Below are 115343 nucleotides of genomic sequence, written 5' to 3'. Positions count from 1 at the left end.
ATTGAAACTGTATAAGTAATAGTACGGATATTGGGATCAATGTCGCGCCCCGCACGGGGCGCGTGGATTGAAACATGTTCTTTTTCCTGCTGCCGTTTCCCTATATAGTCGCGCCCCGCACGGGGCGCGTGGATTGAAACAAGTATTCCTTCTACACTTTCTGCCGCCATTTTTGTCGCGCCCCGCACGGGGCGCGTGGATTGAAACTGGCTTGCACGGCTAGGATCGGGCGTAGCCGAATGTCGCGCCCCGCACGGGGCGCGTGGATTGAAACCGGTGTGTTGCCCAAAATGCTATCGCCGAGGGACGTCGCGCCCCGCACGGGGCGCGTGGATTGAAACAACTAAAACACAACTCGAATTATTTCAGTACCTCGTCGCGCCCCGCACGGGGCGCGTGGATTGAAACACCATCAAAGAGACGGCGATTCATCATGCGGACGGTCGCGCCCCGCACGGGGCGCGTGGATTGAAACGGCTGCAGGAGATAACGCCCCTGCAGATCCTTGGTCGCGCCCCGCACGGGGCGCGTGGATTGAAACCGTAATAATCTATACTTAGCATTTCGGTTTCTCGGTCGCGCCCCGCACGGGGCGCGTGGATTGAAACCCTATAGACGCCTACGTTTGTATATGTTATCCTGGTCGCGCCCCGCACGGGGCGCGTGGATTGAAACTACCTGAAACGTTTTGTAATGAAGCTATACTACTGTCGCGCCCCGCACGGGGCGCGTGGATTGAAACTCCATCGGACATATCTCCCTGCGGAGTGGCTGCGGTCGCGCCCCGCACGGGGCGCGTGGATTGAAACTCTCCCGGCGCTGCATAATTCCCGCGCCCAGGAGCGTCGCGCCCCGCACGGGGCGCGTGGATTGAAACCCCTATAACATCCCCTAAAGATTCACCCGAGCCTGTCGCGCCCCGCACGGGGCGCGTGGATTGAAACTTATATCTCCCCGCGCCGAGATACAAAGATCCGCGTCGCGCCCCGCACGGGGCGCGTGGATTGAAACTCTCCCGGCGCTGCATAATTCCCGCGCCCAGGAGGTCGCGCCCCGCACGGGGCGCGTGGATTGAAACGTATTTTGGGATGCAAAGAAGCAGAACAAGCGCGTCGCGCCCCGCACGGGGCGCGTGGATTGAAACCGACACAATGTAGTAATTGCACGGCTTGACGGGATGTCGCGCCCCGCACGGGGCGCGTGGATTGAAACCCGCTCGAGCGCCAATATCCATGTGCGTCGATCGTCGCGCCCCGCACGGGGCGCGTGGATTGAAACGACGTGACGATGGTCGGCAAATCCTCGTTGTAGGTCGCGCCCCGCACGGGGCGCGTGGATTGAAACATCCACCCGTACAGGCTCTAAGATGTACCGCCGCAGTCGCGCCCCGCACGGGGCGCGTGGATTGAAACGTGTATGCGTAGAGCTTCGCCTCGCCGTCGTCGAGTCGCGCCCCGCACGGGGCGCGTGGATTGAAACGTATACCCCCACTTGGTAGTCCTTGTTGTCGGGCGTCGCGCCCCGCACGGGGCGCGTGGATTGAAACAAATCCGTGAAATGGTCGCCCCACTTCTTTGGCAGTCGCGCCCCGCACGGGGCGCGTGGATTGAAACAGGAGGTGGAGCGCAACGGAAAAATTTACCGTACGTCGCGCCCCGCACGGGGCGCGTGGATTGAAACCTGCAGCTGCGCAAGGCTGCTGTTTTGGGCGACGGTCGCGCCCCGCACGGGGCGCGTGGATTGAAACATCGCTGATGACCGCCGTCACGTTCTTTGCACCTGTCGCGCCCCGCACGGGGCGCGTGGATTGAAACGTTTTGAAGGAGCGTCCGCACGCAGAGAAGATGGTCGCGCCCCGCACGGGGCGCGTGGATTGAAACTCGACCGATTCGATCAGCACGTCATTCAGGCGAGTCGCGCCCCGCACGGGGCGCGTGGATTGAAACCTGCAAAATGATTGACCGCCGCAACGACCGCGTAGTCGCGCCCCGCACGGGGCGCGTGGATTGAAACTTTGGATGCGAAGGCGTCCGTCAACACTGCACGAGTCGCGCCCCGCACGGGGCGCGTGGATTGAAACAAGTAATATGCAATAGCACATGATTTTTAAGGTGTCGCGCCCCGCACGGGGCGCGTGGATTGAAACTCTTTCGTCGCGATTGGATTGAGAAAAGAGATATGTCGCGCCCCGCACGGGGCGCGTGGATTGAAACGACGGCGGTGCAGTCCTCGGACGTTGGCTCGAGGTCGCGCCCCGCACGGGGCGCGTGGATTGAAACTTGCGATGTCCATAATGTCGGCAAGGCTATAAAAGTCGCGCCCCGCACGGGGCGCGTGGATTGAAACTCCACCGCTTGCGTAGATGCTCTTGAGCACGTCCGTCGCGCCCCGCACGGGGCGCGTGGATTGAAACGCTCTTGCCGCCGCCTGTCAAATGGGGCTGATCGTCGCGCCCCGCACGGGGCGCGTGGATTGAAACAGCGGATGTGAATACCTGGATTCCGTCCGCAGCAAGTCGCGCCCCGCACGGGGCGCGTGGATTGAAACATCAGATCCTCGAGTGTGAACTCCTGCGGCGGCGGTCGCGCCCCGCACGGGGCGCGTGGATTGAAACAAGCTTACGGTAGAACGTAGAACGGCTAACAGCAAGTCGCGCCCCGCACGGGGCGCGTGGATTGAAACGTTTCGGGCAAGCCTACCAGCTCGTCTATGAGGAGTCGCGCCCCGCACGGGGCGCGTGGATTGAAACTATCGCCCGTATGAAAGAGAATGCAAAGGCATTGTCGCGCCCCGCACGGGGCGCGTGGATTGAAACAACATATACACTGCAAGAAGTAGATGAGGACATGGTCGCGCCCCGCACGGGGCGCGTGGATTGAAACCCCGAATGAGCCGATGTTTGAAATGATATAGACAGTCGCGCCCCGCACGGGGCGCGTGGATTGAAACCAGTTCCGCCTGCGCGGGCGTTTTCTCCTTGAGGGTCGCGCCCCGCACGGGGCGCGTGGATTGAAACTAGGGTGTCTTCTAGTATCTGCTCTCGATAGCCTCGTCGCGCCCCGCACGGGGCGCGTGGATTGAAACAACGCGGCTGCCGAGCTCCGCGGCGACAGTGCGAGTCGCGCCCCGCACGGGGCGCGTGGATTGAAACTCGGAAAAAGACTGGGAAGATGACGAAATCCCCGGTCGCGCCCCGCACGGGGCGCGTGGATTGAAACCATCCGTCAACTAACATGTCGCTAGGACGGATTGTCGCGCCCCGCACGGGGCGCGTGGATTGAAACGCAAAAAGGTATTGACGCGAAAATTGCTGTGTGGTCGCGCCCCGCACGGGGCGCGTGGATTGAAACCTACGGCGGGGTCGTCTTCTCCCGTCAAGCGGGGTCGCGCCCCGCACGGGGCGCGTGGATTGAAACACCGATGCGGATGTGACCGAGCAAAACGAGGAGCGTCGCGCCCCGCACGGGGCGCGTGGATTGAAACTTCTCTTGAGAGAATCCAGTAAGACCGACGCCAAGTCGCGCCCCGCACGGGGCGCGCGCATCAAAACAGCTCACAGTGTGTATGGAGACCCTTGCTGAGCCACAAGATGGAGCCGTTTTCTTCGATGTGGGGCGCTCCTGCATTTTTGAGAGGATGGCTCAGATGACATAAAAGGGCTTGTTGCACGAATACGTTTTTAGCATAGGTGCAGCAAGCCCTTTTCGTATAAAAATCAGCCTCTCATTAGTTCAGCTTTGAGCTTACGATAGGTGCGTGTCTCGTATGCGCCGATTTGGGACTCGGGGTGATCCGAGCCGTAGGCGTGACCGCTGACGGAGAGGATGGGCGGGGACTGGATACGCTTGGCGACTGCCATGCCGGTATAGAGCCCCCACCAATGTTCGAGGTCGGCGATGAAATCCGTTGCCGTCGGGAAATATGCGGCGACAAGTCCCGCAGCGCAGCCGATATATTCTTCGAGCGTGTTTTTCGCATATGCCCGCAGGATGTCCTCGGGGAGACGGTTCTCCTCGGCAAAGGCGCGGAAGAGGTAGTCGTGGTACGGGTAGCGGATGGGGTCGCCCTTTCCCTCGTCGACATTCTGCGCGTCGGACAGCTCCGCGCTCGGCACGATGTCGATGATGCCCTGCGGGATCGCTTCGCGTCCGTAAACCTCGGCGTTCAGATGGCGGGCGAGATCGTAGACCTGATATTTCCAAAGATCGGCGAGCGCGGCGAGAAAACCTGCCAAATCGCCGTAGAGGGTGGCATAGCCGACCGTGCATTCCGCCTTGTTCCCGTTGCAGGTAAAGCCCGCGCCCCACGCAGCCGCAATGCTGCTCAGCACGCGTCCGCTGCGGTTGCGCGCCTGCATATTCTCGCGGACAAAGGAGGAGATCGTTAGATGCTCGCCGGGCGCCGCCGCCGCGCCCTCGACGGGAATCTTCGAGAGCTGCGCGGCGGTGTAGGAGACGCTTTCTTCGATCGGGACAATCATGGAGCGGCAGCCGAGATTTTCCGCCAGCCGGGCGGCAAGTCCCTTCGTCGTCTCCGAGTTGAACCGGCTCGGCATGTTGACGAGGAGCACGCGATCCGCGCCGATGGCGTCGACATAGAGCGCGGCGGAGACGGCGGAGTCGATGCCGCCGGAGATGCCGACGACGACGCGCTCCATATGAATGCGCTCCAAAAATTTTCGCACGGCATAGCGGAGCGTGCGGTAGATCGGTGCGACGGGCGGCTCTTTCACGGCGGGCTCAAGCGAGGTAAGCTGCGTCGTATCGACGACGGTCAGCCCCTCCTCATAGGGCGCGGAGGTCAGCACCGGCGCGCCGTCCGCACGATAGACGCGGCACACGCCGTCAAAGGCATAGACGGTTTTTCCCGTATCCTGCACGCCCAGTGCGTTGACATAGACGACGGCTTTCCTGTGTTTGCGTGCGAGCGCCGCGAGTCCCGCACCGTGTACGGGCGTGGGGAATGGCGCGGCATCGACGGCAATGAGGACATTTTCATCCGGGAGGGCATAGGTGAGCGGGGAGAAGGGGCTGCTCGTATGGAGCGGGCGGCGCGCAATCTCCGTGAGTACGCCGTCGCGTGCGCGGAGGAGCGTGCGGCCGTCCGATACGGGACGTTCCGCCTCGTCCGCGATGCTGCCAAAGAGGACGGTGACGCCCTCCGCCGCGTGTGCAATTTCCTGTGCATAGTCCATGCAGTCGCGCAGGAATGCGGGCTGCGAGAACGCGCTTCCGAGGAATTTCCCCGAGAGTACAAAGGCGGGGAATACCGCCGTCTCCGCGCCCGCGGCTTTGGCTTCCTCTATTTTCTTTCGGATATGCTCCATGTTGAGATCGGGACGACCGGGGATAATCTCCATGGATATGAGTGCAATTTTCATTGACGGAGCTCCTTTCCAAAACGGCGCGTGCTGTGCTATAATAAGTACTATAATTGATATAAGTATTGAAAAACAATAGGTTTTTCAAATACTACAACCGTTGTGACCCTGATTTGACCCCCGAATAATTTGGGGGTCATTTTCTATTGCCTCTAAGACGACATCATGCTCTTTGGGGTATAGATGGGCATAGGTTCTTAATGTCGTTTCGATTTTATCATGTCCCAGACGTTTTGAAACCTCCATAATGGGGACACCGATATGTATGAGATATGAGGCGTGAGAGTGTCTTAAATCATGAATACGGATAAGTTTGACTCCTGCCTTTTTAGCGCCGGTGTGAAGTCTGCGTATAGATGCTCTAGTCACTATAAAAAGACGCGCATTTGGATCAAGAGGTTTGAGTGATTCGAAAAAGCTCATTAGGTTATCAACCAAAAAAGAAGGAAGGGAAACGACACGGTTACTCCCCGGAGTTTTTGGAGGACCGATTAAGTCCTTTCCCTTTAGCCTTATGTAAGATTTTTGAACGCGAACAATTTTCTTTTCGAGATCGAAATCGGCATATGTCAAAGCCAGTAATTCCCCGACCCTCATGCCGGTCCAAAATAGAAGCATAAATATCGTTTTATGCAAAGGGGAGGATTGCGTTAAGATGAATCTATTAAATTCATCTACTGTCCAAAACTGCATAGCCTCAGCGCTGCTTTTTCCAATGGTGTCTACACTTTTCATAGGATTTACGTAGAGACCATAATATTTAACGGCAAAATTAAATAGCGATACGAGTTGTCCGTTGATCATCTTTAGATACGTTGGGCTGTATTCGTCGGCAACCAACAAGTTCTGCCATTGACGTATGATTTTGGGAGTAATCTTATCACAGGGATATTGTCCTAGATGGGGAAGGATTCTATTCGAGAATATACTTTCTTTTGTGCTATAGGTCGTTGGTCGGATTCTATGCCTTAGATCCTCCATGTACAGATGATATAGAGATTCTAAGGTCATAGAAGGTGATTCGGTTTTTTGGCGTAAAAATTCTTGCTCGAAGAGCTGAGCGTCCTTCTTTTTTGCAAAGCCGCGCTTCGTTGTCTCTTTTTTATTCCCTGCCCAGTCTGTGTATTTGATCTTTGCAAACCAAGTACCGCGTTTTAAGTCTTTGTGGACAGACATAATGACTCCTTTCAGAATGGGGGTGCAGGGGGCAACGCCCCATGAGGTGGAGGGTGGGGAGGCGGTAGCAGAAAGCATGAGTGCAACTGATGCTTTCTGCGGAGCAACGATTCATTCAGAGGAACAGGTTTTATGCGGCAATGTGACGGTTGAGACCGCCACGATATTACGGCGTCGCGGATAGTAATGCCAAGGCATTTCTATCCCGGGAGTCGTAATAAAGTGCGGAGGAAACGGTCACATAGCGAAAATCCTGTTCCTATCCTTTTCAAAATACAGTATACTGATTATTGCCACAGCCCCGAGAGCTTAAATAGGCAGGAGGGGAGGTGTTTCCATGATTTTCGTATTTCGTGTGCTTGTTGAGCTGCTAATTAGTGTCCTCTGTGACCTGATAGAGCGGTGGCTAGGATGGTAGCGCACACGCCGTCATTGTGGCACTAGCCGTTAATCTCTGCTGTATGGCTTTTTGACCATACAAAAAGCCCTGCAATTCGCACTTGCAGGGCTTTTCTGGTGTTTCAATGCTTTTCGTTTTCGTGTTTTTATATTATAGCATCTAAACACAATGGTTTCAAGCCCCGCAATGAGCGCCTATTTTTTATGCAGTTTGATCCAGCGTCGCAGGCGTGGTGAGAGGAAAAATGACTAGTTTTTTCCCCCGGCAGCAGCGGCAAGATTGTTTTTATGCTTTAGATAATTGATAAACTCGCGTACTTCAAGCTCCATATCCGGAGATAAGTCCTCGAGATCCTGTAATACTCCTTCATGACGTGAAGGAGCTTTTTCTTTTTGTGGTGGGGTAGGATCGTCTGTGCGCCCGAGGAGGTAGTCTGTTGTGACCCCGAAATACTCAGATATTTTCAGCAACGTTGATGAGTCTATGTCGCGTTGTTCTGTTTCCCATTGCGATATTGTATTTTGAGCAACGTTTAGTAAACGACTAAATTGTTTTTGACTCATATTTTGAGCCTTACGTAATTCTGCTATTCGATTCATACCAACCTCCATGGTATCTATATTATCTCAAATAGCGATTTTACTTTGAATACTGTATCTCAAAATGAGTTGACTTTTTTTGATAAACACAATATAATCTCATTATGAGATATAAGGAGGGGTGATATGAAATTATTAAAGAAGCTACGAATGAATGCATCGTATTCTCAAAAGTCATTTGCGAAAATTGTAGGGATTTCTCAAAATCACTATTCCAACATCGAAAATGGAATACGGAGACCGTCTCCAGCAGTAGCAAAAAAATAGCCACTGTCCTAGACTTTCCAGAGCAGTGGTACAAATTGTTGGAGGATTAAAGGAGGTATTACGATGCCAACAGGCTATAAGACGGCAAAGAGTAACTTCATCACTGCACCGGAGATTGCCGATGTGTGCGCGATCTCAGTCTCCAAGGCGTACAAAATTCTTGCAGAACTCAATGCCGACCTGCAAAAGATGGGCAAGTGTACGCTGCGCGGCAAGACGAATCGGCGGTACTTCGAGATGAGGTATCTCGATGTATGAGCAAAAAAGGAAGGATAACAGTGACACTATCAGAAGTAAAAGCGCAGCTGATAACCGAGTGTGCGAAGTCAGGTGCAAAGGCTTGTGTTATCGCGACAACGGATGGAAAAACAGCGCGAATCAGTTTAAGGGGCAACGAGGATGAAGTTTTACAGCTAATTACGAATTGCTTTGATGTTGTTAAAAGGGGGCAAAAAAATGCCACCGATAAAATATCGGCAGCATTTTCGTCTGCACTAAACAGACTGAACCTTTGTTTAGTATAGCAGACTTTCGCGGAAGAAACAATAGGCGAAAGGACTGATTTTCATGAAAACAATATCACTCATTAACAAAAAGGGCGGCGTAGGAAAGACGACGATCACGGTCAATCTTGCCTATGCGCTCGCCGAGAGCTGCGATTTGCGTGTTTTGGTCGTCGATAACGACGATCAAGGCAACGCTACGCAGTTTTTTGATGTTACGCCGGACTTTACGCTTGCAGATGTTTTGACGGGGATGGATATTCGCTCCTGCATCTCCCGGACACGCTATCCCTTGATTCATCTCCTGCCGAGTGACGAGCGGCTGTTGGACGCAAATGTTGCCGTTATCAAGGACGAGACAATCGTGCAACAGTCGATACTCAAAGACGCCCTCGCATCCGTGCAAGATCTCTATGATGTATGCCTCATCGATAATCCGCCGACGATCAACGCATCGGTGATCAACGCACTCACGGCAAGTGATGAGGTTATTATCGTTACGACGCCGGATCTCTATGGCATCCGTGGCGTAGAGCAGATGATTTCCTATATCGAATCCATACAGGCAGATTACAATCCGCATCTTCGTTTTCGCGGATGCTTGCTGAATAAGTTTTCCGCGACGCCACACGGATTCCGGACGATTGCCAAAATGCGGAAAGATATTCCTCTCTTTACGGCACGCATTCGTTACACCAAGGACAAACCGGAAGCGGCAGCGGGAGAACACTGCAGCATCTTCGAGTATTCGCCGAACTGTGGATTTTCGTGCGATCTCGTGAAATTCCTGCGCGAACTAATGGAGGGTATGTGAGATGAAAAAGCAGTCGTCAGCGCTGATCGCAAAGCTGCTGAACAAAAACTCGCAGCCGCAGTCGCAAGGTATCCATAATGAACACCTTGCGGAGCAAATTGTAATGCGCTCTGTCCATGACCTTGTGCCGAATCCAAAAAACACGGCATATCGGACGGATAATATTGACGAACTGGCGGCGATGATTGAACTCACACATCGGATTGAGCCGCTGATCGTGAAGCAGCTCCCCGATGAAGAGGGGAAATACATGATTCTGAGCGGACATCGCCGGCGTCTCGCACAGCTCTATCGTCTCGAAAGCGGCATGACCGACGATCCGTGCGTACCGACAATTACACGGGAGGTCATAAATCCGCTGGAGGAAGTCATCACAGGCGATGAGATGGAAACGCTGAACATCGTGTTTCCGAATAAGGGATCTCGCCGAAATCTTTCACCCGTGGAAGAAGCGGCGGAGATCGCTCTTATTAAGCCGATCATCCGGAAGATCTATGAATATCAGAAAGAACGCGGAGAGATCGCCGGGAAGTTCAGAGCGTTTTTTGCAAGCCTTCTTGATATATCCGAAACGACCCTCGCCCGCAAGGAGGCGATAGGGAAACTATCGGATGCGGCAAAAGAAGCCGTTGAGGAGGGACGTATGACTGCGACGGCAGCCGCCGAACTTTCGGCACTGCCGGAAGAAGAGCAGGATGAGATGCTAGAGATCATCGAGGCGCAAGGAGAACGCCCGACGGTTGAGACCGTGCAGCGCGTCAAAGAAAAGCGTCAGCCGGAATCTGTGGAGAATAAGATGTCCCCTGTGCCGCTATCGATGGAGGAAGCGCTTGAAGCAGAGGGGCAGGAACGGCTTTCCTTTGCCATAGATGAGGTCTTTGACGCTACCGATAATGATACGGTCGATTCGTTGGGGCTTGATGATACAGATGTAAATCAGTGGGTTACAGCCGCACTGATACATATTTGTAACACGATAGATCGTAATCTTGAGAAATGCAGAGTACTGGGACGACCGGACTGTGCAAAATGGGAAGCTCGCAGCAATATTCTGTTGGATGTCCTCAGAAAAGCTCTAAATGAGCATCTTGAAAAGGCGACAGAGCTACAGATGAAGCACTTGAGCGAGGGAGAAATATGACCGGGACAAGCTGCCTTACTTACGATTCACCACTTACTTTTTCGCCGCTCCTAGCTGCAAAAATTGGCATGAATGAAGCCGTTTTTTTACAGCAGCTTCAATATTGGATCAGCCAAAAGATGGGAAAACAAGATGAGTATGGGCGCCGCTGGATCTATAACACGGTCAAACAGTGGAACAAACAGTTCCCGTTTTGGTCGGAGCGCACAATCAAGCGGATTATAACAAACCTTGAATCCGAGAAATTGTTGCTATCTGTCAGGATCGGAGATGGATTCGATAAGAAAAAGGCGTATACGATCAATTATGACCGTATGGCAGTCATAAATCAAGAAATTGTCCATGCACAGGCAGAAGAGAGTATGAGCCGAGCAGATGAGAAGATCTATATCCCTGCCGGGATTGTTCCTGTGCCCTCGAATAGGCTTTCACCGTCAGAGACTCTATCGCCGCAGGACGAAGACGATGAAGAGCGCGTATATGATCTTTCCGGGGAATATTCGTCGGTTGAAAACGTCCGGGATGAGGAGTGTCAAAATGACACTCAGGAAGAAAGTCAAAAAGTTGAAGTTAGTGGCACTATCGAGAGTGCCAATTTGACCCGACGGGAGTGCCAAAATGACCCGACGGGGAGTGCCAATTTGACCCGACGGAACACCTCGCCGGAACTGCCGAAAAATCCAGTATCGGCGCGGGATTACACCCCCTCTCCCTCGCGCACGCGCGCAAAGACTACAACAGAGAATACACAAAGAATAACAACAACACCATGTATAGAAAGATCAAAAAGTCAAGAAATAGAGCCTGTTGTTGCCGATGATTTGATTTCTGCTTGTGCGGAGCTGAACATCCCGGAGCACGTGACGGTGAATTGCATCCGCCGGTATGGGGAGAGTGCCGTACGGGAAAAGGCAAAGATGCTGCGCTATGCCCATCAGCGCAATCGAATCGAAAATGCGGCAGGCTGGCTGATCGCCGCATTGAAAGACTCGTATGTCTATACTCCGTCAAGGGATCCGACGAAGGAGCGTGAAAAATTCCGACGGACACAGCAAGAGCAAACAGAGGCGCAGCAGCACCGTCAAGAAGAGCTGCGCGCAAAAGAGCACGCTCGTCTTGCAGCGATGGAGGAGCATCGGGCAAAGGCTACTCCACCGGAGCGTGTATCCGCGCTCTTGCGCGACTGGCACGCACGACACGGACGAGCAAGCCCTTGACCGTAAAGGTGTCCATAATGGACACACTAGCCGAATGCCGAAGGAGGGAGTATATGCAGATTGAATTGACAGTCAACGGAACGAGTGTATTTCGAGCGGAAAAAAGTGCAATGCATGAGAATGGCCGTGTGTGGTATAACCGCGACGCCGTGCTTTCTATCCGTGCCGATCATGAGATGCTGCACGCGGAGCTAACAGGAGGTGTTGAAATGCCCAAAGACATGGAACAGTTAGAGCGTGAACGACTTGCGTTCGAGGAGAAATACGGCGTCATGCGTGAACCGGGGCAATTATTGCCGGAGGAGGAGCGTGTGCTGTGCACGCCGGAGGAGGAACTGGACGATGAGGATAGGGAGATCCTGCGTATGCTGCAAACAGAGATCCCAAATCCGATAGAGGAGGCGAATGACCATGAGTGATGTGAGTGAAGCACGCAAAGCGCTTGTTGAGCAGGTCGCCGCAGATATTGCTGCCGGAAAGCCGTTTTTTTGGGAGTCCGGTATCATCAACGGTGGTCGCCCCAAAAATCTCACGCGAGAAGGGGAGAGTGCAAACTACCACGGCGGAAACAGAATGCGGTTGGCGTATCAAGCCATGCGTATGGGTTATAAGGATAACCGATGGGCAACATACAAACAAGCGCAGTCAATCGGCGCGCAGGTCAAGAAAGGCGAAAAAGCAACCGTTGTTGAGTATTACCAATTTGAGCGGGAGATCTGGAAGAAAAACGAAAAGACGGGGAAAAAGGAACCTGTCTATGAAACAGATCCTGAGACAGGGGAGAAAAAAATCAAAAAAGTGCGGCTCGACCCGCCGCTGGTGAAGAGATCCCTTGTATTTAACGCTGAACAAATGGAAAATGTGCCGCCACTGCCTGAGTTTGAACGTCCGGTTGAGCCTCTGAACGAGAAGATGGAGAGAATGATCGCCAATAGCGAAGCATCGATTCATCACGATCAGCATCATCAAAATTTCTATACGGTGTCAACGGACGAAATCCATCTTGTTTCTCGCGAGGAGTTTAAGACGGATGCTTACTACTATGCGACAGCTGCACATGAGATCGCACATAGTACAGGTCATGAGTCACGCCTTAATCGGGAATTTGGAGGGCAAGCAACGGATACCTATGCGCGGGAAGAGCTGCGTGCAGAGCTGACCTCAATGTTCCTGCATCAGGAATACGGTATCTCGTTTGATAAGCAACATTATGATAACCATGCCGCATATCTCAAGTCGTGGGCAAATGCACTCAGGAAGAATCCTGATGAACTGTTTCGTGCTGCGCACGATGCGGAAAAGGCTGCCGATTACATCAAGACAAATATGATCGAAAAGACAATGGATAAGGAGAAGGTACAGACACAGGCTGTGCAGACGGAACGCTTGGCGGTGGTCACAGAGGAGCGCCCGGCAGAAGAGAAAGGCGTATCCCCCGTGCTTGCCGCGCGCATTAGCAAGATCCGAGCGGCAAAAAAAGCGCAGCAACAGGAAGCATCTGCAAAGCAGAAGCCCGTCGCACGGAAAAGAACGGTGAAAATGGCGCCGAAGAAAGAGGCGGGGAAAAGCCGGAGTCTGAGCCGATAGACGAAGAGGAATAAAAACAAGGTGTCCATTATGGACACCTTGAAACACCTTGCAAGCAATGCAAACGATTGGTATAATCGCTTTTGAGGTGCTACCACAGCGGTAGGCGGTCAATCTTGCCGGGAGTGTATAATAAACTGTGTAAGTAGGAAGACAGCTTAGGAACACTCCCGGTGAGGGGAAGTCAAAAACTAAGGAGGAACCCTTATGTCAAAGAGGCTCCCACGGCGCGGTGCAACGCTCGCTAAGGCAATTATCGAAGAGTATCAGCCCAAGAGTGTAGAAGACATGCAAAACGCCCTCAAAGAAATCTTCGGTCCCATGTTTGAAGCCATGCTCAACGGCGAGATGGAAAACCATCTCGGTTACATGAGCAACGAGCGCAGCGAAAAGGATACAGCAAATCGCCGCAACGGATATACCCCCAAAGTCCTCAAAACCTCGGCAGGCGAGGTTCCCATCAGCGTCCCAAGAGACCGTGACGGCTCTTTTACACCGCAAATCGTTCCCAAAAGACAGACGGACGTTTCGTCCATTGAAGGAAAAGTCCTCGCGATGTATGCCAGAGGAATGAGTCAGCGAGACATCTCCTCCACCATCGATGACATCTATGGCTTTATGCTCAGTGCTGAGCAAATCTCGCATATTACAGACAGTGTGCTTGACGAGCTGCATGAATGGCAAAATCGACCGCTCAAGGCATTTTATCCGTTTGTCTTCGTTGACTGTATCTATGTTTCAATGCGCGGTGACAAAGGCGTATCTGATCAAGCGGTATATGTGATCCTCGGATATGACCTAAAAGGCAAGAAAGACGTTCTAGGGCTATGGATGGGAGATACGGAAAGCAAACATCACTGGATGCAGGTATTTGACGAGATCAAAGCACGCGGCGTACAGGACATCGGCTTCATATCAATGGACGGAGTGAGCGGCCTGGAAGACGGCGCAAAGTCGATCTTTAAGAACGTGGTGGTACAGCGGTGCATTGTTCACCTGATACGCAATTCTCTTAAATACGTTCCGAGCAAGGATTACAAGGCATTTACGGCACAACTTAAAAAGATCTATGGGGCAGTTAGCCTTCGGGCTGCACAGAGCGAATTTGAGAAATTCTGTGAGACTTGGAGCAAGTATCCGGGCGCAATTCGCGTATGGAAGGACAACTTCCGGCATGTTGAACAACTTTACCAATATGGCAGTGATGTCCGTCGTGTCATGTACACAACAAATGCGATAGAGAGTGTCAATGCAAGTTTTCGCAAAGTAACGAAGCAGGGGGCATTTCAAAGCGAGACGGCTGTGTTCAAGGTGCTTTACTTACGGATCAAGGAGCTGTACAAGAAATGGAAGGGACACTCCATTCAGAACTGGGCGATTGTGATGAATCAACTCTGTATTGATGAGCGGGTCGGACAGATGATCCGAAAATATTCCGCTCTATAAGAAACTTACACACTTTACTTGACAAACCCATCTTGCCCCTAGAAAGGGGCAGTCTTTATGGAGCTATACGATTTTTTGTCGTTGGTTTTCCTTGTTACAATCTCGATTGTGGCGATAAAGAAATAAGAAGCCCCGCCTCCAGCTTCCGACGCTAGGCGGGGTTCTACTCTAACGGTGATCGGGGCTGACCGTCTGCCGGTAGTGCCTCTTTCTATGAACATTATACGACATTCACGAAAACCTGTCAAACGAAGGTGTCCATTATGGGCACCTTGTTTAACGGCTATTCCCTCGATCCTCTCGAGTGGAGTTCTTTTGCATTGTGATTTTTCTTTTATGTGGGATCGTCGGAGTGTTTTCTTTGCACTGTGATTGGTAAAAGCGGCTTACGGTTTGGGAAACGGCATTCCAGTCACGTTCGCTTAGCACACCGATCTTTTTAAGGCAATTATGTGCCGATAGATCAGTGAGTTTTGAAACACGAGCGACTGATGGACGTTGCAGATTTGCAGCTTTCCAGTCAAGTAGATCAATATCAAAGCTATCCGATAACCGGCATGCGTGGGAAGTCACTTTAATTCCTACGACAATGAAATTTGTGTTGTCGACTGCATAGATAATTATGGGACGATTTTTTGATTGCGCCGGATCGTCATCGAATGGAAACTTTGCGATCCACACTTCGCGTGGCAATGGCATCTTTCTTTTCTAGCTCCTCATATAATTTATCCCAGCAATCTTCCTCCGGATTACACCACTCATCGTCTCGAGAAATGACGGCATCTCCATTTTTGTTGTGTTTTGTGTTTCTTTTGGCCAACTCAAAGAGACTGGCACCGTGTTCTTTCATAAAGTTTTCGTACACCGCATCTTGCATGATGTTCTCCTCCTTGCTCTGATTCACTCAAGAATAGTATAGCGGAGCGCAATTAAAAAATCAACATTAGCGTCCCCAGTCTTGATACATTCTCTCCTCCGCACGGATCGCTTTATCCTTTAGTTCCTCCTCATTCCAACGCAGGACAATCTTGCCGTTCTTTTCGCGTTCATGGAGCATTTTCTTTGCAAGTGCAGATACTTTTTCATTGATATTTTTTGCCCGCTGTTTATGCGCGTCGTTTGTCTGCTTTGAACTCCCCGTGTTACGTCTGTTTTTTGTGCGATAGAGACGTACGCGTTCCGGTTTTCCGGCGGTGTCATATGCCGGTGTTGATGAAATAATGCGCTTTTTGTCTCTGTCATACATGACAAGATGTTTCTGCACGCTACCGCGCCGGATGTCATCGCCTATTTTGACTGCTTCCAGCGTCACAATGCGCCCCTCTTTCGGCATCCGGGAGAGGATCGCATAGGTGTCACCGTCAAATGCTTTCATCGGCAGTTTTCCGACCGGTGTTTCTCCATCAATACGAGAATGTCTTGTCAGGGCTTTTGGCAGCTTGTCTGCAAAGAGAACCCTGTCGCGTTCGATTGGGGCAAGCGCTTCTCGCATCGCGGCATAGCGTTCCGCTTCTTTGTGTGCGGCAGTATGTTTCCTGTGTAGCTGTGCAATGACGTTCTCAGGCGGCAGTGTGTCTTTGATTTTTTGGATATGTGCCTCCAGCTTTTGAGCAAATTCCGGTGTCTGCATCTCCTTCTTAAATGCCGCGATCTGCTTGCCAAGCACACCGCGCTGCATATTTAATTGATTGACATCACGCATCGTAGCAAGAGCCGCCGCATGATCCTTTCTTTCCTGTGCGGCACGTACCTTTTTATTGGCGGTCTCAAGCGCTTTTGTCGCAGCGGCATAATCACGCATGGCTTTCCGATAAGTGCCGTTAAATATTCGGTCAATCGCAGCGGCACGTATCTGCCCTTCATCCGCTGCTTTCCTGAGGCGGTTATACCGTGCAAGCTCCCGATCCGCGAGCTTCCGGTATACCGCTTCTTTTTTTGCACAGTAATTGGCAATATCCTCAACCGTGACCGCGTACGGTTCATCGAGGATATTTGCCGCTTCCTGTGCATCGCGTTCTTCCTTGTATTCGTTTTGGAGACGTGCGCGTTCGCTTTGTATCTCGCGCGCGATTTTACGCAGCATAACATCGTTGGCAAAAATCGCTATTTTTAACTCTTCTTCGGTCTCTTTGCTTCGATCCGAAACATCCCCCGAATCATCCGCGTTTGGAGCATCCGATATGCGATCCTCTTTCTCAATCGCCATCATAATCTTTTCCATCGTTTTTGGATTCTTGTACGCCTTGCCGAGATGCGGTGCGGGCGTGCGGTCGAGGAGTTGTGCTTCCTCTAGCTTTCCTTGTGCGATGAGATCTTCGCGCTGGACGTCAAGCGTGCGGTGGTCGATACGGCAATCAAGCCCTTTTTCCGCAAACTTTTCATTGACCAATGCCGCCCATTTTTCGCGCAGTTCAAGTGTCGTCTCTTTCTTTGCCCAGTAAGGATCTGTGAGATAGCCTTGTGTAGGTTCACCGTGCTCGTTTTCCGCATAATTCTTGAAGAATTTCTCAGGCGGCAGTGGACGATCTTTCTCAAATACCTTTTCACTGAACATCAAATGACAATGAATGTTTCTATGCGAAGTGTCAAATGCCGCCGCTTTATCGTGGATCGCATAGGAATAGACGTGCCGATCGGCAATCCCTGTTTGTTTTAGAAAACGCTCGATAAGTTCTTTGTTTTCCTCAAGTGTTAGCTCTTCTTGCAGTCCGATCTTAAATTCTCTGTAAGAACGACCGTTTTTGCGCCGGTGATTTTCAGCCTCCTGCCAAAAGTCCGCGCCGGTTTCTGCCCATTCCGGGAGATTCCCGGAGGATAGGTGGACAAGATCCTCGCGTCCGGACTTCTCTTTCTCGTATTTTCCCTCACGGGCGATGTAATCATAATGCAGTTTTGTGTTCAGTTTACTTCCGTCGGCGCGTTTGCCATGCGGGGCATTATCGAAATAGTAGATTGACATTTCCTGTATCCCTTAATTGCGGTGTTCCTCATCGGCGGGAGCGCCGATCTTACACACTTGCCGTTCGGTAAGTGTGTTTTCATCCGGTATATGTGGCGGCGAATGTACGCCATATATCGGATGAAACACGGCGGAGCCGTGTACGCCGTAGGCGTCCGATCCAACCGGAGGTTGGCGCATGGAAATCTCGTAGAGATTTCTGTAGATGCGCATTCCTGTTTTTGGTTTCCTTGATAGTATCATATTACCTGAAAAATGGCAATATAACCGTTTATATTTTTTGTAAAAAACATTTATAACAAAAGAGAATATAATGGATATAGGAAAATAATATATCTAATTACGGGTAAATATATTTACATAAAACCTCGATTATGCTAAAATCTAAAAGGAGGTGATTATGTAAATGGAACAACAGGAAAGATTCATGCCGAAGGGGAAGGCAACCGATGTGTTTGACCGGGATGCGGCAAAACGTTTTCAAACGGACTTATATAACCTTGCGCTAGATAAGGACGTCGCAAAGAAGCGGAACCTGCTCTATCTCGTACTGCTTGCAATTTGTGTCCTCGTCACTCTGTTTGTAATAACGACAGCAAGCTATAAGACGTACGTTGTGCGTGTGGATAATGCGACCGGACAAATTGAAGCCGACGGGGAACTCAAGGCGACGAACTATGAACCGCAGGAAGCGGAGATTAGAGCGTTTCTTGTGCAGTTTATCAAGGACACACGGACGATTCCGCTTGACCCTGTCCAGTATCGGGAAAATTGGGTACACGCGCAGCACTATCTCACAAAAGAAGCAGCGGAAAAATTCAACGCAATTTTGCAGCATGACGATCCAGCGGCGAAGTTCGGACACGTGACCATACAGCCGACGATCAAATCAATCCAAATGCAACCGGGATCTGCCGCCGTATACCAAGTGCGTTGGACGGAGGACGAATATTCCATCAGCGGTAATGCAAGCGGCGTAAAGTCGTCGTATACTGCACTGTTATCCGTTATGCTTGATCCGCCGACGAAGGAAGAAGAGCTGCTAATCAATCCGCTGGGACTGAAGATTAAAGATCTCAGCATTACCAAAGAGATGGAAGAACGGCGATGAACGGAGGCACACTGATGAACGTAAAGCGCATACTTTCGGCGGCACTCTTCATGACGTTTTTTAGCTGTGCCGGGGCGCCTGTTGTTGTTTCCGCTATGCATACAACGAATGAAGCATGGCAGGCAGAATCGCGCCTTGAATACATCTATAACTATGACGGCGTATATGAAGTATTCGCACGAAAAGGTTATGTTGTGGACGTTACACTAAAATCCGGCGAGACGGTCAGCGGCGTAGTTGCCGGAGATACCGCGCGTTGGATGGTCGAAACAGCGACGATTGGAACGACGCCGCATGTTTTTATCAAGCCGACGGAGGACGGGATAAAAACAAACTTCCTCATATACACAAACAGCCGAGTCTATCATTTGTCCGTCACGGAGCAAAATCAATATACGCCGATCATCCGATGGAGCTATCCGGAAGACGTGTATAAGCCAAAAGAGATTACTCCTGCCGAAGCGGCACATAACGAGATCTTTGCGGATACCGTTGACGGACAGCTTGTCTATAAGACACTGAACAGAGATTATCGGTTTAAGGGCAGCAAACGTGTGAACGAAGCGCTGTATCCGCTCGAAGTTTTCGACGACGGCGTACGGACGTATATTCGTCTCGGTGAAAATAACAAATACGATCTTCCCGTGCTGTACCGCGTTGAGGGCAAAAAGAAACTCACACTGATAAACTATCGGATTCGGCACGGGTACATCATTGCCGATCGCGTGTTTGACCACGCACGGCTCAAGTATTCCGCGAGCGAATACGTTGATATATTCCCAAAAGAGGCGGTGCAGTAATGCTAGATACAATCAAAAAGAAACTATTTCCGAAAAAATATGCCGATCCTATTGATGATACACAGCTAGAGCAGGATGAAGGCTATGAGTCGGGCGGGGTATCTTATGACGATTACGACCCCGCAGACGAGGCAAAAACCGTTAAGAAGCCGCTCATCCTTGCGGGCGCAGGTGCAGTCGCTCTTGCGGGTGTCATGGCAGTAGCAAGCAACGCTCTATTTAGTGGCGACCCACCGGAGCAGCAGGATACGCAGCAGGGAACGTCAAGTGTCGGTACCTCAGCACGGACACCGGCAGACGCGTTCCCGGCAAGATATACCGAAATTGGGCAAAAGGATCATGACCATTCGCACACGCACGGGACGGATGTGCGAGATGTCGATCCGAACCAAAACATGAATCCCAATATGAACCCAAATGTAGCGGCGCCGGTCTATGTGCCGACGACACCGCCCGGCGGCAGCAGTGGCGGTACACAAACGGGGGCAAACGGTGATAGCGCAGCATATGAACGCGCCGAAAAAGCGGCGGAAGAAGCGGCAAAACGACGCGCCCTTATCGACGGCAGCGCGCTTGCGTTTCAGATCGCAAAAGCTATGGCAGACAATGCACCGCCGCAGACGCAGCCGCTCGGCAATGCGCCCGCACCGGGAGCAAATACCGCAGCTAGAAATATCAGCTATGCACCGCAAGTACAGGATGCGCTCGGCGGGCATATCCTTAGTGCAGGATCGGTCATACAGGCGACCCTTCTCACAGGTGTTACAAGTAACGTGCCGAACGGAGACGTTGTAGCGCAAGTACGACAGAACATCTATGACAGCCTTACAGGACGCTTCCTGCTTATTCCGCAGGGCAGCAGACTCATCGGCAAAACGGCGGAGGCGGGAGGAAAAAGGATCGGCGTCATATTTCAGCGGATCATCCTTCCCTCGGGTGCCTCCCTTGAACTCCCCGATCAGCAGGCGATTGACGGCGTAGGGTATCCCGGACTTAGCGATAAATATGACGATCATCGCGGGTCGATTTATCGTGCGGGATTCATGTCCGCGCTGCTCGGTGCCGGACTGCAAAGTCTCACGGGGAACACATCGGGCAAAGACGAACGCAGCCCGGGGCAGGAAGCCGTATCGGGAGCGGTCGCCTCTATCTTGCAGACGATGCAGCAGCTCATCTCAAAAGACATCAATGCAGAGGAAACAATAGACATATCGCCGGGCTATCAGTTCAGCGTATTTATCAATCAAGACTTGTCGATTGGTGCATACAGCGATGAATAACTTCTTGCGTGTCTATGTTTTCCTCATGGCGATCGTCACCGGCATGTGGTTTGCGACACAAAAACTCGCCGCAATGCTCGAGTACAATCCGCGCCTTGGGCAGCCGTTCATGATGAACGGGCAGCCTTACTATATGCCGTGGAAATATCTCACATGGTATATAGAGTTCCGGGCAGAAATACCGCTCGCCTTTAAGGAGACGAACCTATACATCCTTGCGGCATTTCTCATCGGGCTTGTACTCATCGCGCTTACGCTGCCGAAGAAGAAAGACGATTCCCATGGATCGGCGCACTGGGGCGAATATGCTGATCTTGCAAAGATGGAACTCATCAGCGCCGGGGGCGTTGTCGTAGGACAACGGGACAGTTTACTTGCGCGTGCGTTGACAGCCCTCATGCGCGGCGTGGATACACTGCAAAAGGAAAAAGTCGCCTATGCGGAAATGGCGTTTGAACGGGAAAAAGAGCGCCGACGAGACGAACTTACGCAGCAAATCGTGCGGATCACGGAAACGCTGGACAAAAACATACCGCCGACAATACGAGCACGGCTTGAAAAACAGCGTGCAGATCTGCAAAAACAGATTGAAAAAACGGCGGTGAAGTACGATCCGGCAAACGATCCTATCAGTGTCTATCCCTTTGTGAAGCTCTATGAGAGGCTTGTAAAACTTCACGCAGGAATTTCTCATTTCTATCTCAGAGACAATTCCAACAAGCACCTCGCTGTCATCGCCCCGACGCGCAGCGGCAAGGGCGTCGGACTTATCATTCCGACGCTCCTAGGCGAATGGAAGGAAAGCGCCATTGTCAATGACATTAAATCTGAGAACTGGGGCGTCACGGCGGGATATAGGAAGCGTATGGGGCATGTCACAATTAAGCTCGAACCGACCGCGACGGACGGCAGTACGGCGCGCTGGAATCCGCTGGACGAGATCCCGATCGGCACACCGGAAGAGGTTTCCGCCGCACAAAACCTTGCCTATACACTTGCGGACTATGAGGGGAAAGGAAAGCTCGACCATTGGGGCAGTAATGCCGCCGTTGTCATCACAACGGTCATCCTGCATCTCAAATACGCGCACTTTGCCGACCCGGAGCATTATCCGCATCCGCCGACGCTCTATGATGTGGCAGCCTTCATGAAATCCAATACGGTCGGTGTTCTCGATGAAGAGGGGAATCCCGTCTATGAATGGGTAGACAGCGAAGGAAACGCCTATGACGAAGAGGTTGAGGGCGCGGAAAAGGTACAGAAACTCGAGGTAAAGGGCTTTGTCGATTCGCTTGAGAATATGATGGAATTTGAGCATGTGCCGCAGGGTGGCATCGTGATCCAAGAATGGGATCCCCGTACAAGCAGCTATACGGAGCGATCGTTTACCAAGGAGGATATGAGGAATCTCTATCCCATGGCATCCACACTTGATGAACAGCCGCATATCCACCCGATCATCTGTCAAAATTTCCGTGAGATCGCGGCAAAGCCGGACAATGAATGCGGCAGCATCATATCTACGGCGAACACCGCACTCAAGGAATACCTCGACCCGACGCTTGCAAAGAACACCTCTGTCAGCGACTTCTGTGTGGACGACCTCATGAATTACCGGAAGCCGGTATCCCTTTATCTTGTCACACCGCCGTCCGACCTCTTGCGTCTTGCCCCGATCTTCCGCTTATTCTTTGAAATGATGGTCAAGCATCATGCAAAGAAGATCGGAACCTATGAGGGCGGCAAGGCAAAGGCTCTCTATAAACACAAATGTCTCTTCTTGATGGATGAGTTCTCATCACTTGGCAATCTCAAATCCTTTGCCGCGACGCTTTCCTATATCGCCGGGTACGGGATGAAAGTATTTCTCATCAATCAAGGCTTGCCGCAGATTAACGACATCTACGGCAAAGACAATCAGATCCTTATGAACTGCCATTTGCAGATCTTCTACGCACCAAATGACAACGACACCGCAAAATATGCCGAATCCCTGCTTGGCAATAAGACGATCACCGTTGAGAGTGTTTCAGACAGCGGTATCTTTACGAGAAGGAGCTATTCAAAGTCACAGACCGGGCGCGCACTTATGACAGCCGATGAGATCAAACGCCTTGGCGATAAGGAGATCATTGTCGCCAGCGGCAGCCCGCCGATCCTCACTGATAAGGTGAAGTATTACGAGAGCGGGTACTATCTCAGCCGTCTCTATGACGCACCGGTTGCAAGCGATCTATTGAGATCACATCCATATCCGGAGCGGGACGCGCTTATTGCACGCAGCGCAGCGGAAAAAGCCGCAGCAAAAAGACCGCCGAGATTTCGCCCGCAGTGGCGTGAGCCGAAAAAGAAACAACAACCTCAAAAGGAGTGATGAGATGGCAACATTAAAGCAAATGCAGAAAAAATTTGCAACCCTCAGAAAGCGGCAGGAAGCCCTGCAAGCCGAAATGAAGCGGATGAAGCGCGGCATGGAGGCACAGCGTACCATAGACATTGGGCGCATCATCAAGCAGACAGGATTCCCCGTCGAGAATATGGCAATCCTCATAGGTGCGCTCCTCCATGCGAAAGAGCATATCGACGAGGGGGATCAAACGGCGATAGATAATTACATCGCCGCATATGCACGCTTTTCGGAAGCACATCCGGACGCCGGTTTTGAAGATCTTGTCGAGCCGTCAGCGGAAGAGCCGGAGGCACAGGTATCGGACGGCGAAGAACCCATCGTAGAGGAAACCGATGAACACCAACTTTGACGTCATGATCGGTACGGAGATCGTCGTGCTTATGCAACGGGACGACATCACGGAGATCTACATCAATGACGACGGCATGATTCGTTACATCTCTCACGACGAGGGCAAGGTCAAGACAGACATCTATCTGCCGCCGGTCAAGGCACAGGCAATCATCGAACTCGCCGCCGGTCAAGCGGGAAAAGTCGTGAATGAGGAAATTCCGTCTATTTCCGTTGAGATACAAGGTTATGGCGCACGTTTTCAAGGAGAGTTGCCGCCGATCGTTCGGCATCCGCAGTTCAATATCCGAAAAAAGGCAGTGAAGATATTCTCCCTGCAAGACTATGTAAACACAGGCTTCATGACGGAGAAATATAAAACCTACCTAGAAGAGAGCATCAAAGAACGTAAAAACATCTTGATTGCAGGAGGAACAGGTACCGGGAAGACCACCTTCCTGAACGCCATTCTCGCAGCGATTGCAGAGATCTCGCCGTTCCATCGCCTGATCTCTCTTGAGGATCTGCCGGAACTGCAATGCCCCGCAGACGACTATTCACCGATGTTTACGATGCAGGATACGGGCGAAAGCAAAGTGCGCTATAACATGACCCGTCTCCTTGCAGACTGTATGCGCCGATCCCCCGATCGCATAGTCGTCGGTGAGGTTCGGGACGGCGCCGCATATACCATGCTTAAGGCATGGAATACCGGACACCCGGGCGGAGCCTGCACCGTACATGCCGACGGCACGGAAGAAGGACTCACCCGTATCCTATCCCTCGCGCAGGAGGATCCGGACGCTGCCGGGGAGGTCAAAGAACTCATCGGTGAAGCCATCGATGTTGTTGTTGCGATTCAGCATGTTGAACTGCCGGACGGCAGAAAAACACGTATCGTCAGCGACATCATCGAGGTCGCATCCTACGATTCCGCAGCGCATCGGTATAGCATCAACCATGTTTGACAAGGTGTCCATAATGGACACCTTTCAGAAATAAGGGAAGGGTCCATACCGGACACCCGGGCAAATTAAGGGAGGAACTACCACAATGAAAACAATATGCAAGTCCATCATGAAGTATATTATGGTTGCTGCCGTCTTTATGCAGGTACAAGTGATGATGCACCCTGTATTTGCACAGTCTGTCTCTTCGTCCTTGAAGCACTCAGGACAAAAAGGGAGCGTTTCTATCGATTTTCCGTGGATGAAATTTTTTAATGCATTGGTAGATCAGCTTACAGGACCAATCCCTATGGCTCTTGGTGCTATGGGGATTGTCGGTGCGGCGATTGCCCTCATTGGTGGTCATGGCGGCGCAGGCACGCAGAAATTTATCGTTATCGTCTTTGCCATTTCCATTTGCCTATTTGCACCGGGATTTGTCAATGCTATTTATGATTCAGCCGGCGGTCTTACGATTATGGCGCTGGGGACGAGGTAATTATGGACGTAGAGAAAATGCCGGAAGGATATGAAATTCCAATTCATCGGTCGCTTGTCGCACCTTTGTATTGGATGGGCGTCCCGCGCAATCTGTTTATCGCGGAAATATTTTTAGCGATTCTCGGCGGCGTCATCTTTAAGACGTTCAGCGTGATGATCATCGCCGGGATCGCACATTATATCTTTCACATGTTAGGGCAGCAGGACGCGCAGTTCCACGAAGTCTTTTGGCAGTCGCGGCTGCACAAAGTTTTTTACTACCGATAGGAGAGGGGAAACGAATGCTTTTTCAAAAGAAAAGCAAGCCGTTCTCACAAGAGATCGGCGTCTTTCAGGAAAAACCACGGCTGCAATACCTGCTGCCGTGGGCATATATTGATCAAGACACCGGGATCGTACATGGCAAGGATCATTCCATGCTTGCCGTGTATGAATTTCGTGGTCCCGATATGGAGAGTGCTACACCGCTGGATCTCATACAGTACAACGCCGCGCTCAACAACGTGATCAAGAATTTGCCGACCGGTTATGTTCTATACTTCGAATCACAGCGCAGCCGGTCAAGGGATTATGACCAATCTGAGATTGACATCCCTATCATCCAAAAGATGGAAAATGACCGCAAAGAGTATTATGCGGGACAGAAACACTTTGAGACGCGCTACTATTTCACTGTGTTCGCGGAGCCGCCACAGCTTATCAAATCGCGTATCACAGACGCGTTCATCGCGGACGCGAAGAACAAAGGAAAGGGCGCGGAGATGCGCCTGTACGTGGAATGCGTCGAAAAATTCATTAGCAACGCCAACCTCATTGGCGATATGCTGAGAGCTTGGCTTCCGGATATCAAACCGCTCGGGGCAGAAGAGACAATCACTTATCTTCATTCGACCGTCTCGGATAAATATCATCCGGTGAAAATAAACCCGTCTTATTATGTCACGGACTACATCTGTGACGCCGACATCCTCGGCGGTCGTGAAATGCGGATCGGCGAAAAGCATATGAAGATCGTCACGATCCTCAACTTCCCGCCCATGTCTGAACCGGGCGTATTTGACGTATTTGACCGTATGGATCTCGAATATCGCTGGGTATCTCGATTCATTTGCATGAGTAAGCCGGATGCGGAAGAAGAGCTGAGGGGGTATCGTAAACGCTGGAATCAACAAATAAAGGGCTTTTGGACGCAAGTCCTCGAGGCGATCAACAAACAGAAAATACAGCAGACAAGCGAAGAAGCCGCCGCGCATGACCTTGATGAAACGGCAGCATACAACCGTGACGATGCCGGTGCGGCGCTGCAAGAACTCGGTCAAGACTATGTAAGCTACGGTTACTATACCATGACCATGATGGTACTTGACCGTGACGCGCAGCGATGCAGCGAGAAAGCCAACCGTGTCCTTGAGGGAATCAACTCTCTTGGATATACCGGTTACATCGAGACGGATAACGCGATGGAAGCATGGTGGGGATCGATCCCGGGCTGTTATCGCGCCAATATACGGCGTCCGATTGTCAGCAGCCTAAATTTTTGTCATATGGCCCCGGTCACGGCGACGTGGCCCGGAGACAAAAAGAATGACTTCCTCAAGGGGCCTGTACTGCTCTATACCGATACGGCAGGATATACGCCGTTCCGTTTGTCGCTCCATGTGGGTGACGTAGGGCATACGATGATATGCGGACCGTCAGGGTCGGGGAAATCCGTGCTGCTCAACACGATTGAGGCGCACTTTCTCAAATACAGAGACGCCAACGTCTTTGTATTTGACAAAGCAATGTCAAGCCGTGCCTTGACACTTGCCGTCGAAGGGAATTTCTACAATATCGCAAGCGAAGGAGAAGGAGAACTATCCTTTCAACCGTTGGCAGAAATTCATAATGAGGACGAAATCAAATGGGCGAAAGAATGGATCATCGCCTATTTGCAGCAGCGCAACGTCACAATCACCCCTGCAAAGGACAATTTTGTATGGAAAGCCCTTGTCTCACTCAAAGAGTTTCCCGTATCGCAGCGTACCATCTCGACCTTTTGCGAGCTAGTGCAGGATAAAGAGATCCGGCAAGCCCTCAAATCTCTCACGCAGGAGGGAAGTTATGGCAAACTGTTTGACAATAACAAAGACGTATCCGGCACGGGGCGTTGGCAAGTCTATGAAATGGAAACACTTATGGCGACACCTGCTATCGTCCCCGCAACCCTCGACTATCTCTTTCATCGCATCGAGGGCAAACTAAAGCATGCAAAAGGACCTTCTATTATCGTTCTTGACGAATGCTGGCTCTTCTTTGACAATCCCATATTCAAAGAAAAGCTCAGAGAATACTTCAAGGACATGAGAAAAAAGAATACCTCAATCATTTTCGCCACGCAGAACCTATCCGACCTTGCAAATAAGCCGGAACTCCTGCATGTCGTCATGGAGAATTGTCCGAACAGAATCTATCTGCCAAACAAACAAGCGGCAACAGTGCAGAGCAAAGAGCTGTATAAGTTGTTTAACTGCAACGAGCGGCAGGTAGAACTCATCGCCAATATGACGCCGAAGCAGGACTATTACTATTCGAGTGAAAAAGGCAACCGCATTTTTCGCCTTGCCTTGCGTCCCATTGAAATCCCGTTCGTTACGGCGACTTCCAAAACCGACCAACAGGCGATCAATGACATCCTCAACGCCGGTGATCGAGATCGCTTCATCGAGAAGTGGCTTGCCTATAAGAATGCAGTAGATGAATGGGAAGACTATAGGCGCAACTATATCGCGTGACCATAAAAAGGTGTCCATTATGAACACCTGAAGAAAGTTCAATAATATTCATAAATATCCTTGCGTTTCGGTGTCCATTATGGACACCTTGAGAGGAGAGGGAACCATGAAAAAAATAGCAGCAGCACTTCTCATTGCGGGCAGCATCGCCGCTGCCCCGCTCCCGGCATCCGCCGCGATCCCCGTCATCGATACGCAAAACATACAGCAACAGCTCAAAACCTACCTTGAGAGCATCAAGGTGGTCACAAACACCGCACAGCAGATCGCCCTGCAACTGCAAGAACTCAAAAGCCTACCGGGAAAACTGCTTGAAAAATATAAAGCGGAATTTCTCGCAAGCATTCAAAAGGCAAAAGAGCACGCACAGCCGACCGGCATTCTCTCAGAAGAAGGTATGTGGCAAAAAGTATGGGATGAAAAATTCCCTGTGATCAATGCCGACAGCGGACTCTCTCATACCTCAATGAGTGAACGCAACGTTGAAGTAACCATGCAGGCGCTGCAATCCTTGCAGAACAAAAAGGACATCGCAGCATACCATAATCTCATGAAAGATTTGCAGGACGCACAAAAGCGTCTGCAAGAACTGATCGATCTCAACCGCAGCCCTGAAGGAGCAAAGCAAGCGGCGCAGATCGCCAATGAAATTGCCCTCGAACAGGCAAATATTGATAGCATCAAACTTACAATACAGGCGATCTCATCACAAAATCAAATCATGGAAGCGCAGCGGAAAATCGTCAAAGAGCAAAATGAGCGCGCGCTAGGCGAAGCAATGGCAAAGGCAACCACGCAAACGATAGAGAGAATGCATCGGGAGGCAGCCAATATAAACCGCCCAACAATAAGAGAGTCTGATCCATTCAAACGCAATGGATTAGGTATGAATTGGTGACGATATGGAATTTGGAAATACAACGTTTCTCAAGGGGAGTGTATAATAAACTGTGTAAGTAGGAAGACAGCTTAGGAACACTCCCGGTGAGGGGAAGTCAAAAACTAAGGAGGAACCCTTATGTCAAAGAGGCTCCCACGGCGCGGTGCAACGCTCGCTAAGGCAATTATCGAAGAGTATCAGCCCAAGAGTGTAGAAGACATGCAAAACGCCCTCAAAGAAATCTTCGGTCCCATGTTTGAAGCCATGCTCAACGGCGAGATGGAAAACCATCTCGGTTACATGAGCAACGAGCGCAGCGAAAAGGATACAGCAAATCGCCGCAACGGATATACCCCCAAAGTCCTCAAAACCTCGGCAGGCGAGGTTCCCATCAGCGTCCCAAGAGACCGTGACGGCTCTTTTACACCGCAAATCGTTCCCAAAAGACAGACGGACGTTTCGTCCATTGAAGGAAAAGTCCTCGCGATGTATGCCAGAGGAATGAGTCAGCGAGACATCTCCTCCACCATCGATGACATCTATGGCTTTATGCTCAGTGCTGAGCAAATCTCGCATATTACAGACAGTGTGCTTGACGAGCTGCATGAATGGCAAAATCGACCGCTCAAGGCATTTTATCCGTTTGTCTTCGTTGACTGTATCTATGTTTCAATGCGCGGTGACAAAGGCGTATCTGATCAAGCGGTATATGTGATCCTCGGATATGACCTAAAAGGCAAGAAAGACGTTCTAGGGCTATGGATGGGCGATACGGAAAGCAAACATCACTGGATGCAGGTATTTGACGAGATCAAAGCACGCGGCGTACAGGACATCGGCTTCATATCAATGGACGGAGTGAGCGGCCTGGAAGACGGCGCAAAGTCGATCTTTAAGAACGTGGTGGTACAGCGGTGCATTGTTCACCTGATACGCAATTCTCTTAAATACGTTCCGAGCAAGGATTACAAGGCATTTACGGCACAACTTAAAAAGATCTATGGGGCAGTTAGCCTTCGGGCTGCACAGAGCGAATTTGAGAAATTCTGTGAGACTTGGAGCAAGTATCCGGGCGCAATTCGCGTATGGAAGGACAACTTCCGGCATGTTGAACAACTTTACCAATATGGCAGTGATGTCCGTCGTGTCATGTACACAACAAATGCGATAGAGAGTGTCAATGCAAGTTTTCGCAAAGTAACGAAGCAGGGGGCATTTCAAAGCGAGACGGCTGTGTTCAAGGTGCTTTACTTACGGATCAAGGAGCTGTACAAGAAATGGAAGGGACACTCCATTCAGAACTGGGCGATTGTGATGAATCAACTCTGTATTGATGAGCGGGTCGGACAGATGATCCGAAAATATTCCGCTCTATAAGAAACTTACACACTTTACTTGACAAACCCTTTCTCAATGACCTTTTAGTATTTTTTGAAGATCACTGCATGACAGGATATAAGGCACTCGCTCCTCATGCCATGGAGTTGGTTATGGTTTTTGCCGTAATCGACATATGTATTACGTGGACGCTGTATAGTGGAAAACTAAGCCTTGCTGAGATCACGGCGAAGGTCATGAAAATCGGGTTCTTCATGTTCTTTATATTGAACATGGACAAGATCAATCAGGCAATACTAGTATCCTTTCAATATGCAGGGATTATCGCTTCCGGAGGAACGATAGACACGGCTCCAATAACCCCATCAGAGATTATGGATAAAGGATTTGATGCTTGCAGTGCAATATTATCGTATATGATGGATCATAAGCTCAGTCTTTTAGGACCGGGACTATTGATGTATCTACTATATATTATAGTTACATTGGCAGCGTTCTTCTTTATGGCATTTCAAATTCTTATCACAAAGATCGAGTTCAACGTTTTTGCAACCTTGGCGGTCATTCTTCTGCCGTTCGGATCGCTCAAATATACACAGTTCCTCTTTCAGCGGGTCATATCCGCTGTGTTTTCCTATGGCGTAAAACTCATGGTCATGATCTTTATTCTTGGGTTGTTTAATACTCTTCTTGAAAGTGCCGGTGGCGGTATTCCCGGGTGGACACCGGAGGATGAACCGTCCTTTGGAGATACGTTGCGCTATGCGCTTTCCTACGCAACTATGGCGTTTCTTATGTGGCAGCTCCCAAATCTCGCGGCGGGATTTATGAATGGACAGCCCTCTCTTGAGGGGGGACAAGCCCTCGGGGGGCTAAAAGCAGGTGCGGCAATGGCAGCAAGTGTCGCTTCGGCACCCATGACGGCGGGGGCATCCGTTGCCGCAGCAGCCGGAGCAATCGGTGCGACGGCGCACATGGCGAAAGCCGCATCTGCAACGAGCGGGAAAAGCTTTGCACGAGAGTTCGTATCATCTGCCGCACGTCAATCCTTTGCAAACAGCAAGATAGGGCAAGCTCTCATCAAGGGGGCGACGAGATCAATGAATGCCGCAGAAGATGCAAAAAATATAGCATCCGGTGAAGTCTTTAGAACGCCACAAGGGAATCGGAATTAAAGATGAGATAGCCTATGAGAGAGAGAATATGCAGCATACTCCTTATCGTAATGGCACTCCTGATGCCGACCTCCCTTGCGGCGGCAATGCCGCCCTTTCCGGGCGGTGCGGTTACATCCCCTTTTGGACCGCGTGACACCGGCGGCGGAGCAAGCAAGTACCACAAAGGCATAGACATCGGCACAAACTCTAGGACACCGATACATGCACCATTTAACGGTTTTGTCGAGCACGGTGCCGGCAGCGGATATATCTATTGGGTGGAGATTCGCACACCGGAGGGAGGAACGCTTCTCTTTGGGGATTGTGCCGAAGAGACGCTGCACTGTGCGACCGGAAACGTGCAGGAAGGAACGATCATCGGATATACCGGCGGCGACGCCTATGACGGTCCGCTCGGCTATTCGAGCGGACCGCACTGCCATGTGGAGCATCGCGTGCATGGCGTGAACGGCTCTCAGATTGATCCCGTCCCGTATCTATTGGCGCTTGGCGTTGATCTGTCCGGCAATATCGTAGGTGCAGGCGGCGCCGATCATGTGGATATCCCTTGGGGCATAGAATCGATGCAAAAGCTCGGCGAGGGAATCAACGACGTCATGCAGGTATTCGTGAATGCCATTGGCGGCGCTTACAAAGGATTGCAGCAAGCAGGGCTTGCGCTCCTTTTCGTCCTATGCATTATTGACCTTACGCTGCCGATCATGACATCGGGATTGGAGTTTTCCCTGCCGCAGCTCACAGCAAAGTTTTTCAAATACGGATTCCTGTATTTCCTCCTGATCAACTGGTCAACCATCGTCAACGACTTCTTTTTGTCCATCGTATCGAGTATATCGGGAACATACATCGGTGATCCGTCCGTCATAGAGCAGAACATATCACAGCCGCAGCTTCTCCTCCAAAAGGCGATCTCACTGATGAATCCCGCGCTCAATAAAATTGCCTCATTCGGCACATTTGAGTTCACCTACAACATAGGCAGCATCGCCATCATATGGATCTCGTCCTTTCTCGTGATCGGCGTGTTCTTCATCCTTGCCTGTCACGTCATGCTCACCTACATTGAGTTTTATCTCGCCGCATTGCTCGCCGTGTTCACCGTGCCGTTTGCCTCGTTCGGATTTACAAAATTCATTGCAGAAGGCTCTCTTGGAGGGCTTGTATCAAGCACGATCAAACTCTCGCTCATGTCCATCATGATAGGACTCTGCTTTTTCTGCATCAAAGACGCCGAAGTCCCGAAAGATCTCTTTCAAACGGAACTAGAGGGACAGACAATCACCGGTACCGGGGGCATCCATGGACCGCCCGAATACGTCGCTATGGCAACGGCAGCGGCGCAGAAATACGGCGTCCCTGTGAATCTTTTTCTCGCTCAGATACAGCTCGAATCGAACTGGAATCCGAACGCCGTCAGCAGTGCCGGCGCACAGGGAATCGCACAGTTCATGCCGGGCACGGCGGCGGGGTGGGGGATCGATCCCTTTGATCCCGCACAGGCACTCGATGCAAGCGCGCATTATATGCGGAACATGTATGAAATGTTTGGGGACTGGAACAAAGCGCTTGCCGGTTACAACGGCGGACCATACAGCTTTGATCCTAATAAGCCGCTTCCGGCATGGGCAAACGAGTATATCAATCTCGTGTATCAAAATATGTCCGGCTCATACATCGCAAAGGCATCGATCACGGCGGAACAGGCGGCAACACATTTGCTTATGTGCATTGGTGTCGCGATACTTGCATGTCTCACCTTAAAGATACCAAAGGCGATTATGCAGTCGCTGGGAGGTCGGTATGAACTTTAAGGAACGCAGAAAAACAAAGCTCCTTGTCGCCGGCATCCTCAGCGTATTCGGCATCGTCGGAGCGCTGCACATCGCATTTGGTAAACTGTTTTACAGCAACGTATCGCCGTCCGCACCGCAGGGGCTTTATATCGCGACGCCGATACAAAGCCTCACGCGCGGAGATTATGTTGTTGTAAGGCTTCCGGAAGCCGTGGAAAGTCTGCACGTTAAAAAGGATTATCTACTGCTCAAGCGCGTGCAGGGATTCCCCGGGGAATCCTACACAATAGACGCGTCAGCGCTCAGAACGGCGCAGCGCAGCTATCCGATCTGCCGCAGCGATCTATTGCCACAGCAGGAGCAAGGCACCTATATAGTGCCGGAAGGAGAACTGCTTTTGCTCAACGATCCCGATGATTCCTTTGATTCGCGGTATCTCGGCAGTATCAAGCAAACACAGATCGACAAGAAAGTATTGCTGCTTCTGTCCTATGATAATCCTGTAGTCAATTCACTCAAGGAGGTGTTCAAATGACAAAAAAGATCGTTATTGCAGCGATCGTTGCCGGCATGGCGCTCAGCAGCCCAACGGCGCAGGCGTGGGGCGCGGTTATCCATCCCGGCTCCCATGTATTTGACGCAAAGCGCTTCTTTGACAGCGTAAAAGAAACGGCACAGATGGTCGAAACAGTCAAGAACGAAGTGCAGAAACTCAAGAATCAAATCATAGCAATGATGAGGATTGACCTCTATCCGCGTGAAATGGAAGATGCCGTAAAGAGTGCACTGAAATTCCCGGAAATCCGGACAATATTCAATCCAAAAGCGGATGATCCTCTGCACCGTCTCTACATCGATGCAATCACAGATTATGAACACGGCGGCGATCCGTTGAGTCTTATACGCAAGCGGGATATGGACGATAATTTAACCTATCGAAACATCGCAGCCGATACCGTACAGCGGCAGGAAGAGCGGCGCCGTCTTGCCGCTCAAATCGCATCCGCGTCGGACGACAGCCTATTAAGCGAACGGCAAAAGGCAAACCAACTTGCAGCGCTTAAAGCCATTGGCAGCATCGATGAAGCACAGCTCATCGGCACTGCCTATACAAACGCCGTCAAGGAACAAGAAACAGCATATATCAAGGAGAACATACAACGTGAAGACGCGCAGCGTATGACCGTTTATCCATACGATCCGTTTCATCCAACGGATTTTGATAAGCGCAACAACAAAAGCGAGAGCAAGGCGTTTGGATTTTTGAAATTCGGGCAATAGAAAAGCAGGGCGTATGCCCTGCTTTTTGGGGATGGAGCGGATATGTAAGCTGTTATTGCCCCATACCTAAACCGTTTCTTGTGTAAGGATCAGACCATACACGTTGCCGCTCTTTTAGCATATTTTTTGCTTTTTCTACCTCATTCTCTGCTTCCTTAACCCGTGACTTCCATTGATTTTTATATTGCTGATGATTTTCCTTAATGAGCTGAAAATCATTGTTCATCTCAACCTTTGCAGTCGCGTATTTCTCCATTTCGGCAATTTTATCATCCATCTTTTGGACGTATTCATCATGCTTCTTGAGTGTATCTTCATTGATCGCAAGCGTGGACTCTGTATATTTCCCATTCACTAATTTAGGGCGTTCACCTGTCAGCAGTTGGAGTGATGTGCATTCCTTATAGAGCGCTTGATATTCGTTTTTCGCCGTATTGTACTTTTCCTCTTCGTTGCAGCCCGCGACCAACAGACAGAGCAGAACGAGGAGCAGCAAGAACCCCTTTGATTTCATAATCATTCCCTCCATAAGAGCAGTTCCATCGCTTTTCGAACGGCGGTCAGCCGCTCGATCGGCAGGGGTGAGAGCAATTTATTGATTTTTTGCATCTCATGACTGCCGGCGACATGATCCAATACGGCGCGTGGAGAAAGGTCGTCTGCATCCCCATAGAGGATCCAGTTTAGATTAAAACCCATGCGCCCCAGTGCACAGAGCACCTCATAAGGCGGTGAAGTAAGATCCTGTTCCATCGAGGACATCGCAGACTGGCTAATACCGAGTTCTTTTGCAAAGCTCTCTTGAGACTGCTTAAAATACGTCCGCATGACGCGAATTCGACGCCCGACCGTATCATCGGCAGCTTTTGAGGCGTCGGCATCCTTTTTTGCACGTTCAAGAGCGGCGTGCCAGTCATCGTCGTTCTCGAGGTTACATACCTGCCGCAGGAGCGTCACCGTCTCCGGACGCGGCATATCTTTACCAGATTCAAAGCGGGATATTTGCCGCTGAGATAAACTCATCATACCCGCAAGTTGTGTTTGCGTCAAGCCTCGTTCTTTACGCAGCATTCGCAAGGCAAAGGGGAATACATCGATTTCCACATGTTCACCTCCTATACAACATATTATCATAATACAGGTAAAAAGAAAAGAGGAAACATCATGAAAACACTCTACATTGCAGAAAAACCGGACATCGGCAGAACGCTCGCCGCGTATTTATGGCATGGAGAGGGGAAGAAAGAGACGGGGTACATCCACAATGGAGACACTACCGTCACATGGGCAATAGGACATATTCTTGCGCCCGCAATGCCCGAAGCATACGGCGAAGAATATAAGGCATGGTCGAGCTATCCCATCATCCCCAAAAAGTGGATCGTCAAACCGCCCGCCGCCACGGCAAAGCAATTTGCAGTGGTCGAAAAACTCCTCAAAGAAGCGGACATCGTAATCCATGCGGGCGATCCAGACCGCGAGGGGCAGCTCCTCATCGATGAGATCCTTGATTATTGCAAGTTTCAGGGGCAAGTCCGTCGTCTCCTCATCAACGCAAAAGATGACGAGAGTCTAAAGCGCTCCTGTGCCGACATACGCGATAACAAGGAATTTGAAGGACTATACCACGCCGGACTCGCGCGCGCCCGCGCCGACTGGCTGATCGGTATGAACCTCTCCCGTGCCTATACCGTGTGTGCGCGAAAATACGGCTATACGGGGATATTCCGCGTCGGACGCGTCAAGATACCGACACTTGCACTTGTCGTCAACCGCGAAAAAGAGATACAAGGCTTTAAGTCCAAGAAATACTATGAACTCATCGGCACATTCCGGAAAGACGGGATAGATTTTCGCGCGAAATATATGCCGTCCGACCTACTGCCCGCCGATCCGGAGGGGCGCATCCTCGACAAGAAACTCCTGCAAGCAATCAAACTCAAAATAGAGCACGGCGATGTTGTTGTTTCCGAAATCAAAACAAAAAAATAACGCAGCATCCGCCGCTGCCGTACTCCCTTGACACACTGCAAATCACCGCAAACAAAACCTATGGACTCTCCCCAAAAGAAACCCTCGATACCGTACAATCCCTCTATGAAAAGAAATATGTGACGTATCCTCGATCCGACTGCAACTATATTCCCGTCTCCCAGCATGAAGATGGAGCGAAAATCATTGCAGCCTTGCAAAAACTCTCTCACCTTTCAAAAGCCGCGAATGCAGTGGAACCCAGAATCCGGAGCAAAGCCTTTAACGACGCAAAAATCACGGCGCATCACGCCATCATTCCGACCGGCGTACCGGCGGAAAATCTTGACGAAAAAGAGCAACAGATCTACGACCTCATCGCGCAGCGCTACCTTGTGCAGTTCGCCACCCCCTTTGTTTACGAACAGACAAACTTCACACTTAAAGCCGGCGATGAAAAACTTACCGGCAGCGGGCGAAAAATTATCGATGAGGGCTTTCGCGCTATCGAGAAAGACGAGGAAGAAAAGCCGGACGCAGAATCTAATATGAGCCTCCCGGCGCTCTCTGAGGGCGACAAGCCGGAACGGCGTGAACTTTCTATCCCAGAGAAGAAAACAACCCCGCCAAAACGTTTCACAGAGGGAACGCTGATCGCCGCAATGACCAACATTTGGCGATTCGTTGCAGCGGATAACCCGAATCGTGAAAAACTCAAAGAAACAAAAGGCATCGGAACCCCCGCGACACGGGACACCATCATCGCAGAACTCCTTGCCACGGAGATCAAAGGAAAGCCCATGATCCCATGTCTTGAGAAAAAGAAAAAAGAGCTTGTGCCAACAGAATTTGGCATCAAACTCATCGAGAACGTCGATCAGACGCTGACCGTCCCGGACACAACCGCAGAAATGGAATACGCACTCACAGAGATCGCCCAGAAGAAAAAGACCTTGGGCGCCTACATCGATGAAGTCATCGATGTTGTCAATGCCAATATCAAGTTTGCAGAAAGCCGGAAATTCCCTCTGTACGTCACAGAAGACGCACCTCTGTGTCCCATCTGCAAAAAAGGAGCACTCCTCAAGAAATATTCGCCGAAACTTGAAAAACACTTCTACATTTGCAGTGATGAAGCCTGCATAGCGGCAGACGGGCGGAAAATGTTCTACGAAGCCGATCAAAAAGGAAATCCGATCATCGAGCGGTGCCCCGAATGTGAAACCGTATTACGCCGTTTGAACGGCAAGAACGGCGCGTTTTGGCTGTGCGTGAAATGCAGCAAAACATACAACGACAAGGACGGACGTCCGGCGCTAAAGCGTGACTAGAGAATAAAGGAAAGAGATGATATAATGGACGATATTGAAGAATACGAAGCATCCTACGAAGCCGCAGAAGAGCCGGCGGAGGACGAAGCGACCGCGCCGGAGGAAAATGCCGCCGACGTATCCGGAGAATCATCCCCGGAGAACGACAAAGTGCTCGCAGAACTTCACGACATGCTGCATTATGCAACAACCGTTATCGAGACCATCAAAACGGAATCGGAAACGGCATATCGAGAGCGCACGCAGCTAGAAGCATGTCGCGCCGAACTAAAGACCGTCACCGCAGCGCTTGCGGAAGAGACCGCTGCCTTACAGCAGGTGAGAGCAGAACTTTGTCACAACATGGAGACAGACTGCAAAGCGCTCTTTGCAATCGCAGCGAAAAACTATGAACGGATGGGACTTGACGCGCAACAGTGGCAGAAAAAATACCTCAAAACACAAGTACCGCAGCTGAACGCAATCCAAATATCCGCATACCTCATACAAATACTGTTTATCATAGATATGTTTCTGCATTTTTACTATCGATAAACAGACAGCGTATAAATAGAATAAATAGCCCTGAAAGGTGAAAGATATGGAAACAACACTGGATCTTGATACGCTCGAAAAGAAAGCGGCAGAGTATCGTGCGATCGTCCCTCGTCTGAGTACCTTTGAGAGAGAAGATCACGAAGAGAACTTCATGGTAGAGTTTACCCATGATTCCACATCAATTGAAGGCAACACCTTGACACTAATCCAGACCAAAATGATTTTAACGGATCGGATCACTCCTGCCGAAATCTCCTTAAAAGAATTGGATGAAGTCCGTGGTCATGCGAGCGCATGGGAATTTGTCAAGGAATGCGTAAAAAACGGAACACCCCTTTCGGAGAATATCATTCGTGACATTCATGAGCACGTCGTACCCGTGCGCGGCGTTGGCGGGATGTATCGCAGTATCCCTGTGTATATCCGTGGCGCGCAGCATGTACCGCCGAACCCGGTGAAAATACGTGATGAGATGGGAAATTACGCATACAACATGGAGCAACGTGTGTTTCCGGATGAGATTGAAAAAGCGGCATGGCTGCACGCCGACCTTGTACGGATTCACCCGTTTCAAGATGGGAACGGACGGACGGCACGCCTTGTGATGAACTATCATCTCATGGCGAATGGCTACCCGCCGACCTCTATCAAGCTAAAAAACAGAGAGCGATATTTCGCAGCATTGGAAGAATATTCGCTGCACAGAGAACTAAAGCCGTTCAAAACATTGCTGTATCAAAACATGGATAAAGAACTAGACGCGTTCCTGTCCATGTATTCGATGCACAAACGCGAAAGAGATTTATCGAATACGCCGTCGGAGCGTCGTAAAAGAAGCCCCAATATGGTACGCCATATCTCGAAAAATGAAGACCGTGGACGTTAAATATGACCCCAAATTGACCCCCAAAAAACGAAAAAAGACGTAGAATAGGGAGAATGAGGAGAATGGAAAGAATAAACAGCCTTGAAATATAAGGGGAGAAATGTAATGATAAAAAAATACGATTGTGCTATAATTTAATGCGGTGAATAATCGTGGCAAAAAAGAAAATTCAAAAGACGAATGCCGCGCGCATCCTCGACCGGTGCGGCATCTCCTATGAACTGCTGACGTATCCGGTGGACGAGAGCGATCTCTCGGCGGTGCATGTGGCTGAGGTGACGGGCATCCCGCTCGAGCGGCTCTACAAGACGCTCGTTGTACGCGGAGATCGGACGGGGATCTTCATGGCGGTGGTTCCGGGCAGCGGCGAACTCGACCTCAAGGCGGCTGCCGCCGCCTCGGGCAATAAGCGCGCCGAGATGGTGCATCTCAAAGAGGTGTTTGACCTGACCGGCTATGTGCGCGGCGGATGTTCGCCGCTCGGTGCGAAAAAAGCCTATCCCGTCTATCTCGACGAGAGCGCGCTCGCGCACGAACGCATCTGCATCAGCGCGGGGCGGCGCGGCGAGCAGATCGAGCTTGCACCCGGCGATCTCGTCCGCGCAGCGGATGCCGTGACCGTCAAAATCGCGCGCTAGCGATATGCCTTTACGCATTACACTATTATAGCACAGATGAATGCCAACGCCTGAGCGAAAGGATGTATACATGGATTATTTCAGCACACGCGGCGCGGCGGAACGCGTCTCCTCTGCCGCGGCGATTCTCAGGGGACTCGCCGCGGACGGCGGACTCTTTCTCCCCGCAGCGTTCCCACAGGTCAGTCTCGCGGACATCGAAGCGCTCGTGCCACTCTCCTATGAGGAGCGCGCAGTTCGCATCCTGCGCCCCTTTCTCACGGATTATACGGAGGAAGAGCTGGCAGAATGTGTGCGGCGCGCCTATGGGCACACGTTTGACGATGCGCGCCGGACGCCCGTGCGTGCGGTCGGCGGTCTCTCGGTGCTCGAGCTTTGGCACGGACCGACGAGCGCGTTCAAGGATATGGCGCTCCAACTCCTGCCGCAGCTCATGAGCGCGGCGCGTGAGAAAATGGGCGCGCGCGATACGATCCTCATCCTCGTTGCGACCTCCGGCGATACAGGGAAGGCGGCACTCGAAGGATTTGCGGATGCACCCGGCATTCGGATGATGGTATTCTATCCGGACGGCGGCGTCAGCCCCGTGCAGCGTCTCCAAATGGTGACGCAGGAAGGAGGGAATGTTAAGGTGGTCGCCGTGCGCGGCAACTTTGACGATGCGCAGCGCGGCGTAAAGGAGATCTTCGGCGACGCCGCGGCGCAGAAGGAGCTGGCGGTGTCGCATACGCGCCTCTCCTCGGCGAACTCGATCAACTGGGGACGCCTTGTGCCGCAGATCGTCTACTACTTCAGCTCGTATGCCGATCTCCTTGCCGAGGGGCGCATCCGCCTCGGCGATGCGGTCAACTATACCGTGCCGACGGGGAATTTCGGCGACATTCTCGCCGGCTTTTATGCAAAGCGCATGGGACTGCCCGTCAGGCGGCTCGTCTGTGCGTCGAATGCGAACAACGTGCTCACAGACTTCTTGCAGAGCGGCGTCTACGACCGCCGGCGGGAATTTTATCAGACCATCTCGCCGTCGATGGATATCCTTGTCTCGAGCAATCTCGAGCGGCTGCTCTATCATCTGACGGGAGATACGGCGCAGGTTGCCGCGTGGATGCGGGAACTGACGGAGACGGGCAGGTACGACGCGAGCGTCCTCCTGCCGCAGCTGCGCGAACATTTTTGGGCGGCATTTGCGGACGACGACGCGACGCGGGCGGAGATCCGCGCCGTCTACGAGCGGACAAAGTACACGCTCGATCCTCATACCGCGGTCGCCTACCGCGCGGCGGAGAATTATCGGCGCGCAACGGGGGACGCGCGCCCCATGGTCGTGCTCTCGACGGCAAGCCCGTATAAATTCGGCGTGAGCGTCCTCGAAGCTCTCGGAGCAGAGGCGGAGGACGACCCCTTCGCGCAGATGTCACGCCTGCATGACGTCAGCGGCATGGCGATCCCCGCGGGACTGACGGGGCTGCGCGAAAAACCCGTGCGTCACACGGATGTCTGTGACCGGGACGGAATGCGCGCGGCTGTGCTCGCATTTGCCAAAGAGACACACTGAAAACCGTTCTATCAATAAAAACTTTATCTGCCAAAGAAGGATTTTTTACGTATATGAAGAATTTTCTAACATGTACGAGTCATTATCTATTCCAATCTTTTTGGAGAAAGAGGTAGAGTGTCATGGCAACGATTGATCTCACACAATATGGCATTACAGGCACGACCGAGGTTGTTCACAACGCGAGTTACGACCAGCTTTTCCGCGAAGAGCTGCGTCCCGATCTCGAGGGATATGAGCGCGGGCAGGTCACGGAGATGGGCGACGCCGTCAACGTGATGACGGGCATCTACACGGGACGTTCGCCGAAGGATAAATACATTGTGGACGACGAGACATCGCATGACACGGTTTGGTGGACGTCGCCCGAGTACAAGAACGACAATCACCGCGCGACGCAAAAGGCTTGGAACGCCGTGCGCGAGATCGCGATCCGCGAGCTGTGCAACAAGCGCCTCTTCGTGGTCGACGCGTTCTGCGGCGCGAACAAGAACACGCGCATGGCGGTGCGTTTCATCATGGAGGTGCCTTGGCAGGCGCATTTCGTGACGAATATGTTCATCCGCCCGACGGAGGAGGAGCTGAAGGAGTTCAAGCCGGACTTTATCGTCTACAATGCGGCAAAGGCGCGCGTGATGCATTTCGGCGACCTCGGGCTGAACTCCGAGACGGCGGTCATGTTCAACCTGACGAGCCGGGAGCAGATCATCGTCAACACGTGGTACGGCGGCGAGATGAAAAAGGGCATGTTCTCGATGATGAACTACTACCTCCCCTTGAAGGGCATCGCGTCCATGCATTGCTCGGCGAACACGGACAAACAGGGCGAGAACACGACGCTGTTCTTCGGCCTCTCCGGCACGGGCAAGACGACGCTCTCGACCGACCACGAGCGTCTGCTCATCGGCGACGACGAGCACGGCTGGGACGACGAGGGCGTGTTCAACTACGAAGGCGGCTGCTACGCGAAGGTCATCAACCTCGACCCCGAAGCGGAGCCGGACATCTATGGGGCGATTAAGCGCAACGCGCTGCTCGAGAACGTCACGGTCGATCTCGCGGGGCATGTGGATTTTGCGGATAAGTCCGTCACGGAGAATACACGCGTTTCCTATCCCATTCATCATATTGAGCACATCGTCAAGGGGCATGTTCGTGATAAATCATCGGGTCCGCACGCAAAGCATGTAATCTTCCTCTCGGCGGACGCATTCGGCGTGCTGCCGCCGGTCTCGATCCTGACGCCGGAGCAGACGAAGTATTACTTCCTCTCGGGCTTCACGTCGAAACTTGCGGGCACGGAACGCGGCATCACGGAGCCGACGCCGACGTTCTCCGCGTGCTTTGGTCAGGCGTTCCTTGAGCTGCATCCGACGAAATACGCGGATGAGCTCGTGCGCAAGATGGAGGAGCACGGCTCGAAGGCGTTCCTCGTCAACACGGGCTGGAACGGTACGGGCAAGCGCATCTCGATTCAGGATACGCGCGGCATCATCCATGCGATCCAGAACGGCGCGATCGACAGTGCGCCGACGAAGAAGATTCCGTATTTCGACTTTGAGGTGCCGACGGAGCTGCCGGGGGTCGATCCGAAGATCCTCGATCCGCGTGACACTTACGCGAGCCGCGTCGAGTGGGAGGAAAAGGCAAAGGATCTCGCCGAACGCTTTATCAAGAATTTCAAGAAATACGAGGGCAATGAAGAGGGGCAGAGTCTCGTCGCGGCGGGACCGAAACTCTAATCGTCGCTGACATCCATCGGCGCAGGGGCTGCCGCACAGGTGCGTATGACGCTGCCGTGCGGCAGTCTCTTTTTCGTAACATGAACGGAAGGGGGAGGCGTATGAATTTAGAGGACGGCATCAATAAGGTGCGCGGCGTGGGAATCCAAAAGGCGGCGGCGCTGCGTCGTCTCGGCATCGAGACGGTCTCCGACCTCCTGACCTACTATCCGCGCGCCTACGAGGATCAAAGCCGGATCACGCGGATCGCCGACCTGCGCCCCGGGACGCGCGCGACGATCGTGGGCGTCATTCATACGGTCGTGGAGCGACCGACGCGGCGGCGCGGCTTTACGGTGCTGACAGCGCTCGTCGGCGACGGGACGGGCTGCGCACAGGCGGTGTGGTTCAATCAACGCTTTCTGAAGAGCAAGCTGCGCGAAGGGCGGCGCATCTTCCTCAGCGGCAAGGCGGACTATGCCTATGGGGGCGGCGGACAGCTCGCCCTCACGCAGATCACCGCGCTCGAATTTCTCGGTGCGGAGGAGTCGCCGGCGTCTCGGCTCGGCATTTTGCCGATCTATGCGGCGACCGAGGGGCTGACGCAAAAGCAATTGCGGCAAATGATGGAATACGCACTGCGCGAGACGGCGGCGGAGCTGACGGAGACGCTGCCCGACGCCGTGCTCACGGAATACGGTCTCGTCGGGCGGGCGGATGCCTTTCGCCGGATTCATTTTCCAAAGCGCGCGGAGGAGCTGAGCGCCGCACGCCGGCGTCTTGCCTTTGAAGAACTCTACCTCATCCAATGCGGACTGCTCGCGCTTAAAAAGCGCAGTGTGGAATCGCAGCGCGGGATCGCCCACCGGGAAAACGGCGCGCGTGTTGCCGCAGTGCTGGAGGCTCTGCCGTTTACGCTGACGGAGGATCAACAGACGGTGTGGCGGGAGGTCGCGCGCGATATGGAGTCGCCGCTGCCGATGCGCCGCCTCGTGCAGGGGGATGTCGGCTCGGGCAAAACGGCGATCGCTCTGCTCGCGCTCGTCAAGACGGTGGAGAGCGGCCGGCAGGGGGCGTTCATGGCGCCGACCGAGATCCTTGCGCGGCAGCATTATGATTACCTCCAAGAACTCTTGACGCCGCTCGGCATCCGCGTCGCGTTCCTCTCGGGGCGGCTCGCGAAGAAGGCGCGGACGGAGACGGACGCGGCTCTTGCGGCACATGAGGTCGATATTGTCGTCGGCACGCACGCGCTGATTGAGGATCATGTCGCCTTTGCCGCGCTCGGACTTGTCGTTACGGACGAGCAGCACCGCTTTGGCGTCGCGCAGCGATCCGCGCTTGAAAAAAGAGCGAGGTGACGCCGGACGTCCTCGTCATGACGGCGACGCCGATCCCGCGCACGATGACGCTCACGGTCTACGGCGATCTCGACGTCTCGCGCATCGAGCATCTGCCGCCCGGACGCCGCGCAATCCGCACGTTCCTGCGCACGGACGCGGCGCGGGCAAAGATCTATGCGTTTGTGCGTAAGGAGATTGAGAGCGGGCGGCAGGCATACGTCGTCTGTCCGCGCATCGAAGCGAGCGAGGAGAACGATCTGCCGTCGGCGGAGGAAGTTTACGACGAGCTTTCGCGCGGCGTGTTCCGCGGGATTCGCTGCGGGCTTCTGCACGGGCGGATGAAGGCGGCGGACAAGGACGCGGTCATGCGGGATTTTTACGAAGATCGGATCAAGCTCCTCGTATCGACGACCGTCATTGAGGTCGGCGTCAACGTGCCGAACGCGAGCATCCTCGTCGTCGAGCACGCGGAGCGGTTCGGGCTGGCACAGCTCCATCAGCTGCGCGGGCGCGTGGGGCGCGGCGCATACGCGTCGTACTGCATCCTCATCGCGGGGGCGAGCGCGGCGCAGGCGGAGCGGCTGAAAGTCATTGAGCAGACGAGCGACGGATTCCGTCTCGCCGAGGAGGATCTGCGCCTGCGCGGCCCCGGGCAGTTCTTTGGGGCGATGCAGCACGGACTCGGGGATCTGAAGATCGCCGACGTCCTCGCCGACATGGATCTCCTGCTGCTCGCGCGCAAGGCGGCGCTCCGCACACTCGACGATCCCGCCGCGCTCGCCTTTGTCCTGCCCGCCATCCGCCGGCAGTACCGCGGACAATTCGATCATATTTGGCAAATATAGGCATTGTATTAGTGCGTTCAGATGGTGTAAGATAGAAATATCATCAAGGGGAGGAAAGCATCATGAGCAACAAGGAACAGGCTCCGGGCTGGCTGCAGGCAGAGGAAGCCATTCGTGCGGCGCTGCAAAGTCGGAAAAACGAATTGTTTGCGGCGTTCGAGCAGGGCTATATCGCGGATATGAAACACGCGTGGACCGACGGCTATGCGGCGGGCAGCGCCGCAGGAAAAGCGGAGGCCAAGCAGGAGGGGATCTCCGAAGGTGAGTTCCGCGGGCGTAAACAAGGCATCATTTATGCCGCACTCAATCTCCTGCGCGATGGGATGCCGCCCGACAAGGTTGCAAAGATTGCGGAGCTGCCGGAGCTCATCATCCGCAAGCTCGCATCCGACAATGGCATAGATGTTTCGTAGAAAAAGAAGACGCTGACGTGCGGAGGCAGACCTCTAGTATATGGTTATCGTAATCCGATACCAAAGGTGGAATTTTTCGCCGATTTGGGCTTGACAGGCTAATATACCATCTGTTATAATTCATCTCGTCGTTTGGCAATAAACGATACTCGGGGTTATAGCTCAGTTGGTTAGAGTGTCTCGTTGACATCGAGGAGGTCACAAGTTCGAATCTTGTTAACCCCACCATTTTGTTACATCTGTCCGCAAATTTGCGGATTTTTTATTCGTTGCTCACTTAGCTCAGTTGGTAGAGCATCTCCGTCACATGGAGGGGGTCGGGGGTTCGAATCCCTCAGTGAGCACCATCTAGGATATTCTAAGAAGGTTTTCTGCGGATGTGGGAGACCTTTTTTTGTTGCTGTGATGATAAAACTATGAGCCTGTCCTTCTGAAAAAATATACGGGACTTGACGGCTTTGCTATAATGGTAATCGTTAGGAGAACTTTTTCGAATGCCTGCGGGAGGGTGAGGGAAATCGAATTTCATGCGTTGACAAAGGAAGACAAGCCGCTGCTGGATCGATATTTTCGTGCGAACTACTATGAAAACTCGCATTTTAACTTTACAAATCTCTATATGTGGCGCGAGCCGTTCCGCGTGCAGATCACGGAGGAGGACGACGTTCTCTATGTGACGAGCGAGTGGAAGGGCAAGGTCGCGGCGCTCCAGCCGTTCTGCGATCCCGCGCTCTACCGGGCTGCAACGAAAAAATACTTGCGTATTTCGAGGAGATCGGGCAGCCGTTTCACATCTACGATATGGAGCGCGGCTATGCGGACTTTTTGAAGAGCTGCGACTGCGCCTCGCTCGAGGTCGTGGCGGACCGCGACAACTACGACTATGTGTATCTCGCGGAAAAGCTCATCACGCTCGCGGGGCGCAAGATGCACTCGAAGAAGAATCATTTGAACGCATTCCGCAAGGAACATCCCGAGGCGGAGTTCCGCCCCATCACGGACGAGATCGTGACGCAGTGCAAGCTGGAGCTGAACAGCTGGTACAAGCAGCACCGGCAGGACGACGGCACGGTCGATCCGTTCATCGGCTACGAGCGCACGGCGATTCTCGAGGTGCTGAATAACTTCGAGGACTTCGGTCTGAAGGGCGGCGCGATCCTGATGGACGGGCGCGTGGTCGCCTTTACCTTCGGCGAACAGCTCAACACCGACACGGCGGTCATCCATGTGGAAAAGGCAGATCCCGAGGTGCGCGGCGCATATCCGGCGATCAATCAGGGATTTGTGGAGTACGCGTGGAGCGGCATGACCTACATCAACCGCGAGGAGGATATGGGCATTGAGGGACTGCGCAAGGCAAAGGAATCGTACAAGCCGGAGAAGCTGATCGAAAAGTTCAACGCGACGCTGCGCTCAAACGATTGCAAAGCGTTATGAGATGTGATAAGATAGCACAACGCTAGGAGAATGCAGGCAAAGCCCTTCGCCCCGATTAGCGGCGCGGGGCTTTTCTGTTATTCTGTTCTATGATGCATGGACGGGGGGATTCGTCATGAATTACACGAAATACGCCAAGGGATACTATATGCCGCCCGAGATTTCGCTCGACTGGCTGAAGAAGGATGCGCCCGATCACGCGCCCGTGTGGTGCAGCGTCGATCTGCGCGACGGCAACCAGTCGCTGATGATCCCGATGAGCCTTGACGAAAAGCTCGCCTTCTTCAACCTCCTCGTGCGCGTGGGATTCAAGGAAATCGAGGTCGGCTTCCCGGCGGCGTCCGAGACGGAGTATGAGTTCCTGCGCCGCCTTGTGGAGGACGATCTCATCCCGGACGACGTGACAGTGCAGGTGCTCACGCAGGCGCGCGAGCACATCATCCGCAGGACGTTCGACGCGCTGCGCGGCGTGAAGAACGCCATTGTTCATGTCTACAATTCGACCTCCGTCGCACAGCGCGAACAGGTCTTTCAAAAGTCAAAAGAAGAGATTTTGGAGATCGCGGTCGAGGGGGCGGAACTCCTCAAAAAGCTGACGGAGGAAGCGGGCGCGAACTATCGCTTCGAGTACTCGCCCGAGAGCTTCACGGGGACGGAACCGGAGTATGCGCTCGAGGTCTGCAACGCTGTGCTCGACGTCTGGCAGCCCACACCCGAGCGCAAGGCGATCATCAATTTGCCCGTGACTGTGCAGATGTCGATGCCGCACGTCTACGGGATGCAGGTCGCCTATGTGGGGGCGCATCTCAAGTACCGCGACGCCGTTGTGCTCTCCCTGCACCCGCACAACGACCGCGGCTGCGGCGTGGCGGACGCGGAGATGGGACTGCTCGCGGGCGCGGATCGGCTCGAGGGGACGCTCTTCGGCAACGGCGAGCGCACGGGCAACGTGGACATCATCACGGTCGCGATGAATATGTGCGCGCTCGGCGTCGACCCGCAGCTCGATTTTTCCAATCTGCCGCATCTCGTCGAGGTCTACGAGCGGGTCACGCGGATGCAGGTGAGTCCGCGGCAGCCGTACGCGGGATCGCTCGTCTTTGCCGCGTTCTCCGGCTCGCATCAGGATGCGATCGCCAAGGGGATGAAGCATTGGGAGGAGCAGAAACCCGAAAAATGGTCGCTGCCGTACCTCTACATCGATCCCAAGGACGTCGGGCGCACCTACGACGGCGACGTCATCCGCATCAACAGTCAGTCCGGCAAGGGCGGTGTCGCCTACATCATGGAGCAGCAGTACGGCGTCGTCATGCCGAAACAGATGCGCGAGGACTTCGGCTACCGCGTCAAATCCGCTTCTGACAACAGGCACAAGGAGCTGCAGCCCGACGAGATCTACAAAGTCTTTGCGGACACCTACGTCAACCTCCCATTCCCCTATGAACTGGTGGATTTCCTGTTGAAAAAACTGCCCGACGGCACGCGTGTCGGCGATGTGCATCTGAAGGTGGACGGTGAGGAGCGCACCTATGAGGCGCGCGGCAACGGCCGTCTCGACGCGATCTCAAACGCGCTTCAGCAGAATCTCGAACTGTCCTACACGAACCTCACCTACAGCGAGCACGCTCTTGAGATCGGGCAAAACTCGCGCGCGATTTCCTACATCAGCATCACGGGAGCGGACGGCAAGGTGCATTGGGGCGTCGGACTCGACACCGACATTATCACCTCGTCCGTGCTTGCACTCTTTTCTGCCGTCAACCGCATGAAAGCGGGGCATTGAGGCATTGAGGCATTGATGCGATGACGGATATAGTCGCCGAAAAGTTAAAACTCCTCCCGGACACGCCGGGGGTCTACATCATGAAGGACGAGCGCGGCAAGATCATCTATGTCGGCAAGGCGATCGTCCTCAAAAACCGCGTGCGGCAGTACTTTCAGAGCAGCCGAAACCAAGCGCCGAAGGTGCGCGCGATGGTCTCTCACGTCGCCGATTTCGAGACCATCATGACGGCGAACGAGGTCGAATCGCTCATCCTCGAAGCAAACCTCATCAAAAAACATCGCCCGCGGTACAATATTCGCCTGAAGGACGACAAGAGCTACCCCTATGTCAAGGTGACGATGCAGGAGGATTTCCCGCGCGTCTTTATCACGCGGCGCGTGCTGCGCGACGGGGCGCGCTACTTCGGCCCTTATACGAACGTGACGGCGCTCCGGGACAGCCTCAAACTCCTGAAGCGTCTTTTTCCTCTGCGCACCTGCCGCAAGATGCCCGAGCGTCCCTGTCTCGAATACCACATCAAGCGGTGTCTCGCGCCCTGCGTGGACAAGGTGACGAAAGAGGACTATGCGGCGATGATCCGCGCCGTGCTGCTCTTCCTTGAGGGGCGGACGGACGACGTGGAGCGCGAGCTTGAGCAGCGGATGCAGCTTGCCGCTGAAGCCTATCATTTTGAAACGGCGGCGCGCCTGCGGGATCAACTCGTCTCCGTGCGCAAGGCGGCAGAGCGGCAGAATATCGTCACGGGCGCCGGCGATCAGGATGCCGTGGGCATGGCGCGCGCGGGGGCGGGCGTCTGCGTGCAGATCTTCTTCATCCGCGGCGGCAAGATGATCGGGCGCGAACACTTCCTCCTGCGCGGGAGCGACGAGGAGCGCGACGAGGACGTTCTGCGCGCCTTTCTCGAGCAGTATTACAACGCCGCGACGTTCGTGCCGCGCGAGGTTCTCCTGCCGCTTGACATCGGCGCGGCGGAGCGCGCGGTCATCGAGCGCTGGCTCGCGGACAAAAAGGGCGGCGGCAGGGTCGCACTCCTCACGCCGCAGCGCGGCACAAAGCGCGACATCGTCGTCATGGCGACGGGGAACGCCCGGAAGTTCCTCGCCGATGAGGAGACGCGCCGCGCGCTTGCGGATGAGCAGAATATGGGGGCGGTTGAAGAACTCGGGCGCTATCTCGGGCTGAAAAAAGCTCCGTACCGCATGGAGTGCTTTGACATCTCGCACAACCAAGGGCAGGAGACCGTCGCCTCGATGGTCGTCTTTGAGGGCGGTATGCCGAAGAAATCGGATTATCGCCGCTTTAAGATCCGCAGCGCGGAAGGAAAGCCCGACGACTTCCTCTCCATGCGCGAGGTGACGACGCGCCGCTATGTCGGTCTGCCCGCCGAGGAACTGCCCGACCTCATCATCATCGACGGCGGCAAGGGGCAGCTCTCCTCCGCGCTCGAGATCATCCGCGGCGCGGCGGGGCACAGCGCCGTTCCCGTGGTCGGACTCGCGAAGCAGTTCGAGCTGATTTTTGTGGAAGGCGAATCGGAACCGGTCGAACTCCCGCGCCGCAGCGACGCGCTCTATCTCGTCCAGCGCATTCGAGACGAAGCACACCGATTTGCGATCACCTATCACCGCAATCTGCGCGGCAAACGCAACCTCGTCTCCGTATTGGATCATATCGTCGGCGTCGGACCGAAGCGGAGGCAGGCGCTGCGCGAGCACTTTGGAACGATTGAAAAGATGAAGGCAGCAAGCGTGGACGAGCTCGTTTCCGTGCGCGGAATGAATCGTCCTGCGGCCGAAGCGGTCTATCATTTCTTCGAAGTACAGCGGAATCTGCGCGGAAAATGATAGAACGATAAATGATAGGATTATCCCACTAAAATGACGATCTGAACCATTGTGAAGCAGTTCAGATTATTATAGAATAATCAAAAAGATTTGAATTGACGACACTCTTACATAAAGGAGGTGTCGTACGGTGAACATCTTTTCTCGCGTTTTGACTGCATGTGTCCTAATCGTATTGGCAACAACACTGACAGACTGCGGCAGTTCCAAGCAGCAATTCGAGACGGATGATAATACCGTCGTTGTCTATAACTGCAATACGGAGGACTGGACGGCACCCATTGCAAAAGAATTTCAGGAAGAAACCGGAATCCGAGTGAAACTCATCGCCGGCGGCTCGGGAGAGCTGATGGCGCGCGTACGCACAGAGAAGGAAGACCCGCGCGGCGACGTCCTATGGGGCGGAGCTGCGGACGCCTACGCGGCGCTTACACCTTGTTTAGAGCCGTATGACTCCCCTGAAAAAACGGCGATCGATCCGCATTTTGTGCGGGCGGACAATGTTTTTTACAGTGTGACGATGGATCCCTTCGTATTGGCGTACAATACGGATCTGGTCAGCGAAGCGGATGCGCCGCAGGGCTGGCGGGATCTCCTCGATCCCAAATTTCGCGGACGCATCGCGCTCGCGGATCCGGCGAAAACGAGTTCCGTCTATGCGCTGCTGTTTACCATGACCAATGTGCTCGGCGATGCGTCCGTGATCGGGCGGCTTGCCGAACATTTAGACGGTAAAATTGCCGCCGGTTCCGCCGCGCAGATGAAGGCGGTTACCGACGGCGAGTACGCCGTTACCGCAACCTTTGAAGCTGCGGTCATGCGCTGTATTGACGCGGGCGCACATGTGAAGATTGTCTATCCGAAAGAGGGGACACAGATCTCCTCGGGCGGCATTGCCATCATTCGGAATGCAAAACACATGGAAAATGCCAAAAAATTTCTTAATTTCGTCATGAGCAAGGAGGTTCATGAGCGCTTCGCGCAGTATGACCGCCGCTCGACACGCGCCGATATACCGGCGCCCGAGAATCTTCGACCTCTTGCGGAGATCCAATTTACACGATTTGATACGCAGCGTGCCCTTTCCTTTCGGGACGAGTTCCTAAGCAAGTGGCGCGCGGCGATTATCAAATAAATCCCCATTTCCCCCATCCCCCCATTCCCATATTTTCCCCTTCCAAGACCGTCACATTTTGTGGCGGTTTTTCCAATTTTATAGTAATTTACACTTGACATTATCCGAGTTTATCTTTATTCTGTATGTTAAGACATTGAATGCGGTTTTTTTCGTATTCGTTGCCCGCGTGCAGAAGGATAGGACTATGAGTGTTATGAAATCGCCCGAGTTCAGTTACCGGAAACAGCTTCTCGTCTATCTGATGCTCGGCGGACTCCTGCCGCTCCTTCTTGCCTCGGCGATGATTCTCTACGCGGCGGGCGAGGTATATGAGAATATGCAGGCGAAGAGCGGACGCGCCGAGGTGCAGCGCATCTCGCAGGAGATCGATACGCTCGTGAACAATTACGAACGCCTGATGAATCCTCTGCTCGTCGGGGGCGAAACTATCGCCTTCCTGCGCGGGTCGCGGGAGAACGTGGAGGAGATCTACGGCAGTCTCTATGCGATCCTTGCGGGGCATGCGGGGGAAGCCGCCCTCTATCTGCTCTCCGCCGACGGACGGCAGGTCATCGCCACGGACGATGTGCCGCGCGCCTATGCACTGCCGGAAAATCTCGACTGGGGGCTGCTCGGTCAGGCGAGCCGGTCGCGCGATTGGGTGGCGTCGGCGGCGGATAAATACGCCGCCGACCGCAGCGAGGTGGTCTTTTCGCTCGCGCGCGCGATTCGCCGTGGAGACGAACTGCTCGGTTTTGCCGTCATCGACATCAAGCGGGAAGCGCTCGTGCCGCTCATACAGCGCGTGCAGGAGGGGCGCGAGGGGCGCATCATTTTAACGGATCGCTATCAATATGTCATGCTGAACATGCAGGACTACCGCAGCGAGGGATTTTCGCCGCTGCGCTCCTCGGATGAGGTGCAGGAGACGGCGGAGCCCGCTGTGCGCGACTATATGTATACGTCGCAGGAGACCTCGTTCCATATTTATCTGCGACAGTACAATGATCCTGCGCCGCTTGACTATTTGCTTCGTCTCATCGTCATCGTGGACGCCGTTGCGCTCTGCATCACGGCGTATCTGTCCTACCGTCTGAGCCGCAAACTTTGGCAGCCGTTGCACACGCTTGCGACCGCGATGCGCCGCGTGCGGTATGAGGATGATTTCTCCGTGCAGGTTGACATCCGGCGCGGTGACGAGATCGGCGAGCTCGCGCTCACCTTTAACGGACTCATCGAACATGTCCGGACGCTCCTTGCGGAGAACCGCGCGCGCGAGCGCACGCTGCGCATCGCGCAGGTCAAATCTCTGACGGAGATGATGCGTCCGCATTTTATCTACAATACGCTCAACCTCATTAAGTGGAGCGCAAAGCTCGGCGACAGCGAGGGAGCCGCCGACACCGCAGTGCAGCTAGGGAAACTCCTGCGCGCTTCTGTCAATATGAAGGAGTTCGTCACGGTGGCAGACGAGCTCATGTTTCTGCGCACCTATTTGAAGATTCAGCAGCGGCGCTTTGAGGGGCGCCTGAACGTCACGGTGCGCGTGGATTCCGGGATCTATAAATGTTATGTGCCGAAGCTCATTTTGCAGCCGCTCGTGGAAAATGCGATTCAGCACGGACTTGAGGGGCTTGAGCGCGGCGGCAGCATTGCGATTGTCGGGGGGAGGACGGAAGGTTATTTGGTCTTCCGCGTCGCGGATAACGGGCAGGGAATCCCGCCTGAGCGATGCCGGGAGATCATGCGGCACAGGGATGATAATCATTTTGGTCTCTACAATGTGCACATGCGTGCCGCACTCAACGGCGATGCGCACTGCGGCATTGAGCTTCACAGTAAGGAAGGAGAGGACACCGAAGTCGTGCTGACACTGAAAGCATGGGAGGAGGCTCCCCATTATGATTAAGGTACTCATCATTGACGATGAGCCGCTGCAGCGGCAGGGCATTGTGCGCATGACGCCGTGGACGGACTTTGACGCCGAGGTCGTCGGCGATACCGGCAGCGGCATGGAGGGGATTCTCCTTGCGCGCCGGCTGCGTCCCGACGTTCTCATTGTGGATATCAAAATGCCGGGCATCTCGGGCCTTGAGGTCATCGAACAGCTCCGCAATGAAATCGACGCGGAGTACATTATTCTCTCCGGCTACGGAGAGTTCGAGTTCGCGCAGCAGGCGATCGCGCTCGGCGTCTGCGCCTATCTGCTGAAACCCCTCGACGACGAGGAACTTGCCGCCGCCATGAAAGAGGGGGCGGAGCGCATCTATCGGCGCCGCGCCCGCGCGGAGGAGCCGCAGGAGGAGAGGGACGGCCGGCCGACCATCCGTATCCCACAGGAGGAACCCGTGCGTGGTTATCTGCTCCATGCCGTCCGTTACATGGAGGAGCATATGGAGCACTCCATCACGGTGCGCGAGGTCGCCGAGGAGCTCGGCATCAGCGTCAGCTATCTGCACAAACTCTTTGCGCGCTGCGGCACGTCCTTCAGCGCGTATCTCACGGAGTGCCGCCTGTACCGCGCGGGGAAAATGCTGCGCGAGAGCGACGAGAAGATCTACGTTATCGCCGCGGCGTGCGGCTATCAGGACACGCGTTATTTCAGCAAGATCTTTCAAAAACATACAGGTCTCAAACCGACGGAATACCGCAGCGAAAAAATTTCGTAAAAAATCTTCTTACCCTCTAGTCAAAACCGGAAAAATGTTGTAATATAATAATTGTTATTGGATAATAACTCTATATGAGTTTTATATCCCGTATCACATATTTACGACTGTGTATTATATTTATATAGGAGGGTTTTCAATGAAGACATGGGTTTGTACAGTTTGCGGCTGGATCTATGACGAGGCCGCCGGAGATCCCGACTACGATCTCGCCGCAGGTGTGGCGTTTGAAGATCTGCCGGAGGATTTTGTCTGCCCGCTCTGCGGCGTGGATAAGACTCTGTTTGAGCAGCAGGAGTGAATTTCGGACGGTACACAAAAAACGAGTCCCGCGTTTGCGGGGCTTTTTTATTGTGAGAGAATGGGTCGCTTTTGTATACCTCCTTGGTCTCACATCTATTGTTACACAACAAAACTCCTATGACTCTTAACACCTCTTAATTGATTGCAATCTAAATGTTTGTTATAATAGTCACATTGTATACAAGAAAAGGGGCGAGGCGATGATACGGCTGATCTTTTCGGATATGGACGGGACGCTGCTGGACGAGAACGGGCGGCTGCCGGAGGAGTTCGGCGATCTGTACCTGCGGCTGCGGGAGCGTGGCATCATCTTTGCGCCCGCCTCGGGACGGCAGTATGCGTCGCTGCGCCGGACGTTTGCACCGTGGCAGGAGGAGATGATCTTCGTCGCGGAGAACGGGACGATGGTCGTTGACCGCGGCGGTCGGGAGCTCTTTGCGAGCCCCGTAGATCGTGCACTCGCCCTCAGTGTTTTGCAGACAGGAGCGGAGAACCCGGCGGCGTACTCTGTGTTATGCGGGAAAAAACATGGTTATGTGCTGAGAAAAGAGGCGGTGCCGTCCTTTTGTACGCATCTCAATCAATTCGTCACAAAGGCAGAATTCGTCGAGTCTTTTGCTGCAGTGGATGATGAGCCCATCAAAATGTCCTTCTGCGACCTTACGGGCAACGCGGAGACGACGATCCTCCCGCAGATGCTCGCCTACGAGGGGCGGCTCCAAGTTTCGCTCTCGAGCCGCGAGTGGGTCGATCTCTACAATTGCGGCGTCAGTAAGGGCGCGGCGGCGCGGCACATCCAAGAGGCGCTCGGCATTGCTCCCGAAGAGTGCGCGGCGTTCGGCGACTATGAGAATGATCTCGAGCTGATGGACGCTGTGACGCACAGCTTTGCGATGGAGAACGCGCTGCCATCCGTGAAGGCACGTGCTCGTTATACCGCACCGAGCAACAGCGCGCACGGTGTGACGGCGATCTGTGAGCGCATTCTCGCGGGCGACTACGACTGAGGTGTGCCATGCGATTTGACTACCATATGCATCTCGAATACGGCTCCTACAACGAGGACTATGCGGAGGGATTCTTCCAAGCAGCGGCGGAGCGCGGCATCGCAGAGATCGGGTTCTCCGAGCACTCACATACCTTTCCCGAGTTCGAGCAGCTTTACTACGACGACCTTATCTTAGATGACAGCTTCGTCGGCAGCTTTCAGAAAAAATGGCTGCGGACGAATAAGTTCAAATATACACTTGACGAATATTTTTCCTTCATCGAGAAATTAAAGAAGAAACACAGGGTGCTCGCGGGCATCGAGGTCTGCAATTTTCAAAATCAAGAAGCGGTCGCAAAGATCCTTCGCGCCTATCCGTTCGATTATATCATCGGATCGGTGCATTTCCTTGGCGGGTGGGCGTATGATACGGGGGCTCTTGTCGAGGAGTGGCCGCGTCACGACCTTCGGGACATTTACGAACAGTATACGGTCGAAGTGGAGCATCTCGCGGCGGCGGGGCTCTACGATGCACTCGGGCATCCGTTTAACATCAGGCTTTACAAACATTTTCCGGACTTCGACGTGACGCCGTACCTCATGCGCGCAGCGGAGGCAATGCGCAGGGCTGATATGATTGTCGACCTGAACACGGGGACGTACTATCGTTATCCGGTGCAGGAATTTTCCCCGTATCCGGATTTTATGCGCGCGGCGCGGGCATATGATCTGCCCGTCATCACGACGTCGGATGCGCATCAGCCCGCCGACTGCGGGCGTTACAACGAGGAGGCCGTGCAGTATGCACGCTCCTTTGGCTATACCGATCAGATTCGTTTTACAGGCGCGCGCGGGAGGGAGCTTGTGCCGCTCGTATAGATTTTTCTGTGCAGAGAGGAGTTATGAACATGAGGACAAAATATTTGCTCGGGTTGCTCGCGGCAGTTTTCGTTCTTTTCATGCAGAGTCCCGCCGCGCTTGCCGCGGACAAAGATCCGTGGATATGGCTCAGTTCGAACGATAAATATTCGAAGTTTTACGCACCCGCCTCGGTACGCACCGTCGCGAGTGTGACGAAGAAACGCTCCAAGACTGCGGTCGCAACCGAGATCGAGGCGGAGATCAAGACCTCGTTCAGCTACGCGGGGGCAGAGGAGACGATTCGCAACTACAATATCGCGCATGTGATCAAGGATCCGGGTAAACTCTCTTACGCCGTCGCACGCGTGCGTGTCTACCCGCAGAACCGCATCCTGCAGTACATTAGCGAGACGTTCTACGATGCCGCGGGCAACGTACTATGGTCGAAAGGTGAGGGCAGGGAAAAGGAGATGAACTCCCAGCAGTTTGACGAGGAGTTCTACGCCGCCATCATCGACACCGTGTTCCGGCAGGGCGAGCTTGACCGGATGCGTGCGGACGACCGCTGGATCACACTTTGGTCAGATGAAAATCCTGCGGGGATCAAGACCCACGTGACGGCGGACATGTCGACCATGCGCCGAGAGAAGGACAACCTTATCTTTTGGGCATGGACAGAGGTGGAGGACAAACAGGGGAATATCATCGAGATCAAATTTGACAAACGTGCGGTGAATCTGCCGCAGGGAACGGAGCGTATCATCAGCGGTCGTTTCTGGTCGCCCGGCGAAGGGTGGCAGGAGCTCGACGACGCCTATGAGGGAGCCTACCGTATGATTGCAAAGAGCACGCCCGAGGAGCGTGGACTCATGCGCCTGCGTGCATTTGCCGACGGGTACAGCACGTGGGTGAACCGCTACCGGATTGACTAACGCACTCCCACAACACGGGAAAGGGAAACGATTGCAGTATGCCGATTAAGATACCGAATAATTTACCTGCGACAAACGTGCTTGAGGGCGAGAATATCTTCGTCATGAACGCCGCGCGTGCATACAGTCAGGACATCCGCCCTCTGCGGATCCTCATTCTGAACCTCATGCCCATCAAGGACGTGACGGAGACACAGCTTCTGCGGCTCCTTGGCAATACACCGCTGCAGGTTGAGGTCGACTTCATCTATACGGAGTCCTATATCCCTTCACACACCTCGCGCGACTATCTTACAGAGTTCTACGGCACATTCGCCGAGGTGCGGCATAAAAAATACGACGGGTTCATCATTACGGGGGCACCCGTCGAGCAGATGGAGTTCGAGCGCGTCGCGTACTGGGACGAGGTAGCAGAAATCATGCAGTGGAGCCGCAAACATGCCTACTCCACCTTTCACATCTGCTGGGGAGCACAGGCGGGGCTGTACTATCATTATGGCATCCCGAAATACTGGATGGATAAAAAGATCTTCGGTGTCTACGAGCACCGGATCTGCGTGCAGCATGAGAGCCTCCTGCGCGGATTCGACGACGCCTTTTATGTGCCGCACTCGCGGCACACCGAGACGCGCAGAGAGGACATTGAACGCATCCCGGAGCTGACAATCCTCTCGGAGGGCGATGCGGGCGTCTATATCATCGCGAATCTGCGCCGCCGCCAGTTCTTCATCACCGGGCATGCCGAGTATGATCCGCTGACGCTGAAGGCAGAGTATGACCGCGATCTCGCAGCGGGTATGACTCCGGATATTCCGCTGAACTACTATCCGGACGATGACCCGAACCGGTTGCCCGTTGTGCGCTGGCGAAGCGTCGCGCATCTGCTCTTTGCGAACTGGCTGAACTACTACGTCTATCAGGGGACACCGTACGAACTCGACAGTCTCGACAACGCCGCGGACGACTGGAGCATTTGACTTTTTGCGGCGCAGTCGCGTGTGTTCAGTAAAAATTCAGCTTTTTCCCATATCATATAGAAAATGATAATGATTCGATAGGAGCGATTTGCGTGCAAAAAATATGGGGTGCGGCACTCGTTGCGGGCGCCGTTTTTCTCATGGGTGTCCGCCCCGCAGCAGCGGAGGAAATCCCCAAGAACATCTATCAGTGGGTGCAGTCCACCGCAAGGCAGGGATATTATTTCAACAAGGAGCAGATCCAGTACGCTGCGGACGCGCACGGCTATATTGATCTCACAAAGCTCGTCGTACCGACCCTGCGCATCTACGACAACATCCAGATACAGGATGTCGTCTCGAAGCGCCGCTGGCGGATGCTCCCGCTCTCAGGCTACGGCGACCTCACGGGTGCGGCGGAATACCTCCTCATCGACCTGCGTGCAGGCGTCGTTCATGTCACTGCACACGAGGATCTCGACAGCAATTGGGGGACGCTCTCCCGCGAAGAGAATACGAAGGAGTTCAAGCTCTCCTCTCTCTCGGATAAAGACGTCGAAAAAAAATTCTTTGATGCCATCATCGCGTATGCGGCAGAGCATCAGGAAGAGCTGATTCACCGCTCGCGCGGGATTTTATCCGACGCAGATCGCGCGGCGCTCGCATCGAAAAAAGAAAAATCCGTTGCGAGTGACGAAAAGACCCGAGAAAAGCACGTGAAGAAGGAGAAAAAAGCCAAGAAAAATAAGAAAAAATAGCGGATAGAACGCTGCTCCGGGCTTTTTCGAGCGGCGTCTTTTTTTATAGCTTTTTCTGCAGAAACAAGGTATAATAACCGGAGGAAGAATACTGCGAAGGAAGGTAGACCGCATGACAGACAAGGAATGGATGCAGCTGGAACTGAGCCGAAAGGTGAAGGCGGAAGGCGGTAATATCAGTGTGGAACGCATGACGGAGATCGTCTCCGAGCTCAGTCGGCGTCTGCGCGAGAATCCAAATCTGCCACGCGAGGTGAACAGCATCACTGCCGACGAATTGATTGCCCGGGCGCGGAAAAAGACAGGCGAGGAACGCTACCGCATCGTCAAGCGCGTCCTGCGCATGGAGCCGAACAACATCACGGCGGCGTGCATGGAGGTCGAATACCTCGCCAAGAACGCGGACGACCGCGTGCATCTTTACGAGGATCTCGCGCGTGCGGCGACGGCACGGCTGAGGGCGGAGGGGCTCTTTGCTGAGAAAAATATCGGTAAATTCTGGTCTCTGACCGCGACTAAGCCCTATATGTTCCTCCGTCTCTCCTATCTCGATGCCCTGTGCGAGGCACGCAAGCTGCGCCTGGCGGCGAAGGAATGCGAAGAGATGATGCGGCTTTCGGAGCATGATGATCTGGGACGGCGCTATCGTCTCATGTTTATCTATGCAACGATTGAGGATGGAGACCCCGCGATTGAGCTCTATCAGCGCTATGAAGAGGGAGTCGCAATGATGTACCTCCCGCTCGCCATGCTCTTCTACCGTCTCGGTAAAATGAAGATGGCGCGCAACTTCCTAAAGGAGCTCAGCGCAACGAACTCCGATACCGCCGCATTCTTTGAACGCGGGCTCGCCGGCGACCTGCCGCGTCGTGCGCCGGGGCGTCATGCCGGATCCTTTGCCATTGGTACGATGGAGGAGTTTGGCGAGGCGGTTTCGGACAACGAATTCGCATTTGTCGGCATGGAGGCATTCTTCGCATGGGGGCTGAGTGAGTTGCGGCAGGAATCTCCTGAAGTGTCACATGCGTAGAGGGCTTTTCCCGCGGCAATATGCGGTGCGACTGCTCATCGGTATGGGGATTGCGGGGATTTTGGTGTTTGGAGACACGGGAGCAGCAAATGCCGCCCTGCCGATTGGGGGCGCCGCAGCAGATCCACTCTATTGGGAGCGTGCAGACGGCGATACGCCGCTGCTCTCCGCTGTGGAGATCGCTGCGCTGAATCAGTGCATTGCCGCATCGACGGACAGTCTGCACGATCTAATGGCAGTTCCGGAGACCCTCTCCGGCGCAGGTTCGCGCGTACATCGACGCCGCGGCACAGAATTTTGGGGGTCCTGCACTGCCGGAGCTCTATGCGGGCAAGGAAATGCTTGGTGCAGAGGAGTGGCGTGCCGTACGGGAAAATCGTTCCTATGATGCTGTTCCCGCTGTTGTACAGGTACGCTATGCCGTGGCGGCACAGCGTACCGACGGCAGATCGCTATGACGGGGGGCGCGGAGCAGCGCCGGGCGCGCCTGGGGGAGATGCCGCCGGGGACGCTGCTCTTTCGCCCGGGGCATGTCATGCTCTACCTTGGCATGGATCGTGCGGGCGAACCTCTGGTCATCCACGACATCAGCAGCTATTACGAAGACGGTACAAAGCGCTATATCAGGCGTGTTGTCGTCTCCGATCTGAACTTTTTGAACGCACGCGGGACAGCGGCGCTCGATACGCTCACGCATATCGGGCAGGTACTGCCCTAACTCACCGCTGCATATAGAACATAACTTCATCAGTTCCGCAGACTGGCGGGACAGATATGGAGGGGAAAATGGGACTCTTTGACGGATTTCGTGGGGGCGAGGAATCGCAGCTGATGAGCATTCATAATGCCATCAAGGCGGAACTCGACAGACACGAATGGAATTACGAGGAGAGCGAGGCATCTGAAGAGGGGCAGACAGAAACCTACTTCTACATGCGCAACGAGCTTGAAAACGACGAGCCGGTGACCGTCGTGATTGCTATTCGCGAACACGCAGATGCCGACGGCTTTATCAAAATCAAAATCTACGACATAGGCTATTTGGCAGATGAGAGCGACCGTGCGGAACTTCTCAATAAGATCAACGAGTGGAATGCGGGCTATCGCTATGTGAAATTCTGTCTTGACCGTGACGAAGACGTCGTTGCCGATATCGATCTGCCGCTCGATCTTCATAAGGGACAATTTCGTCCCGAAAACGTCATGTCCATGATGGCACTCGGTATGCACATTGTGGAAAATATTTTTGATGATTTGATGGAACTTTGTGTGCGAGGGCACCGTCCCCGCACCCAGGAATAAAGCTGCGGAAGTTGAACGGAGGAAACAAAAGATGGATCTTTTTGACGGATTCAGCGGCACCGAGGACGGGCTGAAAAACAGCGCGTTCGAGGCGATCAAAGCGGAACTCGACAAACAGGAGATGAAATACGGCGAGGACGTTTCGGAAGACGGTGAAGATCACATCATCCGTATGCGTCAGCAGCTCGATAACGGCAGCGTCGTGAGCATCGCGATCGTTGTTACCGAAAACGGTGACACGAACGACTTCATCAAGATTAAATACTTTGGTCTCGTTCGCCTTGAGGAGAACTCCGACCGCACCGCATTTATCGAGAAACTCAACGAATGGAACAGTGCGTACCGCTATGTCAAATTTGCTGTCGACGACGAGCAGGATGTCGTCGTCGATATCGACCTGCCGCTCGATCTCCATACGGGTGTATTCCAAGCCGAGAACTTCATGGCAATGGTAGGCGTTGGGTTACAGGTGTTGGAGGAGGTTTATCCTGCACTCATGAAACTTCGCTGGGCTTAGGCGTGACGCGGGATTTTCGCGTTGCCGCGTGAATCATAAAAACAAATAGTAAAACAGGACGTCCGCACGAATTCAATCGTGCGGACGTCCTGTTTTATAACGTATTCAACTTTTTTTGTATGGTCAATTTGAGGGACTTTGAGTCCCTTTTTGAGGTAGCTCTGTTGGAGCTGGTAGATGCTCTGCACGAGGCGTTCCTGTTCTCTGTTTGAGAGCACGCCGTCAAACGACACACCTATGTGATACGTCATGCCGAGCGTGGTGTCGATCGGGGTAGCGCGGCGGATGCGCGCCTCTGTCTCGAGTGTGCCGATGTGCGGGAGATCCGGGACACGGACGGCGAGCATTTCGCCCTCCATGACGGGCTCGTCATTGACGAAGCAGAGCCCGCCGCCGCTGATGTCGATGAGATCGGCTTCGCGATAGTTCTTGAGGCTGGCGTGGTCGCCGGGGAGTTTGACCGCGATCTCCATCGGAATGGGGACGCGGACGAAATCACGAAGTTGAATGCGCTCGGCGCTCTCAGGGATATCGAGATACCAAATCGTATCCGGCAGCGGGGATGAAGAGCGGTAGCGGACGGCGAAGTGATAGACGCAGCCCGCACCCGTGAGGTGGCATGCGAATACGTATCCGGGGGTGGGGGCGTTGGCAAATTTCTCCGGTGTGATGTCGAGCCGGACGGTGAGTGCGCCTGCCGGATGTCCCGCCGCCTGTTCCTCCTCGCTCAGCTCGAGAGTGCCATAGTAGTCGATGCCGAGATCGGCGTCCACAATATGAATGGACGTGCCGTGTTTTAGAAGTGCGGCGAGCTTTTCGCCCTCGATTGCCATAGATTCAGTCCTTTCCATCTGCATGACGCAGTATCCGTTTTTACTGTAGTATTAAGAATAGCAAAGTATATCCGTAAAGTCAATTTAGCGCTTTGACTTTGTGAGGCGTTCAGGATATAATAAAAATTGGTGAAATATATCATCACCTCAAATTTTCAGGAAAAAGGGATCGGGTGAACGCGATGGCGATGAAGATAGACAGCGGCATGTCCCGCAATGCGGCGCTCACGATGACACGTTCGGATACGGAGATGGGCGTGCGCGGCGCGGATACGGATTTTAGCATGGAGCTGGCGGATCAGGAGCAGTCGATGTCGCGTGAGGCGATGGATCGTCTGCTCGAGCAGATCGATGAACAGGGGGCGCGTCTGTCGAAGACCCCGACGTTCGACGAGCTGCGCTCTTATCGCGCGCTTATTCAGAGTTTTATCGGTGAGGCGGTCGGCTCAATGTACGAGCTGCGGACACAGGCGGGGTGGGATCGTCTGGGGCGCCAAAAAGTCTATACGTCGGTGCGTAAAATCGATAAGAAGCTGGAGGAACTGACGGAAAAAATTCGCCTGGGACAGGCGAATCAGCTCGATATCATTGCGAGTCACGATGCGATCCGCGGAATGCTCGTGGATCTCTATATGTGATGGCGGCAAAATCGCGCAGGAAAGAGACGCCTGCGGAAGAACCGCCCGCACGGGAAATCTTCCCGCATGGCTGGGAGGATGTGCGCGGGCATACGGAGATTATCCGCCGTCTGCGCCGGCTCGTATCCGGGGGGAGGCTGCCCCACGCGCTGGTCTTTTCTGGGGCGGCGGGGGTCGGTAAGCAGCGCACGGCGCGCGTGCTCGCGCGGACACTGCTCTGCGCAGCGGGCGGTGATGCCCCCTGTGGTCACTGCGAAGCTTGTCGGACAATGGCGGCAGGGGTGCATCCCGATTATTTCGAGACCGTGCCGGAAGTGCGCGGCAAGAGTGCGGCGATGATCCGCACGGATGCGGTACGGGATATTCTCGTGGAGGCATCCGCCGCGCCGGTGTTGGCGGCGCGGCGCGTCATCCTCATTCGACGGGGCGGAGTGTATGAACGATCAGGCGGCGAACCGTCTGCTCAAGACTCTCGAGGAACCGCTCGGAGAGATCCTGTTCATCCTTGTGACCAGTGCCTATGATGCGCTCCTGCCGACGATCCGCTCGCGTGCGGTGCGCGTTGCGTTTGGCACGCTCCCCGCGGCGGACATTGAGGCGGCGCTGGCAGAGCGCGGCATGGGCACCGATGCCGCAGTGATCGCCGCACTCGCGGACGGCAGTCTTGGACGTGCCTATGACCTTGCCGCTGCAGGACTCGGAGGGCGCGATGATGCGCTCGCGCTGCTCACGGCACTGCCAACGCTCTGCGCAGAGGATATTTGGAAACATGCGGAAGCGTTTGGCGCACTCTCAGGAGAGGAGCGTGCGGCGCGGCTGGACTTTTTCCGCATGGGGCTGCGCGATCTGCTCGTACTCACGGAGGATGGGGCAGCACCGATCTTTCATGCGGATCGGCGCGACCGGCTCGCAGCTCTCCTGCCGCAGATGACGCGGCCGCGTCTCTTTGCGCTCCTGCACGCGGAGAGCGTTTTCAGCAGGCGGCTCGGGGCGAACGTGAATCCGTCCTTACAGGCGGAGGCTTTTTTACTGCGGGCAAGAAATCAATTCATATGAATTGTTTCATATAGATCATCGAGGAGGAAGTTTTGCAAACGATTGTAGGTGTCCGCTTTAAGTCGGCGGGCAAGATATATTCTTTTGGACAGGGTGAACTTACCCTTGCGGAGGGGGATCACGTAGTCGTCGAGACATCGCGCGGAATGGAGTGCGGGCGTGTGGTGAGCGCCCCGCGCACGATGCCGGATGCAGCGGTGCCGCCGAATCTGCGTACAGTGCACCGGCTGGCGGACGCATCTGATCTCGAGCGCGTCGAGGAGAATCATGCGAAAGAGCGTGAGGCACGTACGGTCTGCGAGGAGAAAATTCGCGAACTCGACCTCAAGATGAAGCTTGTGGATGTCGAGCTGACCTTTGATCTGTCGAAGATGCTCTTTTACTTTACGGCGGATGGGCGTGTGGATTTTCGCCAGCTCGTGCGCGAGCTGGCGGGTGTGTTCCGCACACGCATTGAACTGCGCCAGATCGGCGTGCGCGATGAGGCGAAGATGATGGGCGGGATGGGCTGCTGCGGGCGTCCGCTCTGCTGCTCGACCTTCCTGGGGGATTTCGTTCCGGTCTCGATCCGCATGGCAAAGGAGCAGAACCTGTCGCTCAATCCGGCGAAGATTTCGGGCATCTGTGGGCGTCTCATGTGCTGTCTGAAATACGAGAGCGAGGGCTATGGATGCGGCGGCTGTATGAAGGAAAAGAAGAAGGTGGAATACGTTCCCGCACAGAACGATCGTGTGGCTGCGGACGACGGCGAGGGGCGCGTGGTCGCGCTGAATGAGCAGCGACGTACGGCGACGATTCTCATGGATGATGGGAAAACGGTTGTTGCACCGTGGGATGATATCGGACCTGCAGATGTTCCGCAGTGCGGCTGTCCGCATCGGCAGGGACATGCGGGGTGTGCGCCGCGCGAACAGAGAGAGACGCGGGAACGCGGAACTGCACCGCGCAGTCGGGGCGAGCGCAGTGAGCGCGCGGAGCGGGGAGAACGTTCTGCACAGGGCGATGTGCGGCGTGCGCGTTCCAACGGGAAACGTCCGCCGCGGCGGAAGGAGCGCGAGAACCATGCACCGCGGGTGCAGGAAAACGGCGGTGAATGACCCAGTATTAGTGCCGGGGGAACGCCTCGACGATCTTGCCTGCGGTGGGCGGCGCATCATTCAGCGAACGGATGAATTTTGTTTTTCGATGGATGCGGTGCTCCTCGCGCATTTCCCGCGCCTTACGGGGCGTGAGCGTGTCCTCGATCTCGGGACGGGGGCGGGCGTCATTCCGCTGCTTATCGTGGATGAGGTGCGGGAGATTCTCGCCGTTGAGCTGAATTCGGCGCAGGCGGCGCTCGCTGTACGGAATGCAGCGCTCAATGGTGTATCGGGGAAAATCACGGTGCGGGAGGGGGACTATCGCGATCCACCCGCACTTTTTGTGTTCGAATCGTTTGATCTGGTCTTCGCGAATCCGCCGTACTATCCTGTGGGCTGCGGTGCTGTGAGTACATGCGCGGGGCGTGCGGCAGCGCGGCATGAGATCACGGCGACACTTGCGGATACAGTACGGGCGTCGGCATATGCGCTGCGGTTTGGCGGGCGGCTCGCGATGGTGCATATTCCTGAGCGGCTCGGCGAGATTATATGTGCGCTGCATAGGGAATGCTTTGCCGTCAAGCGGATGCGGCTCGTTCAGCCGCGCCCGGATAAAGCGCCGAATCTCGTCCTGCTCGAGGCGGTGAAGGGGGCGTCTCTTACGGGAATACGGCATCTGCCGCCGCTCATCGTCCGCACTGCGGACGGCCGATATACGGATGAGATACGGCATATTTACGGCGGCAGCGTTTGAAAAACGCGTGCTGTTGGGCGATGTGCATAATTTGCAGGGGATGGCGCATCATGCCGGCGTAACTTGTGCGCAATGTTTTTGTGGGGATTCGTCCCCTCTTTTCTTTTGCTGTCGAATATGGCGTTTGAGGTTTTATCCTCCGCCCATTTGTGCTATAATGAGAGACGTTTTTAAGGAATCGGCGTCTCATCTGAAGATTTCCGATTGAGATAGGAGTAAGCTGTATTCATGATTCGAATGAAAAATGTCTCAAAGACATATGATAACGGCGTCGTTGCGCTCGATCATATCAATATCGAAATTGGCAAGGGCGAATTTATCTTCGTTGTCGGTGTCAGCGGTGCGGGCAAGTCGACATTCATCAAAATGCTGTTCCGCGAAGAGCTGCCGACGGAAGGCGAGCTCTTTGTCAACGGGCACGATGTTGTCCGGATGGATATGAAGGATGTGCCGTACCTCCGGCGAGGGCTCGGTGTCATCTTCCAAGACTACCGTCTGCTGTCGGATAAGACAGTCTATGAGAATGTGGCGTTCGCGATGCGCGTCATTGAGGCGCCGCGTCAGATGGTGCAGCGGCGTGTGAACGCGGTATTGGACGTGGTCGGTTTGCGCGATAAATATAAGAATTTCCCCTCGCAGCTCTCGGGCGGCGAGCAGCAGCGTGTCGCGATTGCGCGCGCGATCGTCAACGATCCTGCGATCCTCATTGCGGACGAGCCGACGGGCAATCTTGATCCCGAGACAAGCTGGGACATCATGGATATTTTCAAACGCATCAATGCGGCGGGGACGACGATCGTCATGGCGACACATGACAAGGGCATTGTCGATACGATGCAGCGGCGCGTGATCGCCATTGAAGGCGGTCATATCGTGCGTGACGAGATGCACGGGGGGTACGGCTATGAAGATTAGAACAGCCGAATACTATGTGCAGGAGGTGTTCCGCTCGCTGCGCCGCAACAACTGGATGACATTCGCGGCGGTCGGCACAGTTGCGGTTTCGCTCTTCATTCTCGGAGTGTTTCTCATTCTTGCCCTCAATATGAACCGTGCGGCGTCTCTGCTCGAGTCACAGGTGCAAATCAGCGTCTATATGACGGATGATCTGACCGAGGGCGAGGAAGTCGCACTTGGCGATCAAATCAAGGCGCTGCAGGGCATCGAGAGCGTGAAATATATCGGCCGCGAGGAGGCACGGGAGCGTCTCTCCGAGCGTCTCGGCGAGCAAAAATATCTGCTGGATGCCCTCGGCGACAAGAACCCTTTGCCGAACGCCTACGAGGTGACGGTGCGTCAGCCCGACATGGTGGAGACAGCGGCAAAGCAGATCGAGCGGATGGACGGTGTGGAGTCGGCAAAGTATGGACAGGATGTTGTGGAGCACCTCTTTGACATCACACGGCTCGTACGGCTCTTCGGCGTCATGCTCATCCTGCTGCTCGGCGGTGCGACGGTGTTCATCATCGCGAATACGATTCGCTTGACGGTTTTTGCACGGAGGCGCGAGATCGCTATCATGAAATACGTGGGCGCGACGGACGAGTTCATCCGCTGGCCGTTTGTTCTTGAGGGGATCGTGCTCGGGTGCATCGGCGGCATCATCTCCGCATTTGTTCTGCGCAGTTTCTACGCGGGCGTGACGAATAAGGTATATGATACGCTTGCGTTCTTCCCGCTCATTCCGCAGTCGCCGTTCATGACATATGTAAGCATCGTTATCGTGCTGCTCGGTATGGCGATCGGCGCGGCGGGCGCGTGGGTCTCGCTGAAACGCTTCCTGAAGGTGTGACGGCATGAACGATATGAAAAAAAGGCTCTGCGCCGCCGTTCTCGTCCTCGCTTTCGCATCCGGTACGGCTGCGGCAGAGACGCTTGAAGAACAGCGTGACAGCTACGACGCCCAGGTCGAAGATCTTGGGAAACAGAGCGAGGTGCTCGCGGGCAAACTCGACTCGCTCTCGGAGCAAAAACGCCTCCTCGACGAGGCAGCGGACGAGGCGATCGCGGAGCACAAGGCACGCAGGAGCAGAGCTGAACGAGACGCTGGCACGGCTCGAGGAGAACGAGGAAAAGCTCGCGGCGGCGGAGATCGAGTACGAGCGCAAGAGTACGGCGCTCGGAAAGCGCGTGCGCGATATCTACATCAACGGGCAGATCTCCTATGTGGATGTGCTCTTTGGCGCAAAGGACTTTGCCGATCTCTTGACGCGCATGGATCTCCTCAAGCGCGTCATCAAGCAGGACTACGACCTCGTCCACGAAGTACTCGAGCAGCGCGATGCGATGGTTGCGCTTAAGGAAGCGCTCGAAAAGGACAAGGCGGCGCAGGAGCCGCTCGAGAAAAAGGCACGCGAGGCGCGCCTTGCAATGGAAGATAAGGTCGCAGCGCAGCAGGCGCTCATCGACCAAATGAAATACGATAAGGAGACCATCGACCGCAAGCAGGACGAGGCGCGTGCGGCATCCGAGCGCATCACGCGGATGCTCCAGCGCAGCGGTCTGCGCAATCTTCCCGTGCAGGGAACGGGCGCGATGATATGGCCGCTCGCGGGTCCCATCACTTCACCGTTTGGTTGGCGTACGCATCCCATCACAGGGGCACAGCGGTTCCACAGCGGCATCGACATCGGCGGCGACTATGGCGATCCGATCTATGCGGCGCAGGCGGGGACGGTCGAATACGCGGGGTGGATCTCCGGCTACGGCTACGCAGTCATCATCAATCACGGCGGCGGCATCTCGACGCTGTACGGGCATTGCCAGTCGCTCGAAGTGAGTACGGGGCAGAGTGTCGCGCAGGGCGAGCTGATCGCCGAGTGCGGATCGACCGGAAACTCGACGGGACCGCACTGCCACTTTGAGGTGCGTGTCAGCGGTGAGCCGGTCAACCCCTTAGAATATCTTTGATTGAGCGAAAGAGTATATGAGCAGAAAGAAATTAGTCGGATTTGCCGTCCTATCGGCACTCGTTGGCAGCCTGCTGACCATCCTGGCGGCAGGCGGTCTCCTGCGTGCAGCGGGACTTTACAGTGACGATGTTCTGCGCCTTTTCGGCGTCATGGAGTTCATACGGGCGCGTTCCGTGAATGCACCCGATACGACGCATCTCATCGACGGTGCCATTAACGGCATGGTCGCTTCCCTTGATGATCCGCACTCGGTCTACCTTCCGCCCGGTATGTTTAGAGCGCTGCGCGAGCAGACGGAGGGATCGTTCGGCGGCATTGGCGTGACGATGGGGTTTAAGGATAAACATGTCAGGATCATATCCGTACTTGAGGGGACGCCCGGCGAAGCGGCAGGCCTGCGGACGGGTGATGAAATCCTCGCAGTGAACGGCACGCCGACAAGTGAGATGCAGAGCGAAGAGGTCGCTATGAACATCCGCGGCGAAGTCGGGACGACGGTCGTTTTGCGCATCCTGCGCGACGGTGTGGAGCAGGACTATACACTCACGCGCGCGACCATACAAGTGCCGTCCGTACGCGGAACGATGGTGGATGGGACAAGTATCGGCTACATCCGCATTGCCTCCTTCGCTGAGCATACGGGGAATGAGTTTGCCTCCGAGATGAATCGTCTCGCGGGGCTGGGCATGACATCGCTCATCCTCGATCTGCGCGAGAACCCGGGCGGACTGATTACGAGCTGCGTCGCCGTCGCTGAACAGATCGTGCCGGCAGGGACGATCGTCTCCGTCGTGGATCGCGACGGAAACGAGGAGGTCTACCGATCGCATCTGACTGAGCGGAAATATCCGATCGTCGTTCTCATTGATGAGAACAGTGCGAGCGCATCCGAAATCCTTGCGGGTGCCCTCCAAGATGCGGGAGCGGCAACCATTGTGGGAACACAGTCTTATGGCAAAGGTTCTGTGCAGACGGTATTGCCTTTGATGCATGAAGACGGACTGAAACTTACGATTGCGAAATATGCAACTCCGAGCGGACGATTCATCGACGGCATCGGCATCACGCCGGACATTGTGGTGGAGCGCAGTCCACAGGATACGTCTGACGTACAGTTCGATGCCGCAAAACAGTGGCTTATTGAACATCCTGCCCTCTAATGAAAACATAACTCCACTCAAAGAAAAGGTTAGCGCCCCTGCGGTAGCATGGGCGCAATTATTTTACGTTGATTGACCGAGGAGGTTATTTATGTACGGTCAAAAGCGACGCATCCTTTGTCTGCCTTTACTTACCGCCTGCTTGTTTGCGGTACAGTCGGGGGCACAGGCACGCGATCTTTCGCTGGCGGATGCCGTCGATATGGCACTCGCCGCGAATACGGGACTGCGCATTACGCGACAGGGAGAGCATACGGCGGATGCCGCCTTGAAACAGGCGCGCGGCAGGAACGGTGTTTCCGTATCGGCGAGTGACAGTGTGCGCTGGAGCAAGACGAACGGCGAAACACAACAGTCCTCAAACGGTCTGAATCTCTCGGCAAGTCTCCCTCTTTACACCGGCGGCGCGAATCAGGCGAGTATTCAATCCGGAGAGATCGGCGCCGCAGCTGCACGACTCACGACGGAGCGTGCACGGGAAGATCTGAAATACGAGGTGATCGCCGCGTATTACAATGCGGTCGAGGCGCTGAAGAAGACGGAAGTGCAGCGCGAAGCGGTCGGCAACTACGACGCGCATCTCGGGAACGTCACGGCGCTCTACGAGGCGGGGGCGCAGGCGCGCATCGATGTGCTGCGCTCCTCCGTCGAGCTCTCGAACGCGCGGCAGGAGCTCATCAGCGCGGAGAATGCCTACGAGGTAAATCTTGCGACGCTGCGCAATCTCCTCAATATGGACCGCGGCGAGGAACTGCATCTCACGACGGACGTCGCCTACGTTCCTTTTGACAAGGCGGTGCAGGACTGTATTGCCTACGCCTACGGCAACCGGCGGGACCTGCAGGTGCAGAAGGACACGCTTGCCCAGCGGGAACTCGCCGTAGACATCGCGAAGGCCGGGAAGAAGCCGACCGTCAATCTCACGGTCGGCAGCGGCATCACCAGTCAATTCCGCCCGCGCAGCGATACGAATCGCGACGTCTCCGCGTCCGTCGGGGTGAACTGGAACATCTTTGACAGCGGCGTGACGCGCGCGCAGATCGACGCGGCGGAGGCCGAGCGCGACACGGCGCTGCTGAATGTCCGCAGGACCGAGGAGACGATCGATCTGGATCTGCGGAAGGCCTATCTGAACCTGCGTGAGGCGGAGAAGCGCTTTACGGCGACGGGGGACGCGGTGAAGCAGGCGGAGGAAGATTATTTCATCGCGAGTCAGCGTTACCGTGCGGGGGAGGGGATCCTCCTCGACGTGCTGGACGCGCAGCTTGCGCTGTCGAAGGCCAAGCAGAACGATATAAACGCACGCTATGACTATGCGCGCTATCGGGCGCAGGTGGAGAATCTGATGGGCGAACCGCTCACCGCGGCGGAACGCGCCGCGGCCGACGGGCTGCCCGAGGTCACACAGGCCGAGCGCGACAGTGCGGACGCCGCAAACCTCGCGACGAGCGCGGCGGTACAGATGACGGTTGCGAAGAATGAGGTGCCCGGCAAATGAAACGGAAGAAAATCATCGGTATCGGTGTGCTGATCGCGGCGGTCGTCGCTTTCGGCGGCTATTACTACTATTCGGCGGGCGAAGCGGAAAAATCCGCGCAGGCCGTTGAGACCGTTGCCGTACAGCGTATGGATATCAAGTCGACCGTCGAGGCGACGGGGACGATACAGCCCGTCGATTCCGTTGAGGTCAGCTCCAAGATCACCGCGCGCATCAGCTCGGTGCTCGTGAAGGAGAACGATACGGTGACGGCAGGACAGACCGTCGCGACGCTTGACGGTAAGGACTACGAGGCGAAGCGGGATCAGGCGCAGTATCGTGTGACGAATACGCGTGCAAAGTACAATCGTATGAACTATCTCGCGGGCATCGGGGCAAAATCCCAGCAGGATCTTGAAGACGCGCAGTACAACTACGAGACGGCGCAGTCGACGCTCGAAGAAGCGGTCTCCGATGCGAATGAAACGATCATCACCGCACCGATCTCGGGCGTTGTGGTCGGCGAGCCCAAGACGGCGGGGACTATGGCGGTGCAGGGCTCGGATAATCCTACCGTCATCATGCGTATTGCCGATCTTTCGCGCAAGCAAATCAAGGCAAAGGTTGATGAAACCGATATCGGCAATATCCGTGTCGGGCAGGATGCGACGTTTACGGTCGATGCGTTTACGGATCAAAAATTTACGGCACGTGTCTCGAAGATCTCCCAGACCGACGTTTCGAACAGCTGGGATACAAGCTCCTCGAGTTCATCGAGCTCCTCGTCATCGAGCGCGAGCGTTATCTATTACTATGTCACGCTCGACGTGGACGATCCGGACAGCATGCTTTTGCCGGCGATGACCGCACGTGTCGTGATCAATACGGCGGACAAAGCGGACGCGCTCGTCGTTCCGCTCGCCGCACTCAAGACGGATTCAAACGGTTCTTATGTCATGGTGATGAAGGATGACGGGACGCAGGAGCAGCGCTACGTCGAGACGGGCATCTACAGTGACGAGTACGTCGAGATCCTTTCGGGATTGGACGAAGGGGAACGCGTCGTTAATACCTACACGGCTAAGGCGACAACCAGCGCGAAGCAGGACGGCGGGCCGCCGCCATTCTGATGCGGAGGGAGATCATGCAGACCAAAGAAACACACCCCGCGGCCATTCGTCTGCGCGGTATCCGTAAGGTCTACCGTATCGGCGGGGAGGAGCTCGCGGCGCTCGACGGCATCGACCTCGATATTCAGCGCGGTGAGTTTGCCGCGCTGATGGGACCCTCCGGCTCAGGGAAATCTACGCTCATGAATATTCTCGGCTGTCTTGACCGTCCGACTGAAGGATCTTACCGGCTCGACGGCGATGAGGTCGCGGGGCTCGACGACGATGCGCTCGCCGTTACGCGCAACAAAAAGATCGGCTTTGTTTTCCAAAACTTCAACTTGTTGCCGCGCATTACGGCGCTCGAGAATGTTGCGCTTCCGCTCGTCTATGCGGGGGTCGGGAAAAAGGAACGGCTTGCCCGCGCGCAGGAAGTACTCACTTCCGTCGGTCTCGCCGACCGCGGCGGGCATCTGCCGAATGAACTCTCAGGCGGGCAGCGGCAGCGCGTCGCGATTGCGCGCGCCCTCGTCAACGAACCGCATATTATCATGGCGGACGAGCCGACGGGCAACCTTGATACCAAGTCCACGAAGGAGATCATGGACATTTTCGAAACAATGCATGAGAAGGGGCATACGATTATCCTCGTCACGCACGAGCCGGAAATCGCCGTGCGCGCGAGCCGCCAGCTCCTTGTCCGCGATGGGAAAATCACGCGCGATGAGGGAAAGGGGGTCGTGATGGATGTTGTTTAAGGAATGCTTTGCCATGGCGCTGAATGCGCTCCTTGCGAACAAGCTCCGCTCCCTCCTCACGATGCTCGGTATCATCATCGGTGTCGGCGCGGTCATTGCGATGGTCTCTATCGGCATGGGCGTCCGAACGAGCGTGACGAACTCCTTTGCCAGTCTCGGTACGAATATGCTCATCGTTATGCCGGGCTCCACCAATAAGGGCGGCATCCGCGGTGCAGCAGGCTCGCGCAAATCCCTCAAATACGACGACGCTAAGGCGATTGCAGCCAAAATCAAGGGCATTGACTATGTTTCGCCGACGGTAAACACCTCCTATCAAGTCGTCAACGGCAACCTCAACTGGAATACGGAGGTGATGGGAGTCACGCCGGAGCTGATGCAAATTCGCTCGCTCAAGGTGGAAAACGGCTCTTTCATCACGGCGAGCGATCTCAGCAAACGCAGCCGCGTCGCCGTGATCGGCGCGACCGTCGCCGCGAATCTGTTCGGCGCGGAGAATCCGGTCGGTCAAAATATCCGCATCAATAATCAGCCGTTTAAGGTCATTGGCCTCATCGCTTCGAAGGGACAGTCGTCCATGGGGCAGGATCAGGACGATGTGATCTATATTCCGCTGACCACAGCGCAGGAGCGCATGCTTGCGATCACCCATGTGCAGTCGATCAATATTCAGGTGTCCGACCCGGCGCGCATGGATCAGGTACAGAGCGAGATCGAGACCTTGCTGCGGTCGCGGCATCATATACGTACCGGTACGGAGGACGACTTCACTGTGCGCAATATGACGAGCCTTATGGAGTCCTTTACAGAGAGCACAAATATGATCACGCTGCTGCTCGGCTCGATTGCGGGGATCTCTCTGCTCGTCGGCGGCATCGGCATCATGAACATCATGATGGTTTCTGTTACCGAGCGCACACGCGAGATCGGCATCCGCAAGGCGCTAGGGGCGACCTCGTCGAATGTCCTTATGCAGTTCATGATCGAGTCCATGGTCATCGGCATCGTGGGCGGCATGATCGGTATCGCCATGGGCGTATCACTTTCAGAGATCATCGGTAAATTCGGCGGATTTGAGACGACCTTAGCAGTGTTGCCGATCGTCGTTTCGTTTAGCTTTGCCGTCGGCATCGGGCTCTTTTTCGGCATCTACCCTGCACGCAAGGCGGCGCGGCTCGATCCCATCGATGCTCTGCGCTACGAGTAAGCGGGAGGATATAGTTTTCGTTTTGTGATGTGTCCCGTGCGGACATGCAAGAGAGGAGAATATCTTATGCGAAAAAAACGTTCTTTCAAGATTCTTTCCGGGATGCTCGTGGCAGCGGCAGTGCTCGTCGCCGTTCCCCTGAACGTCCCTGCAGCACAGGCGCGCTCCTATACGTCTGCGCAGGAGATGGACGGTATGCCCAATCCGATGGTTGAATATCAGTCCGTTGCAGAGGCGGCGCAGGCGGCGGGCTATTATCCCCTGTCACTGTCGGAACTCACGGGCTATCAGGCGGAGCATATCTACGTCATTGCGGGCGACCTCATCGATATCCGTTATGCACGCATCCGGAACGACAACGCAAAGCTGCTCGTGCGCACGGCGCCCGCCAATCTGATGCAGAATGACGATATCAGCGGCATCTATGGCGCAACGTGGAAGAAGGTGACCATGCGCGGTGTTCCCGTGTCGATTGCGGAGGTCAAAGATGAGAACGGGATGACGACCAACTACGCCGCACATTGGGCAGTTGGCGACTATCTCTTTGCGGTACAATCTGAAGGGATTTCCTACACGGCGTTCATGCGCGCCTTGCTGGACGGGCCGGTCGATCTGTCGGTGAACTATTTTACGAAGATAGAGCATCACTCCATGGATGACGATACGATTCCGTATTGAAAAACAGAGATGCAGTACATCGCCGTTCGTTGTTATAGGGAACAGCAGCACGGCGCCGCTGCGAGGGCAGCGTCATTACGTTCAATTACAAATAAAAGAGCCGCATCTTTATCGGGTGCGGCTTCTTCGTTTGTGTACAAATATTTACTTATTGATGATCAGCGCCATAAAAACGAGATCCTCAGTATCCGATATGTTCTCGATAGCGTGTACCTCGCCGTCGCCACAGAACGTCGTCGTCCCCGGGCCGATCTCGATTTCCTTTCCGTTGTCGTTATAGCGGGCACGTCCTGAGAGGATGTGGTACGTTTCCGTATTACCCTCATGCCGGTGGACGCCCATTGATGCATGCGGCGGGATGGTGACGCGCGCATACATTGCACATTTGCCGTCCAGCTCGGCAGGGGAGAGGATCTTTTCGATATGGATGGTGCCGCTCCCGCCAAAACGGTTCTCGGCATCGATGTGTTCATGCTGTGTAATCGCCATGTGCAGGTCTCTCCTTTTCTTTTTCCACAGAGTTTGATAAAATGGAAGAGGCATATTTACAAAAAGAATATACGCTCCCTATATCTTCTAAATATTCGCGATGGAGGTGCGTTTTCCTTTTATGATTTACGTTTTGAAATTTGGTGCGGCGTGGATTCTGCCGCCGGGCATCTTCATCCTTGCGCTCACCGCGATTGCCGTGTATCTATGGCGGCGGCAGGTGAAAGCAGCCGCGGGGATTCTCGCCGCGATTGCCGCCGTATTTTATCTCCTCACGACGGGGGCGGTCGCCGATCTCTTCATGGGGAGTCTCGAGCGGACGTATCCGGTGCCGGAGCACCCGCAGGGCGACGTCATCATCATGCTTGGCGGCGGGGCGATCGGCGGCGTGCAGGATGTGGATGGGGAGGGGATGCTTGCGCCGAGTCCTGCGTCGCGTCTGCTCACCGCCGTGCGTCTGCATCGGCTTTATGGATTGCCGATTCTTCTCTCGGGCGGTCAAGTATTCAAGGACACAGGTACGGAGGCGGAGATCGCACGGCGCGTGCTCATCTCGCTCGGTGTGCCGGAGGAGCAAATATACACGGAGTCCGAGAGCCTGACGACGGGACAGAACGCGCGGTATTCGGCTGAGATCCTGCACAGAGAAGGCTTTATGCACCCGATTCTCGTGACCTCGGCGTTTCATCTGCCGCGCGCCGTACTGAACTTTGAAAAATTGGGCATCGAGGTAACGCCATATCCGTCAGATTTTTGGGTACCTGCGCATCCGCACCTCAATCCGCTGAAATTTGTGCCGAGTGTCTCACCGTTCCAGACCAACATCACGTTCCTGCGGGAAGAACTGCGTACTTTTGTCACGAGGTATTTGGAATGACGAAGAATTTGACGAGCGGCGATCCGATGCGGCTGATCTTTTTCTTTTCATTGCCGCTGGTTGCGGGGAACATGATGCAGCAGCTCTATTCGTTTGTCGACACGCTCATTGTTGGGCGATTCCTCGGCGTTTCCGCGCTCGCTGCGGTGGGATGCACAGGCAGCCTCATGTTCCTCGCGCTCGGATTCATCATGGGCTTTTGCGTCGGCATTACCATCTGCACGGGACAGCGCTTCGGTGCGGAGGATATGGACGGTGTCCGGCGCAGTACGGCGGCATGTATTATCCTTGGCATGGTGGTAACACTTCTCCTTACGGCGATTGTTTTGCCGCTTACGCGTCCGATGCTTGTGCTCATGGAGACGCCTGTGGAGATCATTGATGGGGCTCAGGATTTCATCACTGTCATCTTTGCGGGGCTTATCATCTCCCTTTTCCTCTATCTGCAAAACTGTCTCGTGCGTGCACTTGGGGACAGTAAAATCCCGACCGTGATGCTCGGTATCGCGCTGTTCCTCAATATCGTCCTTGAGCCGATCGCGATTCTCGTGTTGGGGTGGGGGATTCCCGGCGCGGCACTCGCGACTGTCATTTCACAGGGGCTTGGCGCACTGATTTTTTTCGCCTATATTCGGCGGCGCATCCCTGTGCTCCACGTGCGGCGGTCAGACTTTTGCCTTGACCGCGCGCTCCTGTGGGAGCATCTGCGTGTAGGACTACCGATGGGATTTCAGGGCACGGTCATTGCAATCGGTGCGGTGATTCTCCAAATTGCGCTGAACAATCTCGGCGCAGTTGCCGTTGCCGCGTATGCAGCGTCACAGAAGATTGATGCCGTTGCCGTCATGCCGATGCTGTCGTTTGGCTATGCGATGGCGGCGTACACCGCACAAAACTACGGCGCGCAGAAGTATGACCGCATCCGTGCAGGCGTGCGCGCTTGTCTGAAACTATCAATGGGCTTTGCCGTACTCATTGGTGCATTGCTGATTGCGTTCGGCACACATATCCTTGCCCTCTTCATCGAAGGGGATGCGGCAGCGTCGGATGTCATCGCCTACGGGCATATGTTCCTCATCGTCAACGGTTCTTGCTACCTGATACTAGCGCTCCTTCTCGTTTACCGCAACGTTCTGCAGGGGCTCGGGCAGAGTGTGATGCCGACCGTTGCCGGGGCAATGGAACTCCTCATGCGCGCAGGCGCTGCGATTTTTCTCTGCGCACAGTTCGGCTTCCTCGGCGCGTGCTTTGCAAATCCTCTCGCATGGATCGGCGCAGGGGTACCGGTTGTGATTGCGTATTATTGGACGCAGAAGACACTGCAGACGGCTGTATAAATTTAGTCTCACGAACAAGGACGGACACGGAAGAAATGCATCTTCGTATCCGTCCTTGTTGTATTTTTGTATATTGTCCAAATCCCGGGGGTTACAGCATATTTCGCAGAAACTCTTTCGTCCGCTCTTCTCTCGGGGCGGAGAAAAAGGCGTCCGGCGTGCCCTCTTCGATGATGCGGCCATGCTCCATGAAGATGACGTTCGTTGCGGCTTCGCGTGCAAATGCCATCTCGTGCGTGACGACGATCATCGTCATGCGTTCGGCGGCAAGTGCGCGCATGGTGCGGAGCACCTCGCCCGTCAGCTCCGGATCGAGCGCGGAGGTCGGCTCGTCAAAGAGCATGATGTCCGGCTGCATCGCGAGCGCGCGCGCGATGGCGACACGCTGCTGCTGTCCGCCCGAGAGCTGGCTCGGGTAGGCGTCCTCACGGTCAGAGAGACCGACTTTTTGGAGGAGTTCGCGCGCATAGGGAAGGATCTCGCTCTTTGCCATACCCTTGACGTGGCATGGGGCTTCGATGAGATTTTCGATGACGGTCATATGCGGAAAGAGATTGAACTGCTGGAACACCATACCCGTTGAAGAGAGAATACGGCGCGCTTCCTGCGGCTCTGCGTAGACCGCCTGCGCCGCGCCCTCTTTCGTCTCGCAGAGGATGCGCCCGCGGATGACGATATCGCCGCTGTCGACGGTCTCGAGCTTGTTGATGCAGCGGAGCAGGGTGGATTTCCCGGACCCCGAGGGGCCGATGATCGCGAGGACTTCGCCGCGCACGAGCGAGAGATCAATGCCGCGCAGCACCTCCGTTCCGCCGAATGTCTTTCGGATGCCGCGCATCGTGAGCATCGTTTCCGTATCAGCGGTCATATCTTCCATAGTGCGCCTCCAATTTTTTGAATCCCCAGGTGAGCGCGGCGGTCATCGCAAGGTAGAATGCCCCCGCAATGACGAGCGGCGTCATGTCGAACTCGCGCTGAACGATCGTGCGCGCAACGCGCAGCAGGTCGTTCATGGCAAGGATGTAGACCAGCGACGTGTCCTTGACGAGATTGATCGTCTCGTTGCTGACCGGCGGCAGCGTAATGCGCAGCACCTGCGGCAGAATGATCCGGCGCAGGGCGAGCGGATAGCTCATGCCGAGCACGCGCGCGGCTTCGTACTGTCCGCGCGGCACAGCCTGAATGCCCGCGCGGAAGATCTCCGCGAAGTATGCCGCGTAGTTCAGCACAAAGGCCAGAAATGCGGCGGAGAGATCCGACAGCTTGATGCCGATCATCGGCAGGGCAAAATAGACGAAGAGCAGCTGGAGCATCAGCGGCGTGCCGCGCATGACCCAGATGTAGAAGTCGATCAGTCGGCCGAGAATCCGGCTGCGCGAAAGACGCCCCAGGGCAACGAAGAAACCGAGCGGCAGCGAAAGCGCGAGCGTAACGCAGAAAATCTCGAGCGTGACCGTCGATCCCTCGAGCATGAGGAAGGCGGTATCCAGTATTTTATCCATCATATCTCCCGGCGTGAAAAAGGCTGCCGCAAGGAGCACGGCAGCCTCGTTCCGTACAGTTACTTAACCAAATTTGTTTGGAACCACTCTTCGGAGATCTTTGCGGCCGTGCCGTCCGCCTTCATCTCGTTCATGACCTTCTGCACTTCGTCGCGCAGCGCCGTATTGTCTTTTGCAAAGGCGATGCCGAGCTCGCCCTTGGGACCGATCGGAATGTTGCGCTCTTCGATTTTATCGGGGTGTTTGCTCATGTAGTAGCGCCCGACGATCCGGTCGCCGACCACCGCGTCCAGGCGACCGTTCTCAAGATCCATAAAGGTCGCGACGAAATCGGGATATTTCTTTACCTCTTTGACGTCCTTTTTATAGAAGTCGGTCGCGTCGATGTATTCCTCCGCCGTACTTGCGCTCTGCGTGCCGATTACCTTGCCGGCGAGGCTTTGCTCGTCGGTAATCGCAGTATCGCCTTTGCGGACGAAGATGACCTGTTGGCTGTCCATGTACGGATCGGAGAAGAGCATGTTTTCTTTACGCTTTTCTGTGATATCGAGTCCGTTCCATAGGATTTGGACGCGGCCGCTCTTGAGCTCGGCTTCCTTGCTCGACCAATCGATCGCCTTGAACTCAACCTCGCGCCCGAGCCGCTTTGCCGCCTCTTTTGCGAGGTCGACATCGAAACCGACGATCTCGTTCTTCTCATCCTTAAAGCCCATCGGCGGGAAATTGTCGTCGAGACCCACAACAATTTTCCCCTTGTCCCCGTCCTTTGCAGGCGCGGCAGCTTTATCCCCGCCGCCGCAGCCCGTGAGCAGCAGTGCGGACATCATAGCCGCAGCTACGCCGGTTAAAATGTTTTTCCGGTTCATCTTTTCCACTCTCCTTTTGGTTCTTTAACAAGATAAATCGATAACGTAGTGCTATTATAAGCGAAACAGTAAAATTATGTCAAGTATTTATTTTGTACAGGCAGGTTTTTTTTAAGAAAGGTAGAAATAGTTATAGATATCATATTTCGTATAAAATTGACCGCGTAAACCGGGGGAGGGCTTACCTTGCGTGCAATATCCGTGGACGATCTTGAAAATGGGATGATACTTGCGCGAACGATCGTCAATGCCAAGCGTGTGGTCGTCGTGTCGGAGAACACCGAACTCACGCAGGCGCATATCACGCGTCTCAAGTTTTTGAAAATTCCTGTCGTCTACATCAAGGACGAAAACGAGCTGAAAGAGGGGATCTCACCGATCTTTTCGCGCAGCAATCTGTTCGTTAAGCAATATGAAAATGTCGTCGGCACGGCAAAATCTATCTTTGAGCAGACAAAGAAGACGGGGGAGGTGCCGGTTGAGCAGACCAATGAGATGGTGCAGGAGGATCTTCTGCCGCTCTCGCGCCGCAGCGGAACGATCGACTATCTCAATCAGCTCAATCATCTTGCGAGCGACATCTACAACCACTCGCTGCGCGTGTCGATTCTCGCGGGTGTCTTTGCCAAGTGGATGCATCTTGACCGCGAGATGTCGAAGGACATCGTGATGGCAGGATTCCTGCACGATGTAGGCAAGTCGAAGTTCGATCAACGGCTGCTCGAGAAGAACATCGATACGCTCAAGGGCGAGGACTACGAGAGATACATTCAGCACACGGTGGACGGCGCGCAGATCCTCAACAAGATCGCAGGACTCACCGAGGGCGTGCGTCTGACGGCGCTCCAACATCATGAACGCATGGATGGCAGCGGATTTCCGTTCAATATCAAGGGGGACGATATCCACCTCTACGCGCGTATTGTTGCCGTTGCGGATCTTTACGATAATATCACAACCGAGCGCGAGGGATATCGGCGGCAGACACCGTTTGACGCGGTAGCAGTCATCGCGAGCCAGATGTATACGACACTCGATCCAGAGGTCTGCATGGCAGTGCTGACGAATATCAAGAACGCATTCCTCGGTTCGCGCGTACTCCTCAACAATCATCGTGAGGGAAAGATTGTCTCCTATCCGCACGGCGTTGTGCCGAAACCGATCGTGGCAATCGGCGACGACGAGCTGATCGATCTCAATGAGAACCCGCGGATCGCGATTCTCGAGTACAATCCCAAATAAGACAGATCCTTTTTACAGAGCTTTCGGCGTGAAACGGCTCGTATACGCTGCAGGCTCTGTTTTTATCTTCCATTTTACGCGATCGTTTGATTCCATCAAAAAACGCCGCATGATACGTTCATACGGCGTTTTGTTTTCGTTCGTTTAGCCTACCGACTGGAGCAGATTGTACCACTCGAGGGCGGCGTTATAATTCTGTTTGAGGCGTCCCGGTGAGAGATTTTCCTCTTTGCAGAGTGCAATGACCTGATCCCAGTCGCCTTGTTCATAGGCAACTGCGATATCCAGAATCTTGCGCAAATCACTCTTTTCGCCGAGGAGCGCGGAAGTCAGCTCCTCACTGAGTGCAACCTCCTCAAGTACTTCTTCCATCGGCTGATTGAGCAGCGCGTCGATGAGCGAGAACATACCAAGCAGGAAGCCTGTGTCCGGCGTGACGTTCGAGTGTTTGAGCTCGCTTGCGATCAGTTCGCAGAACTTGGCGCGCAGCAGAGATATGGTAAAGAGTTCGGGCGGTTTGCCTTCGGAGAACGTTTGGAGGCTCACGAGTGTTACCCAGCGGCGAATGCCCTCTAGTCCGAGCAGGACGGTTGCCTGCCTGAGGTTTGAGACGTTGTGCGTGAGTCCCATGCCGACTGAGTTGATGTAGGTCAGCAGTTTATGTACGAGGTTTGTGTCCGAGGAGATGGCGTCCGTAATTGCCCTAAAGTCAAACTCACGGCGGTTGACCTCCTTGAGGAGCCGCATCTGTGAAAGCGCATTGCTTGAGAGCTTCTTTTGACGCAGGACAGTCGGCTTGCAGAAGAAATAGCCCTGAAAGAGCACATAGCCGAACTCAAGCGCCTGACGGAACTCGTCCTCCGTTTCGATCTTCTCGGCGAGCAGACGGACATGACCGGGGAGAATTTCGCGCAGCTTTTTCCGCTCCTCGGGATCCTCGGTGATGCGAAAGTCCACCTTAATGATATCCGCCATCTCGATAAGCGGCTCATAGCCGGGGAGCAGGACAAAATCGTCGAGGGCGATCTTGTAGCCTGCTGCCTTGAGTTCCTGTACCGCTTCAAGAATCTCCGCGCGGGGCTGTACCGTTTCGAGAATCTCCACCACGATGGTATCGGCGGGGAGGAGCTTCGGCGCCCGGTCGAGCAGATTTTTCTCCGTAAAATTGATGAAGCCCTTTTTTTCAGAGACGAGTTTTTTCATGCCGAATTCGAGCATCGCGTTCACCATCACGCTCTGCGTCGCGACATTGCCGTCGAGATTGGGGTCAAAGGCGTTTTTCAGACCGCTGCGGAATAAGATTTCATAGGCGTATACGCCCTTTTTCTTGTCTAAAATTGCCTGCCGCCCGATAAATAATTCATCCATAGATAGCCTCTTTCTGTTGGAGACGAATCTAAAACGTGATATGTCTCTATTGTGTCTCTATTACGGGATATTTGATGATCATTATAGCATAGTTTATACGAAAAACAAATCAAAAAAAGTTGACGGCATTAAAGATACTGTTTGCGTCGTTGTATGAAGGACAAGGATCGAAGCGCGGTATCCTTGAAAAATCCGGTCTCGTGTGCTAGAATGACGTGATTACGGTACGGGAGGGATTTTTTTGTATGATAAAGTAGATACAAATTTGGATTTTGCCGCGCGCGAGAAAGCCGTTGTGGATTTTTGGCGCGAAAATCATATTGCACAGCAGGCGGTGGATCAGCGCGAGGGTGCGGAGACGTTCACGTTTTACGACGGCCCGCCGACGGCGAACGGCCGCCCGCACATCGGGCATGTGCTGACGCGCGTAATCAAGGACATGCTGCCGCGCTATCAGTCGATGAAGGGCAAGAAGGTTCTGCGCAAGGCAGGCTGGGACACGCACGGGCTGCCCGTGGAGCTCGAGGTCGAGAAGGCGATCGGCATCAACGGCAAGGAACAGATCGAAGAATACGGCATCGAGCCGTTCGTCAAGAAATGCCGCGAATCTGTCTGGACGTATAAGGCGATGTGGGAGGAGTTCTCCGACGTCGTCGGTTTTTGGGCGGATATGGAGCACCCCTACATCACCTACGAGAACAATTACATCGAGTCCGTGTGGTGGGCGCTCAGCGAAATCTATAAAAAAGGACTTCTTTATCAGGGACACAAGATCGTTCCGTACTGCCCGCGCTGCGGCACGCCGCTCTCCTCGCACGAGGTGGCACAGGGGTACAAAGATGTCACGGAGCGTTCGGCAATCGTCAAGTTCAAGGCTGCCGATGAGGATGCGTATTTCCTCGCATGGACGACGACACCGTGGACGCTGCCGTCGAATCTCGGGCTCTGCGTGAACCCCGAGGTGACCTATGTGAAGGTGCGTGTCTACGGCAAGGTCTACTACCTCGCCGAGGCGCTGATGGACAGCGTATTTGAAGGCTCGTGGGGCGACCGTGAGATCCTCGCGACGATGAAGGGCAAGGAGCTCGAGTACCGCAAGTACGTGCCGCTCTACGATTTTGTCTCCGCGGATGTACGCGATAAGGCATTCTTCGTCATTTGCGACGACTATGTGACGACCGAAGACGGCACGGGCATCGTCCATACGGCACCGGCATTCGGTGAGGACGATAACCGCGTGTGCAGCAAATACGGGATGCCGTTCGTGCAGTTCGTCAACGACAAGGGCGAGATGACGGCGGAGACAAAATGGGCGGGCGTCTTTGTGAAGGACGCCGATCCGCTGATCCTTGCCGATCTGGAGGAGAGCGGCAAGCTCTTTAAGGCGCCCGAGTTCACGCACAACTATCCGCATTGCTGGCGCTGTGACACGCCGCTGCTCTATTACGCGCGCGCTTCGTGGTTCATCAAGATGACGGCGGTGCGCGATGCACTCGTGAAGAACAACAACACGGTCAACTGGATTCCGAAATCCATCGGCGAGGGGCGCTTCGGCAACTGGATCGAGCATGTGCAGGACTGGGGCATCAGCCGCAACCGCTACTGGGGCACGCCGCTGAACATTTGGAAATGCGACTGCGGATGCGAGCGCTCGGTCGGATCGATCGCGGAACTCCGGAAACTTCAGCCGAACTGCCCGGAGGACATCGAGCTGCACCGTCCGTACATCGACGAGATCACCTTCCCGTGCGAAAAATGCGGCGCTGCGATGCACCGCGTCCCCGAGGTCATCGACTGTTGGTTCGATTCCGGGGCGATGCCCTTTGCACAGTGGCACTACCCGTTCGAGAACAAAGAAATCTTCGAGAAATACTTCCCCGCGGACTTCATCTCCGAGGCAGTCGATCAGACGCGCGGGTGGTTCTACTCGCTGATCGCGATCGGGACGCTGCTCTTTGACGAGAGTCCGTATCGGAACGTCATCGTGCTCGGGCATGTGCAGGATGAGAACGGACAGAAGATGTCGAAGTCCAAGGGCAACGCGGTAGAACCGATGGACGCGCTGCGACGTCACGGCGCGGATGCGATCCGCTGGTATTTCTACGAGAACAGTGCGCCGTGGCTGCCGAATCGGTTCTCCCACGAGGCGGTGCAGGAGGGCGCGCGCAAGTTCATGGGGACGCTGTGGAACACCTACGCGTTCTATGTGCTCTATGCGAACATCGACGAATTTGACCCGACACAGCATACGATCTCCTACGAAAAGCTCTGCGTGATGGATCGTTGGCTGCTCTCGCGCCTGAACACGATGGTGCGCGCGGTGGACGAATACCTCGGGAGCTATCGTGTGACCGAGGCGGCAAAGGCGCTCCAGTCCTTTGTCGAAGAGCTGTCGAACTGGTATGTCCGCCGCAGCCGCAGCCGCTTCTGGGCGAAGGGCATGGAGCAGGACAAGATCGACGCGTATATGACGCTCTACACGGCGCTCGTGACGACGGTGAAGGCGGCGGCGCCGATGATCCCGTTCCTCACGGAGAGCATCTACCGCAATCTCGTCTGCTCCGTGGACAAGACAGCGCCGATCTCCGTGCATCTGACGGATTTCCCACAGGTGAACGAGTCGTACATCGACACGGAGCTCGAGGACAATATGGAGATCGTGCTCGAGGTCGTCACACTCGGACGTGCGGCGCGCAATGCGGCGAACATCAAGAACCGTCAGCCCGTCGGCAATATGTTCGTTAAGGCGGAACACCGCCTGCCGGAGTTCTTCGTCGAGATCATCGAGGATGAGCTGAACGTAAAGGCGGTGACATTCCGCGACGATATGTCGGACTTCCTCGCGTACCATGTAAAGCCGAATTTCCACGTCCTAGGACCCAAGGTCGGCAAGCAGATGGGCGCGGTCAAGAAAGCGCTCGAGGAGAGTGACGGTGCGGCGGTCAAGGAAGCTCTCGCGGGCGGCGGCTCCTATACGCTCACGCTCGCGGACGGCGATGTGACGGTGACGAGCGAGGACGTCGAGGTGACGGTCGCACAGCAGGAGGGCTACAACTGCCAGAGCTATGGCGGCGTCACCGTCGCGCTCGAGACGACGCTCACGCCCGCGCTCATCGAAGAGGGCTTTGTGCGCGAGATCATCAGCAAGGTGCAGACGATGCGCAAGGAGTGTGGGCTCGAGGTGACGGATCATATCAATCTCGATCTTTCGGGCAATGCGAATCTCGAAGAGACCGCACGGAAGAACGAGGCGTTTATCCGCGAGATTACACTCGCAGATTCCGTTTCCTACGATGCGCCCGCGGGCACGAGCAAAGAGTGGAACATCAACCGAGAGAAATTGACGCTTTCCATCAAATAAGGAAAAAGACATTGGGAAAGTCGCCTGAATGAAGGACATCACTTCATTCAGGCGGCTTTTTCATATTGACATTATACGGTCATATCGTATAATGATAAAAAAGTCTATGAAGAGGAGGATGAACGCGATGGTTTGTTTTCATTACTTTGGGCACGCGGCGTTTCTGTTGGATGACGGCACGCATAGGATCCTTGTTGACCCATTCTTGACCGGGAACCCGACGGCGAGCGTTTCGGCGAACGACGTGGACTGCGATTATATCCTGCTCACTCACGCGCACGGGGATCATCTCGGCGATGCGCCGTCGATCGCGGCGCGCACGGGCGCGGCGATCGTTGCGATCCCGGAGGTCATTGACGTCTGTCAGGCGCAGGCACTCGCCGAGCTGAAATCGTTCCCAATGAATCTTGGAGGCTCGATCACACTGCCGTTCGGCAAGGTGCGCATGACGGTCGCGCATCACAGCGCGGGTGTGCCCGGCGGCGTTGCGTGCGGCTTTGTTATCTACATCGGGGATAAGGTCGTTTACTACGCCGGCGATACGGCGCTGTTCAGCGACATGCAGCTCATCGGGCGCAAGGATACGATCGACTATGCGGTGCTGCCCATCGGCGACAACTATACGATGGGACTCGAGGACGCGGCACAGGCGGCGCAGTGGGTCAACGCGAGCCATGTGATCCCCATTCACTATAATACATGGCCGGTCATCGAGCAAGAAGTCCACCGCTACAAGGAGGTCACGGAGGCGATGACGCGCGCAGCAGTCTGCATCGTTGCCCCGGGCGAAACACTCGAGCTTTGAGCGCGGGAAAAAAGTCACCGCTCCTCGTTCTTCTAGGGCCTACGGCGGTGGGCAAGACGGAGCTCTCACTACATCTGGCAGAGCACCTCCGGACGGACATCATCTCGGGCGATTCGATGCTGCTCTACCGCGGCTTTGACATCGGCAGCGCAAAGCCGACGGCGGAGGAGCGCGCCTCTGTGGTGCATCATCTCGTCGATATACTGGAGGCGGAGGAATCGTTCAGTGTGACGGATTTCGTCGCGCATGCCCGGCGACTGATTCCCCTGCATGAGGCAGCAGGGAAAATACCCTTCATCGTTGGTGGGACAGGACTTTATATCAAGGCGCTGATCGAGGGCTACGATTTCAACGCGACGCCGGGGAGTCAGCGGTTTCGTGCACGAATGCATCGTCTCGCTGCGTGCAGGGGGAATGTGTTCGTCCACGCGCTGCTCGCGCGGCGCGACCCGGAGACTGCCGCGCGTCTGCATCCAAACAATGTGCGGCGCGTGATCCGTGCGCTCGAGACATTTTATTGCGGTGGTGAGCGCATCTCGCAGGACAGCGCGCACCGCAAAGGCGAAACGGTTTACGATGCCTTTGTTATTGGACTCGTACGGGAACGTGCACATCTTTATGAGCGTATCAACGCACGCGTCGACGCGATGTTCGCGGCGGGACTCGTCGACGAGGTGCGGCGGCTCCTTGCAAGCGGTGTGGGGCGAGATGCCCCCGCGATGAAGGGCATCGGCTACAAGGAGACGGCGGCGTATCTCGCGGGCGAGATGCGTCTGGAAGAGACGATTGAACAGATCAAGACGGCAACGCGGCACTTTGCAAAGCGCCAAATGACATGGTACCGCAAAATGCCTTATATCCGCCGATATGATGCGGATGCGCATACGGCGGCGGAACTCACGTGTCAGATTCTCGCCGATATAGAGACATGGCGGGAGAGCAAAGAAAGGGGATTTTTAGCATGACGGCAAAAATCATCAATTTACAGGACGGCTTCCTCAATCAAGTGCGAAAGGACAGCGTCCCCGTTATCATCCATTTGGTCAACGGTTTTCAGATCAAGGGCGTAGTCAAGGGGTTTGACAACTTCATCGTCATGGTTGACAGCATGGGGAAACAGCAGATGATTTATAAACATGCAATCTCCACCATCACGCCGTCCGCAACTGTCAAGGTGCCGATCGAGTAGCCGAAAGAAGAAAGCACGATGCTGCCGCACCGAATGAGGCGATTCGGCGCGGCGGTTTTTCTTTAGAGAGGAAGCACAATGAGAACGCGAGGTTTTGAGGTTGTTACGCTCTATGAGCGCAGCGGCGTTCATCTTCCGGAGCGCAAGACGGGCGCGAGCACGGGCTATGACTTTGCCGCAGCGGAATCGGTCGAGATTGCGCCGGGCGAGGGGAAGCTCGTGCCGACAGGGGTGAAGGCGTATATGCAGGAAAATGAGGTGCTGCTGGTCTATATCCGTTCGAGTGCGGCGTTTAAGAAGCACCTCATGCTGTTGAACGGCGTCGGCGTGATTGATGCGGATTACTATGGGAATGCGGAGAACGAAGGTCATATCCTCATTCCAATCTTTAACTACGGTGCGGAGGCGGTGCATATCGCGGCGGGTGAGCGCATCGCGCAGGGGATCTTTACAACCTATCTGACCGTAGACGGAGATCGCGCGGGAAGCGGCACTGCGCGGACGGGCGGTTTTGGCTCGACGGGGGCATAGAGTTTTGACAGGCGGCATCATCTCATTTATAATAGAAAAAATAAAATTACATAAATCGGTGGGGGGTGAACCGTGCGGTGAGCACCCCGGGAGTGTTATATGAAGCTATCGACAAAGGGGCGGTACAGCGTTACGGCGCTCTATGAACTTGCCCTGCATTATGGGGAGGGCGTTGTACCGATTAAGACAATTGCAAAATCGCAGGGGATATCGGAGAACTATCTCGAACAGCTTATGCTGCCGCTGCGGCGTGCAGGACTTGTAGAGAGCGTACGCGGCGCGCAGGGCGGCTATACGCTCTCCCGTCCGCCCGCAGAGGTGACCATTGGAGAGATCATCACGGCGGTGGAGGGACCTATCGCGCTCGTTGACTGCCTGCTCACCGATGTGGATGCAGGAGATCAGAGCTGCGTTCATGCGGGCGCATGTGCGACGCGCCAAATTTGGGAAGAAGTGTGCGCCGCAATTAATTCCGTGCTGAATAATATTTCTCTTGCGCATCTCCTGCGCGGCGATCACGCGCATGTGGGGTGCAATCAATGAGTGAGCGGTTCGTCTATCTTGACCATGCGGCAACGACGCCAATCGACACGCGCGTCTATGAGGCGATGCAGCCCTATCTGACGGGCATCTATGGAAATCCGTCGAGCCTGCATACGTTCGGTCAGGTTGCGCGGCGTGGTATCGATCGTGCACGGGAAAAGACAGCGGCGCTCATTGGGGCTCTGCCCGAAGAGATTTTCTTCACGAGCGGCGGCACGGAGAGCGACAACTGGGCGATTCGGGGGCTCGCGGAGGCGGGGCGCACTGCGGGGAAGGGGGCGCACATCGTTACCTCGTCCATTGAACATCACGCTGTGCTCGAGAGTTGCCGTGCGATGGAGCACCGCGGGTTTTCCGTTACCTATCTGCCGGTAGACGCGGCGGGGCGCATCGATCCTGCGGATGTCGCGGCGGCGCTCCGGCAGGATACGGTACTCGTTTCGATCATGACGGCGAATAACGAGGTTGGGAGCATTCAGCCACTTGCAGAGATCGGGACGCTGCTCCGTGCACGCGGTATTCCATTCCATACGGATGCAGTGCAGGCGGTCGGGCATATCCCTCTCGATGTGAATGTGCTCGGCGTTGATGCACTCTCTCTCTCTGCGCATAAATTTTATGGCGCAAAGGGGGTCGGCGCACTGTATGTGCGGCGCGGCACGGCCATCGCGCCGCTTTTCTACGGCGGCGCCCAGGAGCGCGATATGCGCGCGGGGACAGAGAACCTGGCGGGGATTGTCGCCTGCGGCAAAGCTGCGGAGATTGCATGTGCCGAGCAGACCGCGGAGGAGGAACGTCTTCGTTCCTATACTGAGCTCCTGCGCGAACGCATCGGAAGGATTCGGTCCATCTCGTTTCATGGAGATCGGGACAATCGGCTTGCCGGCGTCCTGAACTTCGGCATTGCGGGGATCGCACAGGACACGTTGCTCATTCGTCTTGATCTTGCAGGATTTGCCGTCTCGGCGGGGAGCGCGTGCAGCGCGGGTGCAGCGCAGGTATCGCATGTGCTGCGCGCAATGGGGTGTTCGGAGGATGTGGCACGCACCTGTATCCGCGTGAGCCTTGGACGCCACACTACGCGCGAGGATGTCCTTAGTTTTGCAGAGACACTTGCGGCGATTGCAGAAGAACTGCAGTGAAATATTTGTCTTTATAGGGTACTTCATGTATAATTAGTATCAACGACACGATAAACAGAGAGCAACACTGTTCCGGGAGGAGATCTCATGGTTGGCGACGTCCTGCGAAAAGAGCGCGAGAAACAAGGGATGACGATTGCGGACATCGAAAAGGGAACGAGTATCCGTGCGCTATACATCGAGTGTATCGAGCGGGGCAATATTGAAGGATTGCCCGGAATGGTCTATGCCAAGGGGTTTGTCCGCAACTATGCGAGTTTTCTGCGGCTCGATGCGGAGAAACTTATGCAGCAGTTTGCGGAGGAGCAGGGAACACCGATCGCACCGCCCCCACCCGCAGAGGAAAAGCCGCACCGCGTTACGCTCAGCAGCGTAGGCGACGAATCGCTTTCCAAAATATCGATCGGCGGCAACGGTTCGTCGTCCTATGCGGGGATCTTTGGGAAACTCGCTGTGGGAATCATCGTCCTCGTCGCCCTCGTTGGCGGAGGGGCGGCACTCGTCTCCTATATCAATACACCGGCGCGTGAGACGGCGCAGGTACCGTCCGAAAAAACTACTGTCGCCGCACCTGCGGCAGAGGCGGACGCGGCGGATGAGGCGCGCAGTGCCGCCGCACAGGATGTTCGTGTCAGCATACACCTCAGCGAGCGCTGCTGGACAGAGGTGCAGGTGGACGGAGAAACCGTCTATGAAGGGCTCCTCGAAGAAGGAGTGACTGAGAACTGGCAGGGCAAGGACAGTATTGTCGTGCGTGCGGGGAATGCGGGAGCAGTCGAGGTAACGGCGAACGGAAAGAAGCTTGGCAAGTTCGGCGCGGTCGGCGAGGTTGTCGAACGCCGCTTCACAAAGACGACGAAGGATCTGAAAGATACCGTAAGTATGCCCGCACCGCGTCCGTCCGCCGAGGCGGAGAAAACTCCGCAGCCCGTACGTTCGCCGAAGGACGCATCCAAGGACACAAAGAATATGCGGTAATATCGTGCATGAGGAAAGGTGGATCCGATGAAATGTCCTTTTTGCAAGCAGCCGGACAGCAGGGTCGTTGACTCCCGCGCCGCCGATGACGGGACGACGATTCGCCGCCGTCGCGAATGCCCTGAATGCGGGCGGCGATTTACCACCTACGAGGCGGTCGAGAAAATGCCGCTCATGGTGGTAAAGCGAGATAATCGCCGCGAGCCGTTCAGCCGCGACAAGCTGATGACGGGCATCATTCGTTCCTGTGATAAGCGGGACATCTCGATGGAGCAGATTACGAATTTTGTTGCCGAGATCGAACGTGACATCCGCAATCGTACGGAGCCGGAAGTTCCGTCCGAGAAGCTCGGCGAGATTGTGATGGAGCGGCTGAAGGATTTTGACGAGGTGGCATATATCCGCTTTGCCTCCGTCTATCGTAAATTTGACGATATTACGAATTTCATTGAGGAACTTGAGACACTGCGCGCGCACAAGGGGAAGGAGAAAGAGTAACGACGTGAAAGGAAGAGGCAGGGCGTGGATCAGCGATTGAAAAACGGCATTATCGCACGGCTCGCGCAGGAGCACGGGTATGTGAGAAGGCCGCCGGGCGGACGCACGCGCTTTGCTCTTGTCTATCCGAACACCTATTTTGTCGGCATGTCGAACCTCGGGCTGCATATCATCTATGATCTCCTCAATCGCCGCGGCGACACCGCGTGCGAGCGCGTCTTCCTGCCTGACCGCACGGAACTCCCGCGTTACGAGCGCACGCAGACGCCGATGATGAGCGTGGAGACGCAGACACCGCTTTCCTGCTTCGCCGTCATCGGCTTTGCCGTTTCCTTTGAGCCGGACTATTTTCACGTTGTCAAAATGCTTTCGCTCAGCCGTGTCCAAATACGTGCGGCGGAACGCGGCGACCGCGATCCTCTCGTTATTGCGGGCGGCCCCTGTGCGACATTCAACCCCGAGCCCCTTGCCGCCGTGGTCGACGCCTTCATCATCGGCGAGGGGGAGGAGACCGTCGGTGCTCTGATGGACGCCTATCATGAGGGGATGTGCGCGAGAGAGGATCGGGCGGCACTGTTGCTGCGGCTCGCACACGTTCCCGGTGTGTATGTGCCCGCGCTCTATACACCGTCCTTTGCACCTGGCGGGCGGATGACGGCACTTCTTCCCGCGGACGGCGTGCCGCCGCGTATCCGGCGGCAGTGGGTACGCGACCTCGACGCTTATCCGGCGCATACGATCATCGTCACCGACGATACGGAGTTCAATTTTTACCTCATTGAAACAGCCCGCGGCTGCGGGCGGCATTGCCGTTTTTGCATGGCGGGGTATTGTTTCCGCCGTCCGCGCAGCCGATCGCTCCCCGTGATCGAGGCGCAGGTGCGGGACGCCCTTTCCTATGGGAAAAAAATCGGTCTCATGGGCGCGGCGATTTCGGACTACCCGGAGATCGACGCGCTCTGCCGTTCCATCCTCGGGACGGGGCTGTCGATGTCTGTCGCCTCATTCCGTGCGGATTCGGTGACGCGTGAGCTCGTGGAATCCCTTGCTGCGAGTGGTCTGCGGACGCTCACGCTGGCTCCTGAGGCGGGCAGTGCGCGGATGCGCGCGGTCATCAACAAGGGGATCGAGGAACATCACCTCTTTACGGCGATCGATCTCGGTGCAGCGGCGCACATCCCGAATTTCAAGCTCTACATCATGGTCGGGCTTCCCTTTGAAGAGGATGCCGACATTGAGGCAATCATCGACCTCGCCGTGCGCCTGCGCGACTATATGGACGAGAAGGGCTGTAGGGGGACGCTGACGCTCAGTGTGAACCCCTTCGTGCCGAAGCCGTTCACGCCGTTCCAGTGGATGCCGATGGCGGATAAGAAGCGTCTCGACGCCGTTATGAAGCGGATCGTCACGGCGCTGCGCCGCCGCCCCCGCATCATCGTGCATTTCGAGTCGCCCAAGGAAGCGCTCGTACAGGCGATCCTTGCGCGCGGAGACCGCCGGCTCTCGGAGCCGCTGATCCGTGCCGCCGAGGGGCGCGGCGCAAAGGATCTCGTGCCGGAGATGAAAGCGGAGGGGCTTTCGCCGGACTTTTATCTGAATCCTGCATGGGCGGAGGACGACATCCTCCCGTGGGAACATCTCGATATGGGGTTTACGAAACATTATCTCAGACAGGAATATGTGCGGGCGCAGACGCTGAAATCGACGCCCTGTTGTACCGACGGGTGTACGCGGTGCGGTGTCTGCACGGGTGCGGAAAGGAAAATATCATGAGTTTTGTATTGCAGCGGATCGGCGATAATTTATGGAACGGGCGGCTGGACATCTTTCCCGAGGACAAAGTGGTACACGGCTTTTCGGCACGGCAGGGCGGGGTGAGCGCGGCGCCGTATGATACTCTGAACATGGCACTGCATGTCGGTGACGATCCTGCGGCCGTGTGGGAGAACCGCGTGCGCTATATGCGGGCGATGGGACTTGATGCGGAGCGCATCTGCTCGGTGCGGCAGGTGCATGGAACGGAGATTGTGCGCGTCATGCGCCGTGATGCGGGGCGCGGGGCGCATGACTATGCGGACGCGATGGCAGACGCCGACGCGCTTATCACGAATGACTGCGGCGTGCCGCTCATGCTTTGCTTTGCCGACTGTGTGCCCGTTCTGCTCTATGATCCTGTGCGGCATGCGGGTGCGGTGATCCACGCGGGGCGTGACGGCACACTGCATCATATTGCGGCAAAGACCGCTCATCGCATGACTGAGGAGTTCGGGACGAAGCCCCGGGATCTCCTCGCAGGAATTGGACCCTCGATCAGCGCCGCGTGCTATCCTGTCGGTGCGGCGGAGGCAGCAGAGTTTCGCGCATCGATGCCCGGTCATGAAGCGGAAATCCTCGCGGAGAAAGACGGCGAGATACACCTCGACCTGTGGGCGGCAAACCGGATCCAGCTTATCGGGGCGGGCATTCCGGAGGAACAGATCGACTGTGCCAATATATGTACGGCGTGTGAAGGAACTTGGTATTATTCCTACCGTGCTTCGGGCGGGACAACGGGAAGACTGGCGGCGGTGATGGAGCTGAAATGAGCGACGATATCATGATATGCGAGCGCCTGCGAGCCGTTCGCGCGGAGATCGCACAGGCGCGGGCACGGCGTACCCATGTGCCTGTCGAGGCTCCCGTAGAGCTGATTGCCGTCACGAAGAATCACCCTGTGGAAGCGATGCGTACCGCGATCGACAGTGGTGTGATGAACATCGGGGAGAATCGCATCCAAGAAGCGCTTGATAAGGCGGAGACACTTGAGCGTGAAGCGAAATGGCACCTCATCGGACATTTACAGACCAATAAGGCAAAACACGCCGTGCGACAGTTTGATCTCATTCATTCGGTTGATTCCGAGCATCTCGCCGCAGAAATCGATAAGGCGGCGGAAAAATTCGGCAAGGTGCAGAACATTCTCGTACAGGTCAATCTTGCACGCGAGGCGTCGAAGTCCGGCGTCTACCGTGAGGATTTAGATCCGCTGCTTCGGGCAGTCTCAGGGCTTCCTCATCTGCGCTTGCAGGGATTTATGTGCATTGCGCCGAATTATGACAATGAGGAGAAGTGCCGTCCTCTGTTCAGGGAGATGTACGAACTGTTTCAAGAAGCAAAGGAAAAGGAACCCCCCAAGGCGGATATTCGCTACCTCTCGATGGGCATGACGCACGATTACACCGTTGCGGTCGAAGAGGGCGCAAATCTTGTGCGCGTCGGCACAGCGATCTTTGGCGCACGCCAATACAATACTTAGGAGTGTGACACAGCAGTGAGCATTATCAAGAAAATATCAAAAACCATAGGTATTACCGCCGAAGACGAGGCGGAGGAAACCGAGGGACAGGAAAAAGAGACGGAGAGGAAATCCTCCGGCGTGACGGACATCGGATCGCGTACGCGGCGTCCGGAGACCGGTGCCAATCTTTCGGGCTTTCCCGATTTTTCATCATCGACGGGCGGTACGTCATCCGCCGCATCGATTGATAATGTGGTTGCGGCGTACCGTATGAACGTTGTCGTCATTGAGCCGCAGACGTTTGACGATGCACAGCAGGTAGCGGCGAATCTGCAAAAGAAAAAACCTGTTGTGCTGAACTTCGAAAAGACGGAGAAGAGCGTTGCAAACCGCATCATCGATTTTATCAGCGGGACAACCTATGCACTCAACGGCGATATTAAGAAAATCAGCAACAATGTCATCCTCTGTGCGCCGAGCAACGTCAATGTCAGCTACTCTGAGGAAGAGCACCGGCTGACCGACGATATGTCGTGGCTGAATCGGTAAATATCATGTGTGACAATCTGCGCATTGGAATCATCGGCGGCGGGGCGATGGCGGAGGCAATCATCGCGGGAGTGACATCCTCCGGTGCGGTCGCCGCACCGCATATATTCGTTTCGGAGCATAAGGCGGTGCGCTGCGACATGCTTGGGCACACCTACGGCGTTCATGCAGAAGTCGGGGCAGAACATTTTCTGCCCCGTATTGATATGCTTATTCTCGCAGTGAAACCTGCGGCGGCAGCCGCTGCTGTGCGAGAGACTGCAGAGCATCTGCGCGTTGGGGCATGTGTGCTCTCCATTGTTGCAGGTCTGAAAATCGCTGTGCTTGAGGAAGCATACCCGGGACATCCAGTTGTGCGTGCGATGCCGAATACGCCGCTCGCAGCGGGTGCGGGGATGTCGGCATATGCGTGCGGATCTCTCGCAGGAGATCGTGCGCGCGAGCTTACCGCGCTGATCCTTGGTGCTGCGGGGCGGACAACGGAGGTGCATGAGGCGGATATGGATGCCGTGACCGGACTCTCCGGCAGCGGTCCCGCCTATGCGCTCCTCATGATGGAGGCTCTGATCGAGGGCGGGGTCGCCGCAGGGCTGCGCCGTGATACGGCGACGCTGCTGACGGCACAGACCGTTCTCGGGGCAGCGGAGATGGTTCTGCGCGGAAAAATGTCACCTGCCGACCTGCGCGCAGCGGTGACGAGTCCCGCGGGAACAACTGCGGCGGGGCTTCGGGAATTGGAGCGTGGGAGTGTGCGCGCTGCATTCATGGAAGCTGTTCTTGCCGCAGCGCAGCGTGCAAGAGAATTGGGGAGGAATTAATGGCTTCGGAACAGAGGGAACGCATTCTGCGCTTTTATCGCGGGGGTGAGGGGGAAGAAACGGCAATGCGCCTGCTTGACCTTGCGGAAAACGTGATGAAAACGCAAAAATTTCGCATCACTCCCTTTCTCGATCCCTACGGGCAGGAGATCGCAGAGACCGTTCGCGCGAGCTATGACGGACTGCAGCTCGATTTTGACGGCGGATACGCGGGAGCGGAGCGGCAGCGCGCGATGCTCCTGCACGAGGATTTTGCAGGGACACCGGGCGGTTATGAGATCGTCTGCGTCACTGCGGCGTGGAACGGGCAGTTCGCGCATTTAACGCATCGTGATGTGCTCGGCGCGCTGATGGGACTCGGCATCGACCGCGGCGGCGTGGGAGATATTCTTCTCGCCGGGGATACGGCGAAGATCCTCTGTGATACGAAAATGGTGCAGTTTATCATGGAAGAGCTCACGATGATCGGCGCCGTGCGCGTCACGACCGCCCTCGGCGACCTCGCGGATATCGCACCGCGCGAAGAGCGGACGAAGGAGATCCGCGCGACTGTCGCGTCCCTGCGTCTCGACGCCATCGCTGCGGCGGGCTTTGGCATCTCGCGCAGCCGTGCGGCGGATGACATCGCGGCGGATAAGGTGAAACTCAACTGGCAGAGCGCAGGCAGCGCCTCGAAGAACATCAAACAGGGCGATGTGCTCTCCATGCGCGGACGCGGCAGACTAGAGGTCACGGAGGTGCGCGGGCAGACCAAGAAGGGACGCATCTCCGTCGTTCTGCATCGTTATTTCTAAGGGAAGGGCAGGGACGCATCGTGCTGACACCGAAGGACATTCAGGCGAAAGAATTTGGGAAGAGCTTCCGCGGCTTTGATGAGGCGGAGGTCAACGACTTCCTCAATGAGATCATCAAGGACTATACGGCGCTGCTCGAGGATAACGAAACGCTCCGGGCGGAGCTTGCGCGCGCGCAGAAGAGCAACGAAGAGTTTCACCGCATCGAACAGGGGATGCGCGATACGCTTATGGTGGCGCAAAAGACGGCGGAGGAAGTGACTGCGAACGCGAAGGAAACTGCAGATCAAATCCTTGAGAGTGCCGCGAAGAAAGCGCAGAACCTCTGTCGGGAGGCGGAAATCCGTTCCAAGGCACAGCTTGAGGAAGCCGCCGATAAGGTACGAGGCATCGTCGGCGAATACGAACGTCTTGTGCAGGAAAAGCATGCCTTTCTGCGTCGTATGAAGAGCAGCGTGCAGGAAGAATTGAAGCGGATTGACGAGGAGATTGCCGGCATGCCGGATATGACGGATTCCACAGGAACGCCGCAGCCTGTGGAAGCTCCCTCCAAAGAATAGGAAGGAAAACAAAACGAATGAGCGGACGATCGAAAGCCGCATTTCTTTTTTTATCATTATGCTTGCCGACCAACTTGTAAAATTCTATGTGGAGACAGCGATGCTGCCGGGAGAAAGCATCCCCGTTGCGGCGGGAATCTTTCACATTACCTACGTGCTGAACCCGGGGGCGGCGTTCGGCATATTCGCACACAGCCGATCGCTCTTTCTTGGTGTCGCGGCGGCATTTTTCATCGTGTTCTTGGGGTTCTACCCGCGGCTGCGGCGCAGTGGTACGCTCATTCACTATGGGAGTGTTGCTCTCGCGGCGGGGGCGGTGAGCAATATGATCGACCGTGTGCGTACGGGGCATGTCGTGGATTTCTTTGACTTCCGTGTGTGGCCTGTGTTCAACATTGCCGACATCGCCATTGTGATCGGTACCGCTGCCGTGCTGTGGGCATTATTTGTGCAGAATAAGGAGCTGCCGCGATGAACCGATATATTGCGGACTGCGCGGGAGAACGTCTGGATGTCTTTCTTGCGCGCCAAATAGAGAATTGCTCGCGCAGCTATGTGCAGCGCCTCATCACGGACGGCAATGTCCGTGTGGATGGCGCGCCGGTCAAACCGAATTATAAGCTGCGCAGCGGGGAGGAAATCTGCTGCACCGTGCCGCCCGCCGAGGAGGTTGTGATCGCAGCGGAGGATATCCCGCTCGATGTTCTCTATGAGGACGAGGACATTATTGTAATCAATAAGGCGCGCGGGATGGTCGTTCATCCCGCCGCGGGCAATCTCACGGGGACGCTCGTCAACGCGCTTCTCTTCCGCTGCCGCGATCTCTCGGGCATCAACGGAGAGCTGCGCCCCGGCATCGTGCACCGGCTCGACAAGGATACCTCCGGCGTCATGGTTGCCGCGAAAAACGATATGGCACATCATTTTCTCGCGCAGCAGATACGGAGCAAAGACGCGCGGCGCGAATACCGCGCCCTCGTGCACGGAAACATCGCCGAACGCGCGGGCGTTATCACGGGCGATATCGGGCGGCACCCGACCGACCGCAAGCGCATGGCAATCGTCCGCAGCGGCGGTAAATCCGCGACCACGCATTTCGAAGTGCTCGAACGATTCGGTGACTATACGCTCGTCAGCTGCGTACTCGAGACGGGGCGGACGCATCAGATTCGCGTTCATATGACGAGCATCGGACATCCGCTCGTCGGCGATGCGAAGTACACGGCGATGAAAAATCCCTTTGGAATACATGGACAGGCGCTGCACTCACATATCCTCACCCTGGCGCATCCGCGCACGGGCGCGCAGATGCGGTTCACCGCGCCGCTTCCCGCCGATATGGAGGATATCCTGCACCGTCTGCGCGCAGGCAGATAAGGAGAGAAGCATGACCGCATTCAAAGAAAAAGCCGTTCTCATGGACGCTGACGGCATTCGTCGCGCCCTCCTGCGCATCTCTCATGAGATCGTCGAGAAGAACAAGGGGACGGAGCAGCTTGTGCTCGTCGGCATCCGCACGCGCGGCGTCTTTATCGCGGAGCGTATCGCGACTGAGATTGCACGCATCGAGGGCATCGCTCCCCCGCGCGGCGTACTTGACATCACGCTCTACCGCGATGACCTTAACGAGCTTTCCTATCAGCCGCTTGTGCGCCCGACGGAGATGCCGCAGGGCATCACGGGCAAGACGGTTGTGCTCGTCGACGATGTACTCTATACCGGGCGCACAATCCGCGCTGCGATGAATGCACTCCTCGACATCGGACGTCCGAAGAGCATTCAACTCGCCGTCCTCATCGACCGGGGGCACCGCGAGCTGCCCATCCGTGCCGACTATGTCGGAAAAAATGTGCCGACGGCGGCGCACGAGGATGTTTCCGTTCAATTATATGACACCGATGCGGAGGAAAAAGTCGTCATTCGCGAATGCATATGAAGAACATCCGCATCACGGCAGTTATATCATTCTGTATCGAGTGAAACAGCACGTCGGCGGGAGCGGCATCCGGCCGCCGAATACATTCTGGACAGGACATTTGCACCGAGGTTAATATCCTAGTGCAAGTGTCCTTTCTTTTTATCCCTTGACGGCAGTTTTACAATAGGGTTATAATCGAAATGGAAAGACGAATGAAATCTCATCGGCAACTTCCCAAGCAGACGGTATTGGGAGATACGGAGCAATCGTATGATTTTTTTGGCGACCCACAAAAGTCAATGCTGGATGATGAACAGTCTGCACCGGACGAACTTGAGGCAGGCGAAATCGAAGAGGCGGACGAGCCGGAAAGCGAGATGCCCGAAAACAGCATCTACGAAGGCTATACGGATGAGGAATTACTTGTCCATATCCGTACGCACGAGGGCAACGAGGCACTTGATTACCTCGTCAATAAGTACCGGAACTTCGTGCGCTCAAAAGCACGTTCCTACTTCCTCATCGGTGCAGATCGTGAGGATATCGTGCAGGAGGGCATGATCGGCTTCTTTAAGGCGATTCGTGATTTCCGCGAGGATAAGCTCTCTTCGTTCCGCGCATTCGCCGAGCTGTGCGTCACGCGGCAGATCATTACGGCGATCAAGACGGCGACGCGGCAAAAACACATCCCGCTGAACTCCTATGTCTCGCTCAATAAGCCCATCTATGACGAGGACTCCGACCGCACGCTGCTCGACGTCCTTTCGGGCGCGCGCATCAGCGACCCGGAGGAGCTGGTCATCAGCCGCGAGGAGTTCGTCGATATTGAGAAAAAGATGGAGGAGATTCTGAGCGACCTCGAATGGCGCGTCCTCATGAGCTATCTCGACGGCAAATCCTATCAGGAGATCGCCGTCGATCTCCATCGTCAGGTGAAGTCCATCGATAACGCGCTTCAGCGCGTCAAGAGAAAACTCGAGAAGTATATGGAGTCGCGCGGCGAGGAACTGGACATCGGCACCGTTTATCGCGGACTGACGACGATCAACCGTACGGTGGGAGTACCCTGAGGAGGTCTTGTTATGTGGAAGAAAGCTCTGTTCGGCGTATGCGCCGCCCTTTTATGTTCGTTGCTCCTCGCTGTGCCGCGTGCATATGCTGCAGATCAGACCACGGGTGCTGAGAAGCCGAAGCGCATTGAGCTCGTGCTCGTCATTGATAAGAGCGGCTCCATGGGCGGACTCGAGTCCGATACCATCGGCGGCTTTAACAGTATGGTCGAAAAACAACGTGCACTCCACATTCCCGTCCGTGTGACGGCAGTCCTCTTCAACGACGAGGTGCAGACACTCTATGATCGAAAGGCGATTTGGCGTGTTCCGCCGCTGACCGACCATGACTATGTGACAGGCGGGACAACGGCGCTGCTCGACGCCGTTGGCACGACGATCCGGCGCATGGAGCGGGCGGACGGCATCACTGCGCCGGGGACAAAGGTTGTCTTCGTCATCATCACCGACGGACTTGAGAATGCAAGCACAGAGTTCACCCGGGCAGCGGTCAAACGTATGATTTCAGATAAACAGGAAAAGGCCGGCTGGTCGTTCATCTATCTCGGCGCGAACATCGACGCCGCAGAGGAGGCGGGCGCCATCGGCGTCGATCGGGAGAATGCCGTGACGTACAGCAATACGCACACGGGTGTCCGTGCCAACTATGACGCCGTCAGCGCCTACGTCAAGGAAGCCGCCGAAGAATCCGGTGCAGAGCGAGGCGCATGGAAGCGTCACGTGGAGCAGGATACGGCGAAATAAGGGATACCTGATTGACAATAAGTAAAAAACGGTGTATTCTATCAAGCGTAGTTATGAATCCATAATTAAATATCAAGAGACAGGTGCGGCGCCTGCGGGCGCACGCTTAATAGGGAAGCCGGAAGAGCCGGCGCGGTCCCGCCGCCGTGAGGGGAGCGAATCTGCATAATGTCACTGAGAGATGCCAAGATCTCTTGGGAAGGCGCAGAGGAGCGATGAACCGAGCCGGAAGAACTGCCTGTCTGACAGTCACCGTGTGCTTTGGCACAGACCCGCGAGCGATGGGAAGGGGACTCTCACGGATTCTTTGTATGGAACCGGAGGGCTTTCTCGTTATGGCGGGGGAAGCCTTTTTATATTTCTGTTGGGAGGAATTATGATGAAGAGTTGGAAGAAAATGCTGGTCGCTTCGCTTGCATGCTCCGCGATGTTTGGGGTTGCTTATACCCCGGCTGAGGCGGCGTATGAGCTGAATCCGGAGGTCAAGACAGCGACGCCCGCACTGATGGAGGCTGCGCAGATCGGCGTTCTGAAGTATGAAAACCCGCAGATGATGAATTACACGAACAAGGATGCCATCGTTGTGGCGAGCTTTGGTACGACGTTCAAAGACACGCGGGAGAAGACCATCGAGGCAACGGTGGACGCTATTCGGGCGGCTCATCCGGGCGTAAAGGTCGTCACGGCATTCACCTCCCATATCATCATTGACCGCATCGCGAAGAACGAGGGCAAGAAGTATCCGACCCCCGAAGAGGCGCTCGCACAGCTCAAAGCAGACGGCTACTCCCGTGTGGCTCTTGTCTCGCTCGACGTCATTCCGGGCATGGAGTATTCTTATCTGACGGCCGTATTCCATAACTACAAGGAACAGTTCAAGAAGATGACCTGCGGTACGTCTCTTATGTACTGGCAGGGACAGGAAGACCAGTCTGATGACGTAACCGAAGCGATTAAGGCGCTCGCCACGCAGTTCCCTGACCGCGGCAAGCACGATGCACTGCTCATCATGGCACACGGAACGCCGCAGCCGTCGAATGCGTATTACTCCGTCATTCAGGCAAAGATTGATGAGATGCAGTATAATAACGTGTTTGTTTACACGGTAGAGGGCTGGCCCAGCCTTGAAACGGTTATTCCAAAGCTCAAGAAAGCCGGCATCAAGAACGTTACGCTCATGCCGATGATGATGGTTGCAGGCGATCATGCCAACAACGATATGGCGGGCGACGATAAGGATTCGCATAAGTCTGTTTTGGAAGCCGCAGGGTTTAAGGTATCCACCTATCTGCATGGTATTGGTGAGAACGCAGCGATCCGCGATCTCTATGTCCATCGTGCAAATGATGCGTGGGATGCGCTTGAAAAATAAGATAAGTATCTAAGTATATAGAGATAAAATCGGGCTGCTGCACAGTGCGTGCGGCGGCTCTTTTTTGCTGCGCTCTTCATTTTTCGCGCCCACCCTGCTATAATAAAGTATCTATCGTATACAAAGGAGTTTACGGATGAAACTTTCAATCGTCGGCACCGGGATGATCGCGCGCGAGGCTCTCGTCGCGCTGCGTGCCGTGCAGGGCATCGAGGTCGTGTGCATCTGCGCGCGTCCGCACAGCAGAGAAAAAGCTGCGGAGCTTGCGCGTGAGTTTGGTATCGCGCAGGTCATGACGGACTATGAAGAAATGCTCCGGTCACATATAGCGAATTTTGTCTATCTCGGCATCGTCAACAGCGCGCATTTTGACTATGCGCGGCGCGCCGTCGAGTCGGGCTGGCATGTGATCGTCGAGAAACCGTTTACGTCAACGCTCGCCGAGGCGGAAGAGCTGATCGCGCTCGCGCGTGCGGGGCGCCGCTTCGTTTTCGAGGCGGTTACGCCGCTGTTCCTGCCGAACTACGAGGGGCTCCTCAAGGCGCTGCCGCATCTCGGTCTTGTCCGTGCAGTACAGGCAAATTTCTCCCAGTATTCGAGCCGCTATGACCGCTATCTCGCGCGGGACGTCGCGCCCGCGTTCGATCCTGCATGTTCGGGCGGCGCACTCTATGATCTCAATGTATATAATTTGGAACTCATTATCTCTATGTTTGGTCGTCCGCAGAGCGCTGCCTATACTGCAAATATCGGCTTTAACGGCATCGATACCTCGGGGGTTATGACGCTGCGATATGACGGGTTTTTCGCGACGCTCACGGCGGCGAAGGACAGCGCGAGTCCGTCCTTTTTCATGGTACAGGGTGAGGCGGGGTGGCTGCGTGCCGACGGGACGCCGAACGAACTCGCCTCCTATACGGTATGCCTGCGCGGCGCCGCGCCTGAGACGCATACGCTGAACCGACACGCACACCGCATGACGCACGAGTTCGAGGCATTCCGCAGTATCTACGCGCGGGACGAATATACACGCGTGGAGGAGGGACTGCGCACAACGCGCGAGGTCATGGCAGTGATGGAGAAGGCACGCCATTTGGCGGGCATCCAGTTCCGCGCGGACTAGTGCGTCATGAGCGATATGATGATCGAGATGGAGGATCTCGTTAAAAAATTTCCCCATACGAACGAAGCACAGGAAAAATCGTGGAAGACTGCCGTCGCAGGCATCTCTCTCTCGGTCGGCGCGGGCGAGGTGTTCGGACTGCTAGGGCCAAACGGCGCGGGCAAGACGACCATCATCCGGATACTCACGATGCAGACGCGCCCGACGAGCGGGCGCATTCGTATCGGCGGGCGAAATCCGGAGACGGACGCGCAGGCGATCAAGGAGCGCATCGGCGTTGTGCCGCAGCATGTGAATTTTGACCAGGAGCTGAGCGTTTGGCAGAACCTGGAGCTGCACGCGCGTCTCCATCACATCGGGGCGGCGGAGCGGACGGCGCGCATCGAGCGGCTGCTCGCCGAGATGTCCCTGACGGAGGTGCGCAACGACGGGGTGCGCCGTCTCTCGGGCGGGATGAGCCGTCGCCTGCTCATCGCACGCGCGCTGATCCACGAGCCGCAGGTACTCTTCCTCGACGAGCCGACGGTCGCGCTCGACCCGCAGATTCGCCGCCGCATTTGGGACTTCGTGCGCGAGCTCGCGCGGCGCGGGGTGACGGTGTTCCTGACGACGCATTACATCGAGGAGGCGGAAGCGCTCTGCGACCGTGTCGCCATCATCAATAAGGGACTGCTCGTCGATCTGCGGACGCCGCGCGATTTCTGCGCGCACCTCGGCGATTTTGCGGTCGAGTGGGACGCGGAGGACGGGCGCGCTTACCGGTTTTTCCACACGCGCGAGGAGGCGCGCGCGCATGTGCGTCTCCTCGAGGAGCGGATGCGGCGTGTGCTCCTGCGCCCAACGAATCTCGAGGACGTGTTCATCGAGCTGACGGGGCGAAAGGAGGGGCTTTGATGTGCGGCGATATTTGGACGGTGTTTTGGCGGGACTGGATTGTCCTGCGGCGTCGCCTTGTGAAATATGTGCTGAGCCGGATGGTCTCGCCGTTCATGTTCCTCATCGCGTTTGGGTGGGGACTCGGACGGAGCATCGACGTCGGGAGCGGTTCGTATCTCGACTTTCTCGTGCCGGGGCTGCTCGCGATGAACTCTATGAACGTCAGCTTTAACGGCATCATCTCGGTGCACGCGGAGCGCATGTACCATCGGAGCCTTGAGGAGTATCTCATCGCCCCGATCCGCCCCGATGCGTTCGTCATCGGCAAGGTTGCGGGGGCGGTGCTGCGTGGGATGATCTCTTCGGTCATCATCATCGCGCTCAGCTGTCTCTTCGGCGCGCATTTTGCCGTCACGCCGCTCTTTGTGCTCGTCCTCATCATGAACTGCATGATCTTCGCCGAGGTCGGCTTCCTCGCGGCGATGTATATCACGACCTATGAGGAAATGGGGCAGGTCAACCTCTACATCCTCATGCCGATGTCCTTTCTCTGCGGGACGTTCTTCTCGACGGGCACGCTGCCGGACATCGTGCGGTGGCTTGTCGAGATCCTGCCGCTGACGCATACGAGTCATCTCCTGCGCTCGCTCGGCGGGACGGGCGAGTTCTCCGCGCTGTCGCTTGCGGTGGTCGCGGCATATGCGCTCTTTGGGCTGTGGCTCGGCACATGGAAATTTCGGCGTCTCACGGACTAAACTCTAGTAAGGAATACCCATGCAACGCTTTTTTCATCAGAGAGGTGCGGCGGCGGGCTGCGCGAATTTTTGCTGCACCAAAATCGAAGACTTCGGCGTCTCGTTCGGGACGTTTGAAGTCTTTTCGCATGTCAATCTGCATATCCACTGCGGCGAGCTGACGGCGGTCATCGGTCCCAACGGCGCGGGCAAGAGCACACTCCTGCGCGCCGTTCTCGGCGAGGTGCCGCACACGGGGACGCTGCGTTTCGTCGACGCGGACGATCGGCGGGCGGGGAAACCCGTCATCGGCTATGTGCCGCAGTACCTGCGGTTCGATGTCAGCGCGCCGACGAGCGTCATGGATCTCTTCATGGCGTGCCTGACGCAGCGTCCCGTCTGGCTGTGCGGGGCGGGACGCTGCCGCGTGCGCGCGGAGAAGAGTCTCGCCCGCGTCCGGGCGGCGCACCTCATCGACCGGCGCCTCGGCGCACTCTCAGGCGGGGAGCTCCAGCGCGTGCTCCTCGCGCTCGCGCTTGATCCCATGCCGAACCTGCTTCTGCTCGACGAGCCGGTCTCGGGCGTCGATCGGAGCGGGCTGATGCTCTTTTACGACATCGTTGCGGAGCTGCGCGCGCAGGAGGATCTCGCCATCCTCCTCATCTCGCATGATCTCGGCATGGTCGCGCGCCATGCGGATCGGGTTGTGTTGATGAACCGAGGGATTGCGGCACTGGGGACGCCCGCGGAGGTCTTTGCTGACCCGGAGATGGAGCAGATCTTCGGTATTCTGCCGGATGTGCGGCATCTCTGCGCCGCGCGGGAGGAGGGAGCGGCATGGAACTGATCTATCATGCGATGGAGACGGCGCTCCCGTTCTCGTGGATTTCCTATACATTCATGAAAAATGCGCTGCTCGCGGTGCTCCTCATGACGCCGCTCTTTGGGCTGCTCAGCACGATGGTCGTCTCGAGCCGCATGGCGTTCTTCTCGGACTCGCTCGGACACGGTGCGTTCACGGGTATCGCCGTCGGCACCATCGTCGGGATCGTCTCACCGCTCGCCGCGCTCGTGATTTTTTCCACGGCGTTTGCACTCCTCATCACCTACATTAAGCGGCGCACGGCGGCGTCGGCGGACACCGTTATCGGTGTCTTTTCCTCCAGCGCGATTGCCGTCGGGCTGATGCTGATGAGCAGGGGCGGGGGATTTTCGAAATATTCGCCGTTCCTCATCGGGGACATCCTCAGCATCACACCCGCCGATCTAGCGGGCTTGCTTGTCGTGGACGTGCTCGTCGTCTGCGGCTGGGCGCTGCTCTTTAACCGGCTGCTGCTCCTCTCCGTGAACCCGTCTTTTGCGCGCAGCAGGGGCGTTTCCGTCTTTACCGTCGAGGCGGCGTTCGCCGTCCTGCTCGCCGTCGTCGTCGCCGTCAGCATCCAGTGGGTCGGCATCCTCATCATCAACGCGCTCCTCGTCCTGCCGGGCGCAGCGGCTCGTAACCTCGCCCGGAATGTAAAGGAGTACCATGTCCTCTCCGTCTCCGCCGCGCTCGTCTCCGGGCTCGCAGGACTGTTCTTTGCCTATACGCTCGGCATCGCCGCGGGCGCGTCCATCGTGGCAACCGCATCAATCTTATTTTTCCTCTCGCTCGCCGTGCGCGTACGGTATCGGCGGTGACGGGCGTCAATACTCTGTTTTTTTTAAGAATTTTGTGCTAAAATACCAAACAAATAAGAGATCGAAAAGGAGGAAGTTCCTATGAACATCACGATCGGCAGCGATCATGGCGCAGTGGAGCTCAAAGACGAGGTTAAGATGGTGCTCCGTGAGTTCGACGGCGTACACGTAAAGGATGTAGGGACGTTCGGCAGGGACGCGGTGGACTACCCGGACATCGCGCGCGAGGTCTGCGCAGACGTCACGAGCGGGCGCGCCGACCGCGGCATCCTGCTCTGCGGCACGGGCGTCGGCATCTCGATCGCGGCGAATAAGATCGACGGCATCCGCGCCGCGCTCTGCGGCGATGTCTACACGGCGATGATGTCGCGGCGGCACAACGATGCGAACGTGCTCGTCCTCGGCGGGCGCGTGCTCGGCTTTGGCCCGGCGGGCGAGATTGTGCGCGCGTGGATGCGCACGGAGTTCGAGGGCGGGCGCCACATGCGGCGCATCGAGAAGATAATGGCACTGGAGAATAAGGAAGCGTAAGGAGAATTTTGCATGAGCATGATGGACAGTCTCGCACAGGCGGACGCGCAGGCATTTGAGGCAATCGAAAAGGAGCTGAACCGTCAGCGGACGAAGCTCGAGCTGATCGCCTCGGAGAACATCGTCAGCCGCGCGGTCATGGAGGCGCAGGGGAGCGTTCTCACGAACAAATATGCCGAGGGCTACCCCGGCAAGCGCTACTATGGCGGCTGCGAATACGTTGATATCGTGGAACAGCTTGCGATCGACCGCGCGAAGGAGCTGTTCGGCGCCGCGTGGGCGAACGTCCAGCCGCATTCTGGGGCACAGGCGAACATGGCGGTGTTCTTTGCACTTCTCTCGCCGGGCGATACGATTCTCGGCATGAACCTCACGGACGGTGGGCATCTGACACATGGCAGCCCCGTCAACTTCTCCGGCTCGTATTTCAAGGTCATCCCCTACGGCGTCGATAAGGAAACCGAGCGCATCGACTATGCGGCGCTCGAACGTCTCGCCGAAGAGCACCGTCCGAAGATGATCATCGCGGGCGCGTCCGCCTACGCGCGCATCATCGACTTTGAGCGCATCGGTGCGATTGCAAAGAAGGTCGGCGCGTATTTCATGGTCGACATGGCGCACATCGCAGGACTTGTTGCCGCAGGAGAGCATCCGAGCCCCGTCCCCCATGCGGACATCGTGACCACGACCACACACAAGACGCTGCGCGGACCTCGCGGCGGCATGATCCTCGGGCGCGATGAGGCGCTCGGCACGAAGATCAATAAGGCGGTATTCCCCGGCATTCAGGGAGGTCCCCTGATGCACGTCATCGCGGCAAAGGCAGTCGCGCTCGGCGAAGCTCTGCAGCCCTCGTTCAAGGAATACGGCGCACAGGTCGTAAAGAACGCCGCCGCACTCGCGGACGAACTCATGCAGCGTGGTTACCGCATCGTCTCGGGCGGCACGGATACACACGTCATGCTCGTCGATCTTACGAGCAAGGACATCACGGGCAAGGAAGCGCAGAATCTCCTCGATGAGGTCAATATCACGGCGAACCGCAATACCATTCCGTTTGAGCCGCGCAGTCCGTTCGTCACGAGCGGTATCCGTCTCGGCTCGCCCGCGCTCACCACGCGCGGATTCAAAGAGGAAGATATGCGCGAAGTGGCGCGCATCATTGCACATGTGCTGGATGCGCCGGCAGACGAGAGCCGCCGCGCCGAAGCACGCGCGCGCGTCGACGCTCTTTGCAAAAAATATCCGCTGTATGAATAAAATGCCGGTTTTGACGAACAAGAGAAGAAAGGAAGTCCCCCTTATGGCTGAAGCGTTCCACCCGTCTGAAATACCAAGCCTGCACATTGTCGATCATCCGCTGATTCGGCACAAGCTGACCATCATGCGGATGAAGGAGACGGGGACGAAGGAGTTCCGCGAACTCCTCTCCGAGATCGCGATGCTCATGGCGTATGAGATCACGCGCGACTTCCCGCTGCGTGACGTCGAGATCGAGACGCCCGTCGCGCCCTGCCGGGCGCAGGTGCTTGAGGGGAAGAAGCTCGGTGTTGTTCCCATTCTGCGCGCAGGTCTTGGGATGCTCGACGGCATTCTCTCGCTCGTGCCCGCCGCGCGCGTTGGGCATATCGGGCTCTATCGCGACCCTGAGACTCTTGCGCCTGTCGAATACTATGCAAAACTCCCGACCGGCATCGAGGATCGCACGCTCATCGTCCCCGACCCCATGCTCGCCACGGGCGGCAGCGCCTCGGCGGCACTGACACTGCTCAAGGAAAAAGGCGCGAAGAACATCATCCTCATGTGTCTTGTCTCCGCCCCCGAGGGTATTCGCCGCGTCGCCGCCGACCATCCCGATGTCCCCATCTATGTCGCTGCCGTCGACGACCGGCTCAACGATCACGGCTACATTGTTCCCGGACTCGGTGACGCCGGTGACCGTATTTTTGGTACTCTGTAAAGTGTTCATATAACAAAAACGGGGCTGATGTACGATGTCCATTCGTACATCAGCCCCGTTTTTCGTCTTCATATGGCGGAGAGGGTGGGATTCGAACCCACGGTGCGTTGCCGCATCACCGGTTTTCAAGACCGGCTCCTTAAACCGCTCGGACACCTCTCCGGGGGAAACGGTCTTTATTTTAGCAAAGAGGGGCGATTCCTGTCAATAGGCGCGCACCGGGGAAAATTATTTCGCAGGCGGCAATCCGCTTTTGCGCAATGAGAGAAGGTAACCGAACAATGTACCGACGGCGGCGGGGAGCGCCCATCCCATGCCGAGCGCGGCAAAGGGGAGCATGTCGCCCGTAGCGCGGAGCGCGTTATAGGCGGGCAGGATCTCCCGAATGCCCGGCGGCAGCGCACGCAGGAGGTCAAACACGGCGGCGATGCCCGTGCCGATCATGCCGCAGACGAATACGCTGCGCCGGTAGCCGATTTGTGATTCGAGCAGGCACAGGACGATGAGCATCATCGAGATCGGATAGAGGAAGTAAAGCGCGGGCAGCGAGTAACCGATGATGCGGCTGAGCCCCACATTTGCGACGGCGCAGGAGAACAGGCAGAATAAGATCACATAGACGCGGTAGGAGCATGCACGTGGGAAGAGCTGTGCGAACGCGGTACTGCACGCGGTGATGAGTCCGATGGAGGTCTTGAGGCAGGCGAATGTGATCGTAATGCCGAGTAGGATGCTGCCGAACGAGCCAAAATAATAGAGTGCGATGTGATGGAGCACGTCGCCGCCGTTCGCATCGATGCCGTAAACGCTGCGGCTCTGCGCGCCGACGTAGGTGAGCGCGGCATAGATGACGACCATGAGGAGCGCGGCAAGCGAGCCGGAAACGATTGTCCCGTAGGAAATATCGCGCGGTTCAGAAAGTCCGAGCAGGCGAATCGAGCGGATGAGGATGTTGCCGTAGGCGAGGACGCCGAGCACGTCCATCGTGTTGTAGCCCTCAAGCAGTCCCTTGAAGAAGCTGTGCGATTCGTAAGCAACAGTCGGCATGAGCGCCGTCGCATCGCCCATTGGAGCGAGCACGGCGGCGCAGATGAGGATGCCGAGGAAAAATAAAAAGAGCGGTGTGAGCACCTTGCCCACCCATGTCAGAATGCCGGACGGGCGGAAGGAGAAGTAGAGCGTAACGGCGAAAAAGCTCAGGGAAAAGATGAGGAGTGCGGCACTTTGCTCCTCCGGGGAGACGAAGGGGACGATGCCCACCTGAAAGGAGACGGTAGCAGTGCGCGGGATCGCAAAGAGAGGCCCGATCGCGAGGTAGAGTGCGCAGGTAAAGAAGTAGGCGAAGCCATTGCCGACCTTCCTGCCCATGGCAAAGAGGTCTTCGCTCTCCGATAGTCCCATCGCGGCGACGGCGAGGAGCGGCAGACCGACGCCCGTGATGCAGAACCCGACGAGTGCGGGGAGCATCTCGCGCGCCGCCGCCTGTCCCATCGCGGCGGGGAAGATCAGATTGCCTGCGCCGAAGAGCAGCCCGAACAGCATAGAGGCGACAAACATATACTCTTTTTTGCGCAGACGGTGTTTCATAGCTCATCCATTCTTTTGTGATAGAAAAATAATGTCGTAAAATTATAACAGGCAGAATAGGAATTTGTCAAAGATACAATTACTTGCTATAATATACCTTGTATCATGCGGTGCGGGAAGGAGTTGTGAGCGTATGCGAATCGCCCTGTTCGACTCGGGGCTGGGAGGACTGACGGTACTCGGACACGCGCGCCGGGCACTGCCGGACGAGGAGTTCTTATTCTTTGCAGACCGCGACCATGTGCCCTATGGGACAAAGACGGTCGACGAGGTGCGCGGCTTCGTGCGTGACGCCTTCCGCTTCCTCGTGGAGGAGGAGCGCGTGGAGGCAATCGTCATCGCGTGCAACACGGCGACGTCTGTCTCTGCGGACGAAATGCGCCGCTGCTACGACATTCCCATCATCGGGATGGAGCCCGCCGTGAAAAAGGCGCTCGATGCCGACCGAACGCGCCGCGTGCTCGTGACGGGAACGCCCATCACCGTGCGCGGGGAAAAGCTGCATCGCCTGATCGATACCTACGATGCAAATCATCTCGTCGATCTGCTCCCGCTGCCGCGTCTCGTGGAGTTCGCGGAAAATCAGGAGTTCGTCTCGCCGCACGTGGAGGAGTATCTGCGCACGGCGTTGGCCCCGTTCGACCTTGCGCAGTACTCGGCGATCGTACTCGGTTGTACGCATTTTAATTTTTTTAAGGATACAATGCGGTCGCTCATGCCGGAGACGATGACCTTTGCCGACGGCAACGACGGCACGGTGGAGGAACTGGCGCGCCGCGCAGGACTTACAACGCAGCCGGAGGGGGAGCGCACGGCGCACTGCACGTTCTTTCGCTCCGGACGGCGCGTTGCGGGGGCACAGGAGCTTGCGCGCATCGAGAGCTTTATCAGCCGTGCCGAGCGCATGGAGCTGATCAACTGACGGAAAGGAGCATTCATGCCGATCACGGTAGAACATCGGGTGAATTTTTACGATACGGACGCGATGGAGGTCGTGCATCACGCGAACTATATCCGCTGGTTCGAAATTGGGCGGGTCGCGTACCTGCGGCGCATCGGCATCACGCTCGGCGCACTGATGGACGCGGGCTATGTCTTTCCCATCATCAAGGTGGGGGCAGAGTTTCACGCGCCCGGGCATTTTGACGACACGCTCCGCATTGAGACGACGGCGACCGCGCTGACCAAGGCGAAGATGGCGTTCACCTACCGCATCCTCAATGAAGCGGGGGAGCTCCTCGTCACAGGCATGTCGGAGAACGTCTTTACGAAACGGGATACGGGGCATATCACGCGCCTGCCGAAGGAGTTTTATGAGCCGCTCGAGGCGGCGATGCGCGCGGAGAAAGAAGGGCGGAATATCGATGCCTGAACTAAATCTTATATTAGACTGTATTGCTCTTGCGATATTGCTTCCTCTCCTGCTGAGAGAGATCGTATTTGCCTATTTCGGCAGGGAAGAAATCGTTCTGCAACTTGACGAAATGACGGACTTTTCCGTTGTGGAGCGAACGCCGGAGCGACTTGTCATTGCGGCGACGCTTCCCGTTGTCAATGAGGGGAAACAATGCGGAACGATCATGGACGCGATCCTGCGCGTACAGCTCCCCTATGAGCAGTATGACGGCGCGCTCGTGCGCGGCAAGGTGGAGCTCGAGGGCGCGCCGCGCGCGGATGATTATTTCGAAGCCGTGCTGATTCAGAAGAAGGAGCGCATCAATCTCGTACTGAAGCTTTCCATCGAGCCGCGCGGCGGGCGTGCGCTTGAGGATGCGATTGCGCACCTCGTCGATTTTCGCTCCGATCTCATCTATCAGGAGACGGGGCGGACGCCCGTGCATTACGAGAAAGCGATCATCATGATGGGGGCGGACGAGATCGCCGCACTTGCGGGCGTGACGCTCCTGCAGGAAGGAGGTGCGCAGCATGGCTGAGTTCAATATTATCCCTGTGCCGACGCGCATCCTGACCGAGGAGGACGACATCGCCGAGGCGATCGCATACTACGCCGGAGCAGAGGTCACGGGGGACGATCTCGTCTGCTGCGCCGAGAGTGTCGTCGCCATTACGCAGGATCGCTATGTATTCCCGGAGGAACTTGAAATTTCGGGCATGGCGGAGTTCTGCTGTCGCTTCATTCCCGACTATGGGAGTCTCGCGAGTCCGCACGGGATGCAGGCGCTCATGGACGTCGAGGGGAAATGGCGCGTGACGGCGGCGCTCTTTGCGGGATTCCTCGCAAAGCTCGTTGGGAAAAACGGCATGTTCTACAAATGGGGCGGCAAAGAAGCCGCGATGATCGACGACGTGACGGGGACGATGCCGCCGTTCGACAAGGCGATTGTCTACGGTCCCGCCGAGCCCGACCGCGTGGCGCAGGAGATCACGGAGCGCGTCGGCGCGTTCGGAGCGATGGTCGCCGACGTCAACGATCTGAAGCGCTCGCGTGTCGTGGGCGTCTCGGCGGGCATCGACGGTGCACTTGCGGCGCAGCTTCTGCTCGATAATCCGTTCGGCAACGATTCGCAAAAGACGCCGATCTGCATCATAAAGAACTACAGACAGTATCAGGAGGGAGAAAGGGCGTAAACGCCGCGCCCGTCCCTATGGCAGCGGAACGCAGGGAGTATGTGCGGCGGCGCAGACTTCGGTGTTTCGCTTTTTTGATGAATGAACGATATGAATGACGAGAGGGGATTTATTTCATGCCGAGAAGAGATCTGAGACGCCACGATCAGCTGCGTCCCGTACGCATCGAGCGCGGCTATCAGCGGTATCCGGCCGGCTCTGCGCTCATCGAGATGGGGCATACGCGCGTCGTCTGCTCCGCGAGTGTGGAGGAGCGCGTGCCGTTCTTTTTGAAAGGCAGCGGGACGGGCTGGGTCACGGCGGAGTATGCGATGCTCCCGGGCGCGGGAACGGAGCGCACGGCGCGCGAAGCGATGCGCGGACGTCAGACGGGGCGCACGCAGGAGATCCAGCGGCTCATCGGGCGCGCGCTGCGCGCGGTGGTGGATACGCGCGCGCTCGGTGAGCGGACGATTCACATCGACTGCGACGTCGTGCAGGCGGATGGCGGCACGCGTACGGCGTCGATTACAGGCGCGTTTGTTGCGCTCGTCGAGGCGTGTGCGACGTTCTATACGAAGCGCGGCGTTTTCCCTGTGCGCGACTACACGGCGGCGGTCAGTGTCGGCATCGGCGCGGAGAATACGCCGCTGCTCGATATTTGCTACGAAGAGGATGCTCAGGCGATGGTTGATATGAATCTCGTGATGACGGGCGCGGGCAGCTTCATCGAGGTGCAGGGGACAGGCGAAGGGCGCGCGTTCTCGCGCGCGGAGATGAACGCGCTCCTCGATCTCGGCGAGCGCGGCATACGAGAGCTCATCGACGTGCAGAAAAGGGCGCTCGGCGAGACGCTTTCATGGCTGCCGGGGCGGGAGGGCTGACGATGGAAACGATCCTGATTGCAACGTCAAATGCGGGGAAAGTCCGTGAGATGGAGA

The 115343-nt window shown here is 55.6% G+C and carries 109 protein-coding genes, 3 tRNA genes, 6 pseudogenes, 1 CRISPR repeat array and 1 riboswitch (1 of these 120 running past the window's edge); of the genes and pseudogenes, 102 read left to right on the top strand and 16 right to left on the bottom strand.

Translation table 11 applies throughout. The features are described from left to right. Positions 1–3550: direct repeats of the CRISPR family, unit length 33 nt; unit sequence GTCGCGCCCCGCACGGGGCGCGTGGATTGAAAC; it reaches 3159 nt to the left of the window's first position. Between the two features lie 165 nt (positions 3551–3715). The 3 genes from nadE to HMPREF9162_RS11940 form a co-directional block, all read right to left on the bottom strand. Continuing rightward, positions 3716–5380, bottom strand: a complete 1665-nt coding sequence (gene nadE, locus HMPREF9162_RS05885; RefSeq protein WP_009438927.1) for an NAD(+) synthase — start codon at positions 5378–5380, stop codon at positions 3716–3718. An 84-nt stretch (positions 5381–5464) separates the two neighbouring features. Beyond that, on the bottom strand, positions 5465–6556 hold the full coding sequence (locus tag HMPREF9162_RS05880; protein ID WP_009438644.1) for a site-specific integrase: 1092 nt from the start codon (positions 6554–6556) through the stop codon (positions 5465–5467). A gap of 648 nt (positions 6557–7204) precedes the next feature. Beyond that, on the bottom strand, positions 7205–7555 hold the full coding sequence (locus HMPREF9162_RS11940) for a helix-turn-helix domain-containing protein (RefSeq protein ID WP_071586905.1): 351 nt from the start codon (positions 7553–7555) through the stop codon (positions 7205–7207). 126 nt (positions 7556–7681) lie between these two features. On the opposite strand from HMPREF9162_RS11940, the gene HMPREF9162_RS12945 reads away from it, so the two are divergent. The 9 genes from HMPREF9162_RS12945 (at position 7682) to HMPREF9162_RS05835 (ending at position 14530) form a co-directional block, all read left to right on the top strand. After that, complete coding sequence (locus tag HMPREF9162_RS12945) at positions 7682–7822, top strand: helix-turn-helix transcriptional regulator (protein ID WP_083801390.1); 141 nt, start codon at positions 7682–7684, stop codon at positions 7820–7822. Positions 7823–7885: 63 nt separating this feature from the next. Beyond that, positions 7886–8080, top strand: coding sequence for a transcriptional regulator (locus HMPREF9162_RS05865; protein ID WP_009438805.1), 195 nt, complete (start codon positions 7886–7888; stop codon positions 8078–8080). Then, positions 8077–8346 (top strand): hypothetical protein, encoded by a 270-nt coding sequence (locus HMPREF9162_RS12595; RefSeq protein ID WP_217490387.1) that lies wholly within the window; start codon positions 8077–8079, stop codon positions 8344–8346. The genes HMPREF9162_RS05865 and HMPREF9162_RS12595 overlap by 4 nt, the downstream gene beginning before the upstream one ends. A 43-nt stretch (positions 8347–8389) precedes the next feature. Continuing rightward, positions 8390–9139, top strand: coding sequence for a ParA family protein (locus HMPREF9162_RS05860; RefSeq protein WP_009438778.1), 750 nt, complete (start codon positions 8390–8392; stop codon positions 9137–9139). 1 nt (position 9140) lies between these two features. Beyond that, positions 9141–10280 (top strand): ParB N-terminal domain-containing protein, encoded by a 1140-nt coding sequence (locus HMPREF9162_RS05855; RefSeq protein WP_009438675.1) that lies wholly within the window; start codon positions 9141–9143, stop codon positions 10278–10280. Next, positions 10277–11497 (top strand): hypothetical protein, encoded by a 1221-nt coding sequence (locus tag HMPREF9162_RS11765; RefSeq protein ID WP_050782881.1) that lies wholly within the window; start codon positions 10277–10279, stop codon positions 11495–11497. The genes HMPREF9162_RS05855 and HMPREF9162_RS11765 overlap by 4 nt, the downstream gene beginning before the upstream one ends. A 53-nt stretch (positions 11498–11550) precedes the next feature. Continuing rightward, on the top strand, positions 11551–11916 hold the full coding sequence (locus HMPREF9162_RS05845) for a hypothetical protein (RefSeq protein WP_009438657.1): 366 nt from the start codon (positions 11551–11553) through the stop codon (positions 11914–11916). Continuing rightward, the gene (locus HMPREF9162_RS05840) at positions 11909–13084 is read left to right on the top strand and encodes an ArdC family protein (protein WP_009438837.1); all 1176 of its coding nucleotides are present in this window, start codon (positions 11909–11911) and stop codon (positions 13082–13084) included. The genes HMPREF9162_RS05845 and HMPREF9162_RS05840 overlap by 8 nt, the downstream gene beginning before the upstream one ends. A 207-nt stretch (positions 13085–13291) precedes the next feature. Then, positions 13292–14530 carry an IS256 family transposase gene (locus HMPREF9162_RS05835; protein ID WP_009438614.1) on the top strand — a complete coding sequence of 413 codons (1239 nt, stop codon included), beginning with the start codon at positions 13292–13294 and terminating at the stop codon, positions 14528–14530. Positions 14531–14806: 276 nt separating this feature from the next. Here the strand turns inward: HMPREF9162_RS05835 and HMPREF9162_RS11930 are convergent, their stop codons facing one another. From HMPREF9162_RS11930 to HMPREF9162_RS11760, 3 genes are all read right to left on the bottom strand, one after another. Then, on the bottom strand, positions 14807–15211 hold the full coding sequence (locus HMPREF9162_RS11930) for a type II toxin-antitoxin system PemK/MazF family toxin (protein WP_071586904.1): 405 nt from the start codon (positions 15209–15211) through the stop codon (positions 14807–14809). Continuing rightward, a complete protein-coding gene (locus tag HMPREF9162_RS12350) occupies positions 15183–15407 on the bottom strand; it encodes a hypothetical protein (protein WP_009438637.1) in 225 nt (74 codons plus the stop codon). Before HMPREF9162_RS12350 ends, HMPREF9162_RS11930 begins: the two co-directional genes overlap by 29 nt. A 66-nt stretch (positions 15408–15473) precedes the next feature. Continuing rightward, on the bottom strand, positions 15474–17489 hold the full coding sequence (locus HMPREF9162_RS11760) for a MobA/MobL family protein (RefSeq protein WP_009438910.1): 2016 nt from the start codon (positions 17487–17489) through the stop codon (positions 15474–15476). 406 nt (positions 17490–17895) lie between these two features. Here HMPREF9162_RS11760 and HMPREF9162_RS05815 point away from each other — a divergent pair, with 406 nt between their 5' ends. From HMPREF9162_RS05815 to HMPREF9162_RS05745, 15 genes are all read left to right on the top strand, one after another. Continuing rightward, positions 17896–18600: a type IV secretion system protein gene (locus tag HMPREF9162_RS05815; RefSeq protein ID WP_009438746.1), complete on the top strand. Its 705-nt coding sequence runs from the start codon at positions 17896–17898 to the stop codon at positions 18598–18600. Between the two features lie 14 nt (positions 18601–18614). After that, positions 18615–19400 carry a TrbG/VirB9 family P-type conjugative transfer protein gene (locus HMPREF9162_RS05810; RefSeq protein ID WP_009438794.1) on the top strand — a complete coding sequence of 262 codons (786 nt, stop codon included), beginning with the start codon at positions 18615–18617 and terminating at the stop codon, positions 19398–19400. Continuing rightward, positions 19400–20680, top strand: coding sequence for a TrbI/VirB10 family protein (locus HMPREF9162_RS11755; RefSeq protein WP_009438900.1), 1281 nt, complete (start codon positions 19400–19402; stop codon positions 20678–20680). Before HMPREF9162_RS05810 ends, HMPREF9162_RS11755 begins: the two co-directional genes overlap by 1 nt. Beyond that, entirely contained in the window at positions 20673–23054 is a 2382-nt protein-coding gene (locus HMPREF9162_RS05800) for a type IV secretory system conjugative DNA transfer family protein (RefSeq protein WP_037349422.1), read from the top strand. The genes HMPREF9162_RS11755 and HMPREF9162_RS05800 overlap by 8 nt, the downstream gene beginning before the upstream one ends. Positions 23055–23058: 4 nt before the next feature. Next, positions 23059–23439 carry a hypothetical protein gene (locus HMPREF9162_RS05795; protein WP_009438821.1) on the top strand — a complete coding sequence of 127 codons (381 nt, stop codon included), beginning with the start codon at positions 23059–23061 and terminating at the stop codon, positions 23437–23439. Next, entirely contained in the window at positions 23423–24388 is a 966-nt protein-coding gene (locus tag HMPREF9162_RS05790) for an ATPase, T2SS/T4P/T4SS family (protein WP_009438776.1), read from the top strand. Before HMPREF9162_RS05795 ends, HMPREF9162_RS05790 begins: the two co-directional genes overlap by 17 nt. Before the next feature lie 85 nt (positions 24389–24473). Further along, positions 24474–24866: a TrbC/VirB2 family protein gene (locus tag HMPREF9162_RS11925; RefSeq protein ID WP_009438939.1), complete on the top strand. Its 393-nt coding sequence runs from the start codon at positions 24474–24476 to the stop codon at positions 24864–24866. Between the two features lie 2 nt (positions 24867–24868). Further along, positions 24869–25135, top strand: a complete 267-nt coding sequence (locus tag HMPREF9162_RS05780; RefSeq protein ID WP_009438734.1) for a VirB3 family type IV secretion system protein — start codon at positions 24869–24871, stop codon at positions 25133–25135. Positions 25136–25149: 14 nt separating this feature from the next. After that, entirely contained in the window at positions 25150–27642 is a 2493-nt protein-coding gene (locus tag HMPREF9162_RS05775; protein WP_009438820.1) for a conjugal transfer protein TrbE, read from the top strand. Between the two features lie 106 nt (positions 27643–27748). Next, positions 27749–28540 (top strand): putative P-type conjugative transfer protein TrbJ, encoded by a 792-nt coding sequence (locus tag HMPREF9162_RS05770; RefSeq protein WP_009438935.1) that lies wholly within the window; start codon positions 27749–27751, stop codon positions 28538–28540. A 120-nt stretch (positions 28541–28660) separates the two neighbouring features. Continuing rightward, positions 28661–29899, top strand: a complete 1239-nt coding sequence (locus HMPREF9162_RS05765; RefSeq protein WP_009438614.1) for an IS256 family transposase — start codon at positions 28661–28663, stop codon at positions 29897–29899. A 68-nt stretch (positions 29900–29967) separates the two neighbouring features. Further along, on the top strand, positions 29968–31035 hold the full coding sequence (locus tag HMPREF9162_RS05760) for a type IV secretion system protein (RefSeq protein WP_009438936.1): 1068 nt from the start codon (positions 29968–29970) through the stop codon (positions 31033–31035). Between the two features lie 50 nt (positions 31036–31085). Further along, the gene (locus HMPREF9162_RS05755) at positions 31086–32849 is read left to right on the top strand and encodes a transglycosylase SLT domain-containing protein (RefSeq protein ID WP_248676868.1); all 1764 of its coding nucleotides are present in this window, start codon (positions 31086–31088) and stop codon (positions 32847–32849) included. Then, on the top strand, positions 32839–33366 hold the full coding sequence (locus tag HMPREF9162_RS05750; RefSeq protein WP_009438781.1) for a S26 family signal peptidase: 528 nt from the start codon (positions 32839–32841) through the stop codon (positions 33364–33366). Before HMPREF9162_RS05755 ends, HMPREF9162_RS05750 begins: the two co-directional genes overlap by 11 nt. Continuing rightward, positions 33363–34112 carry a hypothetical protein gene (locus HMPREF9162_RS05745; protein WP_009438660.1) on the top strand — a complete coding sequence of 250 codons (750 nt, stop codon included), beginning with the start codon at positions 33363–33365 and terminating at the stop codon, positions 34110–34112. Before HMPREF9162_RS05750 ends, HMPREF9162_RS05745 begins: the two co-directional genes overlap by 4 nt. A 52-nt stretch (positions 34113–34164) precedes the next feature. Here the strand turns inward: HMPREF9162_RS05745 and HMPREF9162_RS05740 are convergent, their stop codons facing one another. Beyond that, a complete protein-coding gene (locus tag HMPREF9162_RS05740) occupies positions 34165–34626 on the bottom strand; it encodes a hypothetical protein (protein ID WP_009438685.1) in 462 nt (153 codons plus the stop codon). Between the two features lie 2 nt (positions 34627–34628). Continuing rightward, positions 34629–35183 (bottom strand): helix-turn-helix transcriptional regulator, encoded by a 555-nt coding sequence (locus HMPREF9162_RS05735; protein ID WP_256359073.1) that lies wholly within the window; start codon positions 35181–35183, stop codon positions 34629–34631. Positions 35184–35216: 33 nt separating this feature from the next. On the opposite strand from HMPREF9162_RS05735, the pseudogene HMPREF9162_RS12940 reads away from it, so the two are divergent. The 27 genes and pseudogenes from HMPREF9162_RS12940 to HMPREF9162_RS05605 all read left to right on the top strand — a co-directional run bounded on the left by HMPREF9162_RS12940 (position 35217) and on the right by HMPREF9162_RS05605 (position 61852). After that, a pseudogene (locus tag HMPREF9162_RS12940) lies at positions 35217–37414 on the top strand (DNA topoisomerase 3). A gap of 24 nt (positions 37415–37438) precedes the next feature. After that, the gene (locus HMPREF9162_RS05725) at positions 37439–37948 is read left to right on the top strand and encodes a hypothetical protein (protein WP_009438875.1); all 510 of its coding nucleotides are present in this window, start codon (positions 37439–37441) and stop codon (positions 37946–37948) included. Between the two features lie 46 nt (positions 37949–37994). Beyond that, positions 37995–38837 carry a Fic family protein gene (locus HMPREF9162_RS05720; RefSeq protein WP_009438802.1) on the top strand — a complete coding sequence of 281 codons (843 nt, stop codon included), beginning with the start codon at positions 37995–37997 and terminating at the stop codon, positions 38835–38837. Between the two features lie 152 nt (positions 38838–38989). Beyond that, the gene (gene ybaK, locus HMPREF9162_RS05715) at positions 38990–39475 is read left to right on the top strand and encodes a Cys-tRNA(Pro) deacylase (RefSeq protein WP_009350464.1); all 486 of its coding nucleotides are present in this window, start codon (positions 38990–38992) and stop codon (positions 39473–39475) included. A gap of 70 nt (positions 39476–39545) precedes the next feature. Next, the gene (thrC, locus tag HMPREF9162_RS05710) at positions 39546–41030 is read left to right on the top strand and encodes a threonine synthase (protein WP_009438818.1); all 1485 of its coding nucleotides are present in this window, start codon (positions 39546–39548) and stop codon (positions 41028–41030) included. A 122-nt stretch (positions 41031–41152) separates the two neighbouring features. Then, a complete protein-coding gene (pckA, locus tag HMPREF9162_RS05705) occupies positions 41153–42772 on the top strand; it encodes a phosphoenolpyruvate carboxykinase (ATP) (protein WP_009438866.1) in 1620 nt (539 codons plus the stop codon). A 101-nt stretch (positions 42773–42873) separates the two neighbouring features. Beyond that, positions 42874–44939, top strand: a pseudogene (gene recG / locus HMPREF9162_RS05700) (ATP-dependent DNA helicase RecG). 62 nt (positions 44940–45001) lie between these two features. Then, positions 45002–45352 (top strand): hypothetical protein, encoded by a 351-nt coding sequence (locus HMPREF9162_RS05695; RefSeq protein WP_009438908.1) that lies wholly within the window; start codon positions 45002–45004, stop codon positions 45350–45352. A gap of 151 nt (positions 45353–45503) precedes the next feature. Further along, positions 45504–45580, top strand: a tRNA-Val gene (locus HMPREF9162_RS05690). 43 nt (positions 45581–45623) lie between these two features. Then, positions 45624–45699 (top strand) — tRNA-Val (locus HMPREF9162_RS05685). Between the two features lie 161 nt (positions 45700–45860). Further along, positions 45861–46789, top strand: a pseudogene (locus HMPREF9162_RS05680) (DUF2156 domain-containing protein). Between the two features lie 115 nt (positions 46790–46904). Further along, the gene (locus HMPREF9162_RS05675; protein WP_009438647.1) at positions 46905–48572 is read left to right on the top strand and encodes a 2-isopropylmalate synthase; all 1668 of its coding nucleotides are present in this window, start codon (positions 46905–46907) and stop codon (positions 48570–48572) included. A gap of 20 nt (positions 48573–48592) precedes the next feature. After that, a complete protein-coding gene (uvrC, locus tag HMPREF9162_RS05670) occupies positions 48593–50419 on the top strand; it encodes an excinuclease ABC subunit UvrC (RefSeq protein WP_009438735.1) in 1827 nt (608 codons plus the stop codon). 130 nt (positions 50420–50549) lie between these two features. Then, positions 50550–51554, top strand: coding sequence for an ABC transporter substrate-binding protein (locus tag HMPREF9162_RS05665; protein ID WP_009438855.1), 1005 nt, complete (start codon positions 50550–50552; stop codon positions 51552–51554). A 187-nt stretch (positions 51555–51741) separates the two neighbouring features. Then, positions 51742–53445 carry a sensor histidine kinase gene (locus tag HMPREF9162_RS05660; protein ID WP_009438720.1) on the top strand — a complete coding sequence of 568 codons (1704 nt, stop codon included), beginning with the start codon at positions 51742–51744 and terminating at the stop codon, positions 53443–53445. Continuing rightward, complete coding sequence (locus tag HMPREF9162_RS05655) at positions 53438–54205, top strand: helix-turn-helix domain-containing protein (protein ID WP_009438700.1); 768 nt, start codon at positions 53438–53440, stop codon at positions 54203–54205. The genes HMPREF9162_RS05660 and HMPREF9162_RS05655 overlap by 8 nt, the downstream gene beginning before the upstream one ends. 139 nt (positions 54206–54344) lie before the next feature. Continuing rightward, the gene (locus tag HMPREF9162_RS05650) at positions 54345–54506 is read left to right on the top strand and encodes a rubredoxin (protein ID WP_009350476.1); all 162 of its coding nucleotides are present in this window, start codon (positions 54345–54347) and stop codon (positions 54504–54506) included. A 202-nt stretch (positions 54507–54708) separates the two neighbouring features. After that, on the top strand, positions 54709–55515 hold the full coding sequence (locus tag HMPREF9162_RS05645) for a Cof-type HAD-IIB family hydrolase (RefSeq protein ID WP_009438863.1): 807 nt from the start codon (positions 54709–54711) through the stop codon (positions 55513–55515). 8 nt (positions 55516–55523) lie between these two features. Next, a complete protein-coding gene (locus HMPREF9162_RS05640) occupies positions 55524–56375 on the top strand; it encodes a histidinol-phosphatase (protein ID WP_009350478.1) in 852 nt (283 codons plus the stop codon). Between the two features lie 29 nt (positions 56376–56404). Beyond that, positions 56405–57289 carry a hypothetical protein gene (locus HMPREF9162_RS05635; protein WP_009438677.1) on the top strand — a complete coding sequence of 295 codons (885 nt, stop codon included), beginning with the start codon at positions 56405–56407 and terminating at the stop codon, positions 57287–57289. A gap of 38 nt (positions 57290–57327) precedes the next feature. After that, entirely contained in the window at positions 57328–58266 is a 939-nt protein-coding gene (metA, locus tag HMPREF9162_RS05630) for a homoserine O-succinyltransferase (RefSeq protein WP_009350480.1), read from the top strand. Between the two features lie 92 nt (positions 58267–58358). Continuing rightward, positions 58359–59003 (top strand): hypothetical protein, encoded by a 645-nt coding sequence (locus HMPREF9162_RS05625; RefSeq protein ID WP_009438857.1) that lies wholly within the window; start codon positions 58359–58361, stop codon positions 59001–59003. 112 nt (positions 59004–59115) lie between these two features. Further along, complete coding sequence (locus HMPREF9162_RS05620) at positions 59116–60033, top strand: hypothetical protein (RefSeq protein ID WP_009438748.1); 918 nt, start codon at positions 59116–59118, stop codon at positions 60031–60033. Beyond that, positions 60026–60421: a hypothetical protein gene (locus HMPREF9162_RS12730; protein ID WP_254655361.1), complete on the top strand. Its 396-nt coding sequence runs from the start codon at positions 60026–60028 to the stop codon at positions 60419–60421. The genes HMPREF9162_RS05620 and HMPREF9162_RS12730 overlap by 8 nt, the downstream gene beginning before the upstream one ends. 66 nt (positions 60422–60487) lie before the next feature. Next, positions 60488–60751, top strand: a complete 264-nt coding sequence (locus HMPREF9162_RS12725) for a hypothetical protein (protein WP_009438836.1) — start codon at positions 60488–60490, stop codon at positions 60749–60751. Positions 60752–60807: 56 nt separating this feature from the next. After that, the gene (locus tag HMPREF9162_RS05610) at positions 60808–61335 is read left to right on the top strand and encodes a YbjN domain-containing protein (RefSeq protein ID WP_009350484.1); all 528 of its coding nucleotides are present in this window, start codon (positions 60808–60810) and stop codon (positions 61333–61335) included. Between the two features lie 31 nt (positions 61336–61366). Further along, a complete protein-coding gene (locus HMPREF9162_RS05605) occupies positions 61367–61852 on the top strand; it encodes a YbjN domain-containing protein (RefSeq protein WP_009350485.1) in 486 nt (161 codons plus the stop codon). Here HMPREF9162_RS05605 and HMPREF9162_RS05600 read toward each other — a convergent pair. After that, positions 61849–62685 (bottom strand): flagellar brake protein, encoded by an 837-nt coding sequence (locus tag HMPREF9162_RS05600; protein ID WP_009438752.1) that lies wholly within the window; start codon positions 62683–62685, stop codon positions 61849–61851. The two genes, HMPREF9162_RS05605 and HMPREF9162_RS05600, sit on opposite strands and share 4 nt — an antisense overlap. Positions 62686–62867: 182 nt before the next feature. Between HMPREF9162_RS05600 and HMPREF9162_RS05595 the strand changes: the two genes are divergently transcribed. The 13 genes and pseudogenes from HMPREF9162_RS05595 to HMPREF9162_RS05535 all read left to right on the top strand — a co-directional run bounded on the left by HMPREF9162_RS05595 (position 62868) and on the right by HMPREF9162_RS05535 (position 75513). Then, positions 62868–63323: a YaaR family protein gene (locus HMPREF9162_RS05595; protein WP_026761970.1), complete on the top strand. Its 456-nt coding sequence runs from the start codon at positions 62868–62870 to the stop codon at positions 63321–63323. After that, positions 63323–64379, top strand: a pseudogene (holB, locus tag HMPREF9162_RS05590) (DNA polymerase III subunit delta'). Before HMPREF9162_RS05595 ends, holB begins: the two are co-directional and overlap by 1 nt. A gap of 32 nt (positions 64380–64411) precedes the next feature. Further along, positions 64412–65476 (top strand): stage 0 sporulation family protein, encoded by a 1065-nt coding sequence (gene ricT, locus HMPREF9162_RS05585; protein WP_009438763.1) that lies wholly within the window; start codon positions 64412–64414, stop codon positions 65474–65476. Between the two features lie 10 nt (positions 65477–65486). Then, positions 65487–66212: a tRNA1(Val) (adenine(37)-N6)-methyltransferase gene (locus HMPREF9162_RS05580; protein WP_009438665.1), complete on the top strand. Its 726-nt coding sequence runs from the start codon at positions 65487–65489 to the stop codon at positions 66210–66212. A gap of 228 nt (positions 66213–66440) precedes the next feature. Then, positions 66441–67127 carry a cell division ATP-binding protein FtsE gene (gene ftsE, locus HMPREF9162_RS05575; protein ID WP_009350492.1) on the top strand — a complete coding sequence of 229 codons (687 nt, stop codon included), beginning with the start codon at positions 66441–66443 and terminating at the stop codon, positions 67125–67127. Beyond that, complete coding sequence (gene ftsX / locus HMPREF9162_RS05570; protein ID WP_009350493.1) at positions 67117–68004, top strand: permease-like cell division protein FtsX; 888 nt, start codon at positions 67117–67119, stop codon at positions 68002–68004. The genes ftsE and ftsX overlap by 11 nt, the downstream gene beginning before the upstream one ends. Before the next feature lie 4 nt (positions 68005–68008). Continuing rightward, positions 68009–69122 (top strand): annotated as a pseudogene (locus HMPREF9162_RS05565) (murein hydrolase activator EnvC). 16 nt (positions 69123–69138) lie between these two features. Then, positions 69139–70284, top strand: a complete 1146-nt coding sequence (locus HMPREF9162_RS05560; protein ID WP_009438682.1) for a S41 family peptidase — start codon at positions 69139–69141, stop codon at positions 70282–70284. Positions 70285–70375: 91 nt separating this feature from the next. After that, on the top strand, positions 70376–71782 hold the full coding sequence (locus tag HMPREF9162_RS05555; RefSeq protein ID WP_009438929.1) for a TolC family protein: 1407 nt from the start codon (positions 70376–70378) through the stop codon (positions 71780–71782). Beyond that, positions 71779–72891 (top strand): efflux RND transporter periplasmic adaptor subunit, encoded by a 1113-nt coding sequence (locus HMPREF9162_RS05550; RefSeq protein ID WP_009438792.1) that lies wholly within the window; start codon positions 71779–71781, stop codon positions 72889–72891. Before HMPREF9162_RS05555 ends, HMPREF9162_RS05550 begins: the two co-directional genes overlap by 4 nt. 14 nt (positions 72892–72905) lie before the next feature. After that, positions 72906–73628: an ABC transporter ATP-binding protein gene (locus HMPREF9162_RS05545; protein WP_009438714.1), complete on the top strand. Its 723-nt coding sequence runs from the start codon at positions 72906–72908 to the stop codon at positions 73626–73628. Next, positions 73618–74835: an ABC transporter permease gene (locus HMPREF9162_RS05540; protein ID WP_009438760.1), complete on the top strand. Its 1218-nt coding sequence runs from the start codon at positions 73618–73620 to the stop codon at positions 74833–74835. Before HMPREF9162_RS05545 ends, HMPREF9162_RS05540 begins: the two co-directional genes overlap by 11 nt. A gap of 66 nt (positions 74836–74901) precedes the next feature. Beyond that, positions 74902–75513 carry a hypothetical protein gene (locus tag HMPREF9162_RS05535; protein WP_009438683.1) on the top strand — a complete coding sequence of 204 codons (612 nt, stop codon included), beginning with the start codon at positions 74902–74904 and terminating at the stop codon, positions 75511–75513. Positions 75514–75657: 144 nt separating this feature from the next. Here the strand turns inward: HMPREF9162_RS05535 and HMPREF9162_RS05530 are convergent, their stop codons facing one another. Further along, complete coding sequence (locus tag HMPREF9162_RS05530) at positions 75658–76002, bottom strand: cupin domain-containing protein (RefSeq protein ID WP_009438907.1); 345 nt, start codon at positions 76000–76002, stop codon at positions 75658–75660. 121 nt (positions 76003–76123) lie between these two features. Here HMPREF9162_RS05530 and HMPREF9162_RS05525 point away from each other — a divergent pair, with 121 nt between their 5' ends. Beyond that, a complete protein-coding gene (locus tag HMPREF9162_RS05525) occupies positions 76124–76879 on the top strand; it encodes a YdcF family protein (protein ID WP_037350296.1) in 756 nt (251 codons plus the stop codon). After that, a complete protein-coding gene (locus HMPREF9162_RS05520; RefSeq protein ID WP_009438873.1) occupies positions 76876–78216 on the top strand; it encodes an MATE family efflux transporter in 1341 nt (446 codons plus the stop codon). The genes HMPREF9162_RS05525 and HMPREF9162_RS05520 overlap by 4 nt, the downstream gene beginning before the upstream one ends. A gap of 91 nt (positions 78217–78307) precedes the next feature. On the opposite strand, the gene HMPREF9162_RS05515 is transcribed toward HMPREF9162_RS05520, so the two are convergent. The 3 genes from HMPREF9162_RS05515 to HMPREF9162_RS05505 are packed head-to-tail and all read right to left on the bottom strand — an operon-like array spanning position 78308 to position 80584. Next, positions 78308–79093 (bottom strand): amino acid ABC transporter ATP-binding protein, encoded by a 786-nt coding sequence (locus tag HMPREF9162_RS05515; RefSeq protein ID WP_009350504.1) that lies wholly within the window; start codon positions 79091–79093, stop codon positions 78308–78310. Then, positions 79074–79718 carry an amino acid ABC transporter permease gene (locus tag HMPREF9162_RS05510; RefSeq protein ID WP_026761956.1) on the bottom strand — a complete coding sequence of 215 codons (645 nt, stop codon included), beginning with the start codon at positions 79716–79718 and terminating at the stop codon, positions 79074–79076. Before HMPREF9162_RS05510 ends, HMPREF9162_RS05515 begins: the two co-directional genes overlap by 20 nt. Before the next feature lie 59 nt (positions 79719–79777). Further along, entirely contained in the window at positions 79778–80584 is an 807-nt protein-coding gene (locus HMPREF9162_RS05505) for an amino acid ABC transporter substrate-binding protein (protein ID WP_009438769.1), read from the bottom strand. A gap of 222 nt (positions 80585–80806) precedes the next feature. Between HMPREF9162_RS05505 and HMPREF9162_RS05500 the strand changes: the two genes are divergently transcribed. Continuing rightward, positions 80807–81826 (top strand): HD-GYP domain-containing protein, encoded by a 1020-nt coding sequence (locus HMPREF9162_RS05500; protein ID WP_009350507.1) that lies wholly within the window; start codon positions 80807–80809, stop codon positions 81824–81826. A gap of 144 nt (positions 81827–81970) precedes the next feature. Here HMPREF9162_RS05500 and HMPREF9162_RS05495 read toward each other — a convergent pair whose 3' ends face one another. Next, complete coding sequence (locus tag HMPREF9162_RS05495) at positions 81971–83194, bottom strand: EAL and HDOD domain-containing protein (RefSeq protein ID WP_009438870.1); 1224 nt, start codon at positions 83192–83194, stop codon at positions 81971–81973. 241 nt (positions 83195–83435) lie between these two features. On the opposite strand from HMPREF9162_RS05495, the gene ileS reads away from it, so the two are divergent. The 30 genes and pseudogenes from ileS to upp all read left to right on the top strand — a co-directional run bounded on the left by ileS (position 83436) and on the right by upp (position 110247). Beyond that, entirely contained in the window at positions 83436–86555 is a 3120-nt protein-coding gene (ileS, locus tag HMPREF9162_RS05490; protein ID WP_009438799.1) for an isoleucine--tRNA ligase, read from the top strand. 127 nt (positions 86556–86682) lie between these two features. Beyond that, the gene (locus tag HMPREF9162_RS05485) at positions 86683–87360 is read left to right on the top strand and encodes a metal-dependent hydrolase (protein WP_009438691.1); all 678 of its coding nucleotides are present in this window, start codon (positions 86683–86685) and stop codon (positions 87358–87360) included. Further along, positions 87357–88325, top strand: a complete 969-nt coding sequence (miaA, locus tag HMPREF9162_RS05480) for a tRNA (adenosine(37)-N6)-dimethylallyltransferase MiaA (RefSeq protein WP_009438811.1) — start codon at positions 87357–87359, stop codon at positions 88323–88325. Before HMPREF9162_RS05485 ends, miaA begins: the two co-directional genes overlap by 4 nt. Beyond that, the gene (gene hfq, locus HMPREF9162_RS05475) at positions 88322–88549 is read left to right on the top strand and encodes an RNA chaperone Hfq (RefSeq protein WP_009350513.1); all 228 of its coding nucleotides are present in this window, start codon (positions 88322–88324) and stop codon (positions 88547–88549) included. The genes miaA and hfq overlap by 4 nt, the downstream gene beginning before the upstream one ends. A 78-nt stretch (positions 88550–88627) precedes the next feature. Next, positions 88628–89080, top strand: coding sequence for a deoxyuridine 5'-triphosphate nucleotidohydrolase (locus HMPREF9162_RS05470; protein WP_009438725.1), 453 nt, complete (start codon positions 88628–88630; stop codon positions 89078–89080). 99 nt (positions 89081–89179) lie between these two features. After that, positions 89180–89623, top strand: coding sequence for an Rrf2 family transcriptional regulator (locus tag HMPREF9162_RS05465; RefSeq protein ID WP_009350515.1), 444 nt, complete (start codon positions 89180–89182; stop codon positions 89621–89623). Then, complete coding sequence (locus HMPREF9162_RS05460; protein ID WP_009438814.1) at positions 89620–90765, top strand: cysteine desulfurase family protein; 1146 nt, start codon at positions 89620–89622, stop codon at positions 90763–90765. The genes HMPREF9162_RS05465 and HMPREF9162_RS05460 overlap by 4 nt, the downstream gene beginning before the upstream one ends. A gap of 87 nt (positions 90766–90852) precedes the next feature. Beyond that, the gene (locus HMPREF9162_RS05455) at positions 90853–91743 is read left to right on the top strand and encodes a helix-turn-helix domain-containing protein (RefSeq protein ID WP_009438738.1); all 891 of its coding nucleotides are present in this window, start codon (positions 90853–90855) and stop codon (positions 91741–91743) included. A 27-nt stretch (positions 91744–91770) separates the two neighbouring features. Next, complete coding sequence (nrdR, locus tag HMPREF9162_RS05450) at positions 91771–92241, top strand: transcriptional regulator NrdR (RefSeq protein ID WP_009350518.1); 471 nt, start codon at positions 91771–91773, stop codon at positions 92239–92241. A 24-nt stretch (positions 92242–92265) separates the two neighbouring features. Then, the gene (locus tag HMPREF9162_RS05445) at positions 92266–94014 is read left to right on the top strand and encodes a radical SAM protein (RefSeq protein WP_009438880.1); all 1749 of its coding nucleotides are present in this window, start codon (positions 92266–92268) and stop codon (positions 94012–94014) included. Beyond that, on the top strand, positions 94011–94826 hold the full coding sequence (gene pgeF, locus HMPREF9162_RS05440) for a peptidoglycan editing factor PgeF (RefSeq protein ID WP_009350520.1): 816 nt from the start codon (positions 94011–94013) through the stop codon (positions 94824–94826). Before HMPREF9162_RS05445 ends, pgeF begins: the two co-directional genes overlap by 4 nt. Then, the gene (locus HMPREF9162_RS05435) at positions 94823–95536 is read left to right on the top strand and encodes a YggS family pyridoxal phosphate-dependent enzyme (protein ID WP_009438695.1); all 714 of its coding nucleotides are present in this window, start codon (positions 94823–94825) and stop codon (positions 95534–95536) included. Before pgeF ends, HMPREF9162_RS05435 begins: the two co-directional genes overlap by 4 nt. A 15-nt stretch (positions 95537–95551) precedes the next feature. Next, the gene (locus tag HMPREF9162_RS05430; protein WP_009350522.1) at positions 95552–96067 is read left to right on the top strand and encodes a cell division protein SepF; all 516 of its coding nucleotides are present in this window, start codon (positions 95552–95554) and stop codon (positions 96065–96067) included. A gap of 5 nt (positions 96068–96072) precedes the next feature. Then, entirely contained in the window at positions 96073–96885 is an 813-nt protein-coding gene (gene proC, locus HMPREF9162_RS05425) for a pyrroline-5-carboxylate reductase (protein ID WP_009438831.1), read from the top strand. After that, positions 96885–97679, top strand: coding sequence for an RNA-binding protein (locus HMPREF9162_RS05420; RefSeq protein WP_009438745.1), 795 nt, complete (start codon positions 96885–96887; stop codon positions 97677–97679). Before proC ends, HMPREF9162_RS05420 begins: the two co-directional genes overlap by 1 nt. Positions 97680–97699: 20 nt before the next feature. Continuing rightward, entirely contained in the window at positions 97700–98239 is a 540-nt protein-coding gene (locus tag HMPREF9162_RS05415; RefSeq protein ID WP_009438659.1) for a DivIVA domain-containing protein, read from the top strand. Between the two features lie 17 nt (positions 98240–98256). Beyond that, positions 98257–98714 (top strand): annotated as a pseudogene (lspA, locus tag HMPREF9162_RS05410) (signal peptidase II). Next, positions 98711–99616, top strand: a complete 906-nt coding sequence (locus HMPREF9162_RS05405) for an RluA family pseudouridine synthase (protein WP_009438847.1) — start codon at positions 98711–98713, stop codon at positions 99614–99616. Before lspA ends, HMPREF9162_RS05405 begins: the two are co-directional and overlap by 4 nt. 10 nt (positions 99617–99626) lie before the next feature. After that, positions 99627–100175 carry a bifunctional pyr operon transcriptional regulator/uracil phosphoribosyltransferase PyrR gene (pyrR, locus tag HMPREF9162_RS05400; protein ID WP_009438727.1) on the top strand — a complete coding sequence of 183 codons (549 nt, stop codon included), beginning with the start codon at positions 99627–99629 and terminating at the stop codon, positions 100173–100175. 281 nt (positions 100176–100456) lie between these two features. Next, entirely contained in the window at positions 100457–101227 is a 771-nt protein-coding gene (gene sigH / locus HMPREF9162_RS05395; protein WP_037350365.1) for an RNA polymerase sporulation sigma factor SigH, read from the top strand. Between the two features lie 12 nt (positions 101228–101239). Then, the gene (locus HMPREF9162_RS05390) at positions 101240–101971 is read left to right on the top strand and encodes a vWA domain-containing protein (protein ID WP_009438919.1); all 732 of its coding nucleotides are present in this window, start codon (positions 101240–101242) and stop codon (positions 101969–101971) included. 64 nt (positions 101972–102035) lie between these two features. After that, positions 102036–102228, top strand: a riboswitch (cobalamin riboswitch). A 122-nt stretch (positions 102229–102350) separates the two neighbouring features. Next, a complete protein-coding gene (locus HMPREF9162_RS05385) occupies positions 102351–103343 on the top strand; it encodes a sirohydrochlorin cobaltochelatase (protein ID WP_026761942.1) in 993 nt (330 codons plus the stop codon). Positions 103344–103479: 136 nt separating this feature from the next. Next, the gene (locus tag HMPREF9162_RS05380; protein WP_009438701.1) at positions 103480–104466 is read left to right on the top strand and encodes a Gfo/Idh/MocA family protein; all 987 of its coding nucleotides are present in this window, start codon (positions 103480–103482) and stop codon (positions 104464–104466) included. A 6-nt stretch (positions 104467–104472) separates the two neighbouring features. Beyond that, positions 104473–105360: an ABC transporter ATP-binding protein gene (locus HMPREF9162_RS05375; protein ID WP_175282249.1), complete on the top strand. Its 888-nt coding sequence runs from the start codon at positions 104473–104475 to the stop codon at positions 105358–105360. Then, on the top strand, positions 105360–106097 hold the full coding sequence (locus HMPREF9162_RS05370) for an ABC transporter permease (RefSeq protein WP_009438903.1): 738 nt from the start codon (positions 105360–105362) through the stop codon (positions 106095–106097). The genes HMPREF9162_RS05375 and HMPREF9162_RS05370 overlap by 1 nt, the downstream gene beginning before the upstream one ends. Positions 106098–106116: 19 nt before the next feature. Then, on the top strand, positions 106117–106923 hold the full coding sequence (locus HMPREF9162_RS05365; protein WP_009438917.1) for a metal ABC transporter ATP-binding protein: 807 nt from the start codon (positions 106117–106119) through the stop codon (positions 106921–106923). Beyond that, complete coding sequence (locus HMPREF9162_RS05360) at positions 106914–107756, top strand: metal ABC transporter permease (RefSeq protein ID WP_009438634.1); 843 nt, start codon at positions 106914–106916, stop codon at positions 107754–107756. Before HMPREF9162_RS05365 ends, HMPREF9162_RS05360 begins: the two co-directional genes overlap by 10 nt. Before the next feature lie 81 nt (positions 107757–107837). Next, positions 107838–108287 carry a ribose 5-phosphate isomerase B gene (rpiB, locus tag HMPREF9162_RS05355; protein ID WP_009350538.1) on the top strand — a complete coding sequence of 150 codons (450 nt, stop codon included), beginning with the start codon at positions 107838–107840 and terminating at the stop codon, positions 108285–108287. A 12-nt stretch (positions 108288–108299) separates the two neighbouring features. Further along, positions 108300–109547 carry a serine hydroxymethyltransferase gene (gene glyA / locus HMPREF9162_RS05350; RefSeq protein ID WP_009438759.1) on the top strand — a complete coding sequence of 416 codons (1248 nt, stop codon included), beginning with the start codon at positions 108300–108302 and terminating at the stop codon, positions 109545–109547. 43 nt (positions 109548–109590) lie between these two features. Further along, complete coding sequence (gene upp / locus HMPREF9162_RS05345; protein WP_009438636.1) at positions 109591–110247, top strand: uracil phosphoribosyltransferase; 657 nt, start codon at positions 109591–109593, stop codon at positions 110245–110247. A gap of 73 nt (positions 110248–110320) precedes the next feature. On the opposite strand, the gene HMPREF9162_RS05340 is transcribed toward upp, so the two are convergent. Both HMPREF9162_RS05340 and brnQ read right to left on the bottom strand, forming a co-directional pair. After that, positions 110321–110409: transfer RNA gene (locus HMPREF9162_RS05340), tRNA-Ser, on the bottom strand. Between the two features lie 66 nt (positions 110410–110475). Continuing rightward, the gene (gene brnQ, locus HMPREF9162_RS05335; protein ID WP_009438876.1) at positions 110476–111834 is read right to left on the bottom strand and encodes a branched-chain amino acid transport system II carrier protein; all 1359 of its coding nucleotides are present in this window, start codon (positions 111832–111834) and stop codon (positions 110476–110478) included. A gap of 133 nt (positions 111835–111967) precedes the next feature. Between brnQ and murI the strand changes: the two genes are divergently transcribed. The 5 genes from murI to rph all read left to right on the top strand — a co-directional run bounded on the left by murI (position 111968) and on the right by rph (position 115286). Next, a complete protein-coding gene (gene murI / locus HMPREF9162_RS05330) occupies positions 111968–112756 on the top strand; it encodes a glutamate racemase (RefSeq protein WP_009438853.1) in 789 nt (262 codons plus the stop codon). Between the two features lie 15 nt (positions 112757–112771). After that, the gene (locus HMPREF9162_RS05325; RefSeq protein WP_009438750.1) at positions 112772–113206 is read left to right on the top strand and encodes a thioesterase family protein; all 435 of its coding nucleotides are present in this window, start codon (positions 112772–112774) and stop codon (positions 113204–113206) included. Further along, entirely contained in the window at positions 113199–113768 is a 570-nt protein-coding gene (locus HMPREF9162_RS05320; protein ID WP_009438684.1) for a hypothetical protein, read from the top strand. The genes HMPREF9162_RS05325 and HMPREF9162_RS05320 overlap by 8 nt, the downstream gene beginning before the upstream one ends. Then, the gene (locus HMPREF9162_RS05315) at positions 113761–114423 is read left to right on the top strand and encodes a coenzyme F420-0:L-glutamate ligase (RefSeq protein WP_009438600.1); all 663 of its coding nucleotides are present in this window, start codon (positions 113761–113763) and stop codon (positions 114421–114423) included. The genes HMPREF9162_RS05320 and HMPREF9162_RS05315 overlap by 8 nt, the downstream gene beginning before the upstream one ends. 116 nt (positions 114424–114539) lie before the next feature. Next, the gene (gene rph, locus HMPREF9162_RS05310) at positions 114540–115286 is read left to right on the top strand and encodes a ribonuclease PH (RefSeq protein ID WP_009438705.1); all 747 of its coding nucleotides are present in this window, start codon (positions 114540–114542) and stop codon (positions 115284–115286) included. Positions 115287–115343: the final 57 nt, after the last annotated feature.

The organism is Selenomonas sp. oral taxon 137 str. F0430, from assembly GCF_000183625.1.
Lineage (GTDB): Bacteria > Bacillota > Negativicutes > Selenomonadales > Selenomonadaceae > Centipeda > Centipeda artemidis.
Note: the sequence above shows the minus strand (reverse complement) of the source record. Positions and strands in the feature narration are given on the sequence as shown.

Excerpts from the sequence above, each read along its gene's own strand:
- HMPREF9162_RS05865 (WP_009438805.1), top strand. The coding sequence starts at position 7,886 with ATGCCAACAGGCTATAAGACGGCAAAGAGTAACTTCATCACTGCACCG.
- HMPREF9162_RS05520 (WP_009438873.1), top strand. The coding sequence starts at position 76,876 with ATGACGAAGAATTTGACGAGCGGCGATCCGATGCGGCTGATCTTTTTC.
- HMPREF9162_RS11760 (WP_009438910.1), bottom strand. The coding sequence starts at position 17,489 with ATGTCAATCTACTATTTCGATAATGCCCCGCATGGCAAACGCGCCGAC.
- HMPREF9162_RS12595 (WP_217490387.1), top strand. The coding sequence starts at position 8,077 with ATGAGCAAAAAAGGAAGGATAACAGTGACACTATCAGAAGTAAAAGCG.
- HMPREF9162_RS05455 (WP_009438738.1), top strand. The coding sequence starts at position 90,853 with ATGGTTGGCGACGTCCTGCGAAAAGAGCGCGAGAAACAAGGGATGACG.
- HMPREF9162_RS05765 (WP_009438614.1), top strand. The coding sequence starts at position 28,661 with ATGTCAAAGAGGCTCCCACGGCGCGGTGCAACGCTCGCTAAGGCAATT.
- HMPREF9162_RS05390 (WP_009438919.1), top strand. The coding sequence starts at position 101,240 with ATGTGGAAGAAAGCTCTGTTCGGCGTATGCGCCGCCCTTTTATGTTCG.
- HMPREF9162_RS05325 (WP_009438750.1), top strand. The coding sequence starts at position 112,772 with ATGCCGATCACGGTAGAACATCGGGTGAATTTTTACGATACGGACGCG.
- uvrC (WP_009438735.1), top strand. The coding sequence starts at position 48,593 with ATGACGGATATAGTCGCCGAAAAGTTAAAACTCCTCCCGGACACGCCG.
- HMPREF9162_RS05375 (WP_175282249.1), top strand. The coding sequence starts at position 104,473 with ATGAGCGATATGATGATCGAGATGGAGGATCTCGTTAAAAAATTTCCC.
- HMPREF9162_RS05845 (WP_009438657.1), top strand. The coding sequence starts at position 11,551 with ATGCAGATTGAATTGACAGTCAACGGAACGAGTGTATTTCGAGCGGAA.
- brnQ (WP_009438876.1), bottom strand. The coding sequence starts at position 111,834 with ATGAAACACCGTCTGCGCAAAAAAGAGTATATGTTTGTCGCCTCTATG.
- HMPREF9162_RS05800 (WP_037349422.1), top strand. The coding sequence starts at position 20,673 with ATGAATAACTTCTTGCGTGTCTATGTTTTCCTCATGGCGATCGTCACC.
- HMPREF9162_RS05660 (WP_009438720.1), top strand. The coding sequence starts at position 51,742 with ATGAGTGTTATGAAATCGCCCGAGTTCAGTTACCGGAAACAGCTTCTC.
- HMPREF9162_RS11940 (WP_071586905.1), bottom strand. The coding sequence starts at position 7,555 with ATGAATCGAATAGCAGAATTACGTAAGGCTCAAAATATGAGTCAAAAA.
- pgeF (WP_009350520.1), top strand. The coding sequence starts at position 94,011 with ATGAGTTTTGTATTGCAGCGGATCGGCGATAATTTATGGAACGGGCGG.
- HMPREF9162_RS05655 (WP_009438700.1), top strand. The coding sequence starts at position 53,438 with ATGATTAAGGTACTCATCATTGACGATGAGCCGCTGCAGCGGCAGGGC.
- HMPREF9162_RS05610 (WP_009350484.1), top strand. The coding sequence starts at position 60,808 with ATGGAGGGGAAAATGGGACTCTTTGACGGATTTCGTGGGGGCGAGGAA.
- HMPREF9162_RS05405 (WP_009438847.1), top strand. The coding sequence starts at position 98,711 with ATGAACCGATATATTGCGGACTGCGCGGGAGAACGTCTGGATGTCTTT.
- HMPREF9162_RS05605 (WP_009350485.1), top strand. The coding sequence starts at position 61,367 with ATGGATCTTTTTGACGGATTCAGCGGCACCGAGGACGGGCTGAAAAAC.
- HMPREF9162_RS05880 (WP_009438644.1), bottom strand. The coding sequence starts at position 6,556 with ATGTCTGTCCACAAAGACTTAAAACGCGGTACTTGGTTTGCAAAGATC.
- HMPREF9162_RS05365 (WP_009438917.1), top strand. The coding sequence starts at position 106,117 with ATGCAACGCTTTTTTCATCAGAGAGGTGCGGCGGCGGGCTGCGCGAAT.
- HMPREF9162_RS05385 (WP_026761942.1), top strand. The coding sequence starts at position 102,351 with ATGAAGAGTTGGAAGAAAATGCTGGTCGCTTCGCTTGCATGCTCCGCG.
- HMPREF9162_RS05645 (WP_009438863.1), top strand. The coding sequence starts at position 54,709 with ATGATACGGCTGATCTTTTCGGATATGGACGGGACGCTGCTGGACGAG.
- HMPREF9162_RS05525 (WP_037350296.1), top strand. The coding sequence starts at position 76,124 with ATGATTTACGTTTTGAAATTTGGTGCGGCGTGGATTCTGCCGCCGGGC.
- HMPREF9162_RS05510 (WP_026761956.1), bottom strand. The coding sequence starts at position 79,718 with ATGGATAAAATACTGGATACCGCCTTCCTCATGCTCGAGGGATCGACG.
- HMPREF9162_RS05555 (WP_009438929.1), top strand. The coding sequence starts at position 70,376 with ATGTACGGTCAAAAGCGACGCATCCTTTGTCTGCCTTTACTTACCGCC.
- HMPREF9162_RS05320 (WP_009438684.1), top strand. The coding sequence starts at position 113,199 with ATGCCTGAACTAAATCTTATATTAGACTGTATTGCTCTTGCGATATTG.
- HMPREF9162_RS05790 (WP_009438776.1), top strand. The coding sequence starts at position 23,423 with ATGAACACCAACTTTGACGTCATGATCGGTACGGAGATCGTCGTGCTT.
- sigH (WP_037350365.1), top strand. The coding sequence starts at position 100,457 with ATGCTGGATGATGAACAGTCTGCACCGGACGAACTTGAGGCAGGCGAA.
- hfq (WP_009350513.1), top strand. The coding sequence starts at position 88,322 with ATGACGGCAAAAATCATCAATTTACAGGACGGCTTCCTCAATCAAGTG.
- HMPREF9162_RS05720 (WP_009438802.1), top strand. The coding sequence starts at position 37,995 with ATGGAAACAACACTGGATCTTGATACGCTCGAAAAGAAAGCGGCAGAG.
- HMPREF9162_RS05485 (WP_009438691.1), top strand. The coding sequence starts at position 86,683 with ATGGTTTGTTTTCATTACTTTGGGCACGCGGCGTTTCTGTTGGATGAC.
- HMPREF9162_RS05505 (WP_009438769.1), bottom strand. The coding sequence starts at position 80,584 with ATGAACCGGAAAAACATTTTAACCGGCGTAGCTGCGGCTATGATGTCC.
- HMPREF9162_RS05755 (WP_248676868.1), top strand. The coding sequence starts at position 31,086 with ATGGCACTCCTGATGCCGACCTCCCTTGCGGCGGCAATGCCGCCCTTT.
- HMPREF9162_RS05650 (WP_009350476.1), top strand. The coding sequence starts at position 54,345 with ATGAAGACATGGGTTTGTACAGTTTGCGGCTGGATCTATGACGAGGCC.
- pckA (WP_009438866.1), top strand. The coding sequence starts at position 41,153 with ATGGCAACGATTGATCTCACACAATATGGCATTACAGGCACGACCGAG.
- HMPREF9162_RS05370 (WP_009438903.1), top strand. The coding sequence starts at position 105,360 with ATGTGCGGCGATATTTGGACGGTGTTTTGGCGGGACTGGATTGTCCTG.
- HMPREF9162_RS12730 (WP_254655361.1), top strand. The coding sequence starts at position 60,026 with ATGCGTAGAGGGCTTTTCCCGCGGCAATATGCGGTGCGACTGCTCATC.
- HMPREF9162_RS05815 (WP_009438746.1), top strand. The coding sequence starts at position 17,896 with ATGGAACAACAGGAAAGATTCATGCCGAAGGGGAAGGCAACCGATGTG.
- HMPREF9162_RS05745 (WP_009438660.1), top strand. The coding sequence starts at position 33,363 with ATGACAAAAAAGATCGTTATTGCAGCGATCGTTGCCGGCATGGCGCTC.
- HMPREF9162_RS05530 (WP_009438907.1), bottom strand. The coding sequence starts at position 76,002 with ATGGCGATTACACAGCATGAACACATCGATGCCGAGAACCGTTTTGGC.
- HMPREF9162_RS11755 (WP_009438900.1), top strand. The coding sequence starts at position 19,400 with ATGCTAGATACAATCAAAAAGAAACTATTTCCGAAAAAATATGCCGAT.
- HMPREF9162_RS12725 (WP_009438836.1), top strand. The coding sequence starts at position 60,488 with ATGACGGGGGGCGCGGAGCAGCGCCGGGCGCGCCTGGGGGAGATGCCG.
- HMPREF9162_RS05550 (WP_009438792.1), top strand. The coding sequence starts at position 71,779 with ATGAAACGGAAGAAAATCATCGGTATCGGTGTGCTGATCGCGGCGGTC.
- pyrR (WP_009438727.1), top strand. The coding sequence starts at position 99,627 with ATGACCGCATTCAAAGAAAAAGCCGTTCTCATGGACGCTGACGGCATT.
- metA (WP_009350480.1), top strand. The coding sequence starts at position 57,328 with ATGCCGATTAAGATACCGAATAATTTACCTGCGACAAACGTGCTTGAG.
- rpiB (WP_009350538.1), top strand. The coding sequence starts at position 107,838 with ATGAACATCACGATCGGCAGCGATCATGGCGCAGTGGAGCTCAAAGAC.
- HMPREF9162_RS05760 (WP_009438936.1), top strand. The coding sequence starts at position 29,968 with ATGACAGGATATAAGGCACTCGCTCCTCATGCCATGGAGTTGGTTATG.
- HMPREF9162_RS05695 (WP_009438908.1), top strand. The coding sequence starts at position 45,002 with ATGAGCAACAAGGAACAGGCTCCGGGCTGGCTGCAGGCAGAGGAAGCC.
- HMPREF9162_RS05860 (WP_009438778.1), top strand. The coding sequence starts at position 8,390 with ATGAAAACAATATCACTCATTAACAAAAAGGGCGGCGTAGGAAAGACG.
- HMPREF9162_RS05495 (WP_009438870.1), bottom strand. The coding sequence starts at position 83,194 with ATGGATGAATTATTTATCGGGCGGCAGGCAATTTTAGACAAGAAAAAG.
- HMPREF9162_RS05380 (WP_009438701.1), top strand. The coding sequence starts at position 103,480 with ATGAAACTTTCAATCGTCGGCACCGGGATGATCGCGCGCGAGGCTCTC.
- HMPREF9162_RS05635 (WP_009438677.1), top strand. The coding sequence starts at position 56,405 with ATGAGGACAAAATATTTGCTCGGGTTGCTCGCGGCAGTTTTCGTTCTT.
- HMPREF9162_RS05775 (WP_009438820.1), top strand. The coding sequence starts at position 25,150 with ATGCTTTTTCAAAAGAAAAGCAAGCCGTTCTCACAAGAGATCGGCGTC.
- HMPREF9162_RS05780 (WP_009438734.1), top strand. The coding sequence starts at position 24,869 with ATGGACGTAGAGAAAATGCCGGAAGGATATGAAATTCCAATTCATCGG.
- HMPREF9162_RS05725 (WP_009438875.1), top strand. The coding sequence starts at position 37,439 with ATGGACGATATTGAAGAATACGAAGCATCCTACGAAGCCGCAGAAGAG.
- upp (WP_009438636.1), top strand. The coding sequence starts at position 109,591 with ATGGCTGAAGCGTTCCACCCGTCTGAAATACCAAGCCTGCACATTGTC.
- HMPREF9162_RS05560 (WP_009438682.1), top strand. The coding sequence starts at position 69,139 with ATGAGCAGAAAGAAATTAGTCGGATTTGCCGTCCTATCGGCACTCGTT.
- HMPREF9162_RS05545 (WP_009438714.1), top strand. The coding sequence starts at position 72,906 with ATGCAGACCAAAGAAACACACCCCGCGGCCATTCGTCTGCGCGGTATC.
- HMPREF9162_RS05600 (WP_009438752.1), bottom strand. The coding sequence starts at position 62,685 with ATGGCAATCGAGGGCGAAAAGCTCGCCGCACTTCTAAAACACGGCACG.
- HMPREF9162_RS05360 (WP_009438634.1), top strand. The coding sequence starts at position 106,914 with ATGGAACTGATCTATCATGCGATGGAGACGGCGCTCCCGTTCTCGTGG.
- HMPREF9162_RS05675 (WP_009438647.1), top strand. The coding sequence starts at position 46,905 with ATGAATTACACGAAATACGCCAAGGGATACTATATGCCGCCCGAGATT.
- HMPREF9162_RS05810 (WP_009438794.1), top strand. The coding sequence starts at position 18,615 with ATGAACGTAAAGCGCATACTTTCGGCGGCACTCTTCATGACGTTTTTT.
- HMPREF9162_RS05535 (WP_009438683.1), top strand. The coding sequence starts at position 74,902 with ATGCGAAAAAAACGTTCTTTCAAGATTCTTTCCGGGATGCTCGTGGCA.
- HMPREF9162_RS05750 (WP_009438781.1), top strand. The coding sequence starts at position 32,839 with ATGAACTTTAAGGAACGCAGAAAAACAAAGCTCCTTGTCGCCGGCATC.
- HMPREF9162_RS05435 (WP_009438695.1), top strand. The coding sequence starts at position 94,823 with ATGAGCGACGATATCATGATATGCGAGCGCCTGCGAGCCGTTCGCGCG.
- HMPREF9162_RS11765 (WP_050782881.1), top strand. The coding sequence starts at position 10,277 with ATGACCGGGACAAGCTGCCTTACTTACGATTCACCACTTACTTTTTCG.
- HMPREF9162_RS05770 (WP_009438935.1), top strand. The coding sequence starts at position 27,749 with ATGAAAAAAATAGCAGCAGCACTTCTCATTGCGGGCAGCATCGCCGCT.
- rph (WP_009438705.1), top strand. The coding sequence starts at position 114,540 with ATGCCGAGAAGAGATCTGAGACGCCACGATCAGCTGCGTCCCGTACGC.
- ftsE (WP_009350492.1), top strand. The coding sequence starts at position 66,441 with ATGATTCGAATGAAAAATGTCTCAAAGACATATGATAACGGCGTCGTT.
- HMPREF9162_RS05540 (WP_009438760.1), top strand. The coding sequence starts at position 73,618 with ATGTTGTTTAAGGAATGCTTTGCCATGGCGCTGAATGCGCTCCTTGCG.
- HMPREF9162_RS05740 (WP_009438685.1), bottom strand. The coding sequence starts at position 34,626 with ATGAAATCAAAGGGGTTCTTGCTGCTCCTCGTTCTGCTCTGTCTGTTG.
- nadE (WP_009438927.1), bottom strand. The coding sequence starts at position 5,380 with ATGAAAATTGCACTCATATCCATGGAGATTATCCCCGGTCGTCCCGAT.
- HMPREF9162_RS12350 (WP_009438637.1), bottom strand. The coding sequence starts at position 15,407 with ATGCAAGATGCGGTGTACGAAAACTTTATGAAAGAACACGGTGCCAGT.
- HMPREF9162_RS11925 (WP_009438939.1), top strand. The coding sequence starts at position 24,474 with ATGAAAACAATATGCAAGTCCATCATGAAGTATATTATGGTTGCTGCC.
- HMPREF9162_RS12945 (WP_083801390.1), top strand. The coding sequence starts at position 7,682 with ATGAAATTATTAAAGAAGCTACGAATGAATGCATCGTATTCTCAAAAG.
- HMPREF9162_RS05595 (WP_026761970.1), top strand. The coding sequence starts at position 62,868 with ATGGCGATGAAGATAGACAGCGGCATGTCCCGCAATGCGGCGCTCACG.
- HMPREF9162_RS05515 (WP_009350504.1), bottom strand. The coding sequence starts at position 79,093 with ATGGAAGATATGACCGCTGATACGGAAACGATGCTCACGATGCGCGGC.
- HMPREF9162_RS05500 (WP_009350507.1), top strand. The coding sequence starts at position 80,807 with ATGATACTTGCGCGAACGATCGTCAATGCCAAGCGTGTGGTCGTCGTG.
- HMPREF9162_RS05855 (WP_009438675.1), top strand. The coding sequence starts at position 9,141 with ATGAAAAAGCAGTCGTCAGCGCTGATCGCAAAGCTGCTGAACAAAAAC.
- HMPREF9162_RS05315 (WP_009438600.1), top strand. The coding sequence starts at position 113,761 with ATGGCTGAGTTCAATATTATCCCTGTGCCGACGCGCATCCTGACCGAG.
- nrdR (WP_009350518.1), top strand. The coding sequence starts at position 91,771 with ATGAAATGTCCTTTTTGCAAGCAGCCGGACAGCAGGGTCGTTGACTCC.
- HMPREF9162_RS05735 (WP_256359073.1), bottom strand. The coding sequence starts at position 35,183 with ATGCTGCGTAAAGAACGAGGCTTGACGCAAACACAACTTGCGGGTATG.
- HMPREF9162_RS05460 (WP_009438814.1), top strand. The coding sequence starts at position 89,620 with ATGAGTGAGCGGTTCGTCTATCTTGACCATGCGGCAACGACGCCAATC.
- HMPREF9162_RS05470 (WP_009438725.1), top strand. The coding sequence starts at position 88,628 with ATGAGAACGCGAGGTTTTGAGGTTGTTACGCTCTATGAGCGCAGCGGC.
- HMPREF9162_RS05835 (WP_009438614.1), top strand. The coding sequence starts at position 13,292 with ATGTCAAAGAGGCTCCCACGGCGCGGTGCAACGCTCGCTAAGGCAATT.
- HMPREF9162_RS05640 (WP_009350478.1), top strand. The coding sequence starts at position 55,524 with ATGCGATTTGACTACCATATGCATCTCGAATACGGCTCCTACAACGAG.
- glyA (WP_009438759.1), top strand. The coding sequence starts at position 108,300 with ATGAGCATGATGGACAGTCTCGCACAGGCGGACGCGCAGGCATTTGAG.
- murI (WP_009438853.1), top strand. The coding sequence starts at position 111,968 with ATGCGAATCGCCCTGTTCGACTCGGGGCTGGGAGGACTGACGGTACTC.
- ftsX (WP_009350493.1), top strand. The coding sequence starts at position 67,117 with ATGAAGATTAGAACAGCCGAATACTATGTGCAGGAGGTGTTCCGCTCG.
- HMPREF9162_RS05420 (WP_009438745.1), top strand. The coding sequence starts at position 96,885 with ATGGCTTCGGAACAGAGGGAACGCATTCTGCGCTTTTATCGCGGGGGT.
- proC (WP_009438831.1), top strand. The coding sequence starts at position 96,073 with ATGTGTGACAATCTGCGCATTGGAATCATCGGCGGCGGGGCGATGGCG.
- HMPREF9162_RS05795 (WP_009438821.1), top strand. The coding sequence starts at position 23,059 with ATGGCAACATTAAAGCAAATGCAGAAAAAATTTGCAACCCTCAGAAAG.
- HMPREF9162_RS05465 (WP_009350515.1), top strand. The coding sequence starts at position 89,180 with ATGAAGCTATCGACAAAGGGGCGGTACAGCGTTACGGCGCTCTATGAA.
- HMPREF9162_RS05620 (WP_009438748.1), top strand. The coding sequence starts at position 59,116 with ATGACAGACAAGGAATGGATGCAGCTGGAACTGAGCCGAAAGGTGAAG.
- thrC (WP_009438818.1), top strand. The coding sequence starts at position 39,546 with ATGGATTATTTCAGCACACGCGGCGCGGCGGAACGCGTCTCCTCTGCC.
- HMPREF9162_RS05840 (WP_009438837.1), top strand. The coding sequence starts at position 11,909 with ATGAGTGATGTGAGTGAAGCACGCAAAGCGCTTGTTGAGCAGGTCGCC.